Origin of the sequence: Pseudomonas sp. B21-036, assembly GCF_024748925.1 — a bacterium.
GTDB lineage: Bacteria > Pseudomonadota > Gammaproteobacteria > Pseudomonadales > Pseudomonadaceae > Aquipseudomonas > Aquipseudomonas palmensis.
Map to the genome: position 1 here is coordinate 2,900,017 of NZ_CP087178.1, position 108,263 is coordinate 3,008,279.

General features: G+C 63.4%; 122 protein-coding genes, 2 pseudogenes and 2 riboswitches (2 of these 126 only partly in view). Of the genes and pseudogenes, 57 read left to right on the plus strand and 67 right to left on the minus strand.

The genetic code is table 11. The features are described 5' to 3' along the window. Positions 1 to 325, minus strand: partial view of a Bro-N domain-containing protein gene (locus LOY33_RS12930; RefSeq protein ID WP_210015024.1) — the 5' end (the start) only. 695 nt of this gene lie to the left of the window's left edge; 325 of the gene's 1,020 nt are visible here — the first part of the coding sequence; it begins with the start codon at positions 323 to 325; the stop codon falls past the left edge of the window. After that, positions 303 to 476 (minus strand): Arc family DNA-binding protein, encoded by a 174-nt coding sequence (locus tag LOY33_RS12935; protein WP_309475752.1) that lies wholly within the window; start codon positions 474 to 476, stop codon positions 303 to 305. The genes LOY33_RS12930 and LOY33_RS12935 overlap by 23 nt, the downstream gene beginning before the upstream one ends. A gap of 147 nt (positions 477 to 623) precedes the next feature. Here LOY33_RS12935 and LOY33_RS12940 point away from each other — a divergent pair, with 147 nt between their 5' ends. Further along, complete coding sequence (locus LOY33_RS12940; RefSeq protein WP_210015025.1) at positions 624 to 1,283, plus strand: helix-turn-helix domain-containing protein; 660 nt, start codon at positions 624 to 626, stop codon at positions 1,281 to 1,283. A 141-nt stretch (positions 1,284 to 1,424) separates the two neighbouring features. Next, positions 1,425 to 1,886: a hypothetical protein gene (locus tag LOY33_RS12945; protein WP_210015026.1), complete on the plus strand. Its 462-nt coding sequence runs from the start codon at positions 1,425 to 1,427 to the stop codon at positions 1,884 to 1,886. A 316-nt stretch (positions 1,887 to 2,202) separates the two neighbouring features. Here the strand turns inward: LOY33_RS12945 and LOY33_RS12950 are convergent, their stop codons facing one another. Then, positions 2,203 to 2,751, minus strand: coding sequence for a superinfection exclusion B family protein (locus LOY33_RS12950; RefSeq protein ID WP_210015027.1), 549 nt, complete (start codon positions 2,749 to 2,751; stop codon positions 2,203 to 2,205). 442 nt (positions 2,752 to 3,193) lie between these two features. Here LOY33_RS12950 and LOY33_RS12955 point away from each other — a divergent pair, with 442 nt between their 5' ends. Further along, entirely contained in the window at positions 3,194 to 3,442 is a 249-nt protein-coding gene (locus LOY33_RS12955) for a hypothetical protein (protein ID WP_210015028.1), read from the plus strand. A 130-nt stretch (positions 3,443 to 3,572) separates the two neighbouring features. On the opposite strand, the gene LOY33_RS12960 is transcribed toward LOY33_RS12955, so the two are convergent. The 15 genes from LOY33_RS12960 to LOY33_RS13030 form a co-directional block, all read right to left on the minus strand. Further along, positions 3,573 to 4,328, minus strand: a complete 756-nt coding sequence (locus tag LOY33_RS12960) for a C40 family peptidase (RefSeq protein WP_210015029.1) — start codon at positions 4,326 to 4,328, stop codon at positions 3,573 to 3,575. A 2-nt stretch (positions 4,329 to 4,330) separates the two neighbouring features. Then, positions 4,331 to 5,083, minus strand: a complete 753-nt coding sequence (locus LOY33_RS12965; protein WP_210015030.1) for a phage minor tail protein L — start codon at positions 5,081 to 5,083, stop codon at positions 4,331 to 4,333. A gap of 9 nt (positions 5,084 to 5,092) precedes the next feature. Then, complete coding sequence (locus LOY33_RS12970; protein WP_054915196.1) at positions 5,093 to 5,431, minus strand: phage tail protein; 339 nt, start codon at positions 5,429 to 5,431, stop codon at positions 5,093 to 5,095. Next, a complete protein-coding gene (locus LOY33_RS12975) occupies positions 5,431 to 8,781 on the minus strand; it encodes a phage tail tape measure protein (RefSeq protein WP_210015031.1) in 3,351 nt (1,116 codons plus the stop codon). The genes LOY33_RS12970 and LOY33_RS12975 overlap by 1 nt, the downstream gene beginning before the upstream one ends. Before the next feature lie 3 nt (positions 8,782 to 8,784). Then, positions 8,785 to 9,045, minus strand: a complete 261-nt coding sequence (locus tag LOY33_RS12980; protein ID WP_210015032.1) for a DUF1799 domain-containing protein — start codon at positions 9,043 to 9,045, stop codon at positions 8,785 to 8,787. A gap of 53 nt (positions 9,046 to 9,098) precedes the next feature. After that, positions 9,099 to 9,482, minus strand: a complete 384-nt coding sequence (locus LOY33_RS12985; protein WP_258658435.1) for a phage tail assembly chaperone — start codon at positions 9,480 to 9,482, stop codon at positions 9,099 to 9,101. Between the two features lie 10 nt (positions 9,483 to 9,492). After that, entirely contained in the window at positions 9,493 to 10,152 is a 660-nt protein-coding gene (locus LOY33_RS12990; protein WP_258658437.1) for a phage tail protein, read from the minus strand. Between the two features lie 61 nt (positions 10,153 to 10,213). Continuing rightward, positions 10,214 to 10,717: a KilA-N domain-containing protein gene (locus tag LOY33_RS12995; protein ID WP_258658438.1), complete on the minus strand. Its 504-nt coding sequence runs from the start codon at positions 10,715 to 10,717 to the stop codon at positions 10,214 to 10,216. A 129-nt stretch (positions 10,718 to 10,846) separates the two neighbouring features. Continuing rightward, complete coding sequence (locus LOY33_RS13000; protein WP_258658439.1) at positions 10,847 to 11,260, minus strand: DUF4128 domain-containing protein; 414 nt, start codon at positions 11,258 to 11,260, stop codon at positions 10,847 to 10,849. After that, positions 11,257 to 11,931 (minus strand): hypothetical protein, encoded by a 675-nt coding sequence (locus LOY33_RS13005; RefSeq protein WP_236171592.1) that lies wholly within the window; start codon positions 11,929 to 11,931, stop codon positions 11,257 to 11,259. Before LOY33_RS13005 ends, LOY33_RS13000 begins: the two co-directional genes overlap by 4 nt. A 1-nt stretch (position 11,932) precedes the next feature. Further along, a complete protein-coding gene (locus tag LOY33_RS13010; RefSeq protein ID WP_258658447.1) occupies positions 11,933 to 12,325 on the minus strand; it encodes a hypothetical protein in 393 nt (130 codons plus the stop codon). Positions 12,326 to 12,328: 3 nt separating this feature from the next. Next, complete coding sequence (locus LOY33_RS13015) at positions 12,329 to 12,706, minus strand: hypothetical protein (protein ID WP_088514733.1); 378 nt, start codon at positions 12,704 to 12,706, stop codon at positions 12,329 to 12,331. Between the two features lie 3 nt (positions 12,707 to 12,709). Continuing rightward, the gene (locus tag LOY33_RS13020; RefSeq protein WP_088514734.1) at positions 12,710 to 13,015 is read right to left on the minus strand and encodes a HeH/LEM domain-containing protein; all 306 of its coding nucleotides are present in this window, start codon (positions 13,013 to 13,015) and stop codon (positions 12,710 to 12,712) included. Positions 13,016 to 13,061: 46 nt separating this feature from the next. After that, positions 13,062 to 14,039 (minus strand): major capsid protein, encoded by a 978-nt coding sequence (locus LOY33_RS13025; protein ID WP_088514735.1) that lies wholly within the window; start codon positions 14,037 to 14,039, stop codon positions 13,062 to 13,064. A gap of 3 nt (positions 14,040 to 14,042) precedes the next feature. Beyond that, positions 14,043 to 14,816 (minus strand): hypothetical protein, encoded by a 774-nt coding sequence (locus tag LOY33_RS13030; protein ID WP_258662891.1) that lies wholly within the window; start codon positions 14,814 to 14,816, stop codon positions 14,043 to 14,045. A 137-nt stretch (positions 14,817 to 14,953) separates the two neighbouring features. On the opposite strand from LOY33_RS13030, the gene LOY33_RS13035 reads away from it, so the two are divergent. Then, complete coding sequence (locus LOY33_RS13035; RefSeq protein ID WP_258658455.1) at positions 14,954 to 15,286, plus strand: helix-turn-helix transcriptional regulator; 333 nt, start codon at positions 14,954 to 14,956, stop codon at positions 15,284 to 15,286. A 30-nt stretch (positions 15,287 to 15,316) separates the two neighbouring features. On the opposite strand, the gene LOY33_RS13040 is transcribed toward LOY33_RS13035, so the two are convergent. The 19 genes from LOY33_RS13040 to LOY33_RS13130 form a co-directional block, all read right to left on the minus strand. Then, a complete protein-coding gene (locus LOY33_RS13040) occupies positions 15,317 to 16,408 on the minus strand; it encodes a phage head morphogenesis protein (RefSeq protein WP_258658458.1) in 1,092 nt (363 codons plus the stop codon). After that, positions 16,335 to 17,729: a DUF4055 domain-containing protein gene (locus LOY33_RS13045; protein WP_258658461.1), complete on the minus strand. Its 1,395-nt coding sequence runs from the start codon at positions 17,727 to 17,729 to the stop codon at positions 16,335 to 16,337. The genes LOY33_RS13040 and LOY33_RS13045 overlap by 74 nt, the downstream gene beginning before the upstream one ends. Positions 17,730 to 17,785: 56 nt before the next feature. Continuing rightward, complete coding sequence (locus LOY33_RS13050; protein WP_167274768.1) at positions 17,786 to 19,114, minus strand: terminase; 1,329 nt, start codon at positions 19,112 to 19,114, stop codon at positions 17,786 to 17,788. Continuing rightward, complete coding sequence (locus LOY33_RS13055; protein WP_258658466.1) at positions 19,089 to 19,565, minus strand: DUF2280 domain-containing protein; 477 nt, start codon at positions 19,563 to 19,565, stop codon at positions 19,089 to 19,091. The genes LOY33_RS13050 and LOY33_RS13055 overlap by 26 nt, the downstream gene beginning before the upstream one ends. Positions 19,566 to 19,596: 31 nt before the next feature. Then, entirely contained in the window at positions 19,597 to 20,205 is a 609-nt protein-coding gene (locus tag LOY33_RS13060) for a putative metallopeptidase (protein WP_258658468.1), read from the minus strand. A gap of 47 nt (positions 20,206 to 20,252) precedes the next feature. Continuing rightward, positions 20,253 to 20,570 carry a hypothetical protein gene (locus tag LOY33_RS13065; protein ID WP_210015046.1) on the minus strand — a complete coding sequence of 106 codons (318 nt, stop codon included), beginning with the start codon at positions 20,568 to 20,570 and terminating at the stop codon, positions 20,253 to 20,255. After that, positions 20,570 to 20,941, minus strand: coding sequence for a hypothetical protein (locus tag LOY33_RS13070; RefSeq protein WP_054915223.1), 372 nt, complete (start codon positions 20,939 to 20,941; stop codon positions 20,570 to 20,572). Before LOY33_RS13070 ends, LOY33_RS13065 begins: the two co-directional genes overlap by 1 nt. Positions 20,942 to 21,156: 215 nt before the next feature. Then, positions 21,157 to 21,381: a hypothetical protein gene (locus LOY33_RS13075; protein WP_258658470.1), complete on the minus strand. Its 225-nt coding sequence runs from the start codon at positions 21,379 to 21,381 to the stop codon at positions 21,157 to 21,159. Positions 21,382 to 22,086: 705 nt separating this feature from the next. Continuing rightward, positions 22,087 to 22,677: a hypothetical protein gene (locus LOY33_RS13080; RefSeq protein ID WP_258658479.1), complete on the minus strand. Its 591-nt coding sequence runs from the start codon at positions 22,675 to 22,677 to the stop codon at positions 22,087 to 22,089. Beyond that, the gene (locus tag LOY33_RS13085; RefSeq protein ID WP_258658482.1) at positions 22,668 to 23,036 is read right to left on the minus strand and encodes a Lar family restriction alleviation protein; all 369 of its coding nucleotides are present in this window, start codon (positions 23,034 to 23,036) and stop codon (positions 22,668 to 22,670) included. Before LOY33_RS13085 ends, LOY33_RS13080 begins: the two co-directional genes overlap by 10 nt. Then, a complete protein-coding gene (locus tag LOY33_RS13090) occupies positions 23,033 to 23,626 on the minus strand; it encodes a recombination protein NinG (protein WP_258658485.1) in 594 nt (197 codons plus the stop codon). Before LOY33_RS13090 ends, LOY33_RS13085 begins: the two co-directional genes overlap by 4 nt. Further along, positions 23,626 to 24,042, minus strand: a complete 417-nt coding sequence (locus tag LOY33_RS13095; RefSeq protein WP_210014818.1) for a recombination protein NinB — start codon at positions 24,040 to 24,042, stop codon at positions 23,626 to 23,628. Before LOY33_RS13095 ends, LOY33_RS13090 begins: the two co-directional genes overlap by 1 nt. Further along, a complete protein-coding gene (locus tag LOY33_RS13100; protein ID WP_258658486.1) occupies positions 24,035 to 24,226 on the minus strand; it encodes a hypothetical protein in 192 nt (63 codons plus the stop codon). The genes LOY33_RS13095 and LOY33_RS13100 overlap by 8 nt, the downstream gene beginning before the upstream one ends. Continuing rightward, positions 24,223 to 24,546: a hypothetical protein gene (locus LOY33_RS13105; protein ID WP_258658498.1), complete on the minus strand. Its 324-nt coding sequence runs from the start codon at positions 24,544 to 24,546 to the stop codon at positions 24,223 to 24,225. The genes LOY33_RS13100 and LOY33_RS13105 overlap by 4 nt, the downstream gene beginning before the upstream one ends. Next, positions 24,546 to 24,737 carry a hypothetical protein gene (locus LOY33_RS13110; RefSeq protein WP_258658501.1) on the minus strand — a complete coding sequence of 64 codons (192 nt, stop codon included), beginning with the start codon at positions 24,735 to 24,737 and terminating at the stop codon, positions 24,546 to 24,548. Before LOY33_RS13110 ends, LOY33_RS13105 begins: the two co-directional genes overlap by 1 nt. Continuing rightward, positions 24,737 to 25,531 carry an ATP-binding protein gene (locus LOY33_RS13115; protein WP_258658516.1) on the minus strand — a complete coding sequence of 265 codons (795 nt, stop codon included), beginning with the start codon at positions 25,529 to 25,531 and terminating at the stop codon, positions 24,737 to 24,739. Before LOY33_RS13115 ends, LOY33_RS13110 begins: the two co-directional genes overlap by 1 nt. Then, the gene (locus tag LOY33_RS13120; protein ID WP_258658520.1) at positions 25,521 to 26,360 is read right to left on the minus strand and encodes a replication protein; all 840 of its coding nucleotides are present in this window, start codon (positions 26,358 to 26,360) and stop codon (positions 25,521 to 25,523) included. Before LOY33_RS13120 ends, LOY33_RS13115 begins: the two co-directional genes overlap by 11 nt. A 321-nt stretch (positions 26,361 to 26,681) precedes the next feature. After that, complete coding sequence (locus tag LOY33_RS13125) at positions 26,682 to 26,873, minus strand: hypothetical protein (RefSeq protein ID WP_064314396.1); 192 nt, start codon at positions 26,871 to 26,873, stop codon at positions 26,682 to 26,684. A 27-nt stretch (positions 26,874 to 26,900) separates the two neighbouring features. Beyond that, positions 26,901 to 27,149, minus strand: a complete 249-nt coding sequence (locus tag LOY33_RS13130; protein WP_210015055.1) for a Cro/CI family transcriptional regulator — start codon at positions 27,147 to 27,149, stop codon at positions 26,901 to 26,903. Between the two features lie 96 nt (positions 27,150 to 27,245). Between LOY33_RS13130 and LOY33_RS13135 the strand changes: the two genes are divergently transcribed. From LOY33_RS13135 to LOY33_RS13145, 3 genes are read left to right on the plus strand one after another with little or no spacing between them, the layout of a single operon-like run. Further along, a complete protein-coding gene (locus tag LOY33_RS13135) occupies positions 27,246 to 28,088 on the plus strand; it encodes a S24 family peptidase (protein WP_258658524.1) in 843 nt (280 codons plus the stop codon). 23 nt (positions 28,089 to 28,111) lie between these two features. Next, a complete protein-coding gene (locus LOY33_RS13140) occupies positions 28,112 to 28,423 on the plus strand; it encodes a hypothetical protein (protein WP_258658530.1) in 312 nt (103 codons plus the stop codon). Beyond that, the gene (locus tag LOY33_RS13145) at positions 28,416 to 28,829 is read left to right on the plus strand and encodes a hypothetical protein (protein WP_258658532.1); all 414 of its coding nucleotides are present in this window, start codon (positions 28,416 to 28,418) and stop codon (positions 28,827 to 28,829) included. Before LOY33_RS13140 ends, LOY33_RS13145 begins: the two co-directional genes overlap by 8 nt. Positions 28,830 to 28,862: 33 nt before the next feature. On the opposite strand, the gene LOY33_RS13150 is transcribed toward LOY33_RS13145, so the two are convergent. Next, entirely contained in the window at positions 28,863 to 29,189 is a 327-nt protein-coding gene (locus LOY33_RS13150) for a DUF1654 domain-containing protein (RefSeq protein ID WP_258658546.1), read from the minus strand. Positions 29,190 to 29,636: 447 nt separating this feature from the next. On the opposite strand from LOY33_RS13150, the gene LOY33_RS13155 reads away from it, so the two are divergent. The 16 genes from LOY33_RS13155 (at position 29,637) to LOY33_RS13225 (ending at position 39,260) form a co-directional block, all read left to right on the plus strand. Next, positions 29,637 to 30,281 (plus strand): hypothetical protein, encoded by a 645-nt coding sequence (locus LOY33_RS13155; RefSeq protein ID WP_258658549.1) that lies wholly within the window; start codon positions 29,637 to 29,639, stop codon positions 30,279 to 30,281. Between the two features lie 387 nt (positions 30,282 to 30,668). Beyond that, positions 30,669 to 30,989 carry a hypothetical protein gene (locus LOY33_RS13160; protein WP_258658551.1) on the plus strand — a complete coding sequence of 107 codons (321 nt, stop codon included), beginning with the start codon at positions 30,669 to 30,671 and terminating at the stop codon, positions 30,987 to 30,989. Continuing rightward, positions 30,986 to 31,225, plus strand: coding sequence for a DUF551 domain-containing protein (locus tag LOY33_RS26070; RefSeq protein WP_408980651.1), 240 nt, complete (start codon positions 30,986 to 30,988; stop codon positions 31,223 to 31,225). The genes LOY33_RS13160 and LOY33_RS26070 overlap by 4 nt, the downstream gene beginning before the upstream one ends. A 20-nt stretch (positions 31,226 to 31,245) precedes the next feature. After that, positions 31,246 to 31,662 (plus strand): hypothetical protein, encoded by a 417-nt coding sequence (locus LOY33_RS13165; protein WP_258658554.1) that lies wholly within the window; start codon positions 31,246 to 31,248, stop codon positions 31,660 to 31,662. Next, entirely contained in the window at positions 31,659 to 31,850 is a 192-nt protein-coding gene (locus LOY33_RS13170; RefSeq protein ID WP_258658557.1) for a hypothetical protein, read from the plus strand. Before LOY33_RS13165 ends, LOY33_RS13170 begins: the two co-directional genes overlap by 4 nt. Continuing rightward, positions 31,847 to 32,068: a hypothetical protein gene (locus LOY33_RS13175; protein ID WP_150568869.1), complete on the plus strand. Its 222-nt coding sequence runs from the start codon at positions 31,847 to 31,849 to the stop codon at positions 32,066 to 32,068. Before LOY33_RS13170 ends, LOY33_RS13175 begins: the two co-directional genes overlap by 4 nt. A gap of 461 nt (positions 32,069 to 32,529) precedes the next feature. Next, positions 32,530 to 32,985: a hypothetical protein gene (locus tag LOY33_RS13180; RefSeq protein ID WP_258658562.1), complete on the plus strand. Its 456-nt coding sequence runs from the start codon at positions 32,530 to 32,532 to the stop codon at positions 32,983 to 32,985. Then, positions 32,982 to 33,710, plus strand: a complete 729-nt coding sequence (locus tag LOY33_RS13185) for a hypothetical protein (protein ID WP_258658565.1) — start codon at positions 32,982 to 32,984, stop codon at positions 33,708 to 33,710. Before LOY33_RS13180 ends, LOY33_RS13185 begins: the two co-directional genes overlap by 4 nt. Then, a complete protein-coding gene (locus tag LOY33_RS13190; RefSeq protein WP_258658568.1) occupies positions 33,707 to 34,270 on the plus strand; it encodes a siphovirus Gp157 family protein in 564 nt (187 codons plus the stop codon). The genes LOY33_RS13185 and LOY33_RS13190 overlap by 4 nt, the downstream gene beginning before the upstream one ends. 7 nt (positions 34,271 to 34,277) lie before the next feature. Beyond that, the gene (locus tag LOY33_RS13195) at positions 34,278 to 34,784 is read left to right on the plus strand and encodes a hypothetical protein (RefSeq protein ID WP_258658569.1); all 507 of its coding nucleotides are present in this window, start codon (positions 34,278 to 34,280) and stop codon (positions 34,782 to 34,784) included. 81 nt (positions 34,785 to 34,865) lie between these two features. After that, on the plus strand, positions 34,866 to 35,225 hold the full coding sequence (locus LOY33_RS13200; protein WP_258658571.1) for a hypothetical protein: 360 nt from the start codon (positions 34,866 to 34,868) through the stop codon (positions 35,223 to 35,225). A gap of 62 nt (positions 35,226 to 35,287) precedes the next feature. Further along, positions 35,288 to 35,884 carry a DUF1566 domain-containing protein gene (locus tag LOY33_RS13205; RefSeq protein ID WP_258658573.1) on the plus strand — a complete coding sequence of 199 codons (597 nt, stop codon included), beginning with the start codon at positions 35,288 to 35,290 and terminating at the stop codon, positions 35,882 to 35,884. Between the two features lie 66 nt (positions 35,885 to 35,950). Continuing rightward, positions 35,951 to 36,571: a DUF1566 domain-containing protein gene (locus LOY33_RS13210; protein ID WP_258658575.1), complete on the plus strand. Its 621-nt coding sequence runs from the start codon at positions 35,951 to 35,953 to the stop codon at positions 36,569 to 36,571. A gap of 52 nt (positions 36,572 to 36,623) precedes the next feature. Further along, entirely contained in the window at positions 36,624 to 36,980 is a 357-nt protein-coding gene (locus LOY33_RS13215) for a four helix bundle protein (protein ID WP_258658578.1), read from the plus strand. A 202-nt stretch (positions 36,981 to 37,182) separates the two neighbouring features. Further along, positions 37,183 to 38,340 (plus strand): RNA-directed DNA polymerase, encoded by a 1,158-nt coding sequence (locus tag LOY33_RS13220; RefSeq protein WP_258658581.1) that lies wholly within the window; start codon positions 37,183 to 37,185, stop codon positions 38,338 to 38,340. After that, positions 38,337 to 39,260 (plus strand): DNA cytosine methyltransferase, encoded by a 924-nt coding sequence (locus tag LOY33_RS13225; protein ID WP_258658594.1) that lies wholly within the window; start codon positions 38,337 to 38,339, stop codon positions 39,258 to 39,260. The genes LOY33_RS13220 and LOY33_RS13225 overlap by 4 nt, the downstream gene beginning before the upstream one ends. Here LOY33_RS13225 and LOY33_RS13230 read toward each other — a convergent pair. Then, entirely contained in the window at positions 39,257 to 39,520 is a 264-nt protein-coding gene (locus tag LOY33_RS13230) for a C2HC-type zinc finger protein (RefSeq protein ID WP_258658597.1), read from the minus strand. The two genes, LOY33_RS13225 and LOY33_RS13230, sit on opposite strands and share 4 nt — an antisense overlap. A 92-nt stretch (positions 39,521 to 39,612) precedes the next feature. Between LOY33_RS13230 and LOY33_RS13235 the strand changes: the two genes are divergently transcribed. After that, positions 39,613 to 39,909: a hypothetical protein gene (locus LOY33_RS13235; RefSeq protein WP_258658600.1), complete on the plus strand. Its 297-nt coding sequence runs from the start codon at positions 39,613 to 39,615 to the stop codon at positions 39,907 to 39,909. Positions 39,910 to 39,995: 86 nt separating this feature from the next. After that, a complete protein-coding gene (locus tag LOY33_RS13240) occupies positions 39,996 to 40,289 on the plus strand; it encodes a hypothetical protein (RefSeq protein ID WP_258658602.1) in 294 nt (97 codons plus the stop codon). A gap of 3 nt (positions 40,290 to 40,292) precedes the next feature. Here the strand turns inward: LOY33_RS13240 and LOY33_RS13245 are convergent, their stop codons facing one another. After that, positions 40,293 to 40,592: a hypothetical protein gene (locus tag LOY33_RS13245; protein WP_229589109.1), complete on the minus strand. Its 300-nt coding sequence runs from the start codon at positions 40,590 to 40,592 to the stop codon at positions 40,293 to 40,295. Between the two features lie 179 nt (positions 40,593 to 40,771). On the opposite strand from LOY33_RS13245, the gene LOY33_RS13250 reads away from it, so the two are divergent. The 4 genes from LOY33_RS13250 (at position 40,772) to LOY33_RS13265 (ending at position 45,974) form a co-directional block, all read left to right on the plus strand. Further along, complete coding sequence (locus LOY33_RS13250; protein ID WP_258658606.1) at positions 40,772 to 41,095, plus strand: hypothetical protein; 324 nt, start codon at positions 40,772 to 40,774, stop codon at positions 41,093 to 41,095. A gap of 713 nt (positions 41,096 to 41,808) precedes the next feature. Continuing rightward, complete coding sequence (locus tag LOY33_RS13255; RefSeq protein ID WP_229589111.1) at positions 41,809 to 43,002, plus strand: tyrosine-type recombinase/integrase; 1,194 nt, start codon at positions 41,809 to 41,811, stop codon at positions 43,000 to 43,002. Between the two features lie 20 nt (positions 43,003 to 43,022). Next, entirely contained in the window at positions 43,023 to 44,609 is a 1,587-nt protein-coding gene (locus LOY33_RS13260) for an ABC-F family ATPase (RefSeq protein WP_043861471.1), read from the plus strand. A 171-nt stretch (positions 44,610 to 44,780) separates the two neighbouring features. Beyond that, on the plus strand, positions 44,781 to 45,974 hold the full coding sequence (locus LOY33_RS13265; protein ID WP_054914556.1) for an MFS transporter: 1,194 nt from the start codon (positions 44,781 to 44,783) through the stop codon (positions 45,972 to 45,974). Here LOY33_RS13265 and LOY33_RS13270 read toward each other — a convergent pair. Continuing rightward, complete coding sequence (locus LOY33_RS13270; protein WP_371920432.1) at positions 45,968 to 46,999, minus strand: alpha/beta hydrolase family protein; 1,032 nt, start codon at positions 46,997 to 46,999, stop codon at positions 45,968 to 45,970. The genes LOY33_RS13265 and LOY33_RS13270 overlap by 7 nt on opposite strands. Positions 47,000 to 47,132: 133 nt before the next feature. Further along, a complete protein-coding gene (locus LOY33_RS13275) occupies positions 47,133 to 47,744 on the minus strand; it encodes an FMN-dependent NADH-azoreductase (RefSeq protein WP_054914558.1) in 612 nt (203 codons plus the stop codon). A 128-nt stretch (positions 47,745 to 47,872) separates the two neighbouring features. Between LOY33_RS13275 and LOY33_RS13280 the strand changes: the two genes are divergently transcribed. Continuing rightward, positions 47,873 to 48,781, plus strand: coding sequence for a LysR substrate-binding domain-containing protein (locus LOY33_RS13280; RefSeq protein ID WP_043861502.1), 909 nt, complete (start codon positions 47,873 to 47,875; stop codon positions 48,779 to 48,781). Beyond that, positions 48,774 to 49,133: an MmcQ/YjbR family DNA-binding protein gene (locus tag LOY33_RS13285; RefSeq protein WP_043861467.1), complete on the plus strand. Its 360-nt coding sequence runs from the start codon at positions 48,774 to 48,776 to the stop codon at positions 49,131 to 49,133. Before LOY33_RS13280 ends, LOY33_RS13285 begins: the two co-directional genes overlap by 8 nt. A 63-nt stretch (positions 49,134 to 49,196) precedes the next feature. Here LOY33_RS13285 and LOY33_RS13290 read toward each other — a convergent pair whose 3' ends face one another. Both LOY33_RS13290 and LOY33_RS13295 read right to left on the minus strand, forming a co-directional pair. Then, positions 49,197 to 49,598, minus strand: a complete 402-nt coding sequence (locus tag LOY33_RS13290; protein WP_054914559.1) for a DUF1294 domain-containing protein — start codon at positions 49,596 to 49,598, stop codon at positions 49,197 to 49,199. Position 49,599: 1 nt separating this feature from the next. Then, on the minus strand, positions 49,600 to 50,430 hold the full coding sequence (locus LOY33_RS13295) for an undecaprenyl-diphosphate phosphatase (RefSeq protein WP_054914658.1): 831 nt from the start codon (positions 50,428 to 50,430) through the stop codon (positions 49,600 to 49,602). 284 nt (positions 50,431 to 50,714) lie between these two features. On the opposite strand from LOY33_RS13295, the gene LOY33_RS13300 reads away from it, so the two are divergent. The 9 genes from LOY33_RS13300 to LOY33_RS13340 all read left to right on the plus strand — a co-directional run bounded on the left by LOY33_RS13300 (position 50,715) and on the right by LOY33_RS13340 (position 58,847). Continuing rightward, on the plus strand, positions 50,715 to 52,349 hold the full coding sequence (locus LOY33_RS13300) for a methyl-accepting chemotaxis protein (protein ID WP_043861500.1): 1,635 nt from the start codon (positions 50,715 to 50,717) through the stop codon (positions 52,347 to 52,349). 151 nt (positions 52,350 to 52,500) lie between these two features. Beyond that, complete coding sequence (gene pnuC / locus LOY33_RS13305; protein ID WP_100632791.1) at positions 52,501 to 53,067, plus strand: nicotinamide riboside transporter PnuC; 567 nt, start codon at positions 52,501 to 52,503, stop codon at positions 53,065 to 53,067. Then, complete coding sequence (locus tag LOY33_RS13310; protein WP_253087160.1) at positions 53,064 to 53,615, plus strand: AAA family ATPase; 552 nt, start codon at positions 53,064 to 53,066, stop codon at positions 53,613 to 53,615. The genes pnuC and LOY33_RS13310 overlap by 4 nt, the downstream gene beginning before the upstream one ends. 295 nt (positions 53,616 to 53,910) lie before the next feature. Beyond that, positions 53,911 to 54,363, plus strand: coding sequence for a hypothetical protein (locus tag LOY33_RS13315; protein WP_373870424.1), 453 nt, complete (start codon positions 53,911 to 53,913; stop codon positions 54,361 to 54,363). Between the two features lies 1 nt (position 54,364). Further along, on the plus strand, positions 54,365 to 54,937 hold the full coding sequence (locus LOY33_RS13320) for an adhesin (RefSeq protein WP_253087159.1): 573 nt from the start codon (positions 54,365 to 54,367) through the stop codon (positions 54,935 to 54,937). Between the two features lie 65 nt (positions 54,938 to 55,002). Beyond that, positions 55,003 to 55,998, plus strand: coding sequence for a hypothetical protein (locus tag LOY33_RS13325; RefSeq protein ID WP_043861462.1), 996 nt, complete (start codon positions 55,003 to 55,005; stop codon positions 55,996 to 55,998). A gap of 60 nt (positions 55,999 to 56,058) precedes the next feature. Continuing rightward, positions 56,059 to 56,739, plus strand: a complete 681-nt coding sequence (locus tag LOY33_RS13330; protein WP_043861461.1) for a C39 family peptidase — start codon at positions 56,059 to 56,061, stop codon at positions 56,737 to 56,739. A 33-nt stretch (positions 56,740 to 56,772) separates the two neighbouring features. Further along, the gene (locus LOY33_RS13335) at positions 56,773 to 57,513 is read left to right on the plus strand and encodes a hypothetical protein (RefSeq protein ID WP_054914563.1); all 741 of its coding nucleotides are present in this window, start codon (positions 56,773 to 56,775) and stop codon (positions 57,511 to 57,513) included. 47 nt (positions 57,514 to 57,560) lie between these two features. Then, the gene (locus LOY33_RS13340) at positions 57,561 to 58,847 is read left to right on the plus strand and encodes a hypothetical protein (RefSeq protein ID WP_123752581.1); all 1,287 of its coding nucleotides are present in this window, start codon (positions 57,561 to 57,563) and stop codon (positions 58,845 to 58,847) included. 88 nt (positions 58,848 to 58,935) lie between these two features. On the opposite strand, the gene LOY33_RS13345 is transcribed toward LOY33_RS13340, so the two are convergent. After that, on the minus strand, positions 58,936 to 60,261 hold the full coding sequence (locus tag LOY33_RS13345) for a sigma-54 dependent transcriptional regulator (RefSeq protein ID WP_043861458.1): 1,326 nt from the start codon (positions 60,259 to 60,261) through the stop codon (positions 58,936 to 58,938). A gap of 323 nt (positions 60,262 to 60,584) precedes the next feature. Between LOY33_RS13345 and LOY33_RS13350 the strand changes: the two genes are divergently transcribed. Next, complete coding sequence (locus tag LOY33_RS13350) at positions 60,585 to 60,851, plus strand: hypothetical protein (RefSeq protein ID WP_054914565.1); 267 nt, start codon at positions 60,585 to 60,587, stop codon at positions 60,849 to 60,851. Between the two features lie 117 nt (positions 60,852 to 60,968). Here the strand turns inward: LOY33_RS13350 and LOY33_RS13355 are convergent, their stop codons facing one another. Genes LOY33_RS13355 through cobW form a run of 4 tightly spaced genes read right to left on the minus strand, consistent with a single transcriptional unit; the run spans position 60,969 to position 67,472 of the window. Then, on the minus strand, positions 60,969 to 61,637 hold the full coding sequence (locus LOY33_RS13355) for a VWA domain-containing protein (RefSeq protein ID WP_229589463.1): 669 nt from the start codon (positions 61,635 to 61,637) through the stop codon (positions 60,969 to 60,971). After that, positions 61,634 to 62,641, minus strand: coding sequence for an ATP-binding protein (locus LOY33_RS13360; RefSeq protein ID WP_054914566.1), 1,008 nt, complete (start codon positions 62,639 to 62,641; stop codon positions 61,634 to 61,636). The genes LOY33_RS13355 and LOY33_RS13360 overlap by 4 nt, the downstream gene beginning before the upstream one ends. A gap of 7 nt (positions 62,642 to 62,648) precedes the next feature. Next, positions 62,649 to 66,398 (minus strand): cobaltochelatase subunit CobN, encoded by a 3,750-nt coding sequence (gene cobN, locus LOY33_RS13365; protein WP_253087157.1) that lies wholly within the window; start codon positions 66,396 to 66,398, stop codon positions 62,649 to 62,651. A 3-nt stretch (positions 66,399 to 66,401) separates the two neighbouring features. After that, positions 66,402 to 67,472: a cobalamin biosynthesis protein CobW gene (gene cobW, locus LOY33_RS13370; protein WP_043861454.1), complete on the minus strand. Its 1,071-nt coding sequence runs from the start codon at positions 67,470 to 67,472 to the stop codon at positions 66,402 to 66,404. A 97-nt stretch (positions 67,473 to 67,569) separates the two neighbouring features. After that, a riboswitch (cobalamin riboswitch) is annotated at positions 67,570 to 67,769 on the minus strand. 56 nt (positions 67,770 to 67,825) lie between these two features. Continuing rightward, positions 67,826 to 68,055: riboswitch (cobalamin riboswitch) on the plus strand. Positions 68,056 to 68,167: 112 nt separating this feature from the next. On the opposite strand from cobW, the gene LOY33_RS13375 reads away from it, so the two are divergent. The 6 genes from LOY33_RS13375 (at position 68,168) to LOY33_RS13400 (ending at position 74,447) form a co-directional block, all read left to right on the plus strand. Then, positions 68,168 to 68,353 (plus strand): CbtB domain-containing protein, encoded by a 186-nt coding sequence (locus LOY33_RS13375; RefSeq protein ID WP_043861453.1) that lies wholly within the window; start codon positions 68,168 to 68,170, stop codon positions 68,351 to 68,353. Positions 68,354 to 68,364: 11 nt separating this feature from the next. After that, the gene (locus LOY33_RS13380; protein WP_054914568.1) at positions 68,365 to 69,054 is read left to right on the plus strand and encodes a CbtA family protein; all 690 of its coding nucleotides are present in this window, start codon (positions 68,365 to 68,367) and stop codon (positions 69,052 to 69,054) included. Continuing rightward, a complete protein-coding gene (locus LOY33_RS13385) occupies positions 69,054 to 69,458 on the plus strand; it encodes a cobalamin biosynthesis protein (protein WP_253087156.1) in 405 nt (134 codons plus the stop codon). The genes LOY33_RS13380 and LOY33_RS13385 overlap by 1 nt, the downstream gene beginning before the upstream one ends. Before the next feature lie 28 nt (positions 69,459 to 69,486). Continuing rightward, a complete protein-coding gene (gene cobM, locus LOY33_RS13390; RefSeq protein WP_253087155.1) occupies positions 69,487 to 70,233 on the plus strand; it encodes a precorrin-4 C(11)-methyltransferase in 747 nt (248 codons plus the stop codon). 295 nt (positions 70,234 to 70,528) lie between these two features. After that, a complete protein-coding gene (locus LOY33_RS13395) occupies positions 70,529 to 71,143 on the plus strand; it encodes a response regulator transcription factor (RefSeq protein ID WP_043861449.1) in 615 nt (204 codons plus the stop codon). Positions 71,144 to 71,150: 7 nt separating this feature from the next. Beyond that, complete coding sequence (locus tag LOY33_RS13400; RefSeq protein ID WP_258658664.1) at positions 71,151 to 74,447, plus strand: transporter substrate-binding domain-containing protein; 3,297 nt, start codon at positions 71,151 to 71,153, stop codon at positions 74,445 to 74,447. A gap of 8 nt (positions 74,448 to 74,455) precedes the next feature. Here LOY33_RS13400 and LOY33_RS26075 read toward each other — a convergent pair whose 3' ends face one another. From LOY33_RS26075 to LOY33_RS13410, 3 genes and pseudogenes are all read right to left on the minus strand, one after another. After that, the gene (locus tag LOY33_RS26075) at positions 74,456 to 74,995 is read right to left on the minus strand and encodes a methyl-accepting chemotaxis protein (RefSeq protein ID WP_373870429.1); all 540 of its coding nucleotides are present in this window, start codon (positions 74,993 to 74,995) and stop codon (positions 74,456 to 74,458) included. Next, positions 74,993 to 75,775: pseudogene (locus tag LOY33_RS26080) on the minus strand (PAS domain-containing protein); the annotation flags it as partial. The gene LOY33_RS26075 and the pseudogene LOY33_RS26080, both read right to left, overlap by 3 nt. An 89-nt stretch (positions 75,776 to 75,864) precedes the next feature. Beyond that, a complete protein-coding gene (locus tag LOY33_RS13410; protein WP_054914573.1) occupies positions 75,865 to 76,884 on the minus strand; it encodes a LacI family DNA-binding transcriptional regulator in 1,020 nt (339 codons plus the stop codon). 207 nt (positions 76,885 to 77,091) lie between these two features. Here LOY33_RS13410 and LOY33_RS13415 point away from each other — a divergent pair, with 207 nt between their 5' ends. Together LOY33_RS13415 and LOY33_RS13420 are read left to right on the plus strand one after the other, a co-directional pair. After that, positions 77,092 to 77,631, plus strand: a complete 540-nt coding sequence (locus LOY33_RS13415; protein ID WP_043861445.1) for a gluconokinase — start codon at positions 77,092 to 77,094, stop codon at positions 77,629 to 77,631. Positions 77,632 to 77,731: 100 nt separating this feature from the next. Further along, a complete protein-coding gene (locus LOY33_RS13420) occupies positions 77,732 to 79,084 on the plus strand; it encodes a GntP family permease (RefSeq protein WP_043861444.1) in 1,353 nt (450 codons plus the stop codon). 80 nt (positions 79,085 to 79,164) lie between these two features. On the opposite strand, the gene yiaY is transcribed toward LOY33_RS13420, so the two are convergent. The 4 genes from yiaY to LOY33_RS13440 form a co-directional block, all read right to left on the minus strand. Next, entirely contained in the window at positions 79,165 to 80,313 is a 1,149-nt protein-coding gene (gene yiaY, locus LOY33_RS13425; protein WP_258658671.1) for an L-threonine dehydrogenase, read from the minus strand. 78 nt (positions 80,314 to 80,391) lie between these two features. Beyond that, a complete protein-coding gene (ilvA, locus tag LOY33_RS13430) occupies positions 80,392 to 81,954 on the minus strand; it encodes a threonine ammonia-lyase, biosynthetic (protein ID WP_043861442.1) in 1,563 nt (520 codons plus the stop codon). A gap of 190 nt (positions 81,955 to 82,144) precedes the next feature. Beyond that, positions 82,145 to 82,597, minus strand: a complete 453-nt coding sequence (locus LOY33_RS13435; protein WP_043861441.1) for a PACE efflux transporter — start codon at positions 82,595 to 82,597, stop codon at positions 82,145 to 82,147. 156 nt (positions 82,598 to 82,753) lie between these two features. Further along, positions 82,754 to 83,425 (minus strand): DUF3313 domain-containing protein, encoded by a 672-nt coding sequence (locus LOY33_RS13440; protein WP_043861440.1) that lies wholly within the window; start codon positions 83,423 to 83,425, stop codon positions 82,754 to 82,756. A gap of 81 nt (positions 83,426 to 83,506) precedes the next feature. On the opposite strand from LOY33_RS13440, the gene LOY33_RS13445 reads away from it, so the two are divergent. Then, positions 83,507 to 84,154: a DUF1345 domain-containing protein gene (locus tag LOY33_RS13445; protein WP_054914577.1), complete on the plus strand. Its 648-nt coding sequence runs from the start codon at positions 83,507 to 83,509 to the stop codon at positions 84,152 to 84,154. Between the two features lie 278 nt (positions 84,155 to 84,432). Continuing rightward, the gene (locus LOY33_RS13450) at positions 84,433 to 84,690 is read left to right on the plus strand and encodes a DUF1652 domain-containing protein (RefSeq protein ID WP_258658676.1); all 258 of its coding nucleotides are present in this window, start codon (positions 84,433 to 84,435) and stop codon (positions 84,688 to 84,690) included. A 9-nt stretch (positions 84,691 to 84,699) separates the two neighbouring features. On the opposite strand, the gene LOY33_RS13455 is transcribed toward LOY33_RS13450, so the two are convergent. The 9 genes from LOY33_RS13455 to LOY33_RS13495 all read right to left on the minus strand — a co-directional run bounded on the left by LOY33_RS13455 (position 84,700) and on the right by LOY33_RS13495 (position 100,764). Further along, positions 84,700 to 86,778, minus strand: a complete 2,079-nt coding sequence (locus tag LOY33_RS13455) for a bifunctional diguanylate cyclase/phosphodiesterase (RefSeq protein ID WP_058540139.1) — start codon at positions 86,776 to 86,778, stop codon at positions 84,700 to 84,702. A gap of 229 nt (positions 86,779 to 87,007) precedes the next feature. Next, positions 87,008 to 88,510 (minus strand): efflux transporter outer membrane subunit, encoded by a 1,503-nt coding sequence (locus LOY33_RS13460; protein ID WP_258658679.1) that lies wholly within the window; start codon positions 88,508 to 88,510, stop codon positions 87,008 to 87,010. Then, on the minus strand, positions 88,507 to 91,614 hold the full coding sequence (locus LOY33_RS13465; protein ID WP_043861436.1) for an efflux RND transporter permease subunit: 3,108 nt from the start codon (positions 91,612 to 91,614) through the stop codon (positions 88,507 to 88,509). Before LOY33_RS13465 ends, LOY33_RS13460 begins: the two co-directional genes overlap by 4 nt. Then, on the minus strand, positions 91,611 to 94,709 hold the full coding sequence (locus LOY33_RS13470) for an MdtB/MuxB family multidrug efflux RND transporter permease subunit (RefSeq protein WP_258658688.1): 3,099 nt from the start codon (positions 94,707 to 94,709) through the stop codon (positions 91,611 to 91,613). Before LOY33_RS13470 ends, LOY33_RS13465 begins: the two co-directional genes overlap by 4 nt. Continuing rightward, positions 94,706 to 95,992, minus strand: coding sequence for an MdtA/MuxA family multidrug efflux RND transporter periplasmic adaptor subunit (locus LOY33_RS13475; RefSeq protein WP_058540137.1), 1,287 nt, complete (start codon positions 95,990 to 95,992; stop codon positions 94,706 to 94,708). The genes LOY33_RS13470 and LOY33_RS13475 overlap by 4 nt, the downstream gene beginning before the upstream one ends. Positions 95,993 to 96,248: 256 nt before the next feature. Beyond that, the gene (gene tpx, locus LOY33_RS13480; protein ID WP_043861433.1) at positions 96,249 to 96,749 is read right to left on the minus strand and encodes a thiol peroxidase; all 501 of its coding nucleotides are present in this window, start codon (positions 96,747 to 96,749) and stop codon (positions 96,249 to 96,251) included. 152 nt (positions 96,750 to 96,901) lie between these two features. Further along, entirely contained in the window at positions 96,902 to 98,179 is a 1,278-nt protein-coding gene (locus tag LOY33_RS13485; protein WP_043861432.1) for a serine/threonine transporter, read from the minus strand. A gap of 228 nt (positions 98,180 to 98,407) precedes the next feature. Continuing rightward, positions 98,408 to 99,610, minus strand: a complete 1,203-nt coding sequence (locus LOY33_RS13490) for an amino acid aminotransferase (protein WP_043861431.1) — start codon at positions 99,608 to 99,610, stop codon at positions 98,408 to 98,410. A gap of 137 nt (positions 99,611 to 99,747) precedes the next feature. Next, positions 99,748 to 100,764 carry an Ldh family oxidoreductase gene (locus tag LOY33_RS13495; RefSeq protein ID WP_043861430.1) on the minus strand — a complete coding sequence of 339 codons (1,017 nt, stop codon included), beginning with the start codon at positions 100,762 to 100,764 and terminating at the stop codon, positions 99,748 to 99,750. Positions 100,765 to 100,912: 148 nt separating this feature from the next. Here LOY33_RS13495 and LOY33_RS13500 point away from each other — a divergent pair, with 148 nt between their 5' ends. The 6 genes and pseudogenes from LOY33_RS13500 to LOY33_RS13525 all read left to right on the plus strand — a co-directional run bounded on the left by LOY33_RS13500 (position 100,913) and on the right by LOY33_RS13525 (position 106,184). Continuing rightward, positions 100,913 to 101,782 carry a MurR/RpiR family transcriptional regulator gene (locus LOY33_RS13500; RefSeq protein WP_043861429.1) on the plus strand — a complete coding sequence of 290 codons (870 nt, stop codon included), beginning with the start codon at positions 100,913 to 100,915 and terminating at the stop codon, positions 101,780 to 101,782. A gap of 29 nt (positions 101,783 to 101,811) precedes the next feature. Further along, entirely contained in the window at positions 101,812 to 102,570 is a 759-nt protein-coding gene (locus LOY33_RS13505; protein WP_258658699.1) for an ABC transporter substrate-binding protein, read from the plus strand. A 109-nt stretch (positions 102,571 to 102,679) separates the two neighbouring features. Continuing rightward, positions 102,680 to 103,400, plus strand: a pseudogene (locus LOY33_RS13510) (ABC transporter permease). After that, positions 103,397 to 104,107 (plus strand): ABC transporter permease, encoded by a 711-nt coding sequence (locus tag LOY33_RS13515; protein ID WP_043861426.1) that lies wholly within the window; start codon positions 103,397 to 103,399, stop codon positions 104,105 to 104,107. Before LOY33_RS13510 ends, LOY33_RS13515 begins: the two are co-directional and overlap by 4 nt. A gap of 24 nt (positions 104,108 to 104,131) precedes the next feature. Beyond that, a complete protein-coding gene (locus tag LOY33_RS13520) occupies positions 104,132 to 105,376 on the plus strand; it encodes an FAD-binding oxidoreductase (protein ID WP_054914584.1) in 1,245 nt (414 codons plus the stop codon). Between the two features lie 19 nt (positions 105,377 to 105,395). Further along, positions 105,396 to 106,184, plus strand: coding sequence for an amino acid ABC transporter ATP-binding protein (locus LOY33_RS13525; protein ID WP_043861496.1), 789 nt, complete (start codon positions 105,396 to 105,398; stop codon positions 106,182 to 106,184). A gap of 99 nt (positions 106,185 to 106,283) precedes the next feature. On the opposite strand, the gene LOY33_RS13530 is transcribed toward LOY33_RS13525, so the two are convergent. Then, positions 106,284 to 106,577 (minus strand): hypothetical protein, encoded by a 294-nt coding sequence (locus tag LOY33_RS13530; protein ID WP_058540134.1) that lies wholly within the window; start codon positions 106,575 to 106,577, stop codon positions 106,284 to 106,286. Positions 106,578 to 106,735: 158 nt separating this feature from the next. Further along, positions 106,736 to 108,263: the 3' portion of a zinc finger-like domain-containing protein gene (locus LOY33_RS13535; RefSeq protein ID WP_088514962.1), read on the minus strand. Its footprint extends 203 nt past the window's final position; the window shows 1,528 of its 1,731 coding nt (coding positions 204–1,731); the start codon falls outside the window, past its right edge; its stop codon occupies positions 106,736 to 106,738.

Consider the following 108,263-nt stretch of genomic DNA (forward strand, 5'->3'; position numbering starts at 1 on the left):
AGTACAGACCGGACTCATTGATAACCAGCATTTCCTGAGCGCCGCCAGGGGTCGGCACAATCTGCCGACCCTTCTCGTCCTCATCTAGATTGCGAGTCATGTCCTTGGCTTCTGCGTAAAGCAAGGCAGCCGAAACGTCGGCAGCCACGAACCACGGCTGATCATTGATCAACAGCGTGCGCACCTGCTGCTTGCCGAAATTGAACGGAATCACGTTTGTGCTATTATTCGCCATGACGATTTCTTCCTGGTAGTTGATCTCGTTACTCAAAGCCTCAGCGCCTGCCAGCACTGGGGCTTTTTCATGCCCGCTGTTTTTGCTCATCCTGCATCTCCTGCTCCAGGGACTTTCTCAAGCGGAAGACGATCTCTCCGCTCAGGCTCCGGCCGTTCTCTTCAGCCTTTCCAGCAAGCGCTTTGCGCATCATTTCCATCAGCCGAACGCCCACCACCTTCTTTTCTTTGGTCGTACTCACATCTCCACCTCACTCATGTTTAGTTTGTGTAGTTTTGTTCCCTTTGTGTCGTTTGTCAACAACAGTGTTTCGTTTGTTGCATTACTTGCCTTTAGCGGCATACGCTTGGTATGGGGATAACGCATCCCGAGCAACGCTAGGACACACATGAACGCAACATTCGCTGAAAGACTTGCTCATCTGAGAGCACAAAAGGGCCTAACACAGCGCGAACTAGGCGCCGCAGCCGGGGTCGCCTGGTCGATGATTTCTAAGTACGAAGCCGGAAAATCAATGCCCCGCCTCAAGGTTCTGATGCGACTGGGAGAAGCACTTGGCGTCTCTGTGGAGGAACTTCAGGGGGCAGAGTCTGGCCGCCCGAGCGTTGAGCTATACGAAGGATTCTCTTCACGCCTTCTTGAATTGCGATGCAGGAAAAAAATCAGCCTCCGGCTGCTGTCCAAGAGGACCGGCATAGAAACCTCAGTACTGACCGAGTTCGAGCTAGGAGATCTCTCTCCGAGCACTGATGACCTCTACAACCTGGCAGACGCCTTAGGAGTCAGCGTGTCAGAACTGGCTGGACAGAAAGATGAAGCGGAAACTGTTCGAATCAAGCTCTCGTTCGAAGAGAGCCCGGACGAACCCGTAACCTTTGCAGTAACCCCAGAGTCTTACCAATCACTAATCGAGGCGGCAGAGAAATTTAAACTCACACCAGGGGAGGTTTTGGCGCGACTCATCGAGTCAGCTGCCGGAGCTGCGAGCGACCCAGGCAATGCCTCAGAGGGCGCTCTTAACCTGCTCGATTCGATGAAGCTCCAGTAGCCCGCGTTGTTTTGCGGCCTAATCTGTAAAGGGCGCAACCCAAGCCCGGCCAGCCCGGCTTTTTCATAAGCGTCATAAATTAAAAAACCCAGCGCCCGACCGCGCGATAACGCTGTGCACCTCTTAGCTACGGAAAGCCTCATGAATGAATGGATGAACAATCCGCAACTCTGGATCAACAGCGTAGTCTCCGCACTTATCGCACTCGCGCTACCACCGCTGTACCGTCTCGGACATGACAAAGCTCAGCTATTGCTGTCCGGAGCAAAGGGCCGGATACGATCCTTTTTCCGAGGTCGCAAACTGAAAGACATGAAGCGTATCAAGGCTGCCAGATTTGACAGCGTAAGAATTAACAGAGAGATCGTACTTAGCTACGCGATGCTAACGCTGTTTATCTTGACTGCTGCATTGTGCGTTGTGAGTTTCGGGTTTGCACCTAATGAGGCGCATAAGAGCTATGTTCTGGCCATCCTATACGGCTCGCTAACCGGTATTCCACTTCTGATTTTTGAGTTCGCTTGGCTGGTAACATCTACCCGAGTAGACGAGATGCTGAAGTATCGACGCCGTATCAAACGAAATGGTCGCCGGCTCTGCTAGTTTAGAGATCTGCGCTTTGCTGACTGTTTCATCTCAGCCGTCTTCCACTGGATATCCGCGTGTCCGAGTCCATACTTACCTTCAAATACCTCAGTCACACCCAGCGGGACGACGGCACGATCGCGAGCTACACCATCGAAGTAACCAACACGCATAGCGATAAAGTCGAAGTGTTCCAAATAGAGCCCAGGCACCTTGCCTCAGCACATGAAGCGACTTCTTTTACACCGGTGCATGCTCTACACCGTAAGGCAAAAGAAGCATGAGGAAATGATGGTCGAAATGTTCGATGCTCAGCCAGATCGGTGAATACCCCTCACCACCCTCGATCCCGCTTATCAGTACGATAGAAATTCGTCGTACCATCAAGAAGCTCCGGATAGGCGTGAACATATGTCCAGGCCAGCTCACTTATATTGTGAGCGAATCCTTCAAGAATACTACCCATGGATGCCGACCTGAATATTATCCTGCTTGCAACTAACCCCTGCACAACGCCATCATCAACGCGGAGTGTATTGGCTCGTGTATTGTTTGCGACGTAGTATCGCAGAATCTGCTTTTCATCTTCGGTTAGAGAGCGAAGTTTCTCAAGAACCCTTCTCTCGTGCTTACTTTTCTTGAACCTAATGCCTATTAACTTCCCAACTGCCGACACGACATAGACACCCCAAAGAACAGAGCTTACCAACAGCGCCATCCCCAGCCATTTCTTGTTATCACTCACAAAGGAGCTAAGTCCTAAAGATTCCAGCCAGCCATCCGGAGCGAAAAGCAGGAATCCAGAAACCAACGCAACAGCTACGAAATAGCGGGGCGCAATTTTGAGTAGCTCAACGGCTGATTTTAAAAGCTCGGCGAACATTTTTACCCTCGGCACGGGCCTGATGAAGCCTACAATTTACCACAGCCATATAGAGGCTACCGCCAAATGCAAAAAGCCCAGCGCGGGGCTGGGCTTCAATCCTAGGAGCTTCGTTAACGCCTGCGTCTCTGCTCTACAAGTGCGTCAGCGATCTTGGCTACCTGCTCCACTGCATCTTTGATGTAGTTCGTTCCGCTAGCCCCTTTGAGGGCATCTGGCAGCGCCGCGGCAGGATACGCGTCCCACGCTTCACGTTCGGTACGACGCTTGCCCCAACCACCAACTGCCACCATCGGCCCACGCCTGTCCACCCATCCACCATGGACGGAAAGCCAGTACGTGGCCTGGGCCGGGGCGTAGTAGCGTTGTGCCTTCCAACGAACCGCCCCGGTCCGTTGCCGGAAAGCCCATGGACTGGGGCATGAAGACCTAGGAGGTCGATGTGAGCAACGACAGAACCGTAGAACAGCGCCTTAATGACCTTGAGCATGCGCTCAGGACAGCCATTGTTTTCAATATGAACGCCGCGGCGGTGTTGGGACGACGCCTCGCCTACGGGAATGATGCTATCGCGAGCGCAATTGCGCAGGAACTACAAAGCCTGAAGTCCGAACAATTCCAAAACATCGACAAAGCTCTGCACGACAGCTACATCGACAACCTTGTACAGAGCATTACCGGTCGAGTTTGAATCCAGAGGCATAGTAGAAACCCAAGCGAGGGTGCTGAACCATCAGCACTCTCCAATCGGAAGATGCCCGTTTAACCTCATCACGCTTTTTTTCGCTTGCCATATTTACTCTCCTGCGGCCTGGCCGCTTTCACTTCGCGTCCCGATGACGCAACACAAGGCGTGTCCGGGCAAGCCATGGCCCGCCGAACACGATGATTTCTGATGGCCTGCCGTACAGGTGATGCAGCAGGAACGGGCCCTGGCCGAACACCTGGACCTGCTCGTCTGGCAGTTGCGGGTCGGCGCCCAGGTAAATCCCAGCATGGTTCGGGTGCGCCGTGCGCCCCACCTCCATGACGATCATGTCGCCGTGCTGTGGCCGGTCGACCTGGTAGAAGCCCGCCGCCTCATAGGCCTGCTCGTACAAGCTGGGCCCGGCGGCCTGCTCCCACCACCCGTCCTCCCGTGCGTAGGCCGGGAACTCCAGCCCCCACTCCCGCTGATACCAGTCTGCGCAGGCCTGCCAGCAGTCCCAGGCGCCGTGTACGAATGGCCGGCCGAGCAGCGGCGTGCTGCCGCTTGGGGTGATGGTCCGCAGATCGCCTTCAGGCCAGGACAGGATATGCCAGGGCAGTGCCGTGGCTTCGCACATGGCCAGGTCACGCGGTGACGGCCTACTGGTGGCGTCGGGGTGCGAATGTACGATGCCGATCACCTCGCCCTGATCTTCCGCTGCTGCGTATTCCTCCGGCGCGATCCGGAACTCTTCGCCCGGGTTGCTCGCAGTGTTGGTGCACGGCACGTAGATCTGCTTTCGGCCTACGGCCAAGATCAACCCGCAGCACTCGCGCGGGTACTCAGCCGCGGCGTGCGCTTGCACGGCGGCCAGGATGTGTTTGCGCATGGTCAGCTCCGTGCGATCAGGGATACGGCCGGAAAGCCTCCGAACGAAAGCTCGTTGGTTTCGCCGAAGCGCAACTTGCAGGAGCTGAGGCAACCCTTGCACTGGTCCTTCGAAGGGTCGTCCGTGGGGTTGTCCTCGTCGTCAAACATCGCCGCGCCGGTGTAGTTGCAGTCAGGGCCCCGATAACCATTGGTCATGGCCCAGTGGCAAAAGGTGGTCATCTGCCGGCCCGGCAGACCGAAGCCGTCAATCTCGCCCGGGGAAGAAAGCTCCCACACGACCATCTCGCCGTCTTCGCCGGTCTTCTGGTCGATGTACCAGATCTCGAGCGCCTCTTGGGTCGGGTCTGCTTCGGGGTTCCCGCCCGGGAAGTTCTCGGCATCCAGGTACTGGGCCAGGGTCTCGCGTACAGTCAGTTGAAACTTCAGCAGGTCGTCGAACGCCAGGCACAGCGCAGTGATACGGCCGTTGACGTTGCCAGCGGACAATGTCGGCCGGGTTGCAGAGCCGTTGCTGTCCGCCCCAATACCTTCGATCTGCACTGGCCAGGCCGCATACTCGTTGCCCTGCCAGAAGATCGACTTGGCCGGCAGCTGATCGGCGTTCGCGCCGGCTGCAGCTAGTTCCTCGGGCGAGTGCGGGATAGCGTGGCCGTGGAATCGCAGCACGTCGGCGCCGTGTTCGGAGCCGTCGATTTCAAAGAGGATCACCTCATTGCCAGGCTCCAGCTTCTGGATGTCTCTGATCAGGGGCATGGATTGACCTTAAGGGTGGAATGTCTGCGTGAATGTTGCGGCCAGGGCGTAGATCAGGCCGCCGCGGTTGCTGAGCTGGTAGCCGGCGCATTTGTACAGCCCGAGCTCTCCAAGCGGAGGCGTCCATAGAAAGGCCTTCGCGCCCTGGTGCCGATCAAGGAAGGCCTTTACGGCCTTCACTTGCTCCTTGGTGCCGGTGCACGTGATGGGCCAGGACTGCGAGCGGTTGTTCAGGCTTTCGCCAACGGACTGTTCGTATCCATCCGCAAAGCGTTTGGTTCGAACCGCAAAGGTGAACTCGCCCTGCTCGCCAGACTGCAGCCGCCAGGTGAATGTCTCGATAGCCATCAGCGCCCCTTCAATGCCGTGTTGATACGGCCGCCCTGCCTGAGATCCTTGGCCATCATCTGGTTGTACTTCTGCTCAACAAACGTCGCGAGCTCGCTGCCGAACTGCTCGTACCCAGCGGTGTCGGCCGACGAGGCGGCATTTCCCTCGCCATCGATGCTCACCGACACATGGATCACCGTACCGCCGCCCGCTCCAGCTGCCGCAGCGGATACCGGCCCAGCCCCCAGCGGCGTGATCGTGCCGCCCTCGGCCCCCATCATCAGGTAGGTCTTCCCTCCCTGATTCAGCAGCTCCGGGCCCAGTTCGTTGACCTGGTAGAGCGAGTTCGCCGCTACCGGTCCGCCGGCGGCACGTTGACCAGAGACGAAGTTGTCCATGATCTCCGGGCTGTAGCCAGCCTGGGTTGAGCCTGCAGAGGTAGGTGCGCTGCCGCCACTGAACCAGGCGCCCAGCGCACTGCCGGCAATGCTCGACAGCAGCCCTGAGGCAGCCTGCCGGGTGGCAATCCGCGCCATGTCCGCCAGGATCGACTTGGTGAAGTCGGCGAACGAGAACTTGCCGGAGATGGCGAAGTTCGCGACGGAGTCTTCCATCGAGCTGAAGGCGTTGGTGAACAGGCTCTTGGTCTGGCCGGCGACATCTCGGGCCGACTCAAGGTAGTTCTGGAAGGCCGACGAAGCGCCGGCGCTCCAGCTGCCCTGGGCAGTGGTCATGTCGTTGTAGTTGGCGATTGCAGTTTCCTGCAGGTCGCGCTGGGTTTTGTCGAGCGCCGAGAGCTTCTGGTTGTACTCATCGAGGCTCATGCCGCGGGAGCCATCACCGTACTGGTTGGCCAGGTCCAGCTTCTGCTGGTTGATCCGGTCGGCGATACCGTTCTGCTGGTCCTGCAGGCCGCGTTGCCGGTCGCCCAAGCCGAGGCCTTCGGCAGATCGCTGCCCTTGCAAGCGCAGCGCCTTCACCTGCTGGTCCAGCGCGCTGGTGTAGGTCTGCACCGCCTGGGCCTGCTTGCGCAGCCGCCCCTCCTCGTTCGTGGCCAGCACGGCCAGTTCCGAATCAGCGTCCTTCTGCGCCTTGACCATGTTGGCCCGGGCATCGGCGATCTTCTGGTCCAGCTGGATCTGCTGGGCGGCCGAGGTACCGGCCTTGCCCTTGGCAGCTTCGAGCGCCGCGATCTCCGCCTGATAGGCGTTGGTCACCTCGCCTTTCTGCTGCTCGATGATGGCCGCGCGCTGGGCCGCGTACGACTCCTGGGAGATGATGCCGGCCTTCTGGGCTGCATCCAGCTCCTTCTGATTGTTTTTGTACTCAGCCAGGATGGAGTTGAGAGCGTTCTTCTGTGTGTTGAAGCCGGAGAGGTCTACAGCGCCAGTACGCCCAGCAGGATCCTTGTACTGCTCGGAAATGTTGCTGCGGACCCTTGCGACAGTCTCCGGGTTGAGTCGAGCATCAGCTGGATCCTTCTTCCTGATGACATCCAGCGACCGCTCGTACTCTTTGAGCGCCTCGCTGCGTTTCTTAGAGTTGGTCCAGGCAGACTTCTCCAGGGCATCGACCTTAGCCATGGCCTTGATGGTCTTCTCGTTGGCCTCCGCCTCCTGGCGGTCAAATGCGGCGTTTTCCTCCTGGGCTGCTTTCTTATCCTTCAAGAACTGAAGCTGATCAGTGTAGAACTCGACCATCGTGTCGCGGTTCTGGAAGGCACCAACGTCGCCGCGCTCGGCACCGGCCAAGTTGATCTCGGCCTGGCGGATATCGTCGTCGATGCTCTCCCGACCAATGTTTTTCAACTGATCGGCAGCCTTGGCGACCGCGTTGTAACCGCGCTCCCACCAGCTCAGGTTCTCGATGATCTTTGGGGTGCGCTCGTTGATGGCGTCTGCGAAGGCTTCGGTGGCGAGCTTGACGGCGTCCGCGTGCCTGCCTTGCTGCTCAAGAGCGGCAATCTGCGAATAGACCGAGCTCGTCAAGTAGTTGTACTGCGTGTTCAGCGCGACCGAGGCTTTCACTGGGTCGTCCGCCAGCTTGACGAACTCGGCAATGGTCTCGGAAACCGCCCGGCCCGTTGCCTCCTCCATCGACACGGCTGCTTGCGCCACATCCATGAAGCTGTCGCCAGCGATCTTGCCGCTACCGGCCAGGCTCGCCAGAACCGATGCAGCTGCCCCAGTTGTGCCAACAGTCGCACTCACCTGCTTGGCCATACTGCCCAGCTGATCGGCAGTCAGCCCGGCGGAATTACCCGTCAAGATCAGCGCGTTGCTATAGGCGTCTGCCTCTTCGGAGCCTTTGTAGAAGGCATACCCCAGCGTCACTGCGGCAGCAGCCGAGACGGTAAAGGGATTGATCAGCCCCAGGATGTAGCCGCCCAAGGCACGCGCCGCCGGGCCAAGCCCGCCGAACATATCCTTGAGCTGGCCGCCCTGCTGCAGGGCAACCATCATGATCGGCTGGCCAGCGACAATCGACGTGAAAATATCAGTGAACTGAGCCGGTACACCTCGCAACGCTGCAGCGGTAGCCTTTGCGGTCATGCCAGTGCTGCTCAGCGCGGCATCCGCACTACCCAGGGCAGACCTCGCCTGGTCAACCTTCGTCTTGTACTCAGCGAAGGTCTCGGGGTCGAGGGCGCCGCTGGCCTTGAACCCCTGCAGCTTCTGCTCCATCTGATCCAGACGACTCATGGCTGCGACCGTAGGGTCGATTTTACCGAGCAGGTCGTCGAGAGCCTGGCCCTGATCGCGCTGCGCGGCGGATGCGCTCTTGGCGGAGCCGGCCAGGCGCTCTTCTGTTGCCAGCAGAGCTTGTGCGCGGGTATTGATGGCGGCCTGCCGACTGGCGTTGTCCGACAGGACGGCATTCGCCTGGCTGGTAACTTCGGCGGTTTGAGCAGTAGCGCGGTTCAGCGATTGAACGTACTCGCTCGCCTCCAGGGATGCCCGCGCCATGGCCAGAAGTCGAGCCTGCTGCTCATCAGCAGTTTCTGCGGCGCGGTGGCTTGCCTGGGCCCCTGCGTCAGTGGCGGTCGTCAGCGCGGCCTGGGCCTGCCCGGCCTGCTCAGCCCCGGCCTTGAATGCAGTCATGCCCGCCGCGGCGGTGGTCACGGCACGGCCGACCGTGATCATCTGCTGTGCCAGCTCAGCCTGCTTGGCGTTGAGAGCCTGCAGCTCCTGAACAATCTGCCGGGTATCACCCTGCATCCCGCTCAGCGCTGACTCCCAGGCGCGCCCGGTCTTGCCCGCCGATTCCTCGCTACGCTTGCCAGCGTCTGCCAGCTTGTCGAGGTCGCTTGCAGCCTCGACAGCATCGCCGGAATCAACCTTGATCCCGAGTTCGGCAATGGTGGTCATGATCTACTCCACGGATTCGGCCATGACGGCCAAGGCCTCGGCCTCCATTACACGGAGATCGGGAAAAATGTCGGGAAGGTCGCGGCGCTTGATGCCGAGCATCGAAGCGATGGCCGGGATGATTGAGTAGTCCAGGCCTGAGGGGCCGCCCATGCCCGTCCGCCACTGGGTGGACATTGCCTCGAACAGGCGGAAGGCTGGCCAGGCATCCGGCCAGACCTCAACCTCTTCTTCGGGAAGGTCGGCGCGGCTCAGGCCGAGCATCGCCAGCTGCCCTTCGGAGGCCCCCTGCTCGTAGACAGCCCTGGCCGCGCTCTTCAGTTTCCCAGGCGGGCGGGGCTGTATGCGTTCTGGAACGCGTCGATGACAGCTTTTGGCGCGCCGGTGCAGGTTCGCACCAGGTAGAGGATGGCGTCGTCGCTGAACTCGTCGTCGAGATCCCAGCCGACCACGATATCCTTCAGCTGATCTGCCTGAAGCTCGATCTCGGCGGCAGTGGCGTCCTTCCAGCTGACACCTTCCTCCTTTGCCTTTTCCGCCCAGGCATCGCGCGCTTTGTTCCAGCGGTCGAACATCTCGGCCAGGGTGACACGATCCATGTAGCGGAAAGTGAACTCCACCGGCACCGCCTCACCGCCAATACGCGGCACCTGAACCAGGGCAGTGAACTTCGGGTTCTGCGCAATCTTGATCTTCGCCATGGGGGTCTCCTTAGGCCGCTTTCAGGTAGCGCAATGGGCGGCCGGACAGGCCTACGCTGATGGTGCGGGTCATCAGGTTATTCCGCTCCATGGTTGGGGTGGTGGTGATACTCACATAGCCCGGATAGAGGATCTGGTCACCGTTGCGCAGCTTCAGGCGCACCACAGTCAGCTCCTTGGTTTCGTCGAAGCCCTCTACAGCGCCAACATAGGCGGCGGTGGGCTGGTCCTCGACAACGATGGCCAGGCTGATCGGGTTGCGGTTGGTCGGCATCTGACGGTCGTCATCGTCTTCGAGGTAGCCGACGGTCAGGAACTGCTGTTCACCGCCAGACGGGGTAAAGCCGGTGACCTTGGAGATCTGAACCCAGTCGGTGACGGGGATGATGGAGCCAAGGCCGGCGCCGGGGGTGAAGGTATCGACGTCAGCGGTGCTCACACCACCCAGCGCGAAACTGTCAGTCAGTGCGTTGGCTACCCGGGCGGCGCGGTCGGTGAGCTTGGCCCAGCCGGAGTCGATCAGCACCACGTCCTGCGTGTCGAGACCATGGTCCTCGGCGGTCAGAACTGGCGGCGCAGCGTTTGAGATTGCAGTGAAGGGGATGGCGGTCCCCAGGGTCATGGCGATCTCAACGATAGCGCCGTTCGGCAGCGGGAAGCGTGCGGCCATGGTGTTTTCCTCTTGGGTAGAAAAAGCCCGCACGCGGCGGGTTTCATGGGTGTATTTCTTGTCAGGCTGCGTCGAGGCCCAGGGTCATTTGCAGTTGGCTGCGCCAGTGCTCGACTTCTGCCTCAAGCGGAGGCTTATTCCAGCGGTGCTTGGCCAGTTCTCTGCCAGCAAAGCTGCCTCGCTCGTTCTGATCCTGAAGTGCCTTGCAGGCACGGTCGAATTTCTGCTTTTCGTCCAGCTCGCCGCGCAGCAAGGCATCGATGTGCAGGTCGCACCAGACGGCAAAATCCACGTCCAGCCAGCGGGCGAATGAGACCGCCAGCTTTGGGTGAAGCCAGGTCCCGCCGCTGCGGCCCTTTGTGCTTCGAACTAAAAGGTGGGATTCCCCCACATTTAAGTGGCGCGCCAGCGCATCCATATACTTGACCGACTCAGGAAGGCGCAGCCATTCGGCAGGCTTCTTGCCGTAGCGCTTGGCCACATCGGTCGCGTTGATCCAGCCCTCGCTATTGAAGCGAACGGCCTGGCCTTGGTAGTGAAACGGAATGACGTTGCTCTCGATCATCTGTGCCACCTCGTTCATCAGGCGAATAGATACGCAGCCGGGGCGGACGGATGAACGAACATCCACCGTTCGGCTGTACGGGCCTAGGCTGCGTGTTTGGTTGGCCTCCAGAAGAGGCCGTTGAGTGATTTACAGGTCCGCGACGCCGCGGTAAGTGAAGCTGGCCGGGACCGTGTAGGTCGCAGGCTCGGTGATGGTGGGCCCCTGCTCCAGCGGCTCGACGATCAAGCCTTCGAAGCCGTTGCGGCTGAGCTCGGTGTCGACGCGGAACAAGATGCTCAGTTCGTCGACCATGACCTCAGCAGTAGACAGAGCCTGGCCCGCCGGGCAGACGATGCTCACCTGGTAGACACCGGTGTACTCGTAGGCCTCGCCACCCAGGTAGCGGCAGGCGGTTCCAGCCGGCAGAAGGTACGCTCGTAGGTAGGACTCGTTTATCTGTGGCTCAAAGCCTTCTTCAAAATTGGCGACCCGGATCTGTCGCGCCGCAGCCCAGTCCATCAGTTTGATCTCGATGGCCTGACGGGCTCGTGCATGGCTCATACTTGGTTGTTCCTGATAGCTTCGTCGACGATGCGCTGAAAGTTGGCCAGGGTGACCCGGACCATACCGTGCGGTGCCTGGGTTGAGTGCCCGTATTCCAAAGGCACCGCGTAGATTAGGTTGTTCACGATGTAGGCCGTCTGGCCAATGGTCAGGGCCTGCACCTGGGCCTGCAGGTCAGCGATCGCCTGGCTGCCCGACGGGTCGATGCGGTCGAGCTCGCCAGTTGCCGGAGCATCGATGGAGAATTGCCAGTTGCCCCGGAACCGTCCGCCGACGTAGCCCTGGCCTGCTACCAAGCCATTGGTGGCGAAGTTCTGCTCGCGCTCGGTCTTGGTCAGGGGCTTGGCGTACTTGACGCCCTTGCGCAGATTGCCGGCTTTGGTGAAGTTGTCCTGGTTCAGGTTGATCAGGGTGTTGCGGACCGCGACCTTGAAGTCGTAGTCATCGGCGGCCCTGGTTGCCTTGGCCCGATGGGCCACGTTGGCCGCCCATATCTCAGGGTTGCCTACCGGCGACATGCGGATAACGCTGCTGCCGATCTCGATCACGATTTCGCGGAAGGTAGCGTCGAGTGCTTGCTCGGCCTGCTCGGCGAACGCCCGGATAGCCTCGGCAAAGCCGCCCTGCAAGCCGCCGTAGCGCTGGGTCATGTGTGATCCGCGGGGCATGTCACTTCCTCAGTTGGACGGTCCAGGTGGCTTGGGCTGGGTCTTCGGATACGTTGAGCGTCCGGAACCCGCTGATCAGGTCGCCGATCTTCGGCGCGGCCGGGGTGGCGGCCACCGCATCGGCCCGCCCTTCGAACAGTTCGTTCTGCAGCACCAACAGCTTCACGTCCTCGGTTTGGATGCGCGAGCCGTCGATTTCCTTGGCCAGGTAGCTACCGAACACACCGCGCCCGGCGTAATTGATGGTCGAGGCCGGGACAGTGCCGCCGATCTCGGGGTCATATCCGCCCTTCACGGTGCGAGATCCGGCTACAGGCTTCACCGCGTCAGCAAGGCCGTCTGGATCATCGAACGCTTCCGCCAGCTCCGCTTGGAGTTCTTCGCGCATGCCCATGGGTCAGATCCTCTTGAGCATTACGGTGCCGGCGCGGCGGGTCCAGGGTGCGATGAGGTCGAGAGCGAAGTTCTCGCCGGTCGAGCGATCGACAGACCCCGCGACGTAGGTCTTACTGGTCGAGGTGCCAGCCTGGGCCGACACAGTCTTGCTCTGGATCTCGCGCTGGGTGTCCTTGTAGAGCTGGCCGGCGGCGGCCAACTTGGCCACCTGCGCGCCAGCACTCACGATGGCGTCCGGCACCGGGTCTGGCACCATTCGCTTTATCTTGGCCGTCAGCCAGGCGTTGGCCATGGCCACGGCAAGGACCGCATCACCGGCGCCAGCCCAGCCCTGCCCGAGCTTTTCGTCAACGTCAGCGACAGTGATGAAGTCAGTCATGGATCACTCCTGGGGGATCAGGGCTTGCAGGTCGGGCTTTTTCGCGCCGGCGTCGAAGTCGATGCCCTTGGCAGTGAGCCATTCCTTCAGTTCGGGAACGTTCATCTTGCGCGGGTCAGTCTCGGCCTCTTCTTGGCCGTCTTGCTCGCCAACCTTGATACCCGCAGCCTCGTAGGCCTCGACGATCTCAGGCGCCTCGCCTTCGACCACAACATGCGTTGCGCCGTCGATGACCCCGAAGAACTGACTCAGGAGCCGGTAACAAACGCCGCGCTCGCGGCCTGGCTTGTCGGTGTAGATAACTTTCATGGTGATCTCCTGCGCAGGGCGCCAAGTCGGCGCCCCGCATCATGGGTCAAGGGGTGGCGGTGCCGCTGATGACGGCGGCGAACGGCACCTGCTTGCGGTCGAACACACGTTCCCAGTTCGCAGCGCTGGCGTACTGGGTGGCGTTCGGGCTCAGGTTAAGGTTGTTGCTGCCTTTCCAGCTGAAACCGGCGGGCTGTAGGATGAAGGTTTTGCGTTCCCACAGGACTTCGGCACCGCCGCCATTGCCACCGTCCGGCTTGCGCTGCAGCTCGACCGGCACATGCGGAGCCCCCTCGCCATAACCGAAAGCGCCTTGGCCGAAGAATACCGACAGGAATTGACCGGGCGCATAGGTCAGGCTGTCATCCATGAACACCGGCTTGCCGAGGTAGGTGGCCAGGATGATTTTGCCGGTCGAATCGCGCAGGTACTCAATCAGGTCCTGCTTGACCATCTGGTTCATGACCACCGAGTGCACGCCAATGGCTCCGAACATGTCAGCCGCATCACCGGCAGTGAAGGCAGCGTCCTGAAACGCGGTGGCGCTGATGGTGGCACCTGCGTCCTTGACCATGTCACCGGCATTGTTGGCAATGTTCGAAGCGATGATGCCTCGTGCAGCGCCCAGCAGATAACGCTGCCACTGGCGGGTCCAGTACGTGCCGAAGCGGTTGCGGATGTGCTGCATGGGCTCGCTATTGGCCAGCTCAGCAGTGAGGTCGGCAACACCGTAGCCTTTGTTGAGGTAAAGCGTACGGGCCCGCATGCTGCCCTGCTCGGCCTTGCCGACCTCGCCCAAGTCATCCGGGTTGTCGTTGGAGATGTTCGGCGCCTCGTCGGCGTCGAGATCTTGCCAGTAGCTGATCTCGGAGGTGCCCTGGCCGTTGTTGGCGATATTGTCGAGCGTCGGCGAGCGGGTCACGATTCCCGATTCGAAGACGGAGGTTTTTTCAGGGGTGTTCACCGGCGCCAGCGCGCCGTAGTAGTCGCGGACGAAGATGTCCGACAGCTGGGTCGTGGCCATGGATTAGGTTCCTTGGGTGGCTTGCAGTTTTTTGAATGCTTCGGGGTTGTCGCGAGCGATCGCAGCGCGCTCGATCTCGGTGTACTCACCCCACTTCTTCGTGGCCTTGCCACCGTTGTCGCCGGTCTGCCCGGCACCCTGAGCCCTTGGCCACAGGTGTGTGGCGGTTTCGCGCAGCGATTCCGCCCATTCGAGGGGAGACAGCGGGGTCTTTCCATCCTTCCCGTACACGACTTCGCCGGCACGGTCAGTGGCAATAGGCTCGCCGTCTTCGCTCAGTTTGAAGGTGCCACGGGCGCGGAGGATGATGTCCTCGGCAGCCTCAGGCAGCGCGCCGGCTTTGATGGCCGCAGCGCGAATGGAATCGGCTAGCACCTTGTCGCTGTACTTGGCAGCGAAGGCTTCGGCTTTGTCCGCGCGCTCGTTGGCGGCCTTGACCTGCTTATCCAGGTCGGTGCGCAGGCGCTCGGTACGCCGGGTGATGACTTCGTCCAGCTTGCCCTCGGCGATCAGCTTGGTCTCTTCGTCCTGGCCAACCTTAGCCAGCAGCCCCTTCACTGCCTCAATATCCAGGCCTTCGAATTGACCCTTCAGTTTGTCCAGCTCGGTCTTGATGGTCTTGTTGGAGCCGATCAGCTCCTGGTTCTTGGTCTTGAGGCCCGAGACCTCACCGTCCAGGAATTTCTGCACCTCGCCGCCCAGCGCAGCTTTCAGCGCGGCAGTTTGGGTTTCATCGAGGGTGAGGCCGTGGGCGGCCGGGTCAAAGTCAAAAGGCATGTGGCTATCCCCTGGGGATTGATTGGCCCGCCTGGCGGGCACTGGAAATCCTCAATATCGCTGAGGCGGTATTTTTACTTGAAATACTGTATTAGTACTGTATTATCGTCCTACCAATACACAACAAGGAAATCGAAATGTCTCTTCCGCATCCCACTAGTCCCAAGTTCCCTGCAGCATTGAAAGCAGCTCGCGAAGCTAAGGGGCTCTCTTACACCGAGGTGGCCAAGGCCATCGGTATCAACCCAGCGATGCCTTCCCGGTACGAGAACGCCGAGCATTCGTGCTTTTGTGCACCTCGTGAGTCCACCTGGGAGAAACTCGACGCACTTCTCTTTGGTAGCGGAGTGGGCTTGCAGAAAGGCAAAAACGCGCAGACTGAAGACGTCTCGCTTGCTGAAGCTACCGTCGAGCAGATCATCCAGGAGCTCAAGGCTCGCGGCGCCAGCTCGGTAACGATCAACTACTGATGCGAGAGAGGGCGGGGAGGACGCCTGTTGCTACATCCCTGCCCGCTCAAACGCCAACGGCTCCAGCTCCTTGAGCTGGTCCAGCGTCAGCGGCTTGAAGTTCTTGTCCAACTGCAGCGCAGCGAAGCGCTCCGCCGTCAGCCCGCCACCGCGGAACAGCTTGCCGCGCACCGGCCCCAGCGCGGCGTCCTGGAAGGCTGATGGTTGCGTTTTGAGCCATTGGTAGTAGCTGAGGCTTGCCGAGACCTGTGCGCCTCCGTCTGCACCCACTGATGCCCTCGTGGCACCTTGCCCGAACAGAGCAGACAACCTGGTGATCGGCGTGATGGTGGTTCGGCAGTGAACGTGGAACGGGGGCACAGGGCCCTTGCCCATCTCGTACTCCCGACCATCCAGACTCCGGCACTGCACGCTGGTCTTCCGGTCCAAAGTGGCGACGATCCGATAGCCCGGTACAACCTCGGCGTTGGCCTTGAGCGTTTCCATACGCGCCGTCGTGGCCACATGCTGGACTGCGGTCTGGACTACTGCCCGGGCGCTTCGGTTCGTGACCGCTAGCACGCCGTCGGTGAAATTCTGCGCCGCGGTGCCGCGAATGGCCTGGGTGATCTCGGTGTTCGTCTGGCCCTGCACAACCCCGAGCCGGATGGCATTCGTCACCCGGGTGGACTCGGTGCGGGTCCAGCCTTCCAAGAACGGCTTGAGCAGCTTGCCGCCGTCCAGCCCTGCGACCTGCAATGGCTGCGTGTTGATCGCCGCCCTGATCAGGGAATCCGCCGGCATAACCGCATCGATCAGCAGCGCCTTGGCCAGGCTGCGGCCTTCGAATGCCGCCTCGTACTGCGCGATGTCGACCAGGTCGGACTGCATCCGGTCGCTGAAAGCCTTGTAGATCTCAAGCAACTTGCCACCTACCCGCCCCAGGAATTCCTCCAGCCGGCTCCGACCGTAGGTGGTCAGCTCCTTGCGGGTGAGTTGGTCGCGGACATGGCTGTCGGCTCGGCGCAGGTAGGTCTCGAACTTCTTGACCTCACCAGCCTTGAGCCGCTCAAGCAGCACCGAGTGGCGGCTTACCTGCTCCAGCAGCTTCTCGTCCGCCGTTTGCTCCGCTTTCGTCGCCATCGTCTTTGTCCAGGTTGACGCCGCCAGCGCCGTGGTCGTCGCCGATCAGCTCGGCCTCTTCGTTGTACGGGCGCTCGGGCAGCTTGCCAGTGGTGAGGTACTGCCAATACGTCTCGGCGCTGATGGTGCCTGCCATGACGCTCTTCTGCAGCTCGGCCAGCACCTGAGCATTGACCTCCGGGATCACGAACTCAGGCTTAACCGTGAAGACCACCTCGTCCGGGTTGAAGCCGGTCCACTCTGCGGCGTACCGCAGGGCCTGCTCAATGGCCTCTGCAGCGGTGATCACGATGCTATGCAGCGTTGCATGCTGGTCGTTCTGCCGGGTCTTGCGGGCCTCGCCCGACTCGGTGCCGGAGACATCCATGACCTTGGCGCCAGCTTCGAGCGCAGCGTTCTTCTGGTCGCCCATCGCCGTGCGCACTGCCTGAATGCCAGCGCCCTGGAACTCTAGGTAGCCGCATTTACCGTTCGGCCCAAGATCCCAGGCCGCAGACGGCCCGGTCACGCTGAGCTCCACGCTCTCGTCTAGACCTGATACCCACGGCTGCGGGTGGCTGGTCTGGTGCAGTGCGGTGAAGTAGTCGGCACTGAGCTGGTACGACTTCAGCGCAGCCCGGGCCATGGTCAGCAACGGGACCTCGTCCACGTCCGGCGAGTTGTCGGTCGAGCCGCAGTAGATGACCGGGATGTAGCCCAGACCCCGTACCAGATTGGCGTTGCCGTCGACGACACCCAATGGCCGGTCATCCTCTACCAGCTCTCCGGCCTCGTTGCGTACGCCAGTGCGGCAGACCGTGCCGTCCATGTAGAACTCGCGATAGACCGTCTCGCATTCGTGGCTGTAGCGGTCCTGCTCCTTGCGTCTGAACTCGCGGAACACGGACAGCACCAGGTCCTGCCGGCCGCCTTGGTCGGCGGTGTCCCAGTTGATCGCATTGCGCACCGCGTAGGTGGCGAAGTACGGCTGACCCGCATCATCGATGTTGACCACCAACGGTACCCGGCCATGGGAAATGGCCTGGCGTACGATCCGCAGGAACAGCTGAGTCAGGCCGAAGCCGTCGGCCGTGGCGTTGTCCTCAAGCCCCTTCAGGCCCGCAGGCAGCTTCACCTCGGGTATCAGGCGCGATACCAGGCCCATCATCGAGCGGAGCGAGTCACGCACCCAGTGCTCGTACTGGGCGCGGTCGGTGTAGTTACGATAGAGGTAAGCGTTGCCTGCGCCGTCCAGCTTCTCGGCCTCGACCATGCCGCTCGGCTTCGGCAAATTGCGCGGGCTGCGCTTGATGGCGCATTCGCCCTCCAGGGCGTCGTCCATCATCCGCCACTCTTCGATGTGAGCGTCGTAGTCTGGGTTGGTTGATTGAACAGGCATTACGCCAAACCTCCGATGCGGCGGGTGCCGGCGGACTGAGTCTTGATCGGGAACCGCTTGGCGATGAAGTAGCCGGCGGCGTCGTTCATGTGGTCGTGCCCTTTCTTGGGGTCCTTGTCCGGTTCGCCTTTGTCGGTGTACGTCTGCCGTTCCAGACACTGGGTGAGTTGCGGGCACTGGTCGATGTTGACCTTCATGCGACGCTCCCCGTAAGTGTTCAGGAACATGGCGTTGACCGCGTTGATACGGTCCTTCACGCCGGGGTTCTGTGAGTCGACCACCACGGTGAAGCCAGCCTTCTTGAGCAGGGACAGGTCCGACTCGCTGGCATTCTTGCTGCTGGTGTTCTGTCCGCTGGCGTCTGGGTACACGGAAACGCTGTGACCAGAGAAGCGCACCTTGATCTTCTCGATCATCTCCGGCGTATCGCGCACTGAGTGGAACTCGTCCAGGGCCAACGGCAAGCCGTCTCGGACCACGTACACAACCGCAGCCATCTTCATGACGTTGAAGTCCATGCCGATGTGTATGGCCTCTCCCGGCTTGATGCGTTCGCTGGTGCGGCACTCTGCCCTGTCGAAGGTGTAGTAGACGACCCCGGCATAGTTCTCAAACCCGGCCTCGTATTCCTGGCGGAATGTGCGCGGGTCCATCTTGCGCCGAGCAGCGTCCAGCTCATCGGCCGGGACGTTGCCGCCCTGCAGCGATGTGTACTGCCAGCTCTTGTGGTCAGGCTCGCCGCCCGGCTGCCCGTCGCGGTAAGTGTCGTAGCAGTGATTGAAACCCTTCGGGGTGCCGATCCGCAGCGCATGCCCGCCTTTGCGCGACTCTCCGGTCTGGGGAATCGTGTACTGGCAGGTCGAGAGCATCGGCCGGAGAACTTCTTCCCAGGCTGCCCATGGGCAGTCCGCCCACTCGTCCACCAGGACGAAGAACAGACCAGAGCCCCGCAGGTTGTCGTAGTTGTCCAGGCCGACCACGCGCATGATGTGACCGGACTTGAGGGTAATCGAGCACTCGGTCTCGTTCGGCCGTGCTGCGCGCCATGCCTCAGGGATGGCCTGTTTGAGCCGGCGCCAGAAGACTCGCTTGGCCTGCTTGAACGTCGGCGCGCCATACCAGATCTCGTCCTCGACGCTCACGCCCCACTCCGCAGCCAGCCGGGCCGCGCGTCGCATTTCTGCTTTGCCGAGGAAGGTCTTGCCAAATCGTCGCCCGCACACCGCATCACGGAAGCGCGCCTCAGGCTGGAAACCCCAGCAGTAGATGTTCGCCTGCTTCGGCGTCAGCTTCACCGGCGGATCATAGGTACGGGGTAGTCGGGACACCTTCGTCTGGCTCCAGCTTGTACTCAGCAACGGCGTGCTGCTGGTCCGCCTGGGAGCCCAGGGGCTTGTCGGGTTCGAGCTTGCGGTTCACGTACATGTCGCCGCATTCCTTTGCTGCCTGCTCGTACAGCTGGGCAGTCAACGCGAGATTGCGCATGTTCTCGGCTTTCTCAGCCATTCGCCCAAGGCCGCGCAGGCGGAACGCTCGGTTGGCAATAGGGATCTCCGCTGTCTCTTCGCGGAAGCGCTTGCGGCATTCATGGAACAGGTCAGCCCACTTTTGGGCCAGCCCCCTGCCTGCATACTTGGTGGGATCATGCGACTCGCACTGCTGGCGACTCACCTCTACCCCGAATTCCTTCTTGACGGCCTCCACCACCTGGCTGGGTGAATCGAAGCAGGCCAGAGCCTGAACAATGAAGGCTTTGACCTCGCTTCGTAGTGCTGCCATGGGTTTGTCATCCGTCAAAACCTGTCAAAAATCAGGCCGACTTGAGTAGGCAGGTTCCGCAGGCCCTCGAAATGTTGATCTTGGCCACCTCAGGCGGCCGGCTTGCAGCGTCGATCAGCTGCTGTACGTCGTTGCTGGCACCGTAGCGGCGCACCACTCCAACAAACTCCTCTACGTCGTGCCCACGCATCTCCAGCTTGGGCATGCCGTCTTGGGTGAAAGCCAGGGCGCCGTACTTATCGAGCTTGTGCGCGATGTGATACAGCTCGTGCTCTACCAAAGCGCAGAACTCGGCCTCGGAGCACTGGGCGCAGTAGTCAGCGGCAAGGGTGATCAGGAATTCAGGCTCTTCGCCGAACCATTCGCGCATCTGCTGCTCTTGGCGTGCCTTCTGCCAGCCACCCGCGCGGATCATCAACTGCTCAGCCTGGCCCAGGACTGACCTGCCCTTCTTCGCAAAGCTGGACGACGCCCACATGACTCCGACGCTCGCATCGATCAGATGGGCGTGCTCTTCGTTGTGGATGCTGCCCGTGGTGGCGAGGATCTCGCGCTGTATCCACTCCCAGACATCTGGTGCGGGGCGCAAGGTCAACCAAGGCGATTCGAGCAGGTCGGCCGGCGGAATCGGTCTGCTCATGCTCACTCCCGCGCCACGAAACGGCGCGCTGCTATTTTGTGGCGCGGCTATGGGGAAACCCGATTGAGCGCCTCATCAGCCTTGTCGGCCGCCTTGGTAGCGGTGGTCGCCGCCTTGGTTGCCTTCTCGGCGGCAGTGCTGGTCTTGCGGGTCAACTCATCGAGGCGATGGTCACGCTGGCGGGTGGCCTCGTCGTAGGCGGCGCGGATCTCGGCGACCTGTTGGCGGTATGAATCTGCCAGCGCCCACTGCCCGAGCTGGAAGCCAAAGAAGACCCCGCCGGTTACCAGCAGCATCGCGATGAGCCACACCTCGACACGGCGCCACCAATGGCGGGCCATGAACTGGATTGCGCACTTGTCCATCAGGTAGTGCCTCCCAACTTGATGCGCAGGCGGGCGATCTCGTCGCTTTGAAGCGTCACCCGCTCTGTGAGGTTGGCGACCTGACTGGTCAGGGCTTCGATCTTCCCTTCCATGCGGCCAACGGTTGCGGCTAGGTCATTGCGCTCCTTGGCAAATTGGTCGGCGCGGGCCTCGGCAAGCTTGCGGGCCTCACGCTCGGAGTCGAGCAGTTCGTTCAGCCGGCGGACGGTGCCTATGTCGGCATTGTCCATGGCGCGGTCAGCTGCATCCTTGGACAGGAACTTACGCAGCCATAGGAAGCCGCCTAGCAATACGGTGCCTGTTCCACCCAGCCAGGTGGCTGTGCCTGGGCCGAGGTCGGTAGGGTCCATTCTTAACTCCGGAAACGAAAAAGCCCCGGCAAATGCCGAGGCTTCAATAAAAAACCCGGCCTTTCGACCGGGTATCCCGAACCGCCTTGCCGACCCGTGTTGCCACGAGCATGTGCAGTTCGGATATCCATACTGCCAGGTAATCGCTGCATCCGCCACGTCAGCCGGAGACGCACGTCACCGGTGAACCGCAAAAGCTCAACGCAGATAGAGCTTCACGCTTGCGGGGCGGGAACTTCATCAACGCTGATGCAGTGCTCAATCTCGGTGATCTTCACGAGGGCCTGCTCTGCGAGCGGATAAGCGCCAAACACCCGACCTTGATAGAACACAACCCATACGAACTCTACCGGTTCAGCGCCACCGAAAGTGCGAACCAGATCTTGGAACCTCTCGGCCAAGTCATCGAAATGCATCTGCGCCATGCCACGCAACACCATGCTGAACGCTCCTTCACTCAAAGCTGCATTCTGCGCTCAGTGAAATGTGTGGGCAACTCGCTGACTGACTTCAAGGGATGCAGAGGGCCGGTGCTTACCCGGCTTGATGGGCTGGATCGCTGGGTCACGTACCCCAGCCCCTCATCGCGTAACCGATCAGGGCGCGCAAGGCTTTGATCGATGCCACTACCGACTTAGCCTAGCTGCCTGGGCGTGTCATCTGCATAAAACGGGACGGCCGACACAGCCAAGATCCTCGGCATTGCCTAGACTGCAGCCCAGACCGACATGATAGGAATCGTGATGAGATTTAGAATTGACTATTTCCTGAGGGGAAAGGAGCGATGGTGGTGCTGCGAGGCATCAACTGACACCCTATCGCTCGATGATGCTTTGCTCGCACTCATCACGCTCCACATGTCCTATGAGGACCAGGTGTTGCGCGTCGATCTGCCTCGCACCTCAGCTCTGGATCACATTCAGCTGGCGAAAGAGCTCGGTATCTCAGACGTGAGAGTGAGCCCCTCAATGACAAAAAACCCTGACTTGTAGGCCTGAGCTCGCCTGTGTCGTTCCGCTTGCAAGCCGCACGAAAAGCCCAGCACGACGGCTGGGCTTTGTTGGATCTTAAGAGTAATTTGCCATAGGCAAAACTCTAACAGTGGCGATACGGTATCACCAGCCGCACGGGAACGCAATAGGCCCTCAAGCGGCACTCTTCATTTCGTAAATTACGGCCGCAACTGGTCCGAGCGCCATCCGATCCACATCCTCACAGCAGTCGAACGCCAGCCGCACAAACCCACCCCAGTCGCGCTCCCAGTTGGCTGATTCCAGTCTTACCCCGTAGTGAGCATCCAGCCAGGCCCTGAAACCTTCCGGCGACGCCAGGGGGTCATCGTTGGCCGACTGGCCGCCCTGGTGCATGTAGCGGTACCGGGTCATGACTCCCTTCACTACGTACTCGAGCTTTTCGCGCTTGGCGGCGGTCATGCGCGGCGACTTGCTCTGCACCAGGCCGAAGATGACCTCCTCTGCTGTCTCTCGGGTGTCGTCATCCAGACGCGGGCTGTACATGAAGTTGCCAAAGGAGCGGATCTGGCTGTGCAACTTGCCGATCGCCGACTGTACACGCCCGGCCAGCGCCTGGTGCACCGCATGGCTCGCGCTGCGCTGCTTGTCGGTGGTCTGCACCATGGCGCCCAGCAGGCCCAGTTGCTCGATGAATGCACCCTGGCTGTCCCAAGGCTGGTAGTAGCAATCGTGCCAGACCTGACGCGCGCTGTTCAGTTGCATGCTGCGACCCCCTTGCTCTCTTCGCTTCGCGGGAACAGGTTCAGTCCATCGACATCCCCTGCGTCATACGCCTGGCGAGCCTGGGCGTGGCGGCCATTCCAGCGCTCAGCGGCAATACGCATGACATCGATCACGGTGAGGTCAAAAATGTGTTCGAAAGTGCTCAAGGAGCACGAATCAATGGTTGGCCCCTGCGCGCCGCAGTCATGACACCAGACGTATGCCGAGTAGTCCTCGTCGAAGCACTCTGTCTGCGGCCTATGAATCGCCACTGGCGAGTTGGTGACGAAGTCAAACGCAGAGATGCATGGCGGACCCTCACAGAACGGGCAAGGCGCCAACTTGATTTGCTCGATCATGCTGCTGCCCTCTTGAGATCGCGGAGTTTTTGACGGTACAGAGCCTTGATGGCCTGCAGGTCTTCGATGGTGTAGCGGCGCGGCTCCTGATCAACCTCCAGCGCTTCGACGGCGGCCAGACCGATGCGCTGAATCAGGCCCAGTCGGTAGTCGGCCACATTGCCGGAAAGGTAGCGGTTGTCGTGCTTGGACTGGGCGTGGCAGTTGTTCTCGTCGAAGCGCAAGTGCGGCGCGGCGCCTGTGCTGCGGTAGTGCCCTGCATCGACCGCGTTCCCGTTCCAGTCGAGAGGTCGATCACTGGAGATGCACGCATACCCCGCCAGGCGGTCCCGCTCGCGGATGTAAGCGTTGAACGCCTGCTGAGCCTCCCGCAGGTAGTCGCCGCGGCTCTTCAGCTTCTCCTTGCGCACCTTGACCTCGCGGCGCTCACGCTGGTCGATGGCCTTGCGAGCCTTGTCACGGTTCGCCGGCGCGATGGCCAGGCCGCAGGCTGGGCTGCAGACGGCCTGGCCCAGGCGGCGCGGTGGGAAGCTGGCACCGCACGCAGGGTTCTTGCACTTCTTCGGGCGCGGTTGTTTGGTCGCAAGCATCAGTAACGCCCCTCCCACAGATCCTTCTGGCTCCAGCGCACCTGGTGCTCGGCGCCGAAAGCCTGGATCCACTCCAGAAGACTCGCGCACTGCTTCACGCTGAGCTGGCTGGTGCGCTCGTACACGACGTCGAAGCCGTTACCGTCTACCGCTGGTATTAGTTGGGGCTGCTCGCCCGCCTCACGCAGCCAGGCGGCAGTCAGGAGTCGCTTCCAGATCAGAACGTCCCACTTCTTGCCGGCGTGCTCGACCTGCTTGGCGATATCGCTCAGGCAGGCGTGGAGCTTCTTGTTCTGCTCGCCGCTGCGATCCTGATCCTTGATGACGATCTTCTTGGGTCGGGTGAAGTCCTGGGCCTGCAGGTGGCCCAGCAGACGATTGACGTCCGCCATGCTGTGCATCACGAAGTCAGTCACTGAACACCTCAATACCCCTTTTCAGGTGCCGGTCATGCCATACAAGGCCGTATGTCTTGGCGGCCAGCGCCCTGCGTCGCACTTCGGCGTCACCGTACCGTTTGAATAGATCCCAGGTGACGTACCATTGCTCAAGGGAGGAAAGCGCTATCTGAATGATCCAGTCCGTCCGCTCCTTGGTCATGGCGCCACCTTCAGGCCCTGGGCCTCGATTACAGAGCGGCACTCACCAAGGGCGTGGTTGTAGGCGTCTTGGGCTGCCTCCTCCTTCGACGTACTGGTCCTGCAGGTGTCCTCGGACGGCAGCTCCACCACCACGGCCTCGCGGGAGGCCTGCCAGCACACCCAGTTCTCGACGAAGCGCTCGTACTTGGCGACGGTGCACAGTTTGAGGTGGAACAGAACGTAGCGGCCCTGCTCAGCGTTCCAGCAAGCGCCTTCCGGCACCGGGTAGCGCGCCTCGAATTGCTCGCGGCTGATGTCGCGCATCTTGTTGGTGTCCATCAGTGCTTCTCCCCGCGAATGTCGTCGAGCGCCGCCTGCATGCGGCCGTGGATGTCGTCGTAGTCCTTGACCGACTCTGGCGACAGGAATCCAGCACCGGCCGGCTCAACAACATCCCAAAGGCGGCCGTAGAGGCGGCAGAACGAATCGCAGGCCTTCACGAGTTCGTCGACTTGCTCTTGAGTAGCCATCAAACGCCCTCCTTGCCGCGGTACGATTCCCAGGTGAACGGCAGCACGATCACGCCACCTTCACGCAGGCGATCGGCGGATCGCTCGCCCATCGCCGCCGGCAGTTCGCGAACATCCAGGTTGGAAATCACGATGGTGGGCAACATCCGCTCGTAGCGGCCGTTGATGATCGAGAACAGGCGGCTGAGCTCGAAGTCGCTCGGGGCTTCCCTGCTGGCGCCGACCTCGTCCAGCACCAGCAGCGTGGGGCGCACCAGCGCGTCGAGGATGCTGCCCTCGGTCTGGCTGGAGCTGCCGTCGAAGGTCGTGCGGATCGCTTGCAGGATGCCGCCAAGCGTGCGATAGGCTGCGGTGTACTCGGTCAATTCCATAACGGCCTGAGCCATGGAAACGCCCAGGTGGGTCTTTCCGGTGCCAGGGTGGCCGACCAGGATCACGCAGCGCCCGGCTTCGAGGTTCTGCTGGAACTGCTCGACGTAGAGCCGGCAGCGCGCCAGGGCCTTGGCCTGGCCAGGGCTGGAAGCTTGGTAGGTGTCGAAGGTCTTGTCCTTGAAGCGCTTGGGCACCAAGGCATCGCCGAGCTTCCAGGCCAGTTCGTGGCGTTGACGCTCGACGAGCTCAGCCTTCTCCTTCGCGATCCGGGCGGCCTTGCAGTGCGGGCACGGCGAACGGAACGTGTGGCTCAGCACCTGGGTGACGGTGGCCGAGTACTCCCCGTGATCCTCGCAGACTGCCATCGAGGTGACTTGTGGGCTGGCCATGCTGGACAGGTGCACGACTTTCTCAGAACGCATAGGAACCATCCTCTCGGGGGATCAGGCCGGCGGTGTAGTCACGGTCAGCGAAGCCGTGGTGGCGCGACTGGGTGGCTGGAGCGGCTTCGGCCAGGCGCTTGATCACCCAGGACGCCTTGAAGCCCTGCCACCCGGAATTCAGCGCTTCGGTGATTGCGTCGTTCGCGGAGATACCGGCGTCGGCGCACTTGGCCAGCTCGGTGTTCACGGTTGCCCAGACGGTGGCAGTCACAGCAGCGCGCTTGACCTTTCGCTGGGCCAGCCAGTCGGCCAGCAACTGCTCAGGGACGTTGTGCGGGTTGTCAGCCAGCAACTGGGCCATGCCGAACGGTGCCTTGCGCTCAGCCTTCGGTGGCTCGACCGGCTCTTGGGGGGGATTAATCTCTTTCGAAGAAAGAGTTAATAGGGGTTCTTTCTTGGAATAGAGAAGGGAGTCGTCGGTTTCGGTCTGTTTCGCAGCAGATCCGATTCGGACGATTTGAGCCGAGTCAGACGATATGGTCTGTTTCGGATGCTCAACAAATACCCACTCCTTCGGGTCGCACAGGCCGATATCGCCACGGGCACCACCCTCACGGAACAGCACCCGGCGCCGCAGCAGGCCGGAGATAGCCTTGGAGATCGTGTCGGGGTGAATGTTGGTGGCCTTGGCGATAGCGGTGGCCGGGATGCGCTGGGCGCCCTCGTTGAAGTTCAGGGTGGCCTTGGCCACGTACAGCACGACCTTCATCTCGTGCGCCGACAGGTTGATGGCCATCAGGCCATCCATCAGATGATTGTCCATCCGGGTAAACCCCCCGGTGTTGCGTAGCGGGATGATATTTGTCATGATTCGTCTCGTTGAATAGCTGTTGAAGAAGCCGGTCTAGCCACCGGCTTTTTTGCGTCTGCGGTTTGGGTGCTGTTGTTTTCAACGGCAGTTCCTCATGAGTCCCTCAGGGGCTTATAAGCCCTTGCGAAACGACCGAACGTTGCTTCGGCCAGGCTCCGTTCTCGTCATTCGGTCGAGAGCCTCATTGATGATTTGTGCCGCCAGTTGCTCAGGGGTTAAGCCCTTCTGCCTGGCGAGATACGCCAGATCCGAATTGCCCTTCCCGTCGAGCTGGATCTCCAGCTCTTTGCTTTCTGGCACAGGGCCTCCTCGGCCACTTCAGGCCACGTCAGTGTTCGCGTTAAGCTCTTGCATCATCTGGTCGAGACCGCGCTCCAAAATCTCCCTGGCGAGCACAGCCTTCTGCGTGCGCTTGAAGCGAGCCATCGCCGAAAGCAAGTCGTCGGCAGCCTCATCCAAGCGAACCTTGGTGGGCTTGTTGTGCAGGTGGTCGGGGTCGAAATACGACACGGTGGGTTCCTTTGTGGTTGAAAGTGGTTAAGCGGCGGAAAGCGCGTGGGTCGGGTTGCTGTCGATCTGGCCCCATGGGAACGAAGGGCACAGATCGGCACGATTCACGACGCCATTCGTAAGCGCCTCAATCTGTAATGCGCGCTTGGCTGGGACCGTGCGCTCTCCTGAACACCATTGATTGACGGTGGGTGCCGCAACATTCAGCCGGCGCGCCAACTCCGCCTGGCTGCCCAGCACGCGGGATGCTTCTTTGGCTGCTTCTGCTGATTTCATGAGTTCTCTCCTGGAGATTTACCGATGAATATAAGGCATTACCTTATTACGCACAAGCCATTGCCTAACCACGCTGGCGATAGGCCTAATTAGGCAATGCTTACCGGACCAGAACTAGGTGCAGCCATTGATGCTGCGCGGATCGCCAAGGGCGTATCCAAGAAACAGCTCGCAGACGACTTCCAGGTGAAGCCTCCGTCGGTGCAGGGCTGGGTGAAAAACGGCCGGATCGACAAGTCCAAGCTGATGGACGTGATCGCTTACTTTTCTGACGTGGTTGGCCCTGAACACTGGGGGCTTCGCCCTGGCTTCTCCTACGAGAGCATCCAGGACGTCACTTCTGAGCCTGCTGCAGAGCCGGCGCCAACCTCAGCTGCCGATATGGTTCGCGCCATGCTCGCCAAACAAGGCAAGAACTTGTCGGATTCGGCGCGCGCGCAGTTGATCGCAGCCGCCGAAGCGACCGATGAGGGAAATGTGATTACAGCGGATTTCTCCCGGCCTGGCCTGGTCGGTGATGAGGTTAGGATCGCTCACTACGACATCCGCGCAGCCATGGGCGGAGGCCAGATTCCGCACGATTACCCGGAGATGCTCAAGGACATTCGCGTCAGTCCGAGACATCTACGCGAGCTGGGGGTCGAGTTCGAGGAGCATTACCACCTGAAGGTAGTCACCGGCTGGGGCCAGTCCATGGAGCCCACCATCAAGCACCGCGACCCGCTGATCGTGAACATCAACGTCCGCGACTTCGTGGGCGATGGGGTGTACCTATTCGTCTGGGATGACCTGCTCTACATCAAGCGCCTGCAGGTGGCTGATGAGGAGCACTACGAGATGATCTCGGACAACCCGCGGCACAAGGATCGGCTGATCCGGAGGGACATGACCTACATCCAGGCCAGGGTGCTGCTGGTATGGAATGCGCATTTGGTCTAGGCGGATGCCTACAAGGGAGCAAGATGACTGCATCTAGTGATGAAAAAACTGTGATTCATTTCAACGAGCTGATCAATTTCTTGGCTGCACGTAGGCCCGATCAAAAGTGCTCAGTGTGCGGGCAGGATGAAGGCTGGAAATTTCATGCAGAGGCAAAATCCAAGGAGGAGAATCCGAAGATGACAATCTTTGAAATTCCCGTGCAGGGCGATCCCTCTGTAAAGAGCTGGATCGACTCCGTCTGCATCGAGTGCCCAAAATGCGCCACGATGAATTTCCTTGGAGCTAATGCTGTAGCCGCTTTCACCGCTGAGCGAGCGAAAGGGAATGGCTGATAATATTGTTTATGGCGGCTGGGGTGACAACCGTTCTGGGGTCAAGGATACTGACATCATGAACGATATTACTCGCGAAGAAATCAACGCCAGGCTCGAAACCATCGAGGTCAAAATGGACGCTCGGGTTGAGGCCATTTCGTCAAAAATTGACGGATTTCTCGCTGCCCAAGCGGAGCGGGATCGCCGCTTGGATGATTCTATTGCCGGAGTTCGCCGTGACATTGATAGGCTCGGGAGCCTGAAGCTCAACATCTGGGGAGCAATGGTCACTGCGGTTACCGTGGGGATTGCCATCACTGCCCTGAGCCTAACCTTCTACCAGACTGGAAAATCCGAAAACTCATCCAACCAGACGGCTGCGCCGGCGATATCTCAGCCCCCGGTCGCCCAGCCTAATAAGTAAACAAGCCCGCCCCGGCGGGCTTTTTTCTGCCTGTCAAAAAGGCGCAGCCTCCTCTACCCTCTCCTCCTCCCAACCCTTCTCCACGACCAAGTCGTCTCGATCCTCGGCGCTCTGTTCCTCCCAGCGGACCATCACGCTCTCGTCGTCGTTGAACGTCAGGTCCAGCTCCGGCGTCTCGGCCAGCAGCCCCATCACCTCCTCCCACTCCATGTCTCCGTCCGTATCCAAGCGATGGATCGTCACCCAGCGCTGCGATTGCGCGATCGGGTGATTGATCATCGACGAGACCCGCAGGCCCAGCCGCTCGAGGGCTGTCATTTCTTGGCGCGCTTGTGGAGTCGACTTCTTCTGCTTGGCCATACCTTCCTCCGCTAACTGTACATCCATCCAGTATTAGGCAGAGCTTACCCGAGCTATCGAACGATGCAAGCCCGGAAGGCGGATTAGGCACTCTCGAAAAAAGTTAGGCATTACCTATTTACAATGATTAGGCATTGGCTTATCGTTCATTCCATCGAGGCGCTCCAAAGCCCCTCGGGAGGCCCTCAACCGGGCCGCCGCTCTTTAACAGCCAGCGCAACAACCAACAGACCGCATTGCCTCTACCGGCGACCGGCGATCAGACAGCCCCGAAAGGCTGCCCACGACAGGGAGAACCCTGTACGGCTGACGAAGGTGAAACACCTAAACCGAGAGAACGACCCGGGCATGCAATGCGCCCCGCCACCCCGGCGGTAATGGGACAGAACGATTCACTGAAGCACCTGGGCGACCGGGTGCTTTGGGAATCCACTGGAGGAAAACGAAATGCCAAATTGGGTAACCAACAAGGTCAAGGCGCCGCAGGAAGTCATTCAGGCGATGCTGAATGAGGAAGGCCGGATCGACTTCGGAAAGATCATCAGCTTCGAGGGCGAGTTTCCATGGAATGGTGTGATTGGCGATGCTGAAACCGCTGCTGAGCATGTGCTTCGCGTGCCGGTCAACGACCACCCGCTTGTTGGCGCCATGCAGTTGGAAAGCCGGAACCGCGTTGATCTGTCGAAGCTGAGCGATGAAAGCTTCGAACAGTTCGTGCAGATGCTGCGCAATCACCGGAAGACCGGCTTCATGCACAGCATGGACTTCGCCAGATCCGCCTGGGGCACCAAGTGGAATGCCTGCGAGCCGAATGTCGATGGCCCTGAGTCAGCGAGCTTTGAAACCGCCTGGTCCTTCCCTGAACCGATCTTCCTCAAGCTGAGCTCAATGTTCCCTGAGGCCACCATCGTGCTCACCTATGCCGACGAAGATATCGGCAGCAACTGCGGGACTGTGACCTTCAAGGGTGGCGAAGCGGTTTCTCGCGATGAGTCGGCTGGCTGGAACAGCATGTCAGAAGCTGACCAGCAGAAGTGGCAAGCCTTCGCTTACGAGGTGAAGGGCTGGGAGCCTGAGCCAGACGAAGACTGACCAACCAGCGCCACGTCAGCCTGACGTTAACTGCCCGATGCCCTGCTCCCCATCGCAGGCTGCATCGGAGTGTGATCTGAATGCGCAGGCTGAGGCGAAAAGACTCCGGGCTTGCCCCGGGCCTACGGCGACCGAAAGGCAGTCTACGCATGTACGCATGCTGTGCCGGAGATCAGCACCGGCCAGATCACACCCCGATGCAGATCGCATCACCGCAGGCGAGTCCGAGGGCATCAGCTGGCCAGACTCGACGCATCCCGGGCAGCGCCGGGCGCCTGCATCCCCTTCCCTTCATATCGACCGCATCGGCAGGTGCCAGGCCAGTCTCAGGGCTGGGTTTGGTCACCCGCGCCTGGCTCCTGGCCAATGCGGTCAAGAGGATCACCCATGTACCAGCCACCAGAACCATCTGGCGTAGGCCGCTGCCTGCGCTGCGCAAGCTGCATCGAAGAATCCGAACAGGTAGGCGGCATCTGCTACGAATGCCAGCCTGCCGAGGCCGGTGACCAGCCAGCCTTTCCTGTGCAGGCGAGCGACTACGGCGGGCACGGCACCTGCTTCGGCTTAACTATCCGTGACCACTTCGCGGCAAAAGCCATGAACGGGATCTGCGCCCACCACGACACATGGGGATTGAAGGAGTCGGAAATAGCCGAACATGCATACCGCATTGCTGACGCCATGCTCGCCGCCCGGGTGAAGCCATGAGCGGCTGGCTTCGCGTTGAGGATCAGTTGCCCGGCGAGCAAGGACACGATAGTGGCGACGTTCTCGTTTTCTTGATGGGCCACTGCGCACTCACTGACATGAGGTGCAGGCAGGGGCATGGCTGGGGCGTTCGCATTGGCTTCTACGACGCCGATATCAGCGCCTTTCGAGTGCATGGACGGCCTGAGCATGCTGTCACCCATTGGCAGCCCCTCCCTTCCCCGCCCACCGAATAACCCACCACCTGGAGGCGACCATGGGCGCACTTCGAGCAGCACAGTTTGAGTACGACAACCGGCAGCCGCCTCCAGTGATCGATGCTCTGGCGGATGCGCGCTTGGCCTGGCAGGAAGAAGCCGGGGAGCGGCTGGCTCGGGGCAGCGACATCAAGGTTCAGCGCCGCCTGCGTGCGCCGCGCATCGTCACCTTCGCTGAGTTCAAGACCCACATCCAGATGCTCCTGCTGAAGCGCTGGGAGGACGGTGAGGACAAAGGCGACTGGTTGGCTGAGATCGTCATCCACGCGGCCTTTGGCGAGCCCTGCAGGACCACGGCGGCGAGCCTTCTGGGCGACGACAAGCCAGATCAGCGTCTCATCGATGTGGCGGCAGAGTTCCTTGAGCCACTGGCCGATGACGCACTGATCGCCCAGCAAGAGGATGCCGAGCTATGAGCCCGCACATCCTGATCGACCAGGAACTGGATGCAATGGCGCATCCAGGCACCCCGCTCAGTTGGAGCGTCATGCTCCAGCGCCAGCTCACCGAAATGATGGCGGATCAGCGCATCACCATCGAAGAGTTCAATCACTACTGCGCACGACTCAACAAGGTCGTTGATGGGCGCAAGGAGGCTGCATGACCACGCCAATCGTGAAGACGCTCATTGACGAGCAGGTCGCTGAACTGCCCGAAGCTCAGGCCATGCCGGCCGACCGGGTGCTGATGCTGTTCAAGGGCCCGACGTTCGCCGCCGCGGTGAATGAGGCGGCGCTGGCCAGTATTGAGAATCCCGCTGCCTGGAAGTGCCGGGCCTGCATCTGCGGCGAGTGGACAGTTGGGTATGAGGTGCGGGCATGAGGGTGGTTGGCTGGAAGTCAGGAGTTCCTGATAGCGACCGAAAGGTCCAAGTATTGCGTGAGCTCGATAACGGCTCACGCGTTCGATGGAACTGTCGATTCCACTCCTATGGCGATGGGCCACCCATGACGGCATTTTCATCGGCGGCGTATTGGGCTGGAGAGAGCTGAAATGACCAGCTACCAGCGCGCCCGCCGTCTGGTCATCTGGCGCGGCTCCTTCTCCATGCTCTTCGCCTGCACCTTCTTCATGCTCGCCAGCGCACTGGCTGGCTCAATCACTTCCTGATCACACATCCGGCGCACGGCGGACCTTCGGGATAACCGTACCCCTCCGGGAGCGTAAGCGGCGAGAGCGCGCAACCATCCACCGCAGCCAGGGCTTGGGTCAACCTCATGCCTGGGTGACCTGGCATTTCCTATTCCAACTGACGGCGCCGGCCTGGCGCGAGGTGTATCCCAATGTCCGAATTAACCATCAACGTCGACGACTACCTGAGCGAGTCTGATAAGCATCGGATCGTGACCGATGCCTTCAGCGCTGCCGCAGCCGCCCATGCTCAGAAAGACTTCGAGCGCATCATCAGCAACTCGGCCTACTACCTGGTTGGCGAGATCGTCGACCAGCACTTCGACGGCAACATGGTGGCCACGCTCAAAGACAAGGCCATAAGCGTCATCAACAACCTGTCTTCGACTACCGTGTTCAGCCCGCCCAACGCCTGGGATCGAGAAGCCAGCAAAGGCTGGCAGCAGATGCAGCAGGCGATTGAAGACCTCAAGCCAATGATCCACCAGCGCGTCAGCGACATCATCGCCGACTACGACCATAGCGCCCTGCGCGACCTGATCGAAACTCAGGTCGGCGAGGCCATTCTCAAGAAGCTGACGGCACAAGCTGTTGGAGCCTGGAAATGACCAACAACATGAGCATCTGGGAGAAGGTCCAAACGACCGACACCCGATTCACCAAGGACGCCAAGGTCGGCGGCCAGCAGATCACCAGCCTGAACGGCACGGCGATGATCATGAAGGCCACCGAAGTGTTCGGCCCGGCCGGCATCGGCTTCGGCTGGAACGTGGTTGAGGAGCGCTTCGACAAGGGCGCCGAGATGTTCAGCGGTGAAGGCGACAAGCGCATCAGCCTGGGCCACGAGCTCAACCACACCATCAAGATCACCTTCTGGTTCGTTCTGGACGGCCAGCGCGGCGAGATCGAGCAGTACGGCTGCACCCAGTACCTCTACAAGTCCAAGTACGGCACAACGACCGATGGCGAGGCCCCGAAGAAGTCGCTTACCGACGCCATCAAGAAGGCCCTTTCCATGCTTGGCTTCAGCGCCGACGTGTTCCTGGGCATGTTCGACGACGTGAACTACCGGCAGCAGCTTGAGGCTGAGCAGGCCATCGAGCAGGCAGAAGACCGCGACGCTGAAATCGAGCGACAGAAGCAGGAGCGGCTGGACTACATCAAGTCGGCGGTGGATGCCATGCAAGGCGCCCAAACACTGAGCGAACTCAAGAGGCTCCATGACGCCGCGGTGCGCAAACTCACTGCGCGCAGAGACGAGCCGGGCGTGAAGCGCATCGCTAAAGAGCTCGCGACTCTTTCACCGAAGTTCAACCAGGAGGCCGCAGCATGACCCAGCTCTACAAGCTCACCGGCCAAATGGCCGAACTGGCCGCAATGTGTGAGACCGACGATGAAAGCCTGATCCAGGCCATTCAAGACACCATGGCTGGAATCCAGGGCGAGTTCGAGGACAAGGCCGACAACATCGTCATGCTGCGCCGGAATCTAGAGGGAGACATCGGCGCTATCGACGCGGAGATGGCTCGCCTCGCTGAACTCAAGCGCATCAAGAGCAACAGCGTGACAGAGATAACCGAGTACCTGCGCCGAAATATGGACGCCGCCAATATCAAGTCGATCAAGCGCCCGCTGTTCACCATCAGCTTGGTCTCTGGAAAGGAAAAAGTGATCGTAGACAACGAGCAGGCCCTCCCTGATGAGATGACCACGGTCGCCACCAAGATTGTTCCCGACAAGAACGCCATCGCCGCCAAGCTCAAGGCTGACCGCGAGCACAACGTAGCAGTTAAAAAGCGCATGGACGCCGGCGAAGACTGCGAGCACGAACTCATCCCCGAGCCAGCCTGGGCCCACCTTGAGCGCGGCGAGAGCTCCATCCGGATCAAGTGAGGATGCCATGACCGACAATCAAATCATCGCCGGCGCCCAGCGCCAGGCAGAACTGGAGGCAGCCAAGGCTGCCTTCTTCGCATCTGGCGGCCGGGTGGTCGAACTCCAGGGGTTCAACTACAAGCCGCGCCCGCCCAAGGCAGCTGGCTCCGATCAGATCTTTTCCATCAAATCGGAGGCCCAGAAGAAGCGCGCGGCAGAAGCCAGGCGAATCGCGGAAATGCGCGAAATGTCGAAAACCATGACGCAGGCCGAAGTGATGGAGGCCACCGGGTTATCGAGGAAGCAGCTGTTCAAGCTCTCTGAAAAGTACGGGATCACCTTTCAGTCGGCCAAGGCCCGAGAGCACGAAGAATGCCGGCGGCGCCGGGAAGCGCTTTCAGGGTTCGTGCGGTACTGCGCCGAAGAACAGGGCATGAACAGAACCGATACCGCCGAGGCGCTGGGTGTCAGCCGGACGCTGATCTCGACCATCCAGAAAGAGTTCGACATCAAATTCCAGGCGGCCCAATGAGGCGCATCAACAACCGAGTGCAGCAGCGCCGCCGGCAGTTGCACGTTCACTTGCCGCCCAGCGGTTTAAAGGGGGTGCCGTATGGCGATGACGCCGCAAGAGCGCGACAAGAAGCGGAGAAAGAAAGAGACCAAGGTAGGCATTGAAGACCTGAGGATGAAGGCCGGCCAAGGCACCCGCCAGGCCCTGGCCGAGATCATGGAATGGGCCCAGGTCGAGGAAAACGGTGAAGCAATGACCCTGATGATCCACCGCATACATGAATTAGGGCCTGAAGCGGCCCGCCACTTCCTCAGCGCGCCGCGCCACGAAATCGTGGTGTCTGATTTTGTGGCGCGCCGACTCGACCAGTTCCGCATTGGACGAGAGCTGCGCGCGCCGGACCTGATGCTCGGCGACGACCCGGACGACACCGGCCTGCTGTTGCTCGCCAACGCCTGACCCAACCCATTCCACCATGCCGACTCCGGCCAAGGAGATCGGCGCGATCCCGAGGAACAACCATGAAACAGGAAAAGATCACGCTCACCATCGGTGATGCCACCATCAAGCTTCCAGCTGCAACCGTGGCCCAACTGGCCCTGGTATCGGTTCTTGGACAGATCACTCCTCCGCCGGCGCAGACCCGCATCCCGCCGCAACCGACGGCCGCCCCCGAGATCGGCCAGCCATGGCCGGGCCAGGGCGGAATCAATGGCGGCTTCGTGCCGGCCCTGGGTGAAGTGCCGGCGCACTACCTGATCTTCGCCGACAGCGATGTTGGCGAGCATGAGTGGGGTGGTCGCAATACTGAGTCGAAAGCGACCAGCCGGCACGACGGCAAGGCCAACACTGACATCCTGGTCGCCGAGGGCGGCCATCCTGCCGCTGAAGCAGCCCGGGCATACCGCGCTGACGGCCACGCCGACTTCGACCTGCCAGCGGCCTCACAGCTGTATCAGGCCTGGGTGCACGGCTTGATAACCGAGGGGGTGTACTGGAGCAGCTCGCAGCGCTCCGCCTACTACGCATTCGGCATGTACTTCGATGGTGGCTCTCAGAGCAACAACGACAAGTTCTACGAGCTCCGTGTCCGCCCCGTCCGCAGATTCTTCATTTAATCCTTCATCCATTCGACCAGAGGCGCATCAGAGCCTTTTTTGTTGCCTACGCACAAGGAGCATCACATGAGCGCAGTTGAGAAAGCAGCACCGCCCACCACCCTCCCCGCCATCGGCGAGGCCTATGGAGGTGGCTTCGTCACCGGCATCACTCGCGACCCGGTGACCGGCGAGCGTCACCTGTGGATCACCGCCGGCGCCGAGCATGAACTTCAAGGGCGATGGGGAGAGTACGGCGTGAAGATCGAAGGCGCCGGCAGCTTTACTAATAGTCGCTCCAACACAGAGGCCATGGCCGCATCTGGCAGCGAGCTGGCCAAGCAGGTCCTGGCTCTGAAGATCGATGGATTCACCGATTGGGCCATCCCGGCGCGCGACGTGCAGGAGCTGCAGTATCGACACTTTAAGCCGACCACCGAACAGAACTGGGCCGGCCGCCGCGACGGTGACAACCCTCACAGCGAGCCAGTAGGCCTGCTGTACAGCGAGGACGACCCCAAGCAGACCGTTCACGAAAATTTCCAGGCAGGTGGCTCCGAGGCGTTCCGCGACACCTGGTACTGGTCGAGTTCGCAGCGCTCCGCCTACAGCGCGTTCGTCGTGGACTTCGGTGTTGGCTATCAGCACTACTACGGCAAGGGCTACGAGCTCCGTGTCCGCCCCGTCCGCAGCGAGCTTATTCAGTAATTCATTCATTTAACCGGCCGCTTGCGGCCGGCGGCCCAAGGAGGGGCATGACATGGCAATGCACACCGAGCTTTCGATCTACAGGGCGGCCAACGGCCTGCTGCAGATGGCCACGAACCTCACCAAGAACATCCCGCGTGAGCTCAAGCAGTCGTTGGGCCGGCGCGTGATCGACGAATGCATTGACGTGCTCATGCTCATTGCCCGGGCAAATGCGACGCAGGACAAGCGGCCACACCTATCGGTACTGGTCGAAAAGGTCCAGGTCATCGAGCTGCTCATGCGCCTCTTCAAGGACAGCCGATTCATCAGCGTTGAACAGCACGCCAGAACGATAGAGGTCACCACATCGATCGGCAAGCAGGCCAACGCCTGGAAACGCTCCACCCCATCCGCGCCCGCTGCCTGAAGGTTACGGCTTCCAGGCCTGTGCGAATTGAATCTGGTCGTGCCGCTGACCTTTGGTCACCGCCATGCGCACCATGGATACCGCCGGCCTAAAGCGGCCGTGTAGGTCCAGCGCAGTTTGTCCGCCGAGCAATCGGCAGGCCGACGTAGATAGCACGACAGGTCGCAGCGCTCCGCCAACAACGCATTCAACATGAACTTCGATGATGGCTATCAGAACAACAACGACAAGAACAACGAGCTCCGTGTCCGCCCCGTCCGCAGATTCGACCCCCTACCCGTTCAGCGAGCTCGTCCAGGCTTACTACGACTGCCGGCGCTCGAAGCGCAACAGCAACAGCGCGCTGGCATTCGAAGTGAACCTGGAGCGGAACCTGACGGATCTTCACAGCGACCTGGTCACCGGCCGATACCGGCCGGGTCGCTCAATCTGCTTCGTGGTCACCCGGCCAAAGGCCCGCGAGGTATGGGCCGCCGACTTCCGGGACCGCATAGTGCACCACCTGCTGTACAACCGCATCGGCTCCGGCATCGAGCGCAGCTTCATAGCGGACAGCTGCGCCTGTATCCCAGGTAGAGGCACCCTGTACGCAGGCAAGCGTCTTGAGGCGAAAATCCGGAGCCAGACGCAGAACTGGTCCCGACCCGGCTTCTACCTCAAGTGCGACCTGGCCAACTTCTTCGTCGCGATCGACAAGCGCGTGCTGGGCCGCCAGCTGGTAGCCAGGGTCACCGATCCATGGTGGCAGCAGTTGGCCCTGCAGGTGCTCATGCACGACCCACGCGAGAACTACGACGTGCGCAGCCCGGCGCACTTGTTCAACCGGGTACCGCAGCACAAGCGACTTACCGCGCAGCCGGCTCATCTGGGCTTGCCGATCGGCAACCTGTCGTCGCAGTTCTTCGCCAACGTATACCTCGACGCCCTGGACCAGTTCTGCAAGCACGAGCTGGGTGCCAAGCACTACATACGCTACGTCGACGACTTCGTGCTGCTGCATGAGTCACCGCAGCAGTTGAACGAGTGGCTGCGCAGGATCGAGCAGTTCATGCCCAGTCTGGGCTCCAGGCTCAACCCGAAGAAAACCATCCTGCAGCCAATTGACCGTGGCGTGGACTTCGTAGGGCACGTGATCAAGCCCTGGCGGCGCACCACCCGCAAGCGCTCGGTGGCCCAGGCCATGAAGCGCACCGCCGCCGCACCAGCGGAAAGCCTGCGCGAGACGGCCAACAGCTACTTCGGCCTCCTGAGCCAGGCCAGCCACAGCCAGAAAGACCGGGCTGCGCTGGCGAACCTGATCCTTCGCCGAGGCCATGTGGTCAACGGCGAGCTGACCAAGACCTACCCGAGGAAATCATGACCACAGCAATCGACCTATTCGCCGGCCTCGGCGGATGGAGCACCGGCGCGCGCGCCGCAGGCGTCCAGGTTCTCTGGGCGGCAAACCACTGGCCGGTGGCCGTTGAATGGCACAGCGCCAACCATCCCGACACGCAGCACGTTTGCCAGGACCTGCACCAAGCGCGCTGGGAACAGGTGCCGGCGCATGACATCCTGCTTGCCTCGCCCTGCTGCCAGGGCCACGCCAAGGCCCGTGGCAAGAAGTCGGGCAATCCTGAGCACGACGCATCGCGCTCGACAGCCTGGGCGCCGGTATCGGCTCTGGAATTCCACCGGCCGCAGGCGGCAGTGATCGAGAACGTGCCGGAGTTCACCGACTGGGTGCTCTACCCGGCCTGGCTACAGGCTGTTCAAGCGCTGGGCTATCAGGCGGCACCGCATATCGTCGACTGCGCCGACCTGGGCGTGCCACAGCACCGCGTGCGCCTGTTCATGGTGCTTACCCGCAGCAGGGCGCCGCTGATGCTTCAGCTGCCGCAGGAGCTCCATGTACCGGCGAGCAGCTTCCTCGACTTCGATGCCGGGCGCTGGTCGCAGATCGAGAAGCCAGGTCGGGCCCAGGCCACCCTCGACAGGGTACGCAATGGCCGAGCGCGGTTCGGCGACAGGTTCATCATGCCCTACTACGGCAAAGGGTCTGGGACCACCGGCCGCGACATCAGCCGACCCATCGGCACGATTACAACGGTGGATCGCTGGGCTCTGGTGGATGGTGACCGCATGCGGATGCTCAGCGCTGACGAGGGCCTGGCAGCCATGTCGTTCCCGGCCAGCACCCTGCGCCCGGAAAACCACCGGCTGACCATGCACATGGCCGGCAACGCGGTGCCGCCGCTGGCTGGCCAGCGGGTAATTGAGGCACTGAAGAAGGCTGCTTAATGCTTACGGCTCTTGCCCAGGCCGTACGCACCGCCGTTTACGGTGAAGACGCTGCGGCCCTTCTTCTTTTTCTTCTTGGGACTGAAAAGCAAGCGCACCCGTCGCGCTCGAGCTGCCCCTGTTAGATCACACACCTTGAGGCCGACTGGGCCTTTGCATGTGTCGATGTGCTTGCGCAGCTTCTTGGCGGTAAATAGCCGGCCGCAATGCTTACATACCTGGTCAATTGGTCGCCCCTTTGAATCAACTTCAACTGTCATGGCTTCACTCCCTTGAAGCCGAGAGCATAACCGCGAGGTATCCCCATGCCCATAGAAAACCGATCCAGCAATGCCGAGATGGAGCGCATTCAATGACGCACATCTGCTACCGCCGTGACCCGAACGTGAACGCCGTCACCGACCTGGTGAGCGACGAACAGATGCAGAGCGCGTTCCAAGGCACCAACTTCGGCCATACCGATTACCGTGGACTGCTGGCCCAAGGCTGCATCAAGGCGCTGGCCGCCTGGCACCAGGGGCACACTCTGACCTGCATCCTCCAGGAGCTGCGCCTGATCAGCTGGAACCGTCAGACGGACAAGATCAAGGTCACCGCCAAGGGTCGGCACTACATCTGGCTCGCCTTCGAGAGGCGGTCGGGCGTCTAGAGCACATTTGTACTCCACCCGACGAAGCGCCATCGACGACCGCGCGAAGCGGGCACAAAATACTGTTTATTTGAACAGTACTATCTATGCACTTCCTCATCGTTCCAATGCGCGTGCGCGGCGTGCCGCGTAGCCAGAAAGAGATCCGCGCATTCAACCCGATCCGCGGTGACGTGCATTTACGCCTGGATGAGTTCGCGCCGCTGGGTCGGGCTTCGAACTCGGCGTCGATCCTCAAAGTTCACCCGGGCGAGCCTGATCTGCCGCCCTTGTATGAAGCAGTCATGACTGGTATGTCCACTCTGGGCGCGACGTTCACAGGAATCGAGATCATCGAAGGCGTTGCTTACGCCCAGAGTTGGTGGGTTCGCGTCCCTTGAGACTCAGGCCTGCTTAGCAACTGCTTGAGGTGCCGAATCGGACTCAATGGCGATGCGTCGAGCTCGACATACGCCCCATGCCAAGGCCCGTGTCATTGATTCTTGCGGGCGCGAATCGTAAGCCTCTTCGGCGATGGCTCTTCCGCAAGCGAAATATACACCGATAAACATTTGAGTGGCCCCTGTACGGGACAGCCTCACCTGCACATCGATGGACTTACCATCATCGAGTGTCTCGTCATGTGTCCGCGTGTGCAATTGAGGGTCTGCCCACGCCCAAAATTGCTGTCCTCTTTGCCTCATAAAAGCCTCCTGCTCGAAATTGGAAATAGCAGCGTAATAACGTGGACGACTTAAGTCACTCCCTGTTCCCTCTTTTTAGTACCAACTAGATAATCGGCCTAAAAATCTATACAGATTCGATACAATCAATAAATATGTACAACTTTTGTGTAACCGTTATATGTCAGAAGGACGAAGTCATGCCTGAAGAAAAGCAGCTGATTCAGCCAGTAGCCATAGAGCGTGATGAGCACGGTTTCTGGACTCACCCTGCGTGGCCATCCACGGAAGAGGAGTTGATTCCCTATGCCTGGTTCTATGATCGCGGCCTGGACGTAAAGCAGGTTGAGTTCGAGTACGACGCCCCCGAAACCCTGCAGGCAGCCTGGTACCACGACGGAACGGCAGATTGCACCAGCTGGAACCCTACGCAACCGGCGGGTGACGGCTGGTTCATCTTTTCCATCCATGACAACGACGATGGCCCAATCTGCGTGTGGGTTCGCCACAAGGTGCAGCCATGACCCGCCTCGCCCTCTGCCTCCTGCTGCTGGCCACCGGCGCCAGCGTAACCGAGAACGCCATCGAACCGCTGGGCTTGTGGCAATGTGGATGCATCAAAAACGGACATTAAGCGGTTGAAATACGGCATAACGGTGATGGATCACATCACTCTTGGCTTTCTACCCCGCGAACCTTAATAGCATCCAGCTGGGTTTCTTGGATGTCAACGACGCTCAGAGTATCTGCATACGCCATCCACTCGTTGAACGCCTTTCGTTGCAACAACAAGGCCTCCTCCCAAAGAGATCCGCCAACTCGGCCATATGCGACTTGATTCATCATTGAAGATGTCAGTCTGTCGAGCTCTCTAAGGAGCTGATAGGCATGGTACCTCTTGTCACCATTAGGCATTTCTTGATTTCCTCATAGCGCGAATAGCCCAAACATAAAGAAATGATAGCAATACGCCATAGACAGCTAAGCATCCCCCTTTTCTCCCTCCCCCCCACATTAAACCTGAAGCCTGCCGACATGCGCGGGCATGGAGATCTATTGCCATGAACAAAGAGGCCGAGAGCGGCGACTTCGACAAAGTCACCGAGCAGCGCATGGCCGAACTACTTGGCTGCACGAAGCGATCCCTCGAAGGCCGGCGCCTGCGCTCGGTTTTCCCCGAAGGCGTGTGGATGAAGATCCACGGCCGCATCATGTACAGCAAAAGAAGGTACGACGAATGGCTCGAAAGCCAATGGATTTGCCCCGCGGGGTCGAAATCTTCCGCAATTCCCTCCGGATTCGTTTCACATGGGGCGGTATCCGTCGATGTGAAACGCTCCCCTATCCCCCGACACAAAAAGGCATCCAGGCTGCATCCCAGCTTCGCGATCAGGTAGTCAGCTTCAACAGGCTTGGGCTGCTTGACCAGGACAAGTACGCAGAGCTGTTTCCGGGTTCGCAGACCGTCGCCGGTAGCAAACCCTCGTTCGGGGAGTACGCCCAGCTCTGGCTCGATAGCCGCGAAATCACACCCGGCACCCGCCAGAACTACAAAAGCGCGCTCAACCTCTATTGGATGCCTACGCTGGCCCTCACCCAGGTGGACCTGATTTCGACGACAACCATTCGACGCATCATCACCAGCACCGAATGGCACTCGCCAGGTGTGAAGCGAAACGCGCTGATCAGGCTTTCGACAATCCTCAGCGCGGCGCTCAAGGAGGGGCTGATAACGAAGAACCCCGCTGCCGCAGTCGAGCTGCCGAAACGATCACGAAAGGAAATCGACCCCTTCACCCTGGACGAGGCAAACCAGATAGTTGAGAAGCTGTACCAGCACGCTCACTGGCCCAGCCAAATTTATGCGGCTTTTTTTGAGTTCGTGTTTTTCACCGGGGTGCGCCTGTCCGAAGGCCTGGCGATGCGGTGGGATGCGGTTGATATGGATAAGAAGGTAGCCCACGTGCGACGCACAGTCGCATTGGGGGAGGTGGTAGAGCGCACTAAGACCGGCAAAGACCGGTTTGTACTGCTCAACGAGAGGGCCTTGCGCGCGCTCGAGTTCGCAAAGAACTACGCCGAGCGCCGCAGGAATGGAAAGGGACGGGTCATCGAAACACCGTTCGTGTTCCCGCCGTCGAAGAACGCAGAGTTCGTTCAGCAGACCTCGGACTTGCATCACCAGTGGCGGCCGGTGCTGAAGGACCTAGGAATTCGTTACCGGCCGCCATACAACTGCCGTCACACCTATGCGACAATATGCTTAATGTCCGGCCTCAACCCCGCATTCATCTCCCAACAGCTTGGCCACAGCGTTCAGATGCTGCTGTCAACTTATGCGCGTTGGATTAACTCAAGCTCCGACTGGAGCGAGCTGGAAAAGCTGCAAATTGGTATCAAATCGGTATCAGCTGCATTGCCAGCGACGTAAGCTATTGATAGGTAAGCCCTTTGATCTCCACCGCTAACATCACCATGCAGTTTGGCGCCAAGCCCTTGTTCGAGAACGTCTCGGTCAAGTTCAACAATGGCAACCGCTACGGCCTGATCGGCGCCAACGGCTGTGGCAAGTCGACCTTCATGAAAATCCTCGGCGGCGACCTGGAGCCGTCGGCCGGCCAGGTGATGCTCGAGCCGAACGTGCGCCTGGGCAAGCTGCGCCAGGACCAGTTCGCCTACGAAGAATTCACCGTGATCGATACGGTGATCATGGGCCACGAGGAACTGTGGCGGGTCAAGGCCGAGCGCGATCGTATCTACTCGCTGCCGGAAATGACCGAAGACGACGGCATGGCCGTCGCCGAGCTGGAAACCGAATTCGCCGAGATGGACGGCTACACCGCCGAATCCCGCGCCGGTGAACTGCTGCTGGGCCTGGGTATTCCCCTCGAACAGCATTTCGGCCCCATGACCGAAGTCGCCCCAGGCTGGAAACTGCGTGTGCTGCTGGCCCAGGCACTGTTCTCCGACCCTGAAGTGCTGCTGCTCGACGAGCCGACCAACCACCTGGACATCAACACCATCCGCTGGCTGGAAAGCATCCTCACGGCGCGTAACAGCACCATGATCATCATTTCCCACGACCGTCACTTCCTCAACAGCGTGTGCACCCACATGGCTGACCTGGACTACGGCGAGCTGCGTCTGTTCCCGGGCAACTACGACGAGTACATGACCGCCGCCACCCAGTCGCGCGAGCAACTGCTGTCGGACAACGCCAAGAAGAAGGCCCAGATCGCCGAGCTGCAGACCTTCGTCAGCCGCTTCTCGGCCAACGCCTCCAAGGCCAAGCAGGCCACCTCGCGCGCCAAGCAGATCGACAAGATCCAGCTGGCCGAGGTCAAGCCATCGAGCCGCGTCAGCCCGTTCATCCGCTTCGAGCAGACCAAGAAACTGCACCGCCAGGCCGTGACCATCGAGAAGATGTCCAAGGGCTTCGACGGCAAGACCCTGTTCAAGAACTTCAGCTTCACCGTCGAAGCCGGCGAGCGCGTGGCGATCATCGGCCCCAACGGTATCGGCAAGACCACCCTGCTGCGCACCCTGGTCGGCGAGCTGACCCCGGATGCCGGCGAGGTGAAATGGACCGAAAGCGCCGAAGTGGGCTACTACGCCCAGGACCACGCCCACGATTTCGAAGAGGACCTGAGCCTGTTCGACTGGATGGGCCAGTGGACGCAGGGCGAGCAGATCATCCGCGGCACCCTGGGGCGCATGCTGTTCTCCAACGACGAGATCCTCAAGTCGGTGAAGGTGATCTCCGGTGGCGAGCAAGGCCGCATGCTGTTCGGCAAGCTGATTCTGCAAAAGCCCAACGTACTGGTGATGGACGAACCGACCAACCACCTGGACATGGAATCGATCGAGGCGCTCAACCTGGCGCTGGAAAACTACCCGGGCACGCTGCTGTTCGTCAGCCACGACCGCGAGTTCGTGTCCTCGCTGGCAACCCGCATCATCGAGCTGAGCCCCAGCGGCGTGATCGACTTCAGCGGTACCTATGACGACTACCTGCGCAGCCAGGGTGTGTTGATCTAAGCGTCGTACACAAGCTTCGCCGGCAAGGCCGGCTCCTGCAGGGTGCGTGGTTTTCGCGACCCGGGTAGGGGCCAGCCTTGCTGGCCACAGCTTGTTCGTTAGCCTGCTTTCTTTTCCTGCCCGCTCCCGCCATCATGGTCGCCTCCAACCGCTTGCCTGCGAACGAGCCCCATGTCTGCCCCGCCCCCTTCTGCTGCACTCAGTAACGAGTCGGTTACCCGACAGATACTGTCGATCGTCTTCTACACCTTCATCGCCTTCCTCTGCATCGGCCTGCCGATCGCGGTGCTGCCCAGCCATGTGCATGACACCCTGGGGTTCAGCGCGGTCATCGCCGGCATCACCATCGGCCTGCAATACCTGTCCACCCTGCTCAGCCGCCCCATGGCCGGACGCCTGGCCGACAGCCTGGGGACCAAGCGCGCGATCATCTACGGGCTGCTGGGCATCGCGCTGAGCGGCGTGCTGACCTGGGCATCGGCACTGGCCGTGCACCTGCCAGTGATGAGCCTGGCGGTGCTGCTGGCTGCACGGGTGGCCCTGGGCATCGCGCAGGGCCTGATTGGCGTGGGCACCCTGAGCTGGGGCATCGGCCAGGTGGGCGCCGAACACACCGCCCGGGTGATTTCCTGGAACGGTATCGCCTCCTATGGCGCCATCGCCATCGGTGCACCGCTGGGGGTGATCGTGGCCAGCGAACTGAACTTCGCCACCCTGGGCCTGAGCCTGACCGCGCTGGCGGCAGCGGCGCTACTGGTGATACGCAACAAGCCCTCGGTACCGGTGGTGCGTGGCGTGCGCCTGCCGTTCTGGGCCGCCTTCGCGCGGGTGGCACCGTGCGGTGTGGGCCTTACCCTGGCCTCCATCGGCTATGGCACGCTGACCACCTTCGTCACGCTCTTCTATATAGAACGCGGCTGGAGCGGCGCCGCCCTGTGCCTGAGCGCCTTCGGCGTGTGCTTCATCCTGTCGCGGCTGCTGTTCGTGAACGCGGTCAACCAGTGGGGCGGCTACCGCGTGGCAATTGCCTGCATGGGCGTCGAGGCCCTGGGGCTGGCATTGTTGTGGCTGGCGCCGTCACCGCTGCTGGCGTTGGTCGGCGCGGGGCTGAGCGGCTTCGGCCTGTCACTGGTGTACCCGGCACTGGGGGTCGAGGCGATCAAGCAGGTGCCCAGTTCCAGCCGCGGCGCCGGGCTGGGGGCCTACGCGGTGTTCTTCGACCTGGCCCTGGCGATTGCCGGCCCGGTGATGGGCGCCATCGCTGCGCACCTGGGCTACGCCTCGATCTTCTGTGTGGCCGCGCTGCTGTCACTGGCCGGCGTGGGCCTGACCCTGGTGCTGTTGCGCCGCGCCACGGCTCAGTGATCGACCGCACTCAGGCCGACACGCTCGGCGCCCCCCAGGGTGCGGGTGAAGAAGCGCGTGGCTTCGGCCTGTAACGACAGGTGTATGCCGGCGCGGTCCACCCCTTCGGCATCGGTGCACAGCGTGGCCATATGCTGCAGTTGGGATGCGTCGCACGGGGCCATGAACACGAAGTGCCCGGCACCCGCCAGCAGGCGGTAGTTGGGGGTGATCGGCAGTTTGTGCGCCAGTGCCTGGGCATTCTTGTCGATGGCCAGCAACTGGTCGCGGTCGCCGCTGTAGATCAGCGCGGGCACCTTCACATCGGCCAGCGCGTGGCGTCCGAACATCAGGCTCAACGGCGCCATCAGCAGCAATGAACGCACCCTGGGGTCGGCGTGGGGCAACAGGTCGTCACGGTCTGCCACCAGCACCCCGTGGGCCTTGCAGGCATCGGCGTCCAGCGGGTTCTGCTGGCAGTAGCGGCGCAGGCGTTGCAGGTCTGGTCGGGCACCGGACAGGATCAACGCCGTCTCGCCACCGGCCGAGTAACCGATCATGCCCACCTGCCTGTCGCTGACGTAAGGTGCAAGCAACGGATCGGCAAGGGTCGCGGTCAAGGCGGCACTGATCTGCAGGGGCCGGCCATAGAGGTTGCTCAGGGTGCCAAGCCGGCTGTGATCGCGGGCGTTGTCTCCCGGGTGCACCACCGCCACCACCACGAAGCCCCGGCGTGCCAGGGCGCTGGCCAGGTCATGCAGCGCCAGTGGCGTGCCGGTATTGCCATGGGACAGCATCAGCAACGGGAAGCGGCCCATTACCACCGCGCCTTCTTCGGCCACGTGGACCCGATAGCCGTCGACCTGATGCCACCGGGCGATGTCGCTGGATGGGTAGAACGCCAGGGCCTGCATCGGCTGGCCGTCCACCGGGTCGGTCACAGCCATGCGATGCAGGCCGACACTCCAGTGCTGCGCGGGCTCGGCCTGCACCAGCAGGCAGCAGCTCCACAGCACCAGCATCAAAAATGTTCGAACCCACCGCATCGTTGCTCACCCTGCCCGGCCCGCACCTGTGACCGGTACTGGCAAGCATAGAGCGGGCCAGGCCGGGCTGGATGAAAGGTGCATGAAAAAGCCGACTTGCGGGGTGACCGCAAGTCGGCTTTTCGACAGGGGCTCAGGCAGCCGCGAACAGCTCGCTGTCGATCTGCGCCTGGGCGGCCTGCATGGCATTGCTGCGGTGCTCGTCGCCGTAGGCCAGGCCATGGGCGCGAACGAACTCGACGTCGGTGATGCCGATAAAGCCCAGGAACACCTTGAGGAATTCCTCGTGGGCCACACCGGTCGGCTGGCCGACGTGCAGGCCGCCGGAGGTCGACACCACGATCACCTTCTTGTTGCCGCACAGGCCTTCAGGCCCGGCTTCGGTGTAGCGGAAGGTCTGGCCGGCGACGGCAATGCGGTCGATCCAGGCCTTGAGCTGGGTCGGCACGGTGAAGTTGTACATGGGCGCCGCGATCACCACCGCATCGGCCGCCAGAAACTCCTGGAGGGTTTCACTGCTGAGCCTGGCTTCATGTTGCTGCGCCGCATCGCGCAGTTCGTCAGGCGTGCCGGCGGCAACCAGGGTCGCGGCCGAGAAATGGCTGATGGCATCGGCGGCCAGGTCCCGGTAGACCACCTGCGCCGAAGGTTCTGCCGCTTGCCAGGCGGCGACCACGCGCTGGCTGAGCTGGCGAGAAGCGGAGTTGTCGCCGAGGATGCTGGAATCGATGTGCAACAGTTTCATGGGGCTCTCCTGAATGAGGATCGGCTGGCGATCACGATGGGGAGGATGCTACCGGGATAGCCAATAGCTGATAAGATCGCAAATTCGCACTTCTTCGTCCCACTGGCAGGACAATGCCCATGACCGGCATGCAAGACCTCAACGATCTGTTCTATTTCGCCCGCGTGGTGGAGGCCGGCGGCTTCGCGGCAGCCGGGCGTCTGCTCGGTGTGCCCAAATCCAGGCTGTCGCGGCGCATTGCCGAACTGGAGGAGCGCCTGGGCACGCGTCTGCTGCAGCGCACCACCCGGCAACTCAAGCTCACCGCCGTGGGCGAGCGCTACCTGCGCCATTGCCAGGCCATGCTGCTGGAGGCCGAGATGGCCGACGAGGCGGTGGCCAGCATGACCAGCGAACCGCGCGGGCGCTTGCGGGTGTCGTGCCCGGTGGGCCTGGCCCATGAGTTCCTGCCCGGCGTGATCAGCGCATTTTTGCAACAGTACCCGCAGGTACAGCTGGACATGGTGCTGCTCAACCGCCGGGTCGACCTGATCACCGAGGGCATCGACGTGGCCCTGCGTGTGCGCGACCTGGGCGACGAAGACCCGGCACTGGTCACCCGCCGCCTGCGCCAGGCGCAGATGCTGCTGGTGGCCGCACCTGAGTTTGCCGCCCGGCACCCTGTCAGCTCCCCTGCCGACCTGGCCAGGGTGCCGGTACTGGGCGCGGTCGAGGCCGACCGCCTGGTGCACCTGCGCCTGCTCGACGAGCAGGGCCACAAGCAGGACCTGACCCTGGAAGCGCGCCTGGCCATCGACGACTTCGTGGTGCGCAAGGCCGCCACCCTGGCGGGCCTGGGCTTCACCACGCTGCCTATCATGCACTGCGAGGCCGAACTGCAGCGCGGCGAACTGGTACGCCTGCTGCCGGGCTGGTCACTGCCGGGCGGTTACCTGCAGGCGGTGTACCCGCACCGGCGCGGCGTGCTGCCGGCGGTCAGGGCGTGGATCGATCACCTGGTAGCCTCGTTCGAGGAATGCGGAGAGCGTTATGTCTGAGCGAAAAATGACCGAGGCACAGGTGGCGGCATTCTGCCTGGGCCTGCCCGGTGTGCAGGAAGACTACAAATGGGGTGGCGTGCGCGTGTTCTCGGTGGCCGGCAACAAGATGTTCGCGGTGATGGACCTGGCGGGTGCAGGCTTGTCGTTCAAGGTCGACACCGAGCTGTTCCTGGGCTACGTGGACCGCCCCGGGGTGCGACCGGCGCCGTACCTGGCGCGGGCACACTGGATCAGTGTGGCGCAGCCTTATGCGATGGGGCGTGGGGAACTGGAAGAGTTGCTGCGCCGCTCGCACCAACTGGTGGTGCGGCGATTGCCCAAGCGCGTACAGGTCGGGTTGCTGCTCTGAGGCCGATGGCTTTCGCCGGCAAGGCCGGCCCCTGAAGGCGCCGACCTTGCCGGCGAAAGCGCTCTAGAACCCGAACAATCGCCCGGCAAGAAACAGGTAGTCGGCCCAGAACACCTGATGCCCCAGCACGATCACCCAGAACACCAGCTGATACGACAACTTGCGTGTCTTGTGCCGGAACACCTGCTGCGCCAGCAGCGCCCCTGGCCAGCCACCGGCCAGTTCGCAGGCATGCAGCACCTTCTCGGGGGTACGCTGCCCCTGGCCGCGCGCCTGACGCTTGTCGTAGCCATACAGCCCGAAACAGCCAAGGCTCGCCAGCCCATAGGCCGCCAGCCACAACCAGTTGCCTGTGCCCACACCCAGCTTCAGTGCGCCCAGCACCGGCAGCAGGCACAGGGCCACGAATGCCAGCAACTTGAGGCGCAGGTGGCGCATGGGCGGGCGCGTTTCGATGCGGGCCATCTCAGCCGTGCGCCACGGCCCAGTCGACCCAGCCGAACTGCCAGGTCGCCAGGATCACCAGGCCAAATGCGATACGGTACCAGGCAAACACCGCGTAGCTGTGGCTGGCGATGAACTTGAGCAAGCCGCGCACCGCAATCATCGCGAAGATGAACGACACCACAAAGCCGATGGCGAACACCGGGAAGTCATCCGGCTGGAACAGGTCACGGTACTTGTAGCCCGAGAACACCGCCGCCCCGACCATGGTCGGCATCGCCAGAAAGAACGAGAACTCGGTGGCGGCCTTGCGCGACAGGCCGAACAACAGCCCGCCGATGATCGTCGAGCCCGACCGCGAAGTCCCCGGAATCATTGCCAGGCACTGCGCGCAGCCGATCTTCAGCGCATCGGTCCAGCGCATGTCATCGACCTCCTCGGCACGCACCACGTGCTGGCGGCGCTCGGCCCACAGCATGATCACCCCGCCCACCACCAGGGCCACCGCCACCGTGATCGGGTTGAACAGGTACTCATGGATCAGGTCGGCGAACAGCACGCCCAGCACCACGGCGGGCATGAAGGCGATCAGCAGGTTGAGGGTAAAGCGCTGGGCCCGGGCCTGGCGGGGCAGGCCCACCACCACGTCCAGGATCTTGCGGCGAAATTCCCACACCACCGCCAGGATCGCGCCCAGCTGGATGATGATGTTGAACGCCATCGCGCGTTCGCCGCCAAAGTCGATCAGGTCGGCGACCACGATCTGGTGACCGGTACTCGAAATGGGCAAAAATTCCGTCAGACCCTCGACGATGCCGAGAATCACAGCCTGCATGGCGGTCCAAAAATCCATCATTCCCCCGTAAGACATTGCCGCTGGCAGGTCTCATCATTCGTTATTTGATTGCCCGAAACCGGGCATATTACGGCGACACTCCGTCGCAAAACCGAAGGAAATGCTACCCCGGCCTTCAGAACTGCCCCGTGAAGGCCGAAATCCTAACAGAGCGCTCGTGCAAACGCTGCCGCTCGACGCGACAGCGCTCTACTAATCAATCACTTAGCCCTTGGTCGAGTAGGTTGTTTCGGTAAAGCGTGGTTGGATGCGGACAATAACAAGAACATAGGGTGACCTTCATGAAGACTTTACGCAGTATGTCGATCAGCCGTCGGCTGTGGCTCATCCTGGTGGTGGCGGTGCTGATGCTGGTGACCCTGGGGCTGCTGATGCTGCGTCAGATCCACGGTGACCTGTACCAGGCAAAGGCCGAAAAGACCCGGCACGTGGTCGAAACCGCAGCCGGCGTACTGGCCTATTACCAGGGGCTGGAAGCCAGCGGTACCCTTACCCGCGAGGCCGCCCAGCAACAGGCGCTGAGTGCGGTGCGCGGGTTGCGTTATGACCAGGACGACTACTTCTGGATCAACGACCTGGGCCCGAAGATGATCATGCACCCCATGAACCTCAAGCTCGAAGGCCAGGACCTCTCCGGCATTCGCGACCCGGACGGCTATGCGCTGTTCAACGAAATGGTCGCGTTGGCCAAGGCCCAGGGCGCCGGCAGCATCGACTACCGCTGGCCCAAGCCCGGTGCCAGCGAGCCGGTGGAAAAAACCTCGTACATCCAGCTGTTCAAACCCTGGGGCTGGGTGATCGGCTCTGGCGTGTACATCGACGACATGCACGCCGAGTTCGTGCGCCAGCTTCGCGACGCATCGCTGCTGGGGGTGGTCATCGCGCTGATAATGGCACTGGTGGTCATGCTGATCGCCCGCAGTATCACCCGCCCCTTGCAGGAAGCCGTGGATGCCATGGGCAACATCGCCAGCGGCGAAAGCGACCTGACCCGTCGCCTCGACACCCATGGGCAGGATGAAGTCACCCAGCTGGGCCTGCACTTCAACACCTTCACCGCCAAGTTGCAGCAGGTGGTGACCCAGTTGCAGGGCGCTGCCCAGGCCCTGGGCCATTCGGCCGGGGACGTAGGCAGCAACGCCGGCCAGGCGCACCAGCGCAGCGAACAGCAGTCGCAGCAGATGGAACAGGTGGCCACCGCAATCAACGAGGTCAGTTATGCGGTGCAGGACGTGGCCAGGAACGCCGAGCACGCCTCCAGCGAGATGCAGGACGCCCAGCAGCGGGCCGAACAGGGCCGGCAAAGCATTCATGGCAGCCTGCTGAAAATCGACGAGCTGTCGGGCACCATCGACCAGGCGGTGCAGGTGATCCAGGCCCTGGCGGGCCAGAGCACGCGTATCGGCAGCGTGCTGGAGGTGATCCGTTCGATTGCCGAGCAGACCAACCTGCTGGCACTCAACGCCGCCATCGAGGCCGCGCGGGCGGGTGAACAGGGTCGCGGGTTCGCCGTGGTGGCCGACGAAGTGCGCCTGCTGGCGCAACGCACCCAGCAGTCGACGGCCGAGATCCAGCAGATGATCGAGCACCTTCAGGGCCAGTCCGAGGCTGCGGTCAAGGCGATCGATGCCAGCAGCCTGGCCTCGCGCGAGACGGTCGAACAGGCCAGCGAGGCCGGTGCCAGCCTGGATGCCATCAGCCAGGCACTGCACAACCTCAGCGCGCTGAATGCCTCGATTGCCAGTGCCACGCTGCAGCAGTCGCATGTGGTGGAAGAGATCAACCACAACGTCACCCAGACGGCCGAGCTGTCGCGTCAGACGGCCGTGGCGGCGCACCAGTCGAGCAGTGCCGGGGCCGCATTGAACCAGTTGAGCGAACAGCTGGGGCAGTTGCTGAGGCAGTTCCGGGTCTGACCGCAGCCTGCACCTCGCCGGCGGCCGGCTTCTGCAAGGCTCGACATTGCCTCAGCAGGAGCCGGCCTTGGCGGCGAAGTGCTCACCCAAGGCTGGCACCTGACGTGCCACAAGGTACAATCGCCGCCCTGCCCCCCTTCAAGGAACGCCGATGTCCGGCCTGGAACTGTACGCTGCCGTGCTGGGCGTCATCGCTGTATGGCTCACGACCCGCCAGAACCCCTGGTGCTGGCCCATCGGCCTGCTGGTGGTGCTGCTCTACAGCTGGATCTTCTTCGACTTCAAGCTGTATTCGAACATGCTGCTGCAACTGGCGTTTGCCGTGTTCCAGCTCTATGGGTGGTGGCAGTGGACACGCCCCGGCGAGGATCGCCCGATCCGGCAGGTGACCTACCTGGGTACCGCGCCGCTGCTGTCGGGCCTGGGCGTGGGCCTGCTGGCCAGCCTGGCCCTCGGTGCGGCCATGGCCACCTGGACCGATGCTGCAGAGCCCTGGCTGGACGCCACCCTCACCGCCTTCAGCCTGGTGGCGCAGTTCTGGATGGCGCAAAAGCGCGTGCAATGCTGGCCGTTGTGGATCGTGCTGGACGTAATCTTCGTCGGCCTGTTCCTCTACAAAGGCATGTACATCACCGCCGCGCTGTATGCGCTGTTCACCCTGATCGCCCTGCAGGGCTGGCGTAGCTGGCGACGTGACCCGGCATTGGCCAGCCCATGAAGGTCCTGGTACTGGCGGGCCCGGAATCCAGTGGCAAGAGCTGGCTGGGCGGCGAAATCCAGGCGCATTTCGGTGGCGAACTGGTGGGCGAGTACGTACGCCACTTCATCGACGAGCAGCGACGCGACACCTGCTACGCCGACATCGACCCCATCGCCCGCGGGCAGCTGGTGTGGGAGGATGCGGCCCGCGGGCGCCAGCCCGAGCTGCTGATACTCGATACGCACCTGCTGAGCAACATGCTGTGGAGCCGCGTACTGTTCAACGACTGCCCGGCGTGGCTGGAACAGGCGCTGCTGGCACGGCGCTACGACCTGCACCTGTTGCTCAGCCCCGCAGGCGTGCCCTGGGTCGGCGACGGCCAGCGCTGTCAGCCACGGCTGGAGGAGCGCCAGGCGTTCTTCGAGGCCAGCCGCCAATGGCTGCAACGGCATGGCCAACCCATGCAGGTCATCGAGGGCGACTGGGCATACCGCCAATCGACGGTACTGGCGGCCGTACAGGCGCTGCTGGAAGGAAAGCCCCCGGCCTGCGCCACCGAGTGTTAACCCGGCGTTACACACCTGGCCACCTCAACCGCCGATCCAGAGCACTTGCGACCAACACGCGGTGACGTGTTAAGCCGGTGATACACCCACCCTCGGAGCATGCCGGGCATCTGCGCTGCTGCAAGGCCTGTAAAAAGGACCAGCGGTTGTATCACCGGTGATACAGGTTTTCCGACCAGCCCCTGCCCCGTGCGCTATGCCCTTGATTCGCTGGCACAAAGCAAAAGCGGCACAGCTTCTGCTCTCCTTCTCGCAACGCTGATAGGGCCAGCGCACCGAAGAAGGAATCGCTGCCGTGGGGAATCACACCAACAAGCTGCTGAGTCTTTTCGTCATGGGCTGTGCGCTGGGCGCCAGCACCCTGAGCCTGCCGATACTGGCCGCCGGCGACGGCACCATCATCATCCAGCGCCAGGTTCAGCCCCGTTCGGCCGTTCGCCCGACCGGCACCCCCGACCCCCGCCCCATGACCGTCAATGCCAATCAGTCGCCACGCATCCTGAGCCAGACCAACGAGCTCAGCGATGGCGACTTTGCCGGTGTGGCCAGCGGTGCAAGTGTAAACCGGGTGTTGATGCCCGACGCGTCCGGCAACATCCGCGGCATGGGGGCGGTGCCCACCAGCCTGCCGGGCCTGCGTGGCGGCTCCGGCCCTGGCGCAGGGGGCGCCAACAGCATCTCCAATTCGGTCAACCAGAACGTGCAGCGTGGCCTTGCGCCGCTGCAGATCCTGACCGGGGGCCGTTGAGATGAACCACTCACTGCTGTTTCTGGCGCTGGCCTGCAGCGCGTCGGCCCTGGCGGCCCAACCGGTCAATGACAACGCCACCATCAACGCCAGCGGCCAGGGCTACAAGGGCAACGTGACCATCAACCAGGCGGCTGGCGACCAGCAGCAACAGAACAACAGCCGCGCCATTGCCATCAACCCCGATGCCACCGCCACCACCCAGGTGCGCCAGCGCATCGACACCCCTGCCAGCAGCGCGATCAATGCCCGCGCCAGCATCGGTGGCGACGCCTTCACCAACGGTAACGGGATGATTGGGATCAACCAGTCGGCCGGTGCCAACACACAACAAGTCAATGCCGTGCGGGTAAGCATCAGTGCCACCGCGCAGAGCATCGACGACAGCGTCCTCGACCAGCAGAACGTGGCGCTGTCAAACGGCTCAGGCTCGACAGGTCAAACCCCCGGCAGTCGCCAGGTCGCTACCAGCGATCAGGCCTTCACCGGCAGCCGTGGGGTGATCCAGTTGAACCAGAGCGCCGGGGTCGGGAACCGAATGGCCAACACCCTGAGCGTACGGGTTGCAGATTGACCCGAGCAGTTCACAACGCAGCACAACACAACACTTAACAACTAAAAACAATGCGGAGAAACACCATGAAACCCACAATGGCACTCAAGCCTCTGGTATTCGCACTCGCAGCGGTCATGGCAGTTGCTGCACAAGCGGGCGGAAACAACGGTGGTCACAACGGCGGACACAATGGCGGCAATAACGGCGGCAACAACAATTCCAGCGCGCTGCTCGCCCTGCTGGTAAACGCCGGCGCTGGCGCCACCGTGATCGATACCCAGGGCAACGGTGGTAACGGTGTGCTCAACGAGAACACCCGCAACAACGGCACCATGGACAACTCGGCAAACGGCTCTCAAGGCAACCTGGGCGCCAACGTGGCAGCCGGTGACGGCAACCAGCAAGACAACGTTGCCGCCATCGCCACCGCCGACGAACGCTTCATCTTCGGCAGTGCGGTTGCTGTTTCCAGCGCCACCCAGACCAACACCAGCAACATCGTCAACAACTTCTCTACCCAGAACAACGCCAATCTCACCAATTCGGCGAACAACAGCTCCGGCAACATCGGTGTCAACGTGACCGCCGGCGACTTCAACCAACAGAAAAACAACCTGGCAATCGCCGTGTCCGGCGGCCGTGTGGCCGTGGCCAGCGCAGCCGCCAACCAGTCCACCTCCGGCCTGAGCGTCAACAACAAGGCCGACCGTACCTACACCAAGGAAACCCTCGGTGGCGCCTTTGCCGCCTATGGCCAGTACGAAGGCGAAGGCCACGGCTACGTGGAACGCAAAGACGACAAACCCGGGCACAACGGTGGCTGGGATGATCGTGGCGGCAACAAACCACAGAAAGACAAGCTTACCTTCACCGAAGAAGGCAGCTTCGTACTCGGTGGTGTCTACACCTACCAGGTGCTCAAACCTACCGGCTGGGCCAACCCTGTGGTCAACAACGCCAACATGAGCAACTCGCTCAATGGCGTGTCGGGCAACGTGGGCGCCAACGTGTCGGCCGGCTCGGGCAACCAGCAGAGCAACTCGCTGTCCATCGCAGCAGGCTGCCGCGCCTGCCTGTAAGCTGAAAAAGGACGGGGCCCCCAGGGGCCCCTTTCCTGCCATCTACACGGTGCGAAGACCATGCGCATTGCCCTGCTTGCCGCATTGCTGTTTCTGGCCAGCCTGGCCGAGGCCGCACAGATGCCCATCGCTGCCCTGCCGGGCGGCAATGTCATTTACAAGCCCATCCAGAGCATTCGCGAACGACGCTTCGCCGACCTTGTACAACAGAAAACCGATTTCAGTTGCGGCGCCGCCGCCCTGGCCACCGTCCTCAAGCAGGCCTACTGGCTGGACGTCGACGAAGAACACATCATCGACGGCATGCTCGCCCACGCCGACCAGCAAGTGGTCAAGACCCAGGGCTTCTCCATGCTGGACATGAAGAAATACGTGGAAAGCATCGGCATGCGTGCCCGGGGCTATCGGATCCCGCCCGAGAGCCTGCAAAGCGTCACCATTCCGGTGGTGGTGCTGATGGACATTCGCGGCTACAAGCACTTCGTGGTGCTGCAACGCACCGAAAAGGACTGGGTGTACATCGGTGACCCGGTTCTGGGCCACAAACGCTACAAGTTCGATGATTTCGTCAAAGGCTGGAACGGCATCATCTTTGCCGTCATCGGCCCTGGCTATGACAAGGCCAACGCATTGCTCGACCCGCCACAACCCTTGACTGCAAAAAACAAGATCAACGGGTTCAGCCCGGTAGACGATGCGCAGTTGATGGATTTTGGTTTCATACAAAGTGATTTCTTCTAATCAGAAGGGGCATGAAGCTCCGGGGAGCACCCGATGAAGACTTCAACCTGGCTGGTTGCCGCCTGCCTGGCCGCCAGCTTGCCTGCCCATGCGCAGTTCAAGCCCATCGAGATCAAGGACCAGGAACTGTCCGAACTGCGCGGACGCTATGTGATGCCAGGGCGCATCATCAGCTTTGGCGTGGTGATGAGCAGCACCTGGCAGAACGCCCGCGGCGACAGCATCGGCGCCACCGCCAGCATGCAAGTGCAGCAGTCCTCGTTCAAGCCGCAGTTCTATGTCTCGCTCGACACGCGCGACGGCAACGGCGCCCCGGTAACCCAGGGCAACGGTACCGTCACCGGCGGGGCCGGCCTTGGCACGACCCAGGGCGTTACCCAGTCGGTACGCGCAGCGGGCGACTACAACACGGCCTACAACAATGTCTCGATCAACGTGAAGGAAGCCAACAGCGCCCCGGCGGCGGGCAAGCCACAGGGTCAGTTGCTGGGTAGCGGGCAGACCATCACCGGCAGCAATGGCGCCGGCACGCTGAGCGTTTCCTCCACCGGCAAGGGCATCCAGCTGGGTATCCAGGCCAACAACAACCAGGGCAATACGGTGCAGCGCCTGGCCCAGGGCGGGCTGCTGCAGGCCACCACGCTCCTGGGCGGCAACAACGCCGTCAACAACATCACCCAGCTCAATGTGGTACTGCGCAACAACCTGCCTACTGCCGGGGCCTTGAACTGCAACCTGGATCAACTCAAAGGCCTTCGTATTTCCGGATATTGATCTACGCTCTGTCTCAATTCACCGCAGTTGGAAGGGACGGCTAACCCATGCATCGATCGTTTTCGTTGAAGGCAGTGGTCTGTGTGAGCACGCTGGCGTCTTCAGCGCTGCTGCAAGCGGCGCCAGACCCGCAAGTTGAGGCCCTGAAACAGGAGTTGCAGGCACTCAAGCAACGTTATGAATCCCAGCAGCAGGCACTGATGGTGCTCGAGCAGCGGGTCCGCCAGGTTGAAGAGCAACCCCCGGCACCCCCTCAGCGCCTGACCCGCTCGCCAGCGGCCTCCACCCGGTCAGGCCAGGTGGCTACTGCATCCGGGGCGGCCCCCGGCACCGGCAGTTCCTACGGCGAAGCGCTCAAGGGCGATTCGGAACCTGCGCAGAGCGTGTCCAACCTGTACGACGAGGCCAGCGGCTTCTTCGGTGGCGGCAAGTTCAGCGTCGAGACCGGCATCACCTACGCCCGCTACGACACCCGCCAACTGATCCTCAACGGTTTCCTCGCGCTGGACTCGATTTTCCTGGGCAACATCAACCTGGACCGCATCAAGGCCGACAACTGGACCCTGGACCTGACTGCCCGCTACAACCTCGACCAGCGTTGGCAGTTCGATATCAACGCCCCCATCGTCTACCGCGAGTCCACCTACCAGTCCGGGGGCGCCGGCAACAACGCCCAGGGCGTGACCGAACAGACCGTCACCCGCGACCCGACCCTGGGGGATGTCAACTTCGGCGTGGCCTACAAGTTCCTCGACGAATCGGAAAACAGCCCCGATGCGGTGCTCACCCTGCGGGTCAAGGCACCCACCGGCAAGGACCCGTTCGGCATCAAGCTGATCCAGGACCCGAACAACGACAGCCTCGCCTACCCCGAAGACCTGCCCACCGGCAACGGCGTATGGTCCATCAGCCCGGGCATCTCGCTGGTCAAGACGTTCGACCCGGCAGTACTGTTCGGCAGCCTGTCCTATACCCATACCCTGGAAGAGTCGTTCAGTGACGTCAGCTCCACGTCCGGGGTCAAGGTGCCGGGCAAGGTCAAGCTGGGCGACAGCTTCCAGATCGGCGCCGGTATCGCCTTTGCGCTGAACGAGAAGATGAGCATGTCGTTCTCGGTGTCCGACCTGATCGCGCGCAAATCCAAGATCAAGTCGGCCGAAACCGGCGACAGCTGGACCTCGGTACCCAGCAGTGATGCCAACGCCGCCTATTTCAACGTGGGCATGACCCTGGCCGCCACCGACAACCTGACCATAGTGCCCAACCTGTCGATCGGACTGACCGACGATGCGCCGGACTTCACCTTCAGCCTCAAATTCCCTTACTACTTCTGATCTGCGCCGACGCCATTCGCCAGCAAGGCTGGCTCCTACCTTCGGGTAGGAGCCAGCCTTGCTGGCGAATGGACGTAGCGTGGGATCTTCAGCGAATCTGATGCTTGTGCAGCAACCGGTAGAACGTAGGCCGCGACACCCCAAGCACCTTGGCCGCAATGCTGAGGTTGTCACTGTGACGATTGAGCACGTCACACAGCGCCTGGCGCTCGGCGCGGTGCTTGTAGTCTTCCAGGGTACCCATCGGCGTCATCTCGACCTGCGCGCCCTGCAACCCGAGGTCCTGGGCCTCGATCTGCCGCCCTTCGGCCAGCACCAGGCCGCGACGCACGCGGTTGGCCAGTTCGCGCACATTGCCCGGCCAATCATGCTTGCCCATCGCCATCAGCGCGTCTTCGCTGAAGGTGCGCGGGCGCCGGCCGGTTTCCTGGCTGTAGAAACGCGAAAAGTGGCTGGCCAGCATCGACAGGTCGCCATGCCGGTCACGCAGCGGTGCCGTCACCACCTGCAGCACGTTGAGCCGGTAATACAGGTCTTCGCGAAAACGCCCGCTGGTGATCGCGCTCTCCAGGTCGACATGGGTCGCAGCCAGCACGCGCACGTCCACCGCAATCGGCTGGCTGCCGCCCACCCGTTCGATATGCTTTTCCTGCAGAAAGCGCAGCAGGTTGGCCTGCAGTTCCAGCGGCAGGTCGCCGATCTCGTCGAGAAACAGCGTGCCGCCGTTGGCAGCCTCGATGCGCCCGACCTTGCGCTGGTGCGCGCCGGTGAAGGCGCCCTTTTCGTGGCCGAACAGCTCGGACTGGATCAGGTGTTCGGGAATCGCCCCGCAGTTGATCGCCACGAACGGTTTGTCGTGGCGTTGCGACTGCCGGTGCAGGGTGCGCGCCACCAGTTCCTTGCCGGTACCACTCTCGCCTCGAATCAGCACCGGTGACTCGGTGGGCGCCAGCTTGCTCAGCAACTTGCGCAGTTCGCGGATCGGGCGGCTGTCACCCAGCAGTTCGTGCTCGGGCTCATCCACATGCAGGTTGCCCTTGCCGCGCAGGCGTGCCATGCCGAAAGCGCGACCCAGGGTCACCTGCACGCGGGAGACATCGAATGGCAACGTATGGAAGTCAAAAAACCACTCGCACACAAAATCACCCACGTTCTGCGCGCGCAGCTCCTCGGCGCTGAGCACCGCGATCCACTCGGTACCGCTGCGGCTGATCAGGTCCTTGACCGCATCGGGGTGCTGCAGGTGGCTGGCGTGCAGGCGCAGCAGCCCCACATCGCAAGGGTGCTCCAGGGCAGTGGCAAGGGTGCAGGTGCGCACGTCCCAACCTACGCTGCGCAGGCCTGGCAACAAGCGGTGGCAATCGTCACAAGGGTCAACGATCAGCAAGCGGCGGTTCGGTACCGGTTCCAGCATGACCTTTCCTTGGCGCCAATTATTGGAAATGTTAGTAGAAACAGCATGTTGTATGGCCCGTCTGTAACAGTAGCAACCAACGTCAGAATGCCCACTACCGTCCGTCTGCAAATACGGCCTTGCTTTCGACTCGGTAGAATTTTCCTGTTAATTCAACGTCCCAGATGTTGCCAATGAATGCAGATTGTCAGCACCGATTAAAAAAACATTACTTGCAGTGTGACCTGACCCACTACTGCGTGCATCAGTACAAGTAACCTGCCGCAGGGAACACACCTTGCCGCAACTTTTTCAATGTTTGGGACCACAGAGAGACCGAACCCATGAACGCCCCGCTCCGTGTCAACGAAGCACTGCTGATTGCCGACCACGCCTTCGAACCCTTCCAGTGCGTCGCCTGGGATGTGCCTAACGGCACTGGCGAACTCAGCCTGGCGGTAATCGACCGGACCAGCACCCGTATCGGCAGCAAGCAAGTTCCAAGCAGCACCTATTCCGACCCGCAGCAATTGGCACACCTGATCGAGGAAGTGCGCGCCGAGTTGAGCCAGAAAGGTTATGACTTGCAGCCGTGGAGCATGCCGAAGTAACTTTCCGGCCTGCCCCGTTCATGCAAAAGTGCACCCACCGGGTGCACTTTTTTTGTTTGTGAAGTGTGCGCCGGCGGCTGCGGCAGTTGGCCGCAGTTTACGGCCCAAGTACTTGTTTCAACGCAAGTTGAACTGTTCCAGGTGTTGGTATTGCGCACCCAGTTCCAGCGCCATTTGCCTGGCGCGGCCCAGGCGAACCGGTGCGCTTTCCATGTCCACCAGCAGGCTGCTGCACGGCAGTGCCTCCAGCGCCGGCCAGGCCTTGAGCCGGCCATCGGTTAGGATCAGGCAGTGCTGCACCTCATTGGGGTAGCGCCGCTGGCGTTGGGTCAGCCATTGCCGGGCCTGCTGCAGTGCCTCGAGCAGTGGCGTGCCTCCGCCGGCGCCGAGCTCCGCCAGCCAGGGCTGCAGCGCGGCAGAGGCCTTCAGGCCGTGGCGCTGCCAGCGCGGTTCGCGGCCGCTGGCCGTGAGCAGGGCGAGCCTGGCGCGGGCCCGGTACGCCTGGTCGAACAGTTCGGCCAGCAAACCCTTGGCCTTGCTCAGTGCCTGGTAACGCCGGGTAGACGCCGACGCATCCACAATCACCAGCCAGAGCTGCGTCGGCGCGGCGGTGCGCTGCGCCCAGCACAGCTCGTCGCGCTGGCGCGGGCGGCCCTTGAGCAGGGTGGCAGGCCAGGCCACGCTGCCCTGCCCGGCTGCCCGGGCACGCCCGCGCGGGCCCCGGTCGAGCTTGCCTGCACGGGGCCTGGCATCCGCCGCCGGGTGCGAGCGCGGGCGGATGCTCAAGGCTTTTTTGGCCAGCGCGGTACCTCGCGCCGAGCGCCCACAGCCACCGGCTGGCCTGGCAGCTCACCCCACTGGCCACTGCCCTGGGGCTCGCTCGACGGGCTCGATTGCCCTTGGGGCTGAGCGTCGGGGCGAGGCGGTTGCTCGGCGGGCCGGTCATGGCGCCGATGGCGCAAGGCAAACTCTGCCACCGCCTCGATATCCTCGGCCTCGATGCCCGGTGCACTGCGCCAGGCCGCATGGGCACGGGCGGCACGCAACCAGACCAGGTCGGCGCGCAGGCCGTCGACCCCGGCCTCGAAGCAGCGCTGGGTGATCTGCGTCAGGGCCTGGTCATCCAGGGCAATCTGTTCCAGGCGCTCGCGTGCCTGCTGGCAGCGCTGGCGCAGCTCGGCCTGGGCATCGGCCCACTGCGCGCAGAACGCCTGCGGGTCGCTGTCGAAGTCCAGCCGGCGGCGGATGATCTGGCCTCGCGCCTCGGGCAGCGGCTGGCCCTGCAGGGCCACATTCAGGCCGAAACGGTCGAGCAACTGCGGACGCAGTTCGCCCTCCTCCGGGTTCATGGTGCCGATCAGCACGAAGCGCGCACTGTGCCGATGGGAAATGCCATCGCGCTCTACCCGGTTGGTGCCGCTGGCAGCCACATCCAGCAGCAGGTCGACCAGGTGATCGGGCAGCAGGTTGACCTCGTCGACGTACAGCACGCCGCCATCAGCCTTGGCCAGCACACCCGGCGAGAACTGGGCGCGGCCCTGCCCCAGCGCAGCATCCAGGTCCAGGGTGCCGACCAGGCGCTCCTCGGTGGCGCCCAGCGGCAAGGTCACGAAGGGCCCCTCGCCCAGCAGGTCGGCCAGGCCCCGGGCCAGGGTGCTCTTGGCCATGCCGCGCGGGCCTTCGATCAGCACGCCGCCGATCCTGGGGTCGATGGCCGTCAGGCACAGCGCCAGCTTCAGGTCGTGGGCGCCGACCACGGCGGCCAGCGGAAAATGTACGGGTTCGCTCATGTCTGGCTTATTCCTCTGCGTCCAGCAGTTGCTCTTCCAGGGCCTGTCGATACTCGCCCGGAGCCTGCCACAGCCCGCGCTGCTGGGCCTCCAGCAAACGTTCGGTGATGTCGCGCAGGGCCTCGGGGTTGTGCTGGCGGATAAACTCGCGGGTCGCGGCATCGAGCACATAGGCCTCGGCCAGCGACTGGTAATGATGATCGTCGATCAGGTGCGTGGTGGCATCGAAGGCGAACAGGTTGTCGACCGTCGCAGCCATCTCGAACGCGCCCTTGTAGCCATGGCGCTTGACCCCGTCGATCCACTTGGGGTTGAGCGCGCGCGCACGGATCACCCGGTTCAGTTCTTCCTTGAGGGTGCGAATGCGCGGGCGATCCGGCTGGCTGTGATCGCCGTGGTAACTGGCAACGCCGGCGCCGGCCAGGCTTTCTGCCGCCGCGAGCATGCCGCCCTGGAACTGGTAGTAGTCATTGGAATCGAGCAGGTCGTGCTCATGGTTGTCCTGGTTCTGCAGCACCGCCTGCACCTGGCTCAGGCGCCGGGCAAAGGGTTCGCGCGCGGCGGTGCCGTCGTCCGAGGCGCCATAGGCATACGCGCCATGGTTGAGGTAGACCTCGGCAAGGTCTTCACGGCTGTGCCACAGACGGCCGTCAATGGCGTTCTGCACCCCGGCGCCGTAGGCACCGGGCTTGGAGCCGAACACCCGCCAGCCCGCCTGGCGCTCGGCCTGCTCGGGGCTCAGGCCAGCGGCCAGCAGTTCGGCACGCTCGCTGCGCACCTTGGCCGCCAGGGGGTTGAGGTCATCCGGCTCATCCAGTGCCGCCACGGCCTGCACCGCCGCGTCGAACAGCTTGATCAGGTTGCCGAACGCATCGCGGAAGAACCCCGAAACGCGCAGGGTCACGTCTACCCGTGGGCGATCCAGCAGGCTCACCGGCAGGATCTCGAAGTCGTCCACCCGCTGGCTGCCGCTGGCCCATACCGGGCGTACGCCGAGCAGGGCCATGGCCTGGGCGATGTCGTCGCCGCCGGTGCGCATGGTGGCCGTGCCCCATACCGACAGGCCGAGCTGGCGCAGGTGGTCGCCGTGGTCCTGCAGGTGGCGTTCCAGAATCAGGTTGGCCGAGGCGAAACCGATGCGCCATGCCGTGGCGGTGGGCAGGTTGCGCACATCCACGGTGTAGAAGTTGCGGCCGGTGGGCAGCACGTCCAGGCGCCCGCGGCTGGGCGCCCCGCTCGGCCCCGCCGGCACGAAACGCCCGTCCAGCGCCGCCAGCAGGCCCTGCATTTCGGCCGGGCCGCAGGCATCCAGCTGCGGCGCCACCTGGGCCCGCAGCGCCTGCAGCACGGCCTCGACGTCGGCGCTGTGCTGGTGGCTGGCCGGCGCCCCGTCGAGGGTCTGCTCGATCAGGCGGGCGGCATACAGTTCAAGCCGCTCGCGGGTGTCGCCGTTGGTCCGCCAGGCCTCGCTGCTCACCTGTGCCAGGCTGGGCGGCCGTGGTCCTTCCCAGGCAAGGCCCAGGTCGCAGTCCAGCGGGTCGAAGCCCAGCCCCAGGCCGCGGGCCAGGGCGCGCAGCAGGCTGGCATTGGGGCCGCGCCCATCACCACGTTCCACCCGCAGCAGGGCCAGCAGCGTGTCGATCCGCAGGCGACCGTCCGGCGATTGGCCGAACACATGCAGGCCGTCGCGAATCTGCGACTCCTTGAGGTCGCACAGGTAGGTGTCCAGGCGCGGCAGCCACACCGCCGCATCGTCCAGCGCGCCTTCCAGCTGCAGCTCGCGGTCGATGTGGTTGTCGCGCACCAGGTTGAGGATGTCGCGCTGCAGTTCACGGGCCCGGCGCGGGTCCAGCAGTTGCGCCTCGTAGTACTCGTCGGCCAGCAGTTCCAGGTCGCGCAACGGCCCGTAGGTTTCGGCGCGGGTCAACGGCGGCATCAGGTGGTCGATGATCACCGCCTGGGTGCGGCGCTTGGCCTGGGCGCCCTCGCCCGGGTCGTTGACGATGAACGGGTAGATGTTCGGCAGCGGCCCCAGCAACGCGTCCGGCCAGCACCCGGCCGACAGGCCGACGCCCTTGCCCGGCAGCCACTCCAGGTTGCCGTGCTTGCCCACGTGGATCAGCGCATCGGCGGCATAGGCGTGGCGCAGCCAGAAGTAGAACGCCAGGTAGCCATGCGGCGGCACCAGGTCGGGGTCGTGGTACACCGCACTGGGGTCGACCTGATAACCGCGCGCCGGCTGGATACCGACGAAGGTCAGGCCAAGGCGCAGGCCGGCGACCATCATGCGCCCGCTGCGAAACATCGGGTCCTGCTCCGGCTCGCCCCAGCGCTCGCGCACCGCCTGCTGGTTGGCCTGGGGCAACAGGGCGAAGGCGGCGCGGTAATCGTCCAGCGCCATGCTCTGGGCACAAGGGCGCTGGTCGAGCGTGTCGAGGTCGTTGCTGACCCCGCCGAGCAGGGCCTGGATCAGCGCCGTGCCACTGTCTGGCAAAGGCCCCACCGGGTAGCCCTGGGCCTGCATGGCGCGCAGTATGTTGAGCGCCGCCGCCGGGGTGTCCAGCCCCACACCGTTGCCGATGCGCCCGTCGCGGGTCGGGTAGTTGGCCAGAATCAGCGCCACGCGTTTTTGCGGGTTGTCCAGGCGCGCCAGCTCGCACCAGCGCCGGGCCAGTTCCGCAACAAAATCCATGCGTTCCAGGTGCGGCTTGTAGCACACCACGTCCGACTGGCTGCGTTCGCTGCGCCAGGCCAGGTCCTTGAAGCTGATCGGCCGGCTGATGATGCGCCCGTCCAGTTCCGGCAGGGCAATGTGCATGGCCAGGTCGCGGGCCCCCAGGCCCTGTTCGCTGGCCTCCCAGGCCGGCTGGTTGTCCTGTGCGCAGATGGCCTGCAGCACCGGGATGTCGCGCCGGAACGGGCGCAAATGCGGCTGCTGCGGGCTGGACTGGGCAAAGCCTGTGGTATTGATGATCAGGGCCGCGTCGACCTGGTCCAGCCATTGCTCGACCTGGTCCAGGCAGGCTGCCTCCTTGAGGCTGGCCACGGCAATCGGCAGCGGGTTGAGCCCCGCGCCTTGCAGACGCTCGCAAAACGCATCGATGAACCCCGTGTTGGCGGCCTGCAGGTGCGAGCGGTAGAAGATGATCGGCGTCACGGGCTGGCCGGGCTGCCACAGGGCACGCCAGCTGTCCACGCTCGCCTGGGGGTGTTGCGGGTGATAGACACTGGTGCGCGGCAACTGCTGCGGCTCGTCCCAGCGGTAGTCGCGGCCCAGCCATTGGCTGGCCAGGCACTGGAACAGGTTCAGCGCATTGGCCTTGCCGCCCTGGCGCAGGTAGTGCCACAACCGTTCGGCCTGGGCAGCGGGCACCGTGCTCAGGCTGGTCAGCTCAGGGTCCGGGCGGTCGTCGCCCGGCACCAGGATCAGTTGCACGCCCCGCCCCGCCAGCGCCACCAGTTGCTCCACGCCATAGCGCCAGTAACCGATGCCGCCGTGCAGCGACACCAGGATGACCTTGGCATGGCGCAGCACTTCGTCCACATACAGGTCGACCGAAGCATGGTTCTGCACCTGCATCGGGTTGGCCAGGCGCAGGCTGGGGTAGTCGTCCGGCAACTGCTGGGCGGTTTCGGCCAGCAGTGCCAGGTGCGAATCACCGCTGCAGAGAATCACCAGGTCGGCGGGGGTCTGGCCGAGGTCGGCGATGCTGTCGTCCGGCACAAAGCCGCCGGGCTGGGTCCGCAGCAGGTGCATGGGTCAGGCGCCCAGTGCGGCGCGCAGGCTGGCTTCGAGTTGCACGGCGTCAAGGTCCTGGCCGATCAGCACCAGGCGCGTGGTACGTGGCTCGTCGCTGCGCCAGGCGCGGTCGAAGTGCTTGTCGAAGCGCGTACCCACGCCCTGCACCAGCAGACGCATCGGCTTGCCCGGAATGGCCGCGAAGCCCTTCACGCGCAGGATGCCGTGCTGCACCACCAGTTGGGTCAGGGCATCGAGCAGCAGGCTTTCGTCGGCCTGGGGCAACTCGATGGAGATGGAGTCGAAGGCATCATGGTCGTGATCGTCGTGGTCGTCATCGCCGTCATGGTGCGAATCGTGGTGGGTACGGCGCGCGTCGATGTGCTGCTCGGATTCGGCGCCCAGGCCCAGCAATACGTCCAACGGCAGGCGGCCGCTGCTGGCCTCCACCACCTTGACCGCAGGCGGCAGTTCCTCGGCCACCTCGGCGCGCACCCTGGCCAGGTCGTCGGCAGCGATCAGGTCAGCCTTGTTCAGCACCACCAGGTCGGCGCTGGCCAGTTGGTCGGCAAACAGTTCGTGCAGTGGGGACTCGTGGTCCAGGTTCGGGTCGAGCTTGCGCTGGGCGTCCACCTGGTCGGGGTAGGCAGCGAAGGTGCCGGCGGCCACGGCCGGGCTGTCGACCACGGTGATCACCGCATCGACCGTGCAGGCGTTGCGGATTTCCGGCCACTGGAAAGCTTGCACCAGCGGCTTGGGCAGCGCCAGGCCGCTGGTTTCGATGAGGATATGGTCCAGGTCGCCACGGCGCGCCACCAGCTCGCGCATCACCGGGAAGAACTCTTCCTGAACGGTGCAGCACAGGCAGCCGTTGGCCAGCTCGTAGACGCGCCCGCTGGCTTCTTCCTCGGTGCAGCCGATGCTGCACTGCTTGAGGATCTCGCCATCGATGCCCAGCTCGCCGAACTCGTTGACGATCACCGCGATGCGGCGGCCCTGGGCGTTGTCGAGCATGTGCCGCAGCAGGGTGGTCTTGCCCGAGCCGAGGAAGCCGGTAACGATGGTGACGGGGAGTTTGGCCAGTGTTTTCATGGGGGTGCCCTTGGCAGGATGGCGGGCATGCAGGACGAGAGCCGCAGGAGCCTTGCTGCCTGAGCGCATTCGCCACCGGATCACCCCGCCCGGTTGAAAGTCGGAAACTGTTCGAGGCAGGTCTCCTGGCTCGCGCTGTGCCGGCACGCCTGCCGGCTGCATCGACGCCTTCCCGCCCGGGGCAGTGGCACGGCCGATGCCGTTCAACGCTTACAGTTGCGGGGGCAGCCACGGCTTGAACCGTATTCCCGTCTTAGCTGCAGCCAGGGCCGCAGAACCTCGAAGCGGCTAGGCTACGCAGTGGTCCGGGGCAGGTCAACCGCTGTATTGACGGATGCCGGCGCGCATGATTTGCTAGCCGCATTCGTTCGGGTGCCTTTTTACAAGGTGAAACGGGAAACCGGTGCGTCAGCCGCTTCTGCAAAGAAGCAGCGACAAATCCGGTGCTGCCCCCGCAACGGTAAGCGAGGAAAGCGTCTTTACCACTGTGCCAGCTGTGCGGCATGGGAAGGTGACGCCCTCAGGCTGAGCATGCTGCCAGCCCTCGCAAGCCCGGAGACCGGCCCGATACAGTCATGACAAACCCGCGGTGGGCGGGCGCTGTTGAACCCCTGGGCGAGCCTCGCGCAGGGGTTGGCCGCGCTTGCCTGTTGCCGATAGCCCCGACGACACGACAACAGCAAAAGGAACGCGCCATGCCCATCAGTACCGCCAGCCAGCCCCTCGTCACCCCCACTACCCTCAGCCAGCGCCTGGCCGTCGCCATCGGTGCCTCGCTGCTGGGCCTTTGCCTGGTCTACTTCGCCGGCTTCTCGCACATCGAGGCGGTGCACAACGCTGCCCACGATACCCGCCACAGCGCCGCGTTCCCTTGCCACTGAGACCTGCCCCGATGATCAAGCGCATTGCCCGCACCGCAGGCTTTACCGGCCTGCTCGCCGCCCTGCTGCTGACCCTGCTGCAAAGCTTCTGGGTCGCACCGCTGATTCTGCAGGCCGAAACCTACGAGAACCCGGCACCGGCCGCCCAAACCCATGAGCATGCCGACGCCGCGGGTGAAGGCCACCACCACGATGCCGAGGCCTGGTCGCCTGAAGACGGCTGGCAGCGCGTGCTGTCGACCACCGGTGGCAACCTGGTGGTGGCGGTCGGCTTTGCCCTGATCCTGGCTGCGCTGTACACCCTGCGTGCGCCGGGCCGTACCGCCACCGGCGCAGCCTGGGGGCTTGCCGGGTTCGCGGTATTCTGCCTGGCGCCCACCCTCGGGCTGCCGCCAGAGCTGCCGGGCACTGCCGCCGCCGACCTGGCGCAGCGTCAACTGTGGTGGGTGGGCGCCGCGGCTGCCACCGCTGCCGGCCTGGCCCTGATCGTGTTTGCGCACAACTGGCTGCTCAAGGCGCTGGGTGTGGCATTGCTGGTTGTTCCGCACGTGATCGGTGCGCCGCAGCCGGAGGTGCACGAGAGCCTGGCGCCGCAAGCACTGGAGGCGCAGTTCAAGGTGGCGTCGCTGTTGACCAATGCCGCGTTCTGGCTGGCCCTGGGCCTGCTCAGTGCCTGGCTGTACCGTCGCCAGCCAGCCTGATGCAGTTGTATGCCGGGCTGGGCTGTCGTCGCGGCTGCCTGGCCCGCGAACTGGCCGCCCTGCTCCAGCAGACCCTGTTCGCCCATCACCTGCCCGCCTCTGCCCTCGCCGGGCTGGCCAGCATCGACCTCAAGGCCGGCGAACCCGGCCTGCATGAACTGGCCAGGCAACTGGGGTTGCCGCTGGTGTTCTTTTCGGCCGCGCAACTGGCCCCCTTCGAAAGCCGCCTGAGCCACCGTTCGCCCACGGCGTTCGCCCTCAGCGGCTGCCATGGGGTGGCCGAAAGCGCCGCGCTGGCCCTGGCCGAGCAACGCGGCGGCGCCAATGCCGCACTGCGCCTGCCACGCACCGTGCAAGGCGCCGCCACCCTGGCATTGGCCTGGGCCCCGCCGTTTGACGGATAATGCCGCGCAATCTTTCCAAGGATTCATCATGACCGTCTATTTCATCGGTGCCGGCCCGGGCGACCCCGAGCTGATCACCGTCAAGGGCCAGCGCCTGATCCACAGCTGCCCGGTGATCATCTATGCCGGCTCGCTGGTGCCCGCCGCCGTGCTCGAAGGCCACCGCGCCGAAACCGTGATCAACAGCGCCGAACTGCACCTGGGGCAGATCATCGAGCTGATGCGCACGGCCCACGCCAACGGCCAGGATGTGGCCCGCGTACACAGCGGCGACCCTGGGCTGTACGGTGCGATCGGCGAACAGATCCGCCACCTGCGTGAACTGGGTATCCCATTCCAGATCATCCCCGGCGTGACCGCCGTGGCTGCCAGTGCCGCCCTGCTCGAATGCGAGCTGACCCTGCCGGACATCGCCCAGAGTGTGATCCTGACGCGCTACGGCGACACCTCGCCGATGCCGCCGGGCGAATCGCTGGGGAGCCTGGCCAGCCACCAGGCAACCCTGGCCATTCACCTGGGGGTCAAGCACCTGGCCAGAATCGTCGAGGAACTGCGCCCGCATTACGGCAGGGACTGCCCGATCGCCGTGGTGCACCGCGCCACCTGGCCAGATCAGGACTGGGTGCTGGGCAGCCTGGACGACATCGTGCAACGGGTGCAGGCCAAGGGCTTTCGACGCACCGCACTGATCCTGGTGGGCCGGGTATTGGGCAGCGATACCTTCAGCGAGTCGGCGCTCTACCGCGCCGGGCATGCGCACCTGTACCGACCTTGACGGCCATTGACGGCGTCCCTCCCGGCCCCATGCCCGGCGCGTTCCCATGGGCGCGCCTGCCAATTCAACCGCCTCTGCTAGCGATAACCGGCCCAGACGATAGGAAATCGGCTACAGAACTTTCGAGCGCCTTGTAAGAAAAATCCTCTAATCGAACTGATTTCTTCCTCACTTCTATACTGGACGTACTCCTGCTGAGCGTTTCCACGTATCTTGGCCGCCTTGCCAGAGCCTGGGCAGGCGTCGCCCCGAACGGTTCGGGGCCTGGATCACCTCTCTGACAAGGAGTTGCGCGATGCCCAAAGTCTTGATCGTTGATGACCACACCACCATCCTCTTCGCCATCCGCACCCTGCTGGAGCGCGATGGCTACAACATCGTCGGTGAAGCCCGAGACGGCGCCAGTGCTGTCGAACTGGCGCGCAAGCTGCAGCCTGACGTGGTGATCCTCGATCTGGGGCTGCCACGCCTGGATGGCCTGAGCGTGCTGGAGCGGCTCAGCCAGTTGACCAACCCGCCACGCATCCTGGTACTGACCGGCCGCCCACCCCGGCTGTTCGCCCGCCGTTGCATCGAGTCCGGTGCCTCGGCATTCGTGCGCAAGGACGAAGACCTCGATATCCTGAGCGCCGCCCTCAAGGCCGTGCTCAACGGCTACTCCTACCTGCCCGATGCGTCACGCTTCAATGACCGGTCAAGCTCGGAACTCCAGCGCCTGGACAAGCTGTCCAACCGTGAGTTCGAGGTGCTGCGCCAGTTGGCCAAGGGCGCCAGCAATGGCGAAATCGCTACGGCGATGATCCTCAGCGCCAAGACCATCAGCACCTACAAGACCCGCATCATGGAAAAGCTCGGGGTGGTATCGCTGGTTGAGTTGATCGATGTGGCCAACCGCAACGCACTGACCTGAGCCGCCCATGACCAAGCGTTGCCTGCCTGCCCTGCTGCTCGCCTGCCTGGTGCAGTGGCTGGCGATAAGCGCCATGGCACAGGAGCCGGGGGTTGCCCGCCAACTGCTCGGGCGCTCGGTCAGCAGCAGTGCGCCACCCCCGCTGACCCTCGCCGAACGTCGGTGGCTCAAGCACAAGCAGGTGCTGCGCCTGGGCACCTCGGCGCCGGACTACCCGCCCTTCGACATCAATGTGAGCCAGCACGACTATGAAGGGGTCAGCGCCGACTTCGCCGGCCTGATCGGCGAGCAGTTGAAGATCCCGGTGCAGGTGCTGCAGTTCTCGAACCGTATCCAGGCCATCGCCGCCCTGCACAGTGGCCAGATCGACCTGCTGGGCAGCGCCAACGGCTACGAAGCCGCCGACAGCGCACTGGTGATGAGCCAGCCCTACGCCGACGACCAGCCGATCATCGCGACCCCCGTCGGCGTGACCCATGACCCAGACGACCCGCTCGACGGGCTGACGCTGTCGATGGTCGAACACTACCTGCCACCGCCGCTGGTCCGCCAGCTCTACCCCCGGGCGAACCTGCAAGTGTACGCCTCGACCATGTCGGCCCTGTCGGCGGTGGCCCTGGGCCAGGCCGATGCATTCATCGGCGACGCGATCAGTTCCGACTACCTGATCGGCAAGAACTACCGCGAAAGCCTGCAGATCTCCCACTACGTCAAACCCCAGCGCTCTTCCTTCGGCTTTGCCCTGGTGCGCGAGAACACCGCGTTGCTGGACCTGGTGAACAAGGCATTGGGCAGCATCACCGACAGCGACCGGTTGAACGTGATGCGCCGCTGGACCAGCGGCGTGAGCAGCATCCTGCTCAACCGGGCGGACATCGCGCTGACCGACGAAGAGCGACACTGGATCGCGCAGCATCCCAGCGTGCGCGTGGTCATCAACAAGTACTTCGCGCCCCTGAGCTTCTTCGACGAAAACCAGCACTTTCGCGGCATCACCGCCGACGTGCTGGCGCAGATCAGCCTGCGCAGCGGGCTGAAGTTCCAGATCATCGAGACCGACTCGGTGCCCACCATGATCAGCATGGTCGAACAGGGCGAAGCCGAGGTCGTCGGCGCGCTCAACTATGGTGAGCAGCGCGCCAGAACCCTGGCCTTCACCCGGCCCTACCTGGCCAACCCGCGGGTGCTGGTGACCAGCGTGCGCGATACATCGATCCGCCACCCCGACCAGCTCGACGGCAAGCGCCTGGCGATCATTCGCGGTACACCGGTGAGCGCCGAACTGCGCCAGCGCTATCCCGCCATCAGCCTGATCGAAGTCGACGACCCGCTGGCACTGATGGAGTACGTGGCCCAGGGCCGCGCGGACGCGGCGCTCAGTTCGCAGATCAACGCCGCCTACTTCATCAGCCGCATGTTCAAGGACCGCCTGCGCATCGCCACCCTGCTGGACGACACCCCGGCCCTCGCCGCCTTCGCCACCGAACGTTCTTCGCCACTGCATGCGATATTGGAAAAATCCCTGCTCAGCATCCCGCCCGAGCAGATGACCCAGCTGGTCAATCGCTGGCGCATCAACGCCCTGATCAGCGACACGCCCTGGCGCAACTACCGCTCGCTGGTGCTGCAGATTCTGGGCATCGCGGTGGCGCTGGTGCTTGCCATAGCGTTGTGGAACCGTTACCTGCGCAAGCTGATGCAGCAACGCGCCGAGGCCGAGCAGGCCCTGCAACTGCAGCTGCGCATCAGCGAACACCTGCTCGAAGAGCTGCATGTGGCCAAAGAACAGGCCGACAGCGCCAACCACGCCAAGAGCACCTTCCTGACCACCATGAGCCACGAGATCCGCACCCCCATGAATGCGGTGATCGGCCTGCTCGAGCTTGCCCTGAAGGATGCCGCCCAGGGCCGCACCGACGAGCACTCCCTGCAGGTGGCATTCGATTCGGCCAGCAGCCTGCTGGAGCTGATCGGCGACGTGCTGGACATCGCCCGCATCGAATCCGGACACATGAGCCTGGCGCCACAACCCACCGACCTGGGTGCGCTGGTACGCAGCACCGTGCAGGTGTTCGAAAGCAGCGCCCGTCTCAAGGACATCAGCCTGACCCAGGACCTGCAGCCCCCCGCCGCCCTGGTGGAGATCGACCCGCTGCGTTTTCGCCAGATCCTGTCCAACCTGCTGGGCAATGCCATCAAGTTCACCGAGCGCGGTGGCGTCAGCGTGCGCCTGCAGTGCCAGCCCACGCCGTGCGGCAAGCAGGTGCACATGCACCTGGCCGTCGAGGACAGCGGCATCGGCATCAGCCAGCCGGACCAGCAGCGCCTGTTCCACCCCTTCATCCAGGCCGGCAGCCAGCCGGCTCGCCAGGGCACCGGCCTGGGCCTGGTGATCAGCCGGACCCTGTGCGAACTGATGCAGGGCAGCCTGGAGCTGCACAGCACCCCGGGCCATGGCACCCAGGTCACGGTCAGCCTGCCGCTGATGCTGGCCAGCACCGCCAGTCAACCCGAGGAACCGGCCCAGGAGCCAACGGCCCAGGCCAGCCAGCGGCTGAACATCCTGGTGGTCGACGACTACCCCGCCAACCTCATGCTGCTGGAAAAGCAGCTGAGCGTGCTGGGCCATCGGGTGACCCAGGCCAGCGACGGCGCGGGCGGCCTGCAGGCCTGGCAGGCCGGGCGCTTCGACGCCGTGATCACCGACTGCAACATGCCCGGCATGGACGGCCACCAGCTGGCGCGCGAGATTCGCGCCCAGGAAGCCCAGGCGAATCGCCCGCCCTGCCTGATCCTGGGCCTGACCGCCAACGCCCAGGCCGACGAACGCGAGCGCTGCCTGGCGTCGGGCATGGATGACTGCCTGTTCAAGCCGATCGGCCTGGGCGCCTTGAGCCGTCACCTGTCGGGGGTGGATACCCCCGAGCCGCAGGCGCCACCCGAGCCCCGCGCCGAGGACAACAGCGGTTTCAACATCGACAACCTCAAGCACCTGACCCTGGGTGACCCACGGCTGATCAAGCGTCTGCTGACGGAGCTGGAGCGCAGCAGCGCCGAAGACCTCGAGGCGTTGCGTGCCCTGGGCTCAGGCGCGAGTCGACAGCAACTGCGCAGCCTGTCGCACCGCATCAAGGGCGGCGCCAAGATGCTCAAGGCCCATGGCCTGGTGGGGCACTGCGATGCGCTGGAGCAGGCCTGTACCGGCAAGGCCCCGGACAAGGCCATCGAGGCGTTGCTGGCGGCGCTGGAACAGAGCCTGAAGGATCTGCATGAACACCTGCAGCGATCCATCGCCGCCGGTTGAGATGAGGCTCAGTGCAGCTGCAGGGTCGAGTTGATCTGGCTGATGGCGTCCACCACGTGCTGCGAACCCTGCTGGATTTCCAGGATCACTTCCCCCGCCTCATTGGCCAGTTCCACCCCCAGCCCGGTGCGGCTGAGGCTCGACTGCATGCTGGCCACCGCATTGAGTGAAAGGTCGTGATTCTGGCGCACCACATCGACGATCTCCAGGGTCGCCTTGCTGGTGCGTGCCGCCAGGCTGCGCACCTCGTCGGCCACCACGGCAAAGCCGCGGCCGTGCTCACCTGCCCGCGCCGCCTCGATGGCGGCGTTCAGGGCCAGCAGGTTGGTCTGGTCGGCAATGCTGCGGATGGTCTGCACGATCTGCCCGATCAGTTCCGACTGCTTGCTCACCGCATCGATGCTGCGGGCTGCGGCATTGAGCTCGCGGGAGATCTCCTCGATCACCTGCACCGTATGCTGCACCACCTCCGAGCCCTTGCGCGCACAGGCATCGTTCTGCACCGAGGTGGCGTGGGCCGCTTCGGCTGCCGTCTGCTGGGTACACACCTGGTGGGTGATGTCGCTGGCAAACTTGACCACCTTGTACAGGCGGCCACGGGTATCGAAGATCGGGTTGTAGGAAGCTTCCAGGTACACCATCTGCCCGAGTTTGTTCTTGCGCTCGAAACGATGGGAATGGTACTCGCCGCGATTGAGCGAGGCCCAGAATGCCTTGTAGGCGCTCGACTCGCTTTCGCTGCGGTGGCAGAACAGGCTGTGGTGCTGGCCAATGACCTCCTCGGCCCGGTAATGCATGGTCTTGAGGAAGTTCTCGTTGGCACGGATCACATTGCCTTCGGGGGTGAACTCGACCATCGCCATGGAACGGCTGATGGCATTGATCAGGCTGTCGCTCTCATGCTCCTCGACCACCCGCCGGGTGATGTCGGAGGCGACCTTGATCACGCTGGTGACCTGCTGGTTGGCGCCGAACACCGGCATGTAGCTGGCCTCCAGCCACACATCGTGCCCGGCCTTGTCGCGCCGCAGAAAGGTACCGCTGTGGGCCTCGCCCCGCGCCAGGTCGCGCCACAGGGTGCGGTACTCATCGCTCTTGACGTAGTCGGGCTCGCAGAAAATGCGGTGGTGCTTGCCGATGATCTCCTCGGCGGCATAGCCCAGGGTGGAGCAGAAACGCTCGTTGGCTTCGAGAATCACCCCGTCGGGGCTGAACTCGATCATGGCCATCGAGCGACCTATGGCCGCAAGCTTGGCATTGGAGTGGTGTAACGCTTGGGTGCAACGCTCGATTTCAGCCAGGTCAGACTTGCGATGGGCGTTAAACATTGGTTACCACTCCATTGGCGGTTTTTGCTCAGCATAGATGCACTTCTGTACCCTGCAAGCCAACTGCCATCACCGTTTATCACCCCACGTCAACTGCTTTCGCGCACCATCAGTTCGAAGCCCAGGTCCTGGGTGCGCGGCTGCCCGCCCTTGCCGTCGAGCAACGCCAGCAGCGCCTGCGCAGCCTGCCGCCCCACGGCAGCGCGCGGGGTGCGAATGGAGGTCAGGCGCGGTACCAGGTGAGCCGATGCCGGCAGGTCGTTGAAGCCCACCATCGCCACCTGCCCCGGCACCTCGATGCCCTGGCGCAAGGCCTGCAGAATCGCGCCCTGGGCCAGGTCGTCGTTGCAGAAGAACAGCCCGTCCACCTCCGGGTGACGCTCGAGCAACTGGCTGAACAGCTCGCCGCCCAGGCCGATGGATGACGGCTGCGGTGCGAGCATTTCCAGTGCCGGGTCATACAGCCCTGCATCGTCGAGCGCCTGGCGGAACCCGTCGGCGCGTTGCATCACCCGCGGATCGAGCTGCGCGGCAATGAAGCCCAGGCGCCGCCGCCCGCGTTCGATCAGGTGTCGGGCGGCCGCGCGCCCGGCCTGCTGCTGGGAAAACCCGACCGAAGTGGCCGTGTCCGGCCCACCCAGCTCCATCATGTGCACGCAGGGCACACCACTGGCGGCCAGCATCTGCTGCGACGCCTCGGTGCGGTCAAAACCGGTGAGCAGCATGCCGCACGGCTGGTAGGCCAGGTAGTTGCGAATCAGGTTCTCCTCTTCGGCCACGTCGTAGTGGAAGTTGCCGATCAGCACTTCAAGGCCGCGCGGGCGCATCACGTCGTGGATGGCTTCGAGGGTTTCGATGAACAGCTGGTTGGACAGCGACGGAATCAGCACCACCACCGACTGGCTCTGTGCCGACGCCAACGCGCGGGCTGCCGGGTTGGCGACATAGCCCAGCGCTGCGGCAGCATCCTTGACCTTCTGCACTAGTTCCGGGGCAACCGTGCTGATGCCGCGCAGGGCGCGCGAGGCGGTGATCGGGGAAACCCCGGAAAGCCTGGCCACTTCAGCCAGGGTGGGACGACCGGTAGTACGGGAGCCAATGCGGGTCATGGGGGCTTTTATTTTTCGGCTTGCAAAGAGAAGGGAACGGGCACTAAGGTAGCGCTGTCTCAGACGTCAGGCAATGCATAACTGCAGGTGCACGGCGATGAGCGCCCAGACTGCTTTTACAAAACCAATAACAACCGGGTGGGAAGCCGCCGAGGCGTTGTCAGCCTCGGCCAAAGATAGCGCTATCTCGCCCCGCAGGAGGTACCGATGAACTCTCCCCTGTCCGCTATTGTGGTGATGGGCGTGGCTGGCTGCGGCAAGAGCTGCGTCGGTTCTGCCATCGCCGATTGCAGCGGCGGCCGCCTGATCGAAGGCGATGCCTTTCACCCTGCCGCCAACATCCAGAAGATGAGCGCCGGCATTCCCCTTGACGATGACGACCGCGCTGGCTGGCTGATCCGCCTGGGCGAAGAGCTGCAGGCCACCCTCAAGGCCGGCGAACGGCCGATCCTCACCTGCTCGGCGCTGAAAAAGCGCTACCGCGACGCCCTGCGCCACGCCGTACCCGACCTGGGCTTCGTGTTCCTCGAACTGACGCCCCAGGAAGCCGAACGCCGCGTGCTGGCACGCCCCGGCCACTTCATGCCGGCAAGCCTGATCGACAGCCAGTTCGCCGCCCTGGAGTCGCCGCGCGGCGAAACCCTGACCCTGACCCTGGACGCCACCCAACCCATCGCCCAGCTGGCCCGTCAGGTAGACACCTGGCTAAAGCCCTGCGGTGAGTCGGCGCTGGCGCGAACTGCCTGATTTTCCGGCAGTTTTCCGGCTCACCAAAGATAGCGCTGTCTCGACTGCTGCACGCTGTAAAAGTTCCGCCCACAACAATGACAATACGAGGCACTGAACCATGTTCGGTCTGGCAACTGATACCTACCTCTTGCTTGATGCACTGGTGACCATCATCGGCCTGGTGCTGCTGATCACCCACTTCAAGGTGCACCCTTTCGTGGCGCTGACCCTGGCTGCGGGCTTTCTGGGCCTGACCTCCGGCATGCCGGTAGCCAAAGTGATGAAGTCGTTCCAGGACGGTTTCGGGGGCGTACTCGGCTTTGTCGGGATCGTGCTGGCACTGGGCACCATGCTCGGCAAGCTGATGGCCGATTCCGGCGGCGCCGACCAGATCGCGCAAACTCTGATTCGCGCCTTCGGCAAGCAGAAGGTGCACTGGGCCATGATGTTCGCCGCCTTCCTGGTGGGCATCCCGCTGTTCTTCGAAATCGGCTTCGTGCTGCTGATACCCCTGGTGTTCATCGTGGCCCGGCGCACCGGCGTATCGCTGATCAAGATCGGCATTCCGCTGCTGGCCGGGCTGTCGGTGGTGCACGGGCTGGTGCCGCCGCACCCGGGCCCGCTGCTGGCCATCGGCGTGTTCGGCGCCGACATCGGCAAGACCATCTTCTACGGGCTGATCGTGGCGCTGCCCACGGCGATCATCGCCGGGCCGCTGTACGGCACGTTCATTTCGCGGTACATCCCCGGCTCGCCGTCCCAGGAGCTGATGGACCAGATCGCCCGCGAAGCCGAGCGCACGCAACTGCCCAGCTTCGCCATCACGCTGGTAACCATCCTGCTGCCGGTGTTCCTGATGCTGCTCAAGACCTTCGCCGACGTGGTACTGCCGGCCGAGCACATCTTTCGCCAGTGGATGGACCTGATCGGGCACCCGATCACGGCGCTGCTGGCAGCCCTGCTGCTGGCCTTCTACACCTTCGGCTCGGCCCAGGGCTTCAGCCGCCAGCAGATCATGAAGATGCTCGACCAGAGCCTGGCGCCTACGGCGGCAATCGTGCTGATCGTGGGCGCCGGGGGCGGCTTCAAGCAGATGCTGGTGGATACCGGTGTGGGCAACGTGATCGGTCAGATGGCGGTGCAGGCGCAGATCTCGCCGATCATGCTGGCCTGGCTGGTGGCGGCGGTGATTCGCATCGCCACGGGCTCGGCGACGGTGGCGACCATTACCGGTGCGGGTATCGTGGCCCCGGTGATTGGCATGATACCGGGCGTGAACCGCGAGCTGTTGGTGCTGGCCACGGGGGCCGGCTCGCTGATCCTGTCGCATGTCAACGATGCGGGCTTCTGGCTGGTCAAGCAGTACTTCAACATGACCGTGGCCGAAACCTTCAAGACCTGGAGCATGATGGAAACCATCCTGTCGGTGGTGGGCATCATCTTCATCATGCTGTTGTCGCTGGTGGTCTGACGGCATCGCCGCAAAGCCAGCCCACAGGTTCTGGCTGTACCGCAGAACCCTGTGGAAGCTGGCTTGCCAGCGAAGATGCGCTAGAAGGCTGCCTTGAAGATCGCCTCGATCTCGGCCTGGCTGGCCCGCCGCGGGTTGGTCAGGCCGCAGGCATCCTTGAGCGCGTTGGCCGCCAGGGTCGGCACATCCGCCACCCGCGCACCCAGCACCTCCAGCCCCGGCGGGATCTCGATATCGTCGCTCAGTTGCACGATGGCCTGGATCGCCGCATCGGCACCCTGCGCCGCGTTCAGCCCCTCCACCGCCACGCCCATCGCCTGTGCCACATCACGCAGGCGCGCCGCGCTCACCGCCGCATTGAACCGCTGCACATGGGGCAGCAGCACCGCGTTGCACACCCCGTGCGGCAGGTCGTAGAAGCCACCGAGCTGATGCGCCATCGCATGCACGAACCCCAGCGAAGCATTGTTGAACGCCATGCCGGCGAGGAACTGCGCATAGGCCATGTTCTCCCGCGCGGTCAGGTCCTGCCCGTCGATCACCGCCTGGCGCAGGTTGCGGCTGATCAGCTCGATGGCCTTGAGTGCGCAGGCGTCGGTGATCGGCGTGGCCGCCGTGGATACATAGGCCTCGATGGCGTGGGTCAGTGCATCCATACCGGTGGCCGCCGTCAGCGACCTGGGCATGCCGACCATCAGCGCCGGGTCGTTCACCGACAGCAACGGGGTGACGTTGCGGTCGACGATGGCCATTTTCACGTGGCGCGCCTCGTCGGTGATGATGCAGAAGCGCGTCATCTCGCTGGCCGTACCGGCCGTGGTATTGATCGCGATCAGCGGCAATTGCGGCTTGGCGGAGCGGTCGACCCCTTCGTAGTCGCCGATGTGCCCGCCATTGGTGGCACACAGGGCAATGCCCTTGGCGCAGTCGTGGGGTGAACCGCCGCTCAGCGAAATCACGCAGTCGCAGTGCTCGCGCTTGAGCATCGCCAGGCCCTGCTCCACGTTGGCGATGCTCGGGTTGGGCTTGGCGCCGTCGAACACCACCGAGTCGATGTCACGCATCGCCAGCTGCTCGGCGATTCGCTGTGCCACGCCGGCCTTGGCCAGCCCGGTATCGGTGACGATCAACGCCTTGGCAAAGCCATAGCCGACAATGGCGGTCATGGCTTCGTCCAGGCAGTCGATGCCCATGATGTTGACGGCTGGGATGAAAAACGTGCTGCTCATGGCGGTATTCCTCAGGCTTTATATCTCTGCCTCAAGGATCCGCCCGTGGGCCGCAGGGCATGTTGATCCAGCGCAAAGTCAGCCAAGAAACAGCCGATAGGCCGGGTTGTCGGTCTCGTCCCAGTAGCGATAGCCCATGCCGTCGAGGGTGCCTGGCAACTGCGCCAGCTCATCGTCCGGCACCTGCAGCGCCACGAATACCCGCGCCTCGGCAGCCCCGTGGTTGCGGTAGTGGAACAGGCTAATGTTCCAGCGCTTGCCCAGGCGCTCCAGAAAGCCCAGCAAGGCGCCAGGACGCTCCGGGAACTCGAAGCGCAGCACCCGCTCGTCGAGCGAGGGGGCCGAGTGGCCGCCCACGGTGTGGCGGATATGCAACTTGGCCAGCTCGTTCTCGGTCAGGTCCAGCACCTCGTAGCCCTGCCCGGCCAGGCTGGCCAGCAACTGCGCGCGCGGGTCGGTGTGCGGGTGGGTCTGCACGCCGACGAACAGGCGGGCCTCCTTGCCGGGCTGGTAGCGGTAGTTGAACTCGGTGATCTGGCGCTGGCCCAGGGCCTGGCAGAAGGCACGGAAGCTGCCCGGCTGCTCGGGGATGGTCACCGCGATGACCGCCTCGCGCTGCTCGCCCAGTTCGGCGCGTTCGGCCACATGGCGCAGGCGGTCGAAGTTGACGTTGGCACCGGAGTCGATTGCCACCAGGGTCTGGCCCGTCACGCCGCGGCTGGCCACGTACTTCTTGATCCCGGCCACCGCCAGCGCACCGGAAGGCTCGGTGATCGAGCGGGTGTCGTCGTAGATGTCCTTGATGGCCGCGCACAGCTCGTCGCTGCTGACCGTGACCACTTCGTCCACGTAATGCCGGCACACCTCGAAGCAATGCGCGCCGATCTGCGCCACCGCCACGCCGTCGGCGAAGGTGCCGACCTGGGGCAGCACCACCCGCTCGCCAGCGGCCAGCGCGGCCTGCAGGCAGTTCGAATCATGCGGCTCGACGCCGATCACCTTTACCTGCGGGCGCAGGTACTTGACGTAGGCGGCGATGCCGGCGATCAGGCCGCCGCCACCCACCGGCACGAAGATCGCGTCCAGCTCGCCCGGTTGCTGGCGCAGGATCTCCATGGCCACGGTGCCCTGCCCTGCAATCACGTCCGGGTCGTCGAACGGTGGCACGAACGTGGCGCCTTCGCTCTGGGCCAGTTGCAGCGCATGGGCCAGCGCCCGCGGGAAGCTGTCACCGTGCAGCACCACATTGCCGCCACGCGAGCGCACCCCTTCGATCTTCAGCGCCGGAGTGGTGGTGGGCATCACGATGGTGGCGCGCATGCCCAGTTCACGGGCGGCCAGCGCCACGCCCTGGGCATGGTTGCCGGCGGACGCGGTGATCACCCCGCGCTCGCGCTGCTCGGTGCTCAGGCGACTGAGGCGGGTGTAGGCCCCGCGGATCTTGAAGGAAAAGGTCGGCTGCAGGTCTTCGCGCTTGAGCAGCACGTTGTTGCCCAGGGCCTCGGACAGCGCCCGGGCGGGCTGCAGGGGCGTCTCGATGGCCAGGTCATATACCGGTGCGGCAAGAATCCTTCGCACGTAGTCCGACAGCAGGCTGGTGGCGCTGGTCGAGGTGCTGGGGCAGACGGTAAGGCTGGTCATCGGTGACTCCTGGTTTTTTTTGAAGTGCCCAGGAGTCAGAAAGGAAAAACCCGCCTCCAGGGCGGGTTAGGTGCAAGGTGCTCGCTAGCCCGCCAATCTGATAATGGCGGTAATAATGCTGTGCGAAGGCAACGCTGCGAATAAGGTCATGGCAGCGAAACTAGCCCAGGGCCTTTTTCAAGTCAATCATTCATTTTGCGCTCGTGCAGGCTTGCACGCCGCGTTCGTGCGCCGATTCGGGCACGCCGAACACCCGGTCGAAGCCCCACTGGAACACGAAGGCGTACACGAAGAAGAACACGAACAGCGCAAGGTTGGTGCCCAGTGCCGCCCACAGGCTGATGTCCAGCCACCAGGCCACCACCGGCAGCAGGATCAGCACCAGCCCGCCCTCGAAGCCGATGGCATGCAGCAGGCGCCGTACGAAGGTGCGGCTGCGTCGGGCCTGACGTGCCTCCCAGAACTCGAACAGGTAGTTGTAGAGCATGTTCCAGCCCAGGGCCATGCCCGACATGATCACCGACAGCACGGTGGAATGGGCCATGCCCTCATCGAAGGCCAACGCCAGGGCCGGTGCGACACAGGCCACCGCGATGACTTCGTACAGAATGGCCTGGGTGATCTTGCGGGTAACGCCTTGCATGACGGGCTCCTTTCAACGGTATGCCGCGCAGGCTAGGCTGATTGAAGCCGGGTTTCAATGCTGAAGCGGTCAACTGTCGTCGGCCGCAGGGGCCGGCAGACCGGCCAACACGCTGCCAGGCCATTGCGGGGCTCCCCGAATGGCCTGGCACAGGGCTCAATGGCCCTTGAGCTTGAGGTAGGACTGGTGCAGGTCGGACGCCCAGCCATCGAGCACTGCCTTCACATCGTCGGCCTTCATCACCTGGCTGTCGTTTTCCAGCGGCTTGCCACTGCCCTTGCGCACCACCTGGGCGAGCACCTTGTTGTTGCCGCCATCCAGAAACTGCGCCTCGGTGGCGATATCGGTTTCCTGGTCGCGGATGCCCGATGCAGTGCTTACCGCCGCGGCTACCAGCGCCACCGGAATCACTTCGTATGCCTTCAGGCCCTCGGTCTTGCTGCTGACGGCCGTGATCGCCGGGCGTACCACGATCACCCCCGGGCCAGGGCCGGTGGCCAGCGGCAACGACTTGCCCAGCTCGCGCTTGAGCGCCTGGTCGTAGTAGTGGGTGATGCCTTGCAGGGTGCTCTGCGGAATCCGCGCGGTAGGTTGCGGCTTGGGATACAGCTGGCTGGGCTCGATGTATACGCTGGTGTAGCGGTCGAGCTTGAGGTTCGGGTCGATCCAGCGCATCACCGTGGCACCGGAGGGCGAGGTGGTCTGCTTGAGACGGCTGTAGTCCTTGAGGAACCCGGAGTACTCGTCGGGCTGCACGGTGCTGCTCGAACAACCGGCCAGGCCCAGCCCGGCCAGGCACAAGGTGCCGATGATCAATGCGTGTTTCATGCGGTCGCTCCAGTGGCGCCTGAAGAAAGGCTTCCTAGGTATAGGCTACAGTTGGCGGTGCATCCATCGACGTGAGGCAACATGGCATTCCACAAACTGGCCCATACCCACCCGCGCCTCAGCGCCGCCGCACTGGTCGGCTGCCTGGGCGGCGTGTTCATCCCGGCAGACAACCTGGTGCAACACATCCTGGCGGGCTGGAACCTCGGGGTCTGGCTGTACCTGCTGCTGGTGTTCTGGCTGACCCTGCGGGCAAAACCGGGCCAGGTGCGCAAGGTGGCCTGCATCGAGGACGAAAATGCCGGGCTGGTGCTGTTTACCGTGAGTATCGCGGCCATCGCCAGCCTTGCCGCAGTTACCCTGCAACTGGCCAGCAGCAAGGGCCTGACCGGCAGCACCCAGGCCCTGCACTACCTGTACACCGGCCTCACCGTGGCCGGCTCGTGGCTGCTGATCGGCACCATCTTCAGCCTGCACTATGCGCGCCTGTTCTACACCAGCACCGCCAAGCAGCCGCTGCTGCGCTTTCCAGACGAGGAGCGCAACCCCGATTACTGGGACTTCCACTACTTCTCGTTCACCCTCAGCGTCGCGGTGCAAACCTCCGATGTGGGCGTCGCCGGGCGTGAACTGCGCCGGGTGGTGCTGGCCCACTCGGTGATCGGTTTCGTGTTCAACACCGCTATTCTGGGTTTCACCATCAACATCGCCGCCGGCCTGCTCAGCTGAGCCCGCCGCTGGTCTGAAATACCCGTGGCCCCACCCTGCCCGCTTCAGCGGCCATGACAGCCTCACCCGCCGCAATGCGGACCACGCAAACGCTTGCGCAACCCACACATAGCAAAAAGCCATTGTGACGCAGGTCAAACATCCTGCAACGGGGCGCAAACAAGCGGCGGACAGCGGCCGCATCGGTGCTATGGTTAGGGTCTTGGCCTTCCTTGGGCAGCGTGTCCCGGGTACAGGCATGCTCAGCGAATCGGGGTCAGCTGTAAAAGGAGGCCGGCATGAACAAGCTCACGTTTCCCAACGCCTGCCAGATGATGCGCTGGCACTTCCATCCCCTGGGCTTTGAAGCCAGCATGGATGCACCCCGCAGCATGGTGGCGCGCGTGTTCAACCGCGCCACCGGCGAAACCCTGCTGGCGATTGCCGGCATTCCGTGCGCCACACTGATGGCGGCGTCGGATGTGGAGCGCATCATCGAAGCGGTGGAAGACGAGCTTGAAGCGTTCCAGCCCTCGTGTGCGCTGCGCTCGGCCTGACGCTGGCGCTCAGGCCTGCCCCACCGCCAGTCTCTCGATATCAGCCATGAAACGCTCGGCCGGCAGCGGCTGACCGAGCAGGTACCCTTGCAACGAATCACACCCCAGACGGGTCAGGAAGTCCTGCTGGCGGTCGGTTTCCACCCCTTCGGCAACAATCCTCAACCCCAGTGCCTGCCCCAGCGCCACGATGGCCGACACGATCGCGGCATCGTCGCTGTCCTGCTCCAGGTCGCGCACGAAGCCACGGTCGATCTTCAGCTCGTTGGCCGGCAGGCGCTTCAAGTACATCAGGCTTGAGTAGCCGGTACCGAAATCGTCGATGGACAGGTCCACGCCCATGTCCGACAGGCGCTGCAAGACCATCAGGCTCGCATCGGCGTCGTGCATGGCGGTGGTTTCGGTGATCTCCAGGGTCAGGCTGTTGGCCGGCAGGCGATGACGCTGCAAGGCCGACGCCACGCTGTCAACCAGCCCGGCATGGCAGAACTGGATGGCCGACAGGTTCACTGCAACCCGCCAGTTTTCATAGCCCTGGTCCATCCAGCTGCGCATCTGGCGGCAGGCCTCGTCCAGCACCCACTCGCCAATCGGGATGATCAACCCGGTTTTTTCCGCCAGCTGGATGAAGCGATCGGGCAGCAACATGCCGTGCTGCGGGTGCTCCCAGCGCAGCAGGGCCTCGGCACCGATAGGCTGGCGCCCCACCGCATCGAACTTGGGCTGGTAGAACAGGCGCAACTGGCGCTGCTCCAGCGCCATGCGCAGGTCCTGCAGCAACTGGAGCTGCAGACGCGCGTTGCTGTTCATCGACACATCGAAAAAGCTGTAGGCGTTCTTGCCGGCGCTCTTGGCGTGGTACATGGCCGCGTCGGCATTGCGCAGCAGCTCCATCTGGTCGGCGCCGTTGCCGGGGTACAACACGATGCCGACGCTGGCGGAGATCTGCAGGCTCTGCTCGGCCACCCGGAACGGGCGCGACACCAGGTTGACCTGCTTGGCGGCCACCCCCACCGCATCTTCAGGCTCGTCCAGCTCCACCAGCAGCACGAATTCGTCACCGCCGATGCGCGCCAGGGTGTCCTGGCTGTGCAGGTGGCCACGCAGGCGCATCGCCACCTCCTTGAGCAACTGGTCGCCGGTGTGATGGCCGAACGCGTCGTTGACCGGCTTGAACCCGTCCAGGTCGATGAACATCAGCGCAAAGCAGCCGCCCTGCTCGGCCACCTTGGCGATGGCCTGCTCGATACGGTCGGTCAGCAGGCTGCGGTTGGGCAGCCCGGTGAGGGTGTCGTGCAGCGCCAGCTGGGTCAGCTCCTGGTTGGCCAGGGTCAGCGATTGCGCCAGCTCCGCAGTGCGCGCCTCCAGGCGTGCATCCAGCACCGAGGTCAGCAGCGCCACCGCCAGCACCGCCAGGGTGGTGATCAGCACCAGGTAGTCCAGGCCACTGCCGCTGAGCCCACCGTCCAGCGCGCCACAGAAGCTACCGTCGGCAAAATTGGCCGCTGCCATGCCGGTGTAGTGCATGCCGACGATGGCAATGCCCATCACCACGGCGGCGCCGCCGCGAATCTGGCGTACATACGGGGTATTGCGGCGCAGGCGGAAGGCGATCCACAGTGCGGCCACCGACGCGCCTACTGCAATCAACAGCGAGGCGGCGAACAGCAGCGGGTCGTAGTCGATGCCCGGTTGCATCTGCATGGCGGCCATGCCGGTGTAATGCATGCTGCTGATGCCCGCGCCCATGATCAGCGCCCCCAGCGCCAGCACGCGGCCCGGCAGGCTCGGCTGGCTCACCAGCCACAGTGCGAAGCCCGACGAAAGCACCGAGATCACCAGCGACAGCGCGGTGAGGCTCAGGTCGTAGCCCAGCTCGATGGGCAGGCTGAAGGCAAGCATGCCGATGAAGTGCATCGACCAGATCCCGGTGCCCAGGGCCAGAGCACCGCCGACCATCCACAGGTACGCGGCACGGCCCTTGGCGGTGGCGATGCGCCCGGTCAGGTCCAGCGCCGTGTAGGACGCCAGAATCGCCACGCACAGCGAAATCAGGACCAGCGAGGAGGAATAACTACCGTTGAGCATGAAGGTTCCAAGGCCCGGTTGACGGGCGCTGTCCCGGCCCGGTGAAAAACCGATGATTGTACTCAACCTTTAGCGAAACGCACGGAGTTTCCGAGGGATGGCGGGATGTTTTTGGCGAATGGCCATCAGGCTTTGGAACCGCGTCGCGGCCTTCCCCAGCAAGGCTGGCTACTACAATCACATCGCGGCCTGTAGGCGCCGGCCTTGCCGGCGAACGCCTCGACGCACACTACCTGTCGGTCGCGGTACGCTCTTCAACAGCAAGGCTGGCTGCCTCCCAGCCGCCCCCCAACGCCGCAATCAACTGCACGCTGGCCACCAGCCGGCCCTGCAGCAGGTTCAGCACGCTGCGTTCATTGCTCAACGCGGTGGTCTGCACGTTCACCACGTCCAGATACCCGATCAGGCCCGCCTTGTACTGGTTCTCGGTCAGGCGCAGCGACTCGCGCGCCGACGCCAGCGCCTCATCGCGCACCTGCGCCTCATCGGCATACACCTTCAGCTGCACCAGGTAGTTTTCCACCTCCTGGAAGCCATCCAGCACGCTCTGACGGTACTGCGCCACAGTCTGGTCATACACGGCCTTGGTACGGTCGACCTCGGCCGAGCGCTTGCCGGCATCGAACAGGGTCACGGCCAACTGCGGCCCCACCGACCAGAATCGGTTCGGCAAGCTGATCCAGTCGCTGAAGCTGCTACTGCTGTAGCCACCGCTCATGCTCAGGGTCAGGTCCGGGAAGTACGCCGCCCGCGCCACGCCGATATTGGCGTTGGCCGCCATCACCTTGCGCTCGGCCGAGGCAATGTCGGGGCGGCGCTCCAGCAGCTGCGACGGCAGCGCCAGCGGGATCTGCGGCAAGGCCGGTATGGTGGTGCTCGGCGCCAGGGCAAATTCGGCCGGCGCCTTGCCCATCAGCACGGCAATCGCATTCTCGAACTGCGCACGTTGCCAGATCAGGTCGATCAGGTCGGCCTGGGTGCTCTTGAGCTGGGTCTGTGCCTGGGCCACCGCGTCCTTGCCCGAAACCCCGGCGCGGTACTGGTTCTGGGTCATGGTCAGCGAACGCTGATAGGCCGCCAGCGTGGCCTCGAGCAGGCGCTTCTGCTCATCGATCACACGCAGCTGCAGGTAGTTCTGCACCAGCTCCGACTGCAGGCTCAGGCGTATCGCCGCCAGGTCCGCCAGGCTCGCCTCGGCACTCGCCTCGTTGGCGTTCAGGCCCTCACGCAGCTTGCCCCACAGGTCGGCTTCCCAGCTCACGCCCAGCTGGGCGCTGTACGTGTCGCGGATACCGCTGCTGTTGTTGCTCAGGCTCGAACTGCTGCTGCCGGTGCCCTGGCTGGAGCGGGTCTTGCCGGCGCTCAGGTCGAGGCTGGGAAACAGCGAAGCCCGGGCGCTGCGCACCAGGGTCTGGGCCTGGCGGTATTGCGCCTCGTACTGGGCCACCGTCTGGTTGTTGGCATTGAGCTGCTCGACCAGACCGTTGAGCTGCGCATCGCCGTACAGCTCCCACCAGGCGCCGCGCGCCAGGGCGTCGGACGGGTTGGCCTGGGTCCAGCCCTCGGCGTACTTGAACGCCACCGGCTCCGGCGCCTGCGGCCGGTGGTAGTCGGGGCTCAGGGTACAGGCGCTGAGCATCGCCAGGCACAGGGCCGAGGTCAGCAGGCGCGAACCACGGGCCGCCAGCACGCGCTGCAGGGAAGGTGGACAAACATCGGCAGGTCGGGTCATAGCGGGGTTTCCAAAGCAGCGTCGGTACGCACGCCGCGCCAGTGATTGAAGCGATGGCGCAGGCGGTCCAGATAGAGGTAGACCACCGGGGTGGTGTAAAGCGTGAGGATCTGGCTGAACACCAGCCCGCCAATGATGGTCAGGCCCAGCGGCTGGCGCATCTCGGCGCCCTCGGCGGTGCTCAGCAGCAACGGCAAGGCGCCCAGGATCGCCGCCAGGGTGGTCATCAGGATCGGCCGCAGACGCAGCAGGCAGGCCCGACGAATCGACTCCTGCGGGCTCAGCCCTTCATGGCGCTCCAGCTGCAGGGCCAGGTCGATCATCAGAATCGCGTTCTTCTTCACCACCCCGATCAGCAGGAACAGCCCCAGCAGCGAGATCAGGCTGAACTCGCTGCCGACCACGTACAGCGTCAGCAGCGCCCCTACCCCGGCCGACGGCAGGGTCGAGAGGATGGTCAGCGGGTGAATGTAGCTTTCATACAGAATCCCCAGCACCAGGTACACCGCCAGCAAGGCGCCGAGGATCATCCAGGGCTGGCCCTCCTGGCTCTTGGTGAAGGCATCGCCGGTACCGCCAAGCTTGGCGATCACGTCCTCGGGCAGGCCGACCTTGGCCACCGCGCGCTCCACCGCGGCCAGCGCCACGTCCTGGCTGACGCCTTCTGCGAGGTCGAACGAGATGTCCTCGGAGGCGAACTGCCCCTCGTGGCTGACACGGTCCTCGGCCAGGCTGTTCTCGTAATGGGCAAAGGTCGACAGCGGCACGCGCGCGCCGTCGGCGGTGATCACCTGGACCTGCTCCAGGGTGCGCGGGTCCTGCGCATACTTGGGGTTGACCTCCATCACCACCTGGTACTGGTTGAGGCTGTCGTAGATGGTCGAGATCTGGCGCTGGCTGTAGGCGTTGTTGAGCACGGCGGTGACCATGTTCATGTCGATGCCCAGGCGCTTGGCCTGCTCGCGATCGACCACCAGGGTCACCTGCTGGGTGCCGCTGCCTTCGCGGGCGTCGATGGCCGTCAGCTCCGGCAGCGCCTTGAACGCCGCCACCACCTTCGGGTACCACTCGCGCAACGCCGTCAGCTCGCCACTTTGCAGGGTGTAGAGAAACTGCGAGCTGCTCTGCTCGCGGCCACCGCCAAACTGCAGGTCCTGGTCGGCCATCAGGAACAGCCGCCCGCCGGGTACCTTGGGCATCTCCTTGCGCAGGCGCTCGATGATCTTCTGCGCCGACTCCTTGCGCTCCTTGATCGGCTTGAGGCGCACCAGCACCATGGCGTTGTTGATGCCGCTGTTGCCGCCGATGAAACCGGCCACGCTCTGCACGGCCGGGTCCTTGAGCAAGGCGCGCCGGTAGATTTCCATCTTCGGCTGCATCACCGCGAACGACAGCCCGTCGTCACCCCGCACAAAGCCCATCAGCTGGCCGGTGTCCTGCTGCGGCATCAGAGTCTTGGGCACCACCACGTACAGCGCCACGTTGACCACGATGGTCACCAGCAGGCTCAGCAGGGTCAGGCGGCGATGGCGCAGCGCCCAGCCCAGGCTGCGGTCGTAGCCGGCCATCATGCGCTGGTTGAGACGCTCGCTCCAGCGCTGCAGGCGGGTCTGCTCGCCGGGGGCGTGAGGTTTGAGCCAGCGCGCGCAGAGCATCGGCGTGAGCGTCAGCGACACCACCAGCGACACCAGGATGGCCGCCGCCAGGGTGATGGAGAACTCGCGGAACAACGACTCGACGATGCCGCCCATGAACAGGATCGAGACGAACACCGCCACCAGCGAGGCGTTCATCGCCAGCAGCGTGAAGCCCACCTCCTTGGCGCCGAGGAAGGCCGCGGCCAGCGGCGCGACGCCTTCGTCGATATGCCGCGAGATGTTCTCCAGCACCACGATGGCGTCGTCCACCACCAGCCCGGTGGCGAGAATCAGCGCCATCAGCGACAGGTTGTTGAGCGAGAACCCGCACAGGTACATCACCGCGAAGGTGCCCACCAGCGACACCGGCACCGCCAGGGTCGGGATCAGCGAGGCGCGCAGGTTGCCCAGGAACAGAAACACCACCAGGATCACCAGCGCCACGGCGATCAGCAGCGTGTGTTCGGCCTCCTTGAGGGTGGCCTTGATCACCGGCGAGCGGTCCATGGCCACGTTCAGTTGCACGCTGGCCGGCATCAGGTCCTGCAACGCCGGCAACTGCTCCTTGATGCTCTCGATGGTCTTGATGATGTTGGCGCCGGTCTGGCGGTTGATCACCAGCAGCACCGCGTCCTTGTCGTTGAAGAAGCCGCTGTTGTAGCGGTTCTCCACGCCATCGGTGACCTTGGCCACGTGGCTCAGGCGCAGCACCGAGCCGTCCTGGTAGCGAATCACCAGCGGGCCGTAGTCCTTGGCTTTCTCCAGTTGATCGTTGGCCTGTACCTGCCAGCTGCGCTGGGTGTCCTCGATGAAGCCCTTGGGCCGGCGCACGTTGGCGTTGGCGATGGTCTGGCGCACATCGTCCAGGCTCACGCCGTACTGGTTGAGCAGTTGCGGCTCCAGCTCGATACGCACCGCCGGCAGCGAACTGCCGCCGATCTGCACCTCGCCCACACCCGGCACCTGGGACAGGCTCTGGGACAGGATGGTGGAGGCCAGGTCGTAGAGCTGGCCCTTCTGCAGTACATCGGAGGTCAGCGACAGCACCATGATCGGTGCCTGGGCCGGGTTGAACTTGTTGTAGGTGGGCATGCTCTTCATGCCGCTGGGCAGCAGGTTGCGCGTGGCATTGATGGCCGCCTGCACCTCGCGTGCGGCGCCATCGATGTCGCGCCCCATGTCGAAGCCCAGGATCACCCGCGTGGAGCCCTGGCTGGAACGGCTGGTCAGGGTGTTGACCCCGGCGATGCTGCCCAGCGAGCGTTCCAGCGGGGTTGCCACGGTGGAGGCCATCACCTCGGGGCTGGCCCCGGGCAGGCTGGCCGACACCACGATCACCGGGAAGTCCATCTGCGGCAGCGGCGCCACCGGCAGCAGGCCGAAGCTGACCCCGCCCAGCAGCATGATGGCCAGGCTCAGCAGCATGGTCGCCACCGGGCGACGGATAAACGGGCCGGAGAGGTTCATGCGTCGGCCTGTTGCGGGTCAGGCTGACGGCGCCAGCGACGCGCCAGGCGGTCGAAGTACAGGTAGATCACCGGCGTGGTGAACAGCGTCAGCACCTGGCTCACCAGCAGCCCGCCCACCATCACCAGGCCCAGCGGCTGGCGCAGCTCGGCACCCGAGCCGGTGGCGAGCATCAGCGGGATGGCCCCGAACAGCGCCGCCAGGGTGGTCATCAGGATCGGCCGGAAGCGCAGCAGCGCCGCCTGGTAGATCGCCGTCTGCGGGTCCATGCCCTGGTTGCGTTCGGCCTCCAGGGCAAAGTCGATCATCATGATCGCGTTCTTCTTGACGATACCGATCAGCAGGATGATGCCGATGATCGCGATCATGCCCAGGTCGTTGCCACTGATCATCAAGGCCAGCAGTGCGCCCACTGCGGCCGAGGGCAGGGTCGAAAGGATGGTCACCGGGTGGATGTAGCTCTCGTAGAGCACGCCGAGCACGATGTACATGGTCACCACCGCCGCCAGAATCAGCAGCAGGGTGCTCGACAGCGACGCCTGGAAGGCTTCGGCCGCGCCCTGGAAGCGGGTCTGCACGCCCAGCGGCATGCCGATCTGCTGCTGCACCTGTTCGATGACCTTGACGCCCTCGCCCAGCGACACGCCTTCGGCCAGGTTGAACGACATCATCACCGCCGGGAACTGGCCGATGTGGGCAATGGCCAGTTGCGCCTGGCGCTGCTCCACGTGGGCCAGGCTCGACAGGCGCACCTGCGCGCCATCGGTGGTCTTGACGTAGATCTGGTCGAGCACCCTGGGCCCAAGGTCGGCCGCCGCAGCGGCCTGCAGCACCACGCGGTACTGGCTGGCCTGGGTATAGATGGTGGAGATCTGGCGCTGGCCGAAGGCGTCGTACAGCGCGTTGGTGATTTCCGACACGTTGATGCCCAGACGGCTGGCGGCGTCGCGGTCGATCACCAGAAACACCTGCAGGCCCTTGTCCTGCAGGTCGCTGGCCACATCGGTCAGCTCGGGGCGATCATGCAACGCATCCACCAGCTTGCCGCTCCACTGCGCGAGCAGGTCGGCATCCGGCGACGACAGGCTGAACTGGTACTGGGTGCGGCTGACGCGGTCTTCGATGCTCAGGTCCTGCACCGGCTGCATGAACAGGCGAATGCCCACCAGCTTGTCCAGTTGCGGTTGCAAACGGGTGATGACCTGCGAGGCAGTGATGTCGCGCTCGCCGTGGGGCTTGAGGTTGATCAGCAACCGGCCGCTGTTGAGCGTGGCGTTGTCGCCGTCGACGCCGATGTACGACGACAGGCTCTGCACGGCCGGGTCTTGCAGGATCACCGCGCTCAGTTCCTGCTGGCGCTGGCTCATGGCGGCGAACGAGATCGATTGCGGGGCTTCGGAAATACCCTGGATCACCCCGGTGTCCTGCACCGGGAAAAAGCCCTTGGGCACTGCCAGGTACAGCAGCACGGTCAGGCCCAGGGTCGCCACCGCCACCAGCAGAGTCAGCGGCTGGTGGCACAGCACCCACTGCAGGCCGCGACCATAGTGGGCGATCATCCAGTCGATCCAGGCACCGCTGGCGCGGTAGAAGCGCCCCTGTTCCTCTTCCCTGGGCTCGCGCTTGAGCAGGCGCGCGCACATCATCGGCGTGAGGGTCAGCGACACCACCAGCGAGATCAGGATCGCCACCGCCAGGGTGATGGCGAACTCGCGGAACAATCGTCCCACCACGTCGGCCATGAACAGCAGCGGGATCAGTACCGCGATCAGCGAGAAGGTCAGCGAGATCAGGGTGAAGCCGATCTGCCGGGCGCCCTTGAGCGCGGCCTGCATCGGCGTCTCGCCCTCCTCGATATGCCGCGAGATGTTCTCCAGCATCACGATGGCATCGTCCACCACGAAGCCGGTGGCGATGGTCAGGGCCATCAGCGTGAGGTTGTTGATCGAGAACCCGGCCAGGTACATCACGCCGAAGGTGCCGATCAGCGACAGTGGCACGGCGATCGACGGGATGAGGGTGGCGCTGGCCCGGCGCAGGAACAGGAAGGTCACCAGCACCACCAGCACGATGGCGATCAGCAGCTCGTGCTGCACATCCTTGACCGAAGCACGGATGGTCTGGGTGCGGTCGGTGAGCACCACCACGTCCAGCCCCGCCGGCAGGTTGTCGGTGATCGACGGCAGCAGCGCCTTGATCCGGTCGACCACCTCGATGACGTTGGCCCCAGGCTGGCGCTGGATGTTCAGCAGCACTGCCTGGCTCTGGTTGGCCCAGGCCGCCAGGCGCTCGTTCTCGGCGCCATCGACGATCTCGGCAACGTCCTTCAGGCGCAGCGGCGCACCGTTCTTGTAGGCCAGGATCAGGTTGGCGTATTCCTCGGGGGAGCGCAGCTGGTCGTTGGCGTCGAGCATCGAGACCCGCGTGGGGCCGTCGAAGTTGCCCTTGGGCTGGTTGACGTTGGAGGCGCCGATCAGGGTGCGCACGTCGGCCAGGTTCAGCCCGGCCGAGGCCAGCGCGTCAGGGTTGACCTTGATGCGTACCGCCTGGCGCTGGCCACCGGCGATGCTGACCATGCCCACACCGCTGATCTGTGCGATCTTCTGCGCCATGCGCGTGTCGACCAGGTCGTTGAGCTTGGGCAGCAGCATGGTCTTGCTGGTGATGGCCAGGGTCAGTACCGGGGTATCGGCCGGGTTGACCTTGTTGTACACCGGCGGCGCCGGCAGGTCGCTGGGCAACAGGTTGCTGGCCGCGTTGATCGCCGCCTGCACCTGCTGCTCGGCGACGTCCATGTTCATTTCGAGGCTGAAGCGCAGGGTCAGTACCGAGGCACCGCCCGAACTGGTCGAGGCCATCTGGGTAAGCCCGGGCATCTGCCCGAACTGGCGCTCCAGCGGCGCGGTGACGGCGCTAGTCATCACCTGCGGGCTGGCACCGGGGTACAGAGTGATGACCCGGATGGTCGGGTAATCGACCTGGGGCAAGGCCGCCACGGGCAGCAACGTGTAGGCGATCAGGCCGGCCAGCACGATGGCAAGCATGCTCAGCGTGGTGGCGACCGGGCGCAGGATGAACAGCCGCGAAAGGTTCATGCGCCAGCCTTGCCCTGCTCGCCCGGCGTGGCCGAGAGGTCTTTCTTGTCCTGGCCCTGCAGGTGCTGGCCTGGGGTGGCGGGCACGTCGCTGCTGTCGTTGACCACTTCCACCTCGCTGCCGTCACGCAGGCGGTCGGTACCTTCGAGCACCACGCGCTCGCCCTTGGCCAGGCCTTCCTTGACCACCGTGAGGTCGCCGTCGCTGGCGCCGAGCTTGAGGCTGCGGATGGTCACCTTGTTGTCGCCGTCCATCACGTAGGCGAAGGTGCCGTTGGTGCCGAACTGCATCGCGGCCGATGGCGCCAGCACCACGTCCTTCAAGGTATCGGCCAGCAGGCGCACGTTGACGAACTGGTTGGGGAACAGCATTTCATCCTGGTTTTCGAACCCGGCCTTGAACTTCAGGGTGCCGGTGGTGGTGTCGATCTGGTTGTCCAGGCTGCTCAGCACGCCCACCGAGAGCTGCTGGGTGTCGCCGCGGTCCCACGCCTGCACCGGCAGCTGGGCCCCGCTGCGGTAGCGCGACAGCACGGTGCTCAGCTCGGTTTCCGGCAGGGTGAAGACCACGGTGATCGGCTGGGTCTGGGTGATCACCACCAGTGCCGTGGTGTCGTTGGCCGCCACCAGGTTGCCGACGTCCAGCTGGCGCAGGCCCAGGCGCCCGCTGATGGGGGCGCGAATCCTGGTGAAGTCGAGGTTGAGCTTGGCATCGCCCACCGCCGCCTGGTTGGTCTTGATGGTGCCCTGGTACTGGGCCACCAGCGCGGCCTGGGTATCGAGGGTCTGCTTGGCGATGCTGTCTTCGGCGAACAGGCCCTTGTAGCGCTCAAGGTCGATCTGGGCGTTTTTCAGCTGCGCCTGGTTCTGTGCCAGGGTGCCTTCGGCCTGCTGCAGGGCGATCTGGTAGCTGCGCGGGTCGATCTCTGCCAGCAGGTCGCCGGCCTTGACCCGCTGGCCTTCCTTGAAGTTGATCTTGACCAGTTCGCCGCCCACGCGGCTGCGCACGTTGACCGTGTTGGTCGCGGTCACGGTGCCCAGGGCCTTGTAGTACAGCGGGAAGTCGCCCACGGTGGCCGGCGCCACACGCACCGGTACCGGCCCGCCGAACGCGCCGAAACCTGGCCGCCCGCCCCCCGGCTTGCCTGCGCCCGGGGCCTTGGTCGCCGGCGATGAGGGCCAGAATACCCAGCACAGGCCGGCAATCAGCAGCAGGACCAGCAGGCTCAGCAGCCAGCGACGGGAGTGACGAGGACGGGCGGTTTGCATCGGTTGATCGGCCATTGTGCGGAAAGACTTCTCTTGAGGAGGCTGAACGATAAGCAGTAGAGCGGTTTTAGCAAAGCGCCTTTACCGGCTATTTACCTAGAGCTGACGTTGGCAAAGTGCTGAACTATAAATAAAAACGGCCTGGGCTAAGGCCAGGCCGTTACAACTTTTTTCAAATAACCTTTCTATTTCAGCACCGCCCCCCTGTGGGAGCTGGCTTGCCAGCGAAGGCATCCATGCGGTGCATGAAAACTCGCGGTGCCTGAATACGTTACTTCAGTACCGCCAGCGCCGCGTCGTAGTTCGGCTCTTCGGCGATTTCCTTGACCAGTTCGGCGTGCAGCACCTTGTCGTTTTCGTCCAGTACCACGACTGCACGGGCAGTCAGGCCCTTGAGCGGGCCGTCGGCGATGGCCACGCCGTAGTTCTGGATGAATTCGGCACCACGCAGGGTGGACAGGTTCTTGACGTTCTCCAGGCCTTCGGCGCCGCAGAAGCGTGCCTGGGCGAACGGCAGGTCGGCCGAGATGCACAGTACCACGGTGTTGGCCAGTTCGTTGGCCTTGGCGTTGAACTGGCGCACCGAGGTGGCGCAGGTCGGGGTGTCGACGCTCGGGAAGATGTTCAGCACTTTACGCTTGCCGGCGAAGGAAGCCAGGGTCACGTCGGACAGGTCGCCCGCCACCAGGGAAAACGCAGGTGCCTGGGCACCGACTTTCGGCAGTTCGCCGTTGACCTGAACCGGGTTGCCTTTGAGAGTCACTTGAGCCATGAAAGAAGTCCTTATGCGGGGGTGAGTAAAGGACCAGAGTTAAGCATGAAAGTGCCCCGACACCTATGGGGCAGCGATAAATTGTTGAATATCCAGAGAGTTTTTGTGGACAAAGAGCGAGCAAGGGTGTGCACCCCTGCCCGCCCCCGGCCTCAGCCGACCAGCGAGTAGACGATGGCGCTGATGGCCACCAGGCCCACCACGACCACGAACACGTTGGACAGCGCGCCACTGTACTTGCGCATCGCCGGCACGCGGCGGATGGCGTACATCGGCATCAGGAACAAGATCGCCGCGATCACCGGGCCGCCGAACGACTCGATCATGCTCAGGATGCTGGGGTTGAGCGTGGCCACCACCCAGCAGATCACCAGCATGAAGGCTGCGGTGAACCGGTCCAGGGCCTTGGCGCCCGGCCGCTTGCCCGTCTTGAGCACCAGGCCCTTGAGGCCTTCGCTGGCACCGATGTAGTGGCCCAGGAACGACTTGGCGATGGCGATGAAGGCAATCAGCGGTGCAGCGAACTCGATGGTCGGGTTGCTGAAGTGGTTGGCCAGGTACGACAGGATCGACAGGTTCTGCGCCTTGGCCTCGGCCAGTTGCGCCGGGTTCAGGGTGAGCACGCAGCTGAACACGAAGAACATCACCATCGCCACCATCAACAGGTGCGCGCGCCGCAGGATCTGCCCGCTGCGCTCGTCGGCGTGCTCGCCGTAGCGGCGCTTCTGGTCCACGGCAAAGGCCGAAATGATCGGCGAGTGGTTGAACGAGAACACCATCACCGGAATCGCCAGCCACAGGGTGTGCACGAATGCCGACCCCGATGGCAGCTCGGTGGCGGTCGTGAGGATGCCGCCGTTCCAGTGCGGTATCAGGAACACCGCCAGCAATGCCAGGGCCACGATGAAGGGGTACACCAGCAGGCTCATGACCTTGACGGTGGCCTGCTCGCCGCAGCGCACGATGACCAGCAGGCCCAGGATCAGCACGAACGACAGCAGCACCCGCGGCGGCGGCGCCATGTGCAGTTGATGCTCCATGAAGCTGCTGACCGTGTTGGTCAGGGCCACGCTGTAGATCAGCAGGATGGGGAAGATGGCCAGGAAGTACAGCAAGGTGATGCAGGCGCCGGCGCTGAGGCCGAAATGCTCCTCCACCACTTCGGTGATGTCGGCACCGTCACGCCCCGAGAGCACGAAGCGGGTCAGGCCACGGTGTGCGTAGTAGGTCATCGGGAAGGCCAGCAGCGCGAGGATCAGCAGCGGCCAGAAGCCGCCGAGGCCGGCGTTGATTGGCAGGAACAGCGTGCCGGCACCGATGGCGGTACCGAACAGGCCCAGCATCCAGGTGGTGTCCTGCCGGGCCCAGCTACCTAGGGCGGCGGGGGTCGATTCGAAGCGTTGATCAACGCTCGGGGCCTGCTCATTCATCCGGGTGCAACTCCGCTCGCAAGACTGCAACATCGCTGGGAGTGGCCAAACAGACGCATCGGCGCACCCCAGCTGTAAAAGAGGGGCGCGATTGTGCGCGCTTTGGTTGCACTTGCAAAGCCCTTGCCGAGGAGTGGTTGCACCTGCCGGCAGCGCAGCGCCGGTCAAGCCCGCCCCCACAAGGCCATCACTGTACGTGTGGGAGCGGGCTTGAGCCGGGACTGGCCGTTATGCGGTCTTGTGCACCGCCGCGAACGCCTCGGCCACCTGCTGCAGGTTGTCCGGGCGCACGCCCGACATGCACACCCGGCCGCTGTCGATCAGGTACACGCCGAACTCGTCACGCAGCCGGCGCACCTGCTCCACGCTGAAGCCGGTGTAGCTGAACATGCCACGCTGGCTCAGGAAGAAGTCGAAGTTCTGACCCGGCAGCAGCACCGCCAGTGCATCCACCAGCGCCTGGCGCATGTCCAGGATACGCAGGCGCATCCCCTCCACTTCAGCCTGCCACTGGGCATTCAGGCCGGCATCGCCAAGCACCGTCGCAACCAGTTGCGCACCGAAGTTGGGCGGGCTGGAGTAGTTGCGGCGCACGGTCGCCTTGAGCTGGCCCAGCACGCTCTGCGCGGTGGCGCTGTCGTCACAGACCACCGACAGGCCGCCAACCCGCTCGCCATACAGCGAGAAGATCTTGGAGAACGAGTTGCTGACCAGGCACGGCACGCCGGCGCGGGCAAACTCGCGAATGGCGTAGGCGTCGGCGTCCAGGCCTTCACCGAAGCCCTGGTAGGCGATGTCGAGGAACGGAATCAGCTCGCGCGCCTTGACCACCTCGATCACCTGCTGCCATTGCGCCTGGTTCAGGTCGACCCCGGTCGGGTTGTGGCAGCACGGGTGCAGCAGCACGATGCTGTTGGCTGGCAGGGTCTGCAGGGTGGCGAGCATGCCGTCGAAGTCCAGGCCACGGGTGGCCGGGTCGAAGTACGGGTAGGTGTTGACCTTGAACCCGGCGCCTTCGAAGATCGCGCGGTGGTTGTCCCAGGTCGGGTCGCTGACCCATACCTGCGAGTCGGCGAAGTAGCGCTTGAGGAAGTCGGCACCGACCTTCAGCGCACCCGAGCCGCCCACGGTCTGCACGGTGGCCACACGTGCGCCACCCACGGCCGGGTGATCGGCGCCGAACAGCAGCGCCTGGATCGCCTGGCGGTAGCTGCCCAGGCCTTCCATCGGCAGGTACAGCGAGGCTTCGTGGGGCTGGTCGGCCAGGCGTTTTTCCGCCTCGCCCACTGCCGCCAGCTGTGGCACCACACCGGCGGCGTCGTAATACAGGCCGATGCTCAGGTTGACCTTGTTGGCACGCGGATCGGCCTTGAAGGTCTCCATCAGGGAGAGAATCGGATCGCCGGCATAGGCATCGACATGTTTGAACACAGCGTGCAGCTCCTTGGGTCTGGGCAAATCGTGAAAGACGCTGCCGAGGATACCTGTAGCCGCCGATTTGTGACATGACCCTGGATGCAACTGATCAGTGCAGCTGCGCATGCATCCGCCGGCGAAAAGGCCGCGGGTCACCCCTTGGCCAACACCTGCAACTGCTCGAACTCCTGCGCCGTCACGCTCACCCCGTCCCGCGCCGACGCCTCGCGCTCACGCAAGCGCCGCTCGCCGGGCATGCGGGTCAGGCCTACCGCCTGCATCTGTTCCACCAGTTCACGGCTGCGCTCGGCAAAACGGCTGCCTTCGGCCTTGGTCGGGTCGATCACGATCACCAGTTGCCCGGTCCACGGGGTCTTGGCGCCCGGGTGCTGCGACCAGTCGAACTCGAACGAGAAGTTGCCGCCGGTCAGCGCCGCGGCCAGCAACTCGACCATCATCGACAGCGCCGAGCCCTTGTGCCCGCCAAAGGGCAGCAAGGCACCCCCGTCGAGAATCGCCTGCGGATCGCAGGTCGGCTGCCCGTCGCGGTCCACGCCCATGCCTTCGGGCAACTGCTCGCCCTTGCGCGCGGCAATCTGCACGTCACCATGGGCGATGGCGCTGGTGGCCATGTCGAACACGATCGGCGCATGCCCGGCACAGGGTGCGGCGAACGCGATGGGGTTGGTACCGAACAGTGGCTTGCGCGCGCCGTGCGGCACCACGCAGGTCATGCTGTTGACCACGCTCAGGGCCACCAGGCCTTCTTCGGCAAAGGGCTCGACATCCGGCCACAGGGCCGCGAAGTGATGCGAGTTGTGTATCGCCAGCACCGCAATGCCGGCACTGCGGGCCTTTTCCACCAGCAGCGCCCGCGCCGCCTCGAGCGCCGGCTGGGCAAAACCGCCGCCGGCATCGACCCGTACGTAGCCGCTGGCCACGTCCTGCACCTGGGGCACCGCCGTGCCGTTGACCCAGCCACTGGCCAGGGTCGACACATAGGCGGGAATCCGGAATACCCCGTGGCTATGGGCGCCGTCGCGCTGGGCGCTGGCGCAGTTGGCGGCCAGCGTGCGGGCAACCGATTCGCTGGTGCCGTGGCGCACGAAAATCTGCTGCAACAGGCGCTCGAGATCGGCCTGGGGCAAGTGGTGAACAGCTGCGGACATCTGAAGCTCCCTTGTTGGAATTGGTATGGGCGACAGCAGTGAGCGATAGCGGACTTTCCTCCGATTGACAGCAAACTGTCAAATGTTGACTTGATGACAGAAAACATTCATTTTCTATTCCCAGCGCAACCGCCGTCGAGAATCGTCCGTGAGCCAACCGATCAAGCAACGCCTGGAAAACAGCCTGCAACATGCGGCGGCCTCGGGTCGCAAGATCGCCACGTACATGCTCGCCCATTTCACCGACCTGCCCTTCGAGACCTCGGCCAGCCTGGCGGCAAAAATCGGCGTCAGCGAATCGAGTGTCGGGCGTTTCTGCCGCTCGCTCGGCTACGAGCACCTCAAGGCCCTCAAGCACGATCTCAAGGACGACCTGGGCGATGGCCCATGGCTGGTCGGTGATCGGTTGCAAGAATTTCGCCAACAACAGGGCAAGGACGACATCGACCGCGCGCGCAGCCTCGAGCTGGAGGTCGCCGCCCTGGTGCGGGTCTACGAGTACAGCCGCACCGAGGCCTGGCACACCGTGGCCCGGCGCCTGGCCGAACGGCGCCGGGTATTCATTGCCGGGTTCCAGACCGAGCGCGGTATCGCCCAGTGCATGAGCCACCTGCTGCAATACCTGCGCGATGGCGTGCAGGTGGTGGACGGCAGCGCCGGGCACTTCGGCGAAGTGCTGCTCAGCGCCTCGCACGACTGCGCGCTGGTGGTGTTCGAGGCGCGCCGCTACTCGCGCCACGCCCTGGTGCTGTGTCGCAAGGCACGCGAAGCGGGCATCCCGGTAACACTGGTTACCGACACCTTCTGTGACTGGGCCGATGCCAACGCCGACGAGGTGTTTCGCATCCCCACCGAATTCAATCTGTTCTGGGAGTCCACCGCGACGATGCTGTCGTGGGTACACCTGATGGTCAACGAGGTCTGCAAGAAGCTCGGGCCGGATGTTGAAAAACGCTTGGAAGCAACTGCCGCTCTACACAACGAATTCGTTGGCTACACGTCAACGAGCAAACAATAGCAAGAGTGCAATCAACCACGAGGTGTTTCATGAAACCCGTCCTCCGCTTTGCAGGCGCATGCGCGCTGCTGTTCGCCGGCATCACCTCGGCCCAGGCCGAAACCCTGAAGATCGCCACCGAAGGCGCCTACCCGCCGTTCAACTACGTCGACTCCAAGAACCAGCTGCACGGCTTTGACGTGGACATCGCCAAGGCCCTGTGCGAACAGATGAAGGTCGAGTGCACCGTGGTGGCCCAGGACTGGGAAGGCATCATCCCGGCGCTGATAGCCAAGAAGTACGACGCCGTGGTGGCCTCGATGATCAACACCGAAGAGCGCCGCAAGAAAATCGCCTTCACCAACCACTACTACAAGACACCGCTGTCGGTCGCAGTGCCCAAGGACAGCGAGATCACCGACGCGCAGACCGACTTCAAGGGTTACACGGTGGGCGCGCAGTCCTCCTCCACCCAGGCGATCTACGCCGAAGACGTGTATGGCAAGGCCGGTGCCGACGTCAAGCTGTACCCGACCCTGGACGAAGCCAACGCGGACCTCGCCGCCGGGCGCCTGGACGGGGTGATTGCCGACAAGTTCCCGCTGCTCGAATGGCTGGGCAAGGCAGGCAAGGACTGCTGCAAGATCCTGGGTGACGTCAAGGGCACCACCGCCGATGCCTCGATCGCCGTGCGCAAGGAAGACGAGGCGCTGCGCGAGCGCCTGAACAAGGCCCTGGACGAGATCGTCGCCAACGGGACTTACCAGAAGATCTCCAGCAAATACTTCGACTTCGATATCTACCAGTAAGACCGCATTCGCTGGCAAGCCAGCTCCCACAGGGTTTTGCGTCAACCGCGACCCTGTGGGAGCCGGCTTGCCGGCGAAGAGGCCCTGTTGTCTTGCCGAGGGTTCGCGCATGATCGAACAACTGTCCCTGTTATCCTTCGCCAGCGGCGGCTGGGGCCAGGCCCTGCTGGCCGGCGCCCTGGTGACCATTTCCCTGGCCCTGGCCTGCCTGCCTATCGGCCTGCCGCTGGGCCTGGGCGTGGCGCTGGCCGCCCGCTCGAAAAAAACGCTTTCCGCGCGCCTGGGCCACCGTGTTCTCCACGGTATTTCGCGGCCTGCCCGAACTGCTCACGCTGCTGATCATCTATTACGGCTGCCAGATCGCCGCGCAGAAGATCCTCACCGCCATGGGCTACGAGGGCGAGGTAATGATCAATACCTTCCTCGCCGCCATGATCGCCTTCAGCCTGGTGTTCGCCGCGTTCTCCAGTGAAATCTGGCTGGGCGCGTTCAAGACCATTCCCAAGGGCCAGTACGAGGCCTCGGCCGCGCTGGGCCTGAGCAAAACCACCACCTTCCGCAAGGTGGTGTTCCCGCAGCTGGTGCGCATCGCCCTGCCGGGCCTGTCGAACAACTGGCTGTCGCTGCTCAAGGACACCTCGCTGGTGTCGACCATCTCGCTGGTCGACCTGATGCGCCAGACCAACCTGGCCGTCAGCGTGACCAAGGAGCCGATGTTCTTCTACACCGTCGCCTGCCTGGGCTACCTGCTGTTCTCGGCGCTGTCGGGCCGGGTCTTCGCCTATATCGAACGCCACACCAGCCGTCACCTGCGGAGTGCACGCACATGAATCTCGATGCCCTGCTGGCGTTCTTCGTCGACCCCGACCTGCTCGAACGCTACGGCCCGCGCTTTATCGACGGGCTGCTGGTCACCGGCAAACTGGTGGCCATCTCCTTCACCCTGGGCGCCCTGCTGGGCCTGCTGCTGGCGCTGGCGCGGCTGTCGAACAACGTGCTGCTGCAACGCCTGAGCGCCGGCTACATCTACTTCTTCCGGGGCTCGCCGCTGCTGGCGCAGCTGTTTCTGCTGTACTACGGGCTGGGCTCGCTCAAGAGCTTCTGGCAGGACGTCGGCATGTGGTGGTTCTTCCGCGAAGCCTGGTACTGCACCCTGCTGGCCTTCACCCTGAACACCGCCGCCTACCAGGCCGAGATCTTTCGCGGCAGCCTGATGGCCGTGGCCCCCGGGCAATACGAGGCGGCCAGGGCACTGAGCCTGAAGCGCTCGACGACCTTCTTCAAGGTGATCCTGCCGCAGTCGCTGATCGTGGCCATCGGCCCGCTGGGCAACGAGCTGATTCTGATGATCAAGGCCAGTGCAATCGCCTCGCTGGTGACCATCTACGACCTGATGGGCGTGACCAAGCTGGCCTTCTCGCGCAGTTTCGACTTCCAGATCTACCTGTGGGCCGCGGTGCTCTACCTGCTGATCGTGGAGATCGTGCGCCGCAGCCTCAAACACATAGAAGCCCGACTGGGCCGCCACCTGCGCTGAACCGTAGCCGTAGAGGATTTTTTCATGCATTGCCAAACCATCGTTCTGGGCGCCGGTATCGTCGGTGTTTCCACGGCCCTGCACCTGCAAGCACGCGGGCGCAAGGTGATCCTGATCGACCGTGACGAACCGGGCAGCGGCACCAGCCACGGCAATGCCGGCCTGATCGAGCGCTCCAGCGTGATCCCCTATGCCTTCCCGCGCGAGCTGTCCAAGCTGCTGCGCTACGGCCTCAACCGCCAGCCCGACGTGCGCTACAGCTTCAGCTACCTGCCCAAGGCCGCGCCCTGGTTGCTGCAGTACTGGAAGAACTCCGCCCCGGCGCCCCTGGCCGAGGCCACCCGCGCCATGCTGCCGCTGGTGCAGCGCTGCGTCGAGGAACACGACGCACTGATCGAGGCCGCCGAACTGGGCGCCATGGTGCAGGCCAAGGGCTGGATCGAGGTGTACCGCACCCAGCCTGCCCTGGCCCAGGCCGTGGCCGATGCCCAGGCGCTCAAGCCCTACGGCCTGCAGTTCGAGATTCTCGACAAGCAGCAACTGCACGATCGCGAACCGGACCTGAGCGCCAACGCCGTGGGCGGCATCCACTGGCTCGACCCCAAGACCGTGAGCAACCCCGGCGGCCTCACCCGCGGCTACGCGGCGCTGTTCGTCAAGCGCGGCGGGCAGTTCATCCAGGGCGATGCGCGCACCCTGCGCCAGGTGGCCAGCGAATGGCAGGTCGACACCCGCCAGGGCCCGGTCACTGCACCGGAGGCGGTGATCGCGCTGGGCCCGCAGGCCGGCGAGCTGTTCCGCCCGCTGGGCTACGATATCCCGTTGGAGGTCAAGCGCGGCTATCACGTACATTTCCATGCCAAGGCCGGTGCTGCACTCAAGCATTCACTGTGCGACGTGCAGGGCGGCTTCGTGCTGGCACCGATGGCCCAGGGCATTCGCCTGACCACCGGCATCGAGTTCGCCGCCAGCGACGATGCGGCCAACGAGGTCCAGTTGCAGCGCTGCGAAGCCATCGCCCGCCAGCTGTTCCCGCTGGGCGAGCGCACCCAGGACGCGCCGTGGCTGGGCCGACGCCCCTGCCTGCCGGACATGCGCCCGGTGATCGGCCCGGCGCCGCGGCACAAGGGCCTGTGGTTCAACTTCGGCCACGCCCACCACGGCCTCACCCTGGGCCCGGTATGCGGGCGCCTGCTCGCAGAAATGATTACCGGCGAAAACACCTTTACCGACCCGACGCCCTATGGCGCCGACCGCTTCGAACACTGAGATCGCGGAGAACAACAACATGACCGCACCACTGAGCCTTGCCGCTGCACGCCCCGACACGCACCCCGACCCGCGCAAGGTCGTGGTGAGCATCGACGGGCTGAACAAGTTCTATGGCGACTTTCACGTACTGCGCGACGTCGACCTCAAGGTGCGTGAAGGTGAGCGCATCGTGCTGTGCGGGCCGTCCGGCTCGGGCAAGTCGACGCTGATCCGCTGCATCAACCGCCTGGAGATCGCCGAAAAAGGCACCCTGCTGGTCAACGACACCGACCTGGCGCTGACCACGCGCCAGGCCGCCGAGGTGCGCAGCGAGATCGGCATGGTGTTCCAGCACTTCAACCTGTTCCCGCACATGAGCGTGCTCGACAACTGCACCCTGGCGCCGATGAGCGTGCGCGGCCTGTCGCGCAAGGAGGCCGAGGAGCGGGCACGGTTCTACCTGAACAAGGTGGGCATCGAGAGCCAGGCGGGCAAGTACCCCAGCCAGCTGTCGGGCGGGCAGCAGCAGCGCGTGGCAATCGCCCGGGCGCTGTGCATGAAGCCAAAGATCATGCTGTTCGACGAGCCGACCTCGGCACTGGACCCGGAGATGGTCGCCGAAGTGCTGGATGTGCTGGTCAAGCTTGCCGACACCGGCATGACCATGCTGTGTGTGACCCACGAAATGGGCTTTGCGCGACAGGTGGCCGAGCGCGTGCTGTTTCTGGACGGCGGGCAGATCATCGAGGATGCCCCGCCCGAGGCGTTCTTCAACAACCCGCAGAGTGATCGGGCCAAGGGCTTCCTGGCGCAGATTCTGCACTGAAGCCGCTGACCTTTCGCGGGTCACGCCCGCTCCCACAGGGGCTCACGCCGGCCTTGAGGGAGCGGGCTTGCCCCGCGAAGAGCCCACCACGTACTACGACTAGCGCGCCTGCATCTTCGACTTGATAAACCCGGCCACGAACGTCAGCACCGCGCCGCCGGCACCACCGCCGACGATGCTGCTGATGATCGCCGCCATGTCCAGCGACCCGCCAGCCCCCATGCCGGCCCCGGGCTCACCGGTGATCGCGGCCAGTATCTGGCCCACGATCACCCCGCCCACCCCGCCGAAGATCGAATTGAGCAACGGCCCCATGCTCTGCTTGCTCATGCCGGCGGCATTGCCGCCTACCACACCACTGATGACCTGAATGACCAGACTCACGATGTCCATGGCTATACCCCTGCGCAGCGCTGATTGAGTGACGGCTCAGCTGCGACTACGACTACAGGCACTACCGGCGGCATCGAGACGTCTCGATCCGATCAACGACAGCCAGCTGTTGCGGATACGCGAAGTATAGGACAGGTACACGCCCTGCCCTTGCCCCCTCACACGTCGAAGTTCATGCGCCGCAGCCGCGCATCGATGGCCGGCGCGTTGAGCGCGCGGTTGAACACCAGGGCCAGCAGCAGCGAAAGCGGCACCAGCGTGGGCAAGGCCCCCAGCATGCCGACCAGCGCATTGGGCAGCATGTGCTGCAGGCGTGGCCCGTCCCGCAGCAGGGCGATCGGCGTGTCCGGGAACAACGCCAGCAGCGGCATCAGGCAGAAGGCCAGCACCACGGCGGCCAGCAGCCGATTGCCCGGGCCCTTGCCCATGAAGCGGTTCATGCGGTGCCACAGCATGTCCTTGAACAGCCAGGTGCACAGCAGCCCCACGCCCACCAGCATCACCCCGTTGATCGGGCTGGTGAACGGCAGCACCAGGTAATGCTTGAACATGGCCCACACCGTGGCCGGGCCATCGGCCCTGAACAGCACCTGCGGCCCGCCGAACTTCACCTCCAGAAGCTTGCCCGCGCTGAAAAAGAACAGCACCAGCATCAGCAGGCTCAGCCGCCAGAAGTAACCCAGCGCACGGCGCAGCACCAGCCTGGGCTCCAATTTGCTGCGCAGGGCCGTCTGCTGGTCCGAGGCGTTCTTGCGCAGCGCGAAGAAGCGATTGGCCTGCTCGGGGCTGACCGTGCCGTTTTTCACGTCCGACAGCTGGCTGACGTAATTCACGTGTCCAGACTCCTCGATCATGCGCCGGGCCACCGAACGCTCGCTGGCCAGGGCCACCTGTTCGATGTCTGCCGGGTTTTCCAACTGCTCGATCACCCTGTCGAAGTAGCTGGCGGCCAGCCCGTCATCGAACACCACATGCCGGTAGCGGCCAAGCATGTTGCAACGGATGCTGCGCCGTCCGGCACGCACCTGGGCCTGGCTGTAATAGCAGGTGCCGTCCACGCTCAGTACCAGGTCGCCCTTCTCGGGTGTGTTGTCCGGGTAATAGGGCGCGGCGAACCCTTCGGCAGCCCGCTCGATGGTTTCGGGCTCATCCCCCCACTCGTCGACGTAAGGCTTGAGCCAGGTATCGTTGGACTTCAGGTGTACCGAATTGCCGACTGCCTTGGCCGACACCTCCAGGGTGTAGCGGGTGCAGATGAACTTGTCGCCCAAACAGCCGCCGCAGGTCACCTGCCCCCCCATGCAGCCGCACGCCACAGAGCCGCCCACACAACTGGGGCAGTTGTCGCCGCCTGCGCCCATGCAGTAGGCACAACTGCCACTGCCGGTGCGGCCGGAGCCGCCACAGCCCCAGCACTGCGTGCGGCCCTTGCCGCTGCAACTGCTGCATCTTAGCTTGCAACTGCCGTTGCACGCGGTGCAGCGCTGCTTGCCGTAACCGCTGCAGGTGCCGCAGGTATGGCTGGTGTAGAGCGGGTCCAGGGCAAACAGCTTCACCTGCTGGCTGCGCAGAAAATGCGCGGGATTGCTGCCCAGCCCCTTGAGCACACGGTTCTTGTAATGCGCCGCGCCCCTGCCCAGCAGCACTTGACGCTGCTCGGCCATCGACTGCTCGAGCTGGTGTTCG

Excerpts from the sequence above, each read along its gene's own strand:
- LOY33_RS12940 (WP_210015025.1), top strand. The coding sequence starts at position 624 with ATGAACGCAACATTCGCTGAAAGACTTGCTCATCTGAGAGCACAAAAG.
- LOY33_RS12945 (WP_210015026.1), top strand. The coding sequence starts at position 1,425 with ATGAATGAATGGATGAACAATCCGCAACTCTGGATCAACAGCGTAGTC.
- LOY33_RS12950 (WP_210015027.1), bottom strand. The coding sequence starts at position 2,751 with ATGTTCGCCGAGCTTTTAAAATCAGCCGTTGAGCTACTCAAAATTGCG.
- LOY33_RS12960 (WP_210015029.1), bottom strand. The coding sequence starts at position 4,328 with ATGCGCAAACACATCCTGGCCGCCGTGCAAGCGCACGCCGCGGCTGAG.
- LOY33_RS12965 (WP_210015030.1), bottom strand. The coding sequence starts at position 5,083 with ATGCCCCTGATCAGAGACATCCAGAAGCTGGAGCCTGGCAATGAGGTG.
- LOY33_RS12970 (WP_054915196.1), bottom strand. The coding sequence starts at position 5,431 with ATGGCTATCGAGACATTCACCTGGCGGCTGCAGTCTGGCGAGCAGGGC.
- LOY33_RS12975 (WP_210015031.1), bottom strand. The coding sequence starts at position 8,781 with ATGACCACCATTGCCGAACTCGGGATCAAGGTTGATTCCGGCGATGCT.
- LOY33_RS12980 (WP_210015032.1), bottom strand. The coding sequence starts at position 9,045 with ATGCTCGGCCTGAGCCGCGCCGACCTTCCCGAAGAAGAGGTTGAGGTC.
- LOY33_RS12985 (WP_258658435.1), bottom strand. The coding sequence starts at position 9,482 with ATGGCGAAGATCAAGATTGCGCAGAACCCGAAGTTCACTGCCCTGGTT.
- LOY33_RS12990 (WP_258658437.1), bottom strand. The coding sequence starts at position 10,152 with ATGGCCGCACGCTTCCCGCTGCCGAACGGCGCTATCGTTGAGATCGCC.
- LOY33_RS12995 (WP_258658438.1), bottom strand. The coding sequence starts at position 10,717 with ATGATCGAGAGCAACGTCATTCCGTTTCACTACCAAGGCCAGGCCGTT.
- LOY33_RS13000 (WP_258658439.1), bottom strand. The coding sequence starts at position 11,260 with ATGAGCCATGCACGAGCCCGTCAGGCCATCGAGATCAAACTGATGGAC.
- LOY33_RS13005 (WP_236171592.1), bottom strand. The coding sequence starts at position 11,931 with ATGCCCCGCGGATCACACATGACCCAGCGCTACGGCGGCTTGCAGGGC.
- LOY33_RS13010 (WP_258658447.1), bottom strand. The coding sequence starts at position 12,325 with ATGGGCATGCGCGAAGAACTCCAAGCGGAGCTGGCGGAAGCGTTCGAT.
- LOY33_RS13015 (WP_088514733.1), bottom strand. The coding sequence starts at position 12,706 with ATGACTGACTTCATCACTGTCGCTGACGTTGACGAAAAGCTCGGGCAG.
- LOY33_RS13020 (WP_088514734.1), bottom strand. The coding sequence starts at position 13,015 with ATGAAAGTTATCTACACCGACAAGCCAGGCCGCGAGCGCGGCGTTTGT.
- LOY33_RS13025 (WP_088514735.1), bottom strand. The coding sequence starts at position 14,039 with ATGGCCACGACCCAGCTGTCGGACATCTTCGTCCGCGACTACTACGGC.
- LOY33_RS13030 (WP_258662891.1), bottom strand. The coding sequence starts at position 14,816 with ATGCCTTTTGACTTTGACCCGGCCGCCCACGGCCTCACCCTCGATGAA.
- LOY33_RS13035 (WP_258658455.1), top strand. The coding sequence starts at position 14,954 with ATGTCTCTTCCGCATCCCACTAGTCCCAAGTTCCCTGCAGCATTGAAA.
- LOY33_RS13040 (WP_258658458.1), bottom strand. The coding sequence starts at position 16,408 with ATGGCGACGAAAGCGGAGCAAACGGCGGACGAGAAGCTGCTGGAGCAG.
- LOY33_RS13045 (WP_258658461.1), bottom strand. The coding sequence starts at position 17,729 with ATGGACGACGCCCTGGAGGGCGAATGCGCCATCAAGCGCAGCCCGCGC.
- LOY33_RS13055 (WP_258658466.1), bottom strand. The coding sequence starts at position 19,565 with ATGGCAGCACTACGAAGCGAGGTCAAAGCCTTCATTGTTCAGGCTCTG.
- LOY33_RS13060 (WP_258658468.1), bottom strand. The coding sequence starts at position 20,205 with ATGAGCAGACCGATTCCGCCGGCCGACCTGCTCGAATCGCCTTGGTTG.
- LOY33_RS13065 (WP_210015046.1), bottom strand. The coding sequence starts at position 20,570 with ATGGACAAGTGCGCAATCCAGTTCATGGCCCGCCATTGGTGGCGCCGT.
- LOY33_RS13070 (WP_054915223.1), bottom strand. The coding sequence starts at position 20,941 with ATGGACCCTACCGACCTCGGCCCAGGCACAGCCACCTGGCTGGGTGGA.
- LOY33_RS13075 (WP_258658470.1), bottom strand. The coding sequence starts at position 21,381 with ATGGTGTTGCGTGGCATGGCGCAGATGCATTTCGATGACTTGGCCGAG.
- LOY33_RS13080 (WP_258658479.1), bottom strand. The coding sequence starts at position 22,677 with ATGCAACTGAACAGCGCGCGTCAGGTCTGGCACGATTGCTACTACCAG.
- LOY33_RS13085 (WP_258658482.1), bottom strand. The coding sequence starts at position 23,036 with ATGATCGAGCAAATCAAGTTGGCGCCTTGCCCGTTCTGTGAGGGTCCG.
- LOY33_RS13090 (WP_258658485.1), bottom strand. The coding sequence starts at position 23,626 with ATGCTTGCGACCAAACAACCGCGCCCGAAGAAGTGCAAGAACCCTGCG.
- LOY33_RS13100 (WP_258658486.1), bottom strand. The coding sequence starts at position 24,226 with ATGACCAAGGAGCGGACGGACTGGATCATTCAGATAGCGCTTTCCTCC.
- LOY33_RS13105 (WP_258658498.1), bottom strand. The coding sequence starts at position 24,546 with ATGGACACCAACAAGATGCGCGACATCAGCCGCGAGCAATTCGAGGCG.
- LOY33_RS13110 (WP_258658501.1), bottom strand. The coding sequence starts at position 24,737 with ATGGCTACTCAAGAGCAAGTCGACGAACTCGTGAAGGCCTGCGATTCG.
- LOY33_RS13115 (WP_258658516.1), bottom strand. The coding sequence starts at position 25,531 with ATGCGTTCTGAGAAAGTCGTGCACCTGTCCAGCATGGCCAGCCCACAA.
- LOY33_RS13120 (WP_258658520.1), bottom strand. The coding sequence starts at position 26,360 with ATGACAAATATCATCCCGCTACGCAACACCGGGGGGTTTACCCGGATG.
- LOY33_RS13130 (WP_210015055.1), bottom strand. The coding sequence starts at position 27,149 with ATGAAATCAGCAGAAGCAGCCAAAGAAGCATCCCGCGTGCTGGGCAGC.
- LOY33_RS13135 (WP_258658524.1), top strand. The coding sequence starts at position 27,246 with ATGCTTACCGGACCAGAACTAGGTGCAGCCATTGATGCTGCGCGGATC.
- LOY33_RS13140 (WP_258658530.1), top strand. The coding sequence starts at position 28,112 with ATGACTGCATCTAGTGATGAAAAAACTGTGATTCATTTCAACGAGCTG.
- LOY33_RS13145 (WP_258658532.1), top strand. The coding sequence starts at position 28,416 with ATGGCTGATAATATTGTTTATGGCGGCTGGGGTGACAACCGTTCTGGG.
- LOY33_RS13150 (WP_258658546.1), bottom strand. The coding sequence starts at position 29,189 with ATGGCCAAGCAGAAGAAGTCGACTCCACAAGCGCGCCAAGAAATGACA.
- LOY33_RS13155 (WP_258658549.1), top strand. The coding sequence starts at position 29,637 with ATGCCAAATTGGGTAACCAACAAGGTCAAGGCGCCGCAGGAAGTCATT.
- LOY33_RS13160 (WP_258658551.1), top strand. The coding sequence starts at position 30,669 with ATGTACCAGCCACCAGAACCATCTGGCGTAGGCCGCTGCCTGCGCTGC.
- LOY33_RS26070 (WP_408980651.1), top strand. The coding sequence starts at position 30,986 with ATGAGCGGCTGGCTTCGCGTTGAGGATCAGTTGCCCGGCGAGCAAGGA.
- LOY33_RS13165 (WP_258658554.1), top strand. The coding sequence starts at position 31,246 with ATGGGCGCACTTCGAGCAGCACAGTTTGAGTACGACAACCGGCAGCCG.
- LOY33_RS13170 (WP_258658557.1), top strand. The coding sequence starts at position 31,659 with ATGAGCCCGCACATCCTGATCGACCAGGAACTGGATGCAATGGCGCAT.
- LOY33_RS13175 (WP_150568869.1), top strand. The coding sequence starts at position 31,847 with ATGACCACGCCAATCGTGAAGACGCTCATTGACGAGCAGGTCGCTGAA.
- LOY33_RS13180 (WP_258658562.1), top strand. The coding sequence starts at position 32,530 with ATGTCCGAATTAACCATCAACGTCGACGACTACCTGAGCGAGTCTGAT.
- LOY33_RS13185 (WP_258658565.1), top strand. The coding sequence starts at position 32,982 with ATGACCAACAACATGAGCATCTGGGAGAAGGTCCAAACGACCGACACC.
- LOY33_RS13190 (WP_258658568.1), top strand. The coding sequence starts at position 33,707 with ATGACCCAGCTCTACAAGCTCACCGGCCAAATGGCCGAACTGGCCGCA.
- LOY33_RS13195 (WP_258658569.1), top strand. The coding sequence starts at position 34,278 with ATGACCGACAATCAAATCATCGCCGGCGCCCAGCGCCAGGCAGAACTG.
- LOY33_RS13200 (WP_258658571.1), top strand. The coding sequence starts at position 34,866 with ATGGCGATGACGCCGCAAGAGCGCGACAAGAAGCGGAGAAAGAAAGAG.
- LOY33_RS13205 (WP_258658573.1), top strand. The coding sequence starts at position 35,288 with ATGAAACAGGAAAAGATCACGCTCACCATCGGTGATGCCACCATCAAG.
- LOY33_RS13210 (WP_258658575.1), top strand. The coding sequence starts at position 35,951 with ATGAGCGCAGTTGAGAAAGCAGCACCGCCCACCACCCTCCCCGCCATC.
- LOY33_RS13215 (WP_258658578.1), top strand. The coding sequence starts at position 36,624 with ATGGCAATGCACACCGAGCTTTCGATCTACAGGGCGGCCAACGGCCTG.
- LOY33_RS13220 (WP_258658581.1), top strand. The coding sequence starts at position 37,183 with ATGATGGCTATCAGAACAACAACGACAAGAACAACGAGCTCCGTGTCC.
- LOY33_RS13225 (WP_258658594.1), top strand. The coding sequence starts at position 38,337 with ATGACCACAGCAATCGACCTATTCGCCGGCCTCGGCGGATGGAGCACC.
- LOY33_RS13230 (WP_258658597.1), bottom strand. The coding sequence starts at position 39,520 with ATGACAGTTGAAGTTGATTCAAAGGGGCGACCAATTGACCAGGTATGT.
- LOY33_RS13235 (WP_258658600.1), top strand. The coding sequence starts at position 39,613 with ATGACGCACATCTGCTACCGCCGTGACCCGAACGTGAACGCCGTCACC.
- LOY33_RS13240 (WP_258658602.1), top strand. The coding sequence starts at position 39,996 with ATGCACTTCCTCATCGTTCCAATGCGCGTGCGCGGCGTGCCGCGTAGC.
- LOY33_RS13245 (WP_229589109.1), bottom strand. The coding sequence starts at position 40,592 with ATGAGGCAAAGAGGACAGCAATTTTGGGCGTGGGCAGACCCTCAATTG.
- LOY33_RS13250 (WP_258658606.1), top strand. The coding sequence starts at position 40,772 with ATGCCTGAAGAAAAGCAGCTGATTCAGCCAGTAGCCATAGAGCGTGAT.
- LOY33_RS13255 (WP_229589111.1), top strand. The coding sequence starts at position 41,809 with ATGGCTCGAAAGCCAATGGATTTGCCCCGCGGGGTCGAAATCTTCCGC.
- LOY33_RS13265 (WP_054914556.1), top strand. The coding sequence starts at position 44,781 with ATGTCTGCCCCGCCCCCTTCTGCTGCACTCAGTAACGAGTCGGTTACC.
- LOY33_RS13270 (WP_371920432.1), bottom strand. The coding sequence starts at position 46,999 with ATGCGGTGGGTTCGAACATTTTTGATGCTGGTGCTGTGGAGCTGCTGC.
- LOY33_RS13275 (WP_054914558.1), bottom strand. The coding sequence starts at position 47,744 with ATGAAACTGTTGCACATCGATTCCAGCATCCTCGGCGACAACTCCGCT.
- LOY33_RS13280 (WP_043861502.1), top strand. The coding sequence starts at position 47,873 with ATGCAAGACCTCAACGATCTGTTCTATTTCGCCCGCGTGGTGGAGGCC.
- LOY33_RS13285 (WP_043861467.1), top strand. The coding sequence starts at position 48,774 with ATGTCTGAGCGAAAAATGACCGAGGCACAGGTGGCGGCATTCTGCCTG.
- LOY33_RS13290 (WP_054914559.1), bottom strand. The coding sequence starts at position 49,598 with ATGGCCCGCATCGAAACGCGCCCGCCCATGCGCCACCTGCGCCTCAAG.
- LOY33_RS13295 (WP_054914658.1), bottom strand. The coding sequence starts at position 50,430 with ATGGATTTTTGGACCGCCATGCAGGCTGTGATTCTCGGCATCGTCGAG.
- LOY33_RS13300 (WP_043861500.1), top strand. The coding sequence starts at position 50,715 with ATGAAGACTTTACGCAGTATGTCGATCAGCCGTCGGCTGTGGCTCATC.
- pnuC (WP_100632791.1), top strand. The coding sequence starts at position 52,501 with ATGTCCGGCCTGGAACTGTACGCTGCCGTGCTGGGCGTCATCGCTGTA.
- LOY33_RS13310 (WP_253087160.1), top strand. The coding sequence starts at position 53,064 with ATGAAGGTCCTGGTACTGGCGGGCCCGGAATCCAGTGGCAAGAGCTGG.
- LOY33_RS13320 (WP_253087159.1), top strand. The coding sequence starts at position 54,365 with ATGAACCACTCACTGCTGTTTCTGGCGCTGGCCTGCAGCGCGTCGGCC.
- LOY33_RS13325 (WP_043861462.1), top strand. The coding sequence starts at position 55,003 with ATGAAACCCACAATGGCACTCAAGCCTCTGGTATTCGCACTCGCAGCG.
- LOY33_RS13330 (WP_043861461.1), top strand. The coding sequence starts at position 56,059 with ATGCGCATTGCCCTGCTTGCCGCATTGCTGTTTCTGGCCAGCCTGGCC.
- LOY33_RS13335 (WP_054914563.1), top strand. The coding sequence starts at position 56,773 with ATGAAGACTTCAACCTGGCTGGTTGCCGCCTGCCTGGCCGCCAGCTTG.
- LOY33_RS13340 (WP_123752581.1), top strand. The coding sequence starts at position 57,561 with ATGCATCGATCGTTTTCGTTGAAGGCAGTGGTCTGTGTGAGCACGCTG.
- LOY33_RS13345 (WP_043861458.1), bottom strand. The coding sequence starts at position 60,261 with ATGCTGGAACCGGTACCGAACCGCCGCTTGCTGATCGTTGACCCTTGT.
- LOY33_RS13350 (WP_054914565.1), top strand. The coding sequence starts at position 60,585 with ATGAACGCCCCGCTCCGTGTCAACGAAGCACTGCTGATTGCCGACCAC.
- LOY33_RS13360 (WP_054914566.1), bottom strand. The coding sequence starts at position 62,641 with ATGAGCGAACCCGTACATTTTCCGCTGGCCGCCGTGGTCGGCGCCCAC.
- cobN (WP_253087157.1), bottom strand. The coding sequence starts at position 66,398 with ATGCACCTGCTGCGGACCCAGCCCGGCGGCTTTGTGCCGGACGACAGC.
- cobW (WP_043861454.1), bottom strand. The coding sequence starts at position 67,472 with ATGAAAACACTGGCCAAACTCCCCGTCACCATCGTTACCGGCTTCCTC.
- LOY33_RS13375 (WP_043861453.1), top strand. The coding sequence starts at position 68,168 with ATGCCCATCAGTACCGCCAGCCAGCCCCTCGTCACCCCCACTACCCTC.
- LOY33_RS13380 (WP_054914568.1), top strand. The coding sequence starts at position 68,365 with ATGATCAAGCGCATTGCCCGCACCGCAGGCTTTACCGGCCTGCTCGCC.
- LOY33_RS13385 (WP_253087156.1), top strand. The coding sequence starts at position 69,054 with ATGCAGTTGTATGCCGGGCTGGGCTGTCGTCGCGGCTGCCTGGCCCGC.
- cobM (WP_253087155.1), top strand. The coding sequence starts at position 69,487 with ATGACCGTCTATTTCATCGGTGCCGGCCCGGGCGACCCCGAGCTGATC.
- LOY33_RS13395 (WP_043861449.1), top strand. The coding sequence starts at position 70,529 with ATGCCCAAAGTCTTGATCGTTGATGACCACACCACCATCCTCTTCGCC.
- LOY33_RS13400 (WP_258658664.1), top strand. The coding sequence starts at position 71,151 with ATGACCAAGCGTTGCCTGCCTGCCCTGCTGCTCGCCTGCCTGGTGCAG.
- LOY33_RS13410 (WP_054914573.1), bottom strand. The coding sequence starts at position 76,884 with ATGACCCGCATTGGCTCCCGTACTACCGGTCGTCCCACCCTGGCTGAA.
- LOY33_RS13415 (WP_043861445.1), top strand. The coding sequence starts at position 77,092 with ATGAACTCTCCCCTGTCCGCTATTGTGGTGATGGGCGTGGCTGGCTGC.
- LOY33_RS13420 (WP_043861444.1), top strand. The coding sequence starts at position 77,732 with ATGTTCGGTCTGGCAACTGATACCTACCTCTTGCTTGATGCACTGGTG.
- yiaY (WP_258658671.1), bottom strand. The coding sequence starts at position 80,313 with ATGAGCAGCACGTTTTTCATCCCAGCCGTCAACATCATGGGCATCGAC.
- ilvA (WP_043861442.1), bottom strand. The coding sequence starts at position 81,954 with ATGACCAGCCTTACCGTCTGCCCCAGCACCTCGACCAGCGCCACCAGC.
- LOY33_RS13435 (WP_043861441.1), bottom strand. The coding sequence starts at position 82,597 with ATGCAAGGCGTTACCCGCAAGATCACCCAGGCCATTCTGTACGAAGTC.
- LOY33_RS13440 (WP_043861440.1), bottom strand. The coding sequence starts at position 83,425 with ATGAAACACGCATTGATCATCGGCACCTTGTGCCTGGCCGGGCTGGGC.
- LOY33_RS13445 (WP_054914577.1), top strand. The coding sequence starts at position 83,507 with ATGGCATTCCACAAACTGGCCCATACCCACCCGCGCCTCAGCGCCGCC.
- LOY33_RS13450 (WP_258658676.1), top strand. The coding sequence starts at position 84,433 with ATGAACAAGCTCACGTTTCCCAACGCCTGCCAGATGATGCGCTGGCAC.
- LOY33_RS13455 (WP_058540139.1), bottom strand. The coding sequence starts at position 86,778 with ATGCTCAACGGTAGTTATTCCTCCTCGCTGGTCCTGATTTCGCTGTGC.
- LOY33_RS13460 (WP_258658679.1), bottom strand. The coding sequence starts at position 88,510 with ATGACCCGACCTGCCGATGTTTGTCCACCTTCCCTGCAGCGCGTGCTG.
- LOY33_RS13465 (WP_043861436.1), bottom strand. The coding sequence starts at position 91,614 with ATGAACCTCTCCGGCCCGTTTATCCGTCGCCCGGTGGCGACCATGCTG.
- LOY33_RS13470 (WP_258658688.1), bottom strand. The coding sequence starts at position 94,709 with ATGAACCTTTCGCGGCTGTTCATCCTGCGCCCGGTCGCCACCACGCTG.
- LOY33_RS13475 (WP_058540137.1), bottom strand. The coding sequence starts at position 95,992 with ATGGCCGATCAACCGATGCAAACCGCCCGTCCTCGTCACTCCCGTCGC.
- tpx (WP_043861433.1), bottom strand. The coding sequence starts at position 96,749 with ATGGCTCAAGTGACTCTCAAAGGCAACCCGGTTCAGGTCAACGGCGAA.
- LOY33_RS13485 (WP_043861432.1), bottom strand. The coding sequence starts at position 98,179 with ATGAATGAGCAGGCCCCGAGCGTTGATCAACGCTTCGAATCGACCCCC.
- LOY33_RS13495 (WP_043861430.1), bottom strand. The coding sequence starts at position 100,764 with ATGTCCGCAGCTGTTCACCACTTGCCCCAGGCCGATCTCGAGCGCCTG.
- LOY33_RS13505 (WP_258658699.1), top strand. The coding sequence starts at position 101,812 with ATGAAACCCGTCCTCCGCTTTGCAGGCGCATGCGCGCTGCTGTTCGCC.
- LOY33_RS13515 (WP_043861426.1), top strand. The coding sequence starts at position 103,397 with ATGAATCTCGATGCCCTGCTGGCGTTCTTCGTCGACCCCGACCTGCTC.
- LOY33_RS13520 (WP_054914584.1), top strand. The coding sequence starts at position 104,132 with ATGCATTGCCAAACCATCGTTCTGGGCGCCGGTATCGTCGGTGTTTCC.
- LOY33_RS13525 (WP_043861496.1), top strand. The coding sequence starts at position 105,396 with ATGACCGCACCACTGAGCCTTGCCGCTGCACGCCCCGACACGCACCCC.
- LOY33_RS13530 (WP_058540134.1), bottom strand. The coding sequence starts at position 106,577 with ATGGACATCGTGAGTCTGGTCATTCAGGTCATCAGTGGTGTGGTAGGC.